Source organism: Bacillus sp. N6 (genome assembly GCF_052805735.1).
Window position 1 is genome coordinate 2,290,046 of sequence record NZ_CM127843.1, and the last position, 111,472, is coordinate 2,401,517.

The 111,472-nt window shown below is 34.0% G+C and carries 137 protein-coding genes and 5 pseudogenes (1 of these 142 only partly in view); 113 read left to right on the plus strand and 29 right to left on the minus strand.

The window, feature by feature from the left end:
- The 3 genes from ACUXVC_RS11740 to ACUXVC_RS11750 form a co-directional block, all read left to right on the plus strand.
- Nucleotides 1-1,104, plus strand: the 3' portion of a protein-coding gene (locus ACUXVC_RS11740) for an AimR family lysis-lysogeny pheromone receptor (protein WP_446026062.1). It extends 39 nt beyond the left edge of the window; the window shows 1,104 of its 1,143 coding nt (coding positions 40-1,143); its start codon lies off the left edge, out of view; it ends in the stop codon at nt 1,102-1,104.
- A 32-nt stretch (nt 1,105-1,136) separates the two neighbouring features.
- Nucleotides 1,137-1,289 carry a hypothetical protein gene (locus tag ACUXVC_RS11745; protein WP_173602714.1) on the plus strand — a complete coding sequence of 51 codons (153 nt, stop codon included), beginning with the start codon at nt 1,137-1,139 and terminating at the stop codon, nt 1,287-1,289.
- A 129-nt stretch (nt 1,290-1,418) separates the two neighbouring features.
- Nucleotides 1,419-1,541, plus strand: a complete 123-nt coding sequence (locus tag ACUXVC_RS11750) for a hypothetical protein (protein WP_255295443.1) — start codon at nt 1,419-1,421, stop codon at nt 1,539-1,541.
- A gap of 13 nt (nt 1,542-1,554) precedes the next feature.
- Here ACUXVC_RS11750 and ACUXVC_RS11755 read toward each other — a convergent pair whose 3' ends face one another.
- Entirely contained in the window at nt 1,555-1,899 is a 345-nt protein-coding gene (locus ACUXVC_RS11755; RefSeq protein ID WP_048558219.1) for a helix-turn-helix domain-containing protein, read from the minus strand.
- Nucleotides 1,900-2,126: 227 nt separating this feature from the next.
- Here ACUXVC_RS11755 and ACUXVC_RS11760 point away from each other — a divergent pair, with 227 nt between their 5' ends.
- The 13 genes from ACUXVC_RS11760 (at nt 2,127) to ACUXVC_RS11820 (ending at nt 6,896) form a co-directional block, all read left to right on the plus strand.
- Complete coding sequence (locus tag ACUXVC_RS11760; protein WP_446026063.1) at nt 2,127-2,366, plus strand: helix-turn-helix domain-containing protein; 240 nt, start codon at nt 2,127-2,129, stop codon at nt 2,364-2,366.
- An 83-nt stretch (nt 2,367-2,449) separates the two neighbouring features.
- Nucleotides 2,450-2,716: a helix-turn-helix domain-containing protein gene (locus ACUXVC_RS11765; RefSeq protein ID WP_446026064.1), complete on the plus strand. Its 267-nt coding sequence runs from the start codon at nt 2,450-2,452 to the stop codon at nt 2,714-2,716.
- A complete protein-coding gene (locus tag ACUXVC_RS11770; protein WP_446026065.1) occupies nt 2,716-2,880 on the plus strand; it encodes a hypothetical protein in 165 nt (54 codons plus the stop codon). The genes ACUXVC_RS11765 and ACUXVC_RS11770 overlap by 1 nt, the downstream gene beginning before the upstream one ends.
- A gap of 29 nt (nt 2,881-2,909) precedes the next feature.
- Complete coding sequence (locus ACUXVC_RS11775) at nt 2,910-3,086, plus strand: hypothetical protein (RefSeq protein WP_446026066.1); 177 nt, start codon at nt 2,910-2,912, stop codon at nt 3,084-3,086.
- Nucleotides 3,087-3,092: 6 nt separating this feature from the next.
- Nucleotides 3,093-3,980 carry a DnaD domain-containing protein gene (locus ACUXVC_RS11780; protein WP_446026067.1) on the plus strand — a complete coding sequence of 296 codons (888 nt, stop codon included), beginning with the start codon at nt 3,093-3,095 and terminating at the stop codon, nt 3,978-3,980.
- Nucleotides 3,919-4,794: an ATP-binding protein gene (locus tag ACUXVC_RS11785; RefSeq protein WP_340720161.1), complete on the plus strand. Its 876-nt coding sequence runs from the start codon at nt 3,919-3,921 to the stop codon at nt 4,792-4,794. Before ACUXVC_RS11780 ends, ACUXVC_RS11785 begins: the two co-directional genes overlap by 62 nt.
- A 15-nt stretch (nt 4,795-4,809) precedes the next feature.
- Nucleotides 4,810-5,004, plus strand: coding sequence for a hypothetical protein (locus ACUXVC_RS11790; protein ID WP_340720160.1), 195 nt, complete (start codon nt 4,810-4,812; stop codon nt 5,002-5,004).
- A 16-nt stretch (nt 5,005-5,020) separates the two neighbouring features.
- Entirely contained in the window at nt 5,021-5,299 is a 279-nt protein-coding gene (locus ACUXVC_RS11795; protein WP_446026068.1) for an AbrB/MazE/SpoVT family DNA-binding domain-containing protein, read from the plus strand.
- Nucleotides 5,292-5,651 carry a cell division protein SepF gene (locus ACUXVC_RS11800; RefSeq protein WP_446026069.1) on the plus strand — a complete coding sequence of 120 codons (360 nt, stop codon included), beginning with the start codon at nt 5,292-5,294 and terminating at the stop codon, nt 5,649-5,651. Before ACUXVC_RS11795 ends, ACUXVC_RS11800 begins: the two co-directional genes overlap by 8 nt.
- Nucleotides 5,652-5,669: 18 nt before the next feature.
- Nucleotides 5,670-5,837 (plus strand): DUF3954 domain-containing protein, encoded by a 168-nt coding sequence (locus ACUXVC_RS11805; protein ID WP_000717826.1) that lies wholly within the window; start codon nt 5,670-5,672, stop codon nt 5,835-5,837.
- Nucleotides 5,838-5,862: 25 nt separating this feature from the next.
- On the plus strand, nt 5,863-6,114 hold the full coding sequence (locus tag ACUXVC_RS11810) for a hypothetical protein (protein ID WP_000109490.1): 252 nt from the start codon (nt 5,863-5,865) through the stop codon (nt 6,112-6,114).
- A gap of 19 nt (nt 6,115-6,133) precedes the next feature.
- On the plus strand, nt 6,134-6,589 hold the full coding sequence (locus tag ACUXVC_RS11815) for a nucleoside triphosphate pyrophosphohydrolase family protein (RefSeq protein WP_341290989.1): 456 nt from the start codon (nt 6,134-6,136) through the stop codon (nt 6,587-6,589).
- 37 nt (nt 6,590-6,626) lie between these two features.
- Complete coding sequence (locus ACUXVC_RS11820) at nt 6,627-6,896, plus strand: hypothetical protein (RefSeq protein ID WP_328039675.1); 270 nt, start codon at nt 6,627-6,629, stop codon at nt 6,894-6,896.
- On the opposite strand, the gene ACUXVC_RS11825 is transcribed toward ACUXVC_RS11820, so the two are convergent.
- Nucleotides 6,883-7,182, minus strand: coding sequence for a hypothetical protein (locus ACUXVC_RS11825; protein WP_153217940.1), 300 nt, complete (start codon nt 7,180-7,182; stop codon nt 6,883-6,885). The genes ACUXVC_RS11820 and ACUXVC_RS11825 overlap by 14 nt on opposite strands.
- A 135-nt stretch (nt 7,183-7,317) precedes the next feature.
- On the minus strand, nt 7,318-7,848 hold the full coding sequence (locus ACUXVC_RS11830; RefSeq protein ID WP_197324387.1) for a GNAT family N-acetyltransferase: 531 nt from the start codon (nt 7,846-7,848) through the stop codon (nt 7,318-7,320).
- A gap of 259 nt (nt 7,849-8,107) precedes the next feature.
- Between ACUXVC_RS11830 and ACUXVC_RS11835 the strand changes: the two genes are divergently transcribed.
- Nucleotides 8,108-8,323 carry a hypothetical protein gene (locus ACUXVC_RS11835; RefSeq protein WP_000237382.1) on the plus strand — a complete coding sequence of 72 codons (216 nt, stop codon included), beginning with the start codon at nt 8,108-8,110 and terminating at the stop codon, nt 8,321-8,323.
- 45 nt (nt 8,324-8,368) lie between these two features.
- On the plus strand, nt 8,369-8,680 hold the full coding sequence (locus tag ACUXVC_RS11840) for a hypothetical protein (protein WP_446026070.1): 312 nt from the start codon (nt 8,369-8,371) through the stop codon (nt 8,678-8,680).
- 17 nt (nt 8,681-8,697) lie between these two features.
- Here ACUXVC_RS11840 and ACUXVC_RS11845 read toward each other — a convergent pair.
- From ACUXVC_RS11845 to ACUXVC_RS11855, 3 genes and pseudogenes are all read right to left on the minus strand, one after another.
- Nucleotides 8,698-8,754: pseudogene (locus ACUXVC_RS11845) on the minus strand (exosporium leader peptide-containing protein); the annotation flags it as partial.
- Nucleotides 8,755-9,011: 257 nt separating this feature from the next.
- Nucleotides 9,012-9,206 (minus strand): hypothetical protein, encoded by a 195-nt coding sequence (locus ACUXVC_RS11850; protein WP_226368707.1) that lies wholly within the window; start codon nt 9,204-9,206, stop codon nt 9,012-9,014.
- A 464-nt stretch (nt 9,207-9,670) separates the two neighbouring features.
- Nucleotides 9,671-10,138, minus strand: a complete 468-nt coding sequence (locus tag ACUXVC_RS11855) for an epimerase (RefSeq protein WP_446026071.1) — start codon at nt 10,136-10,138, stop codon at nt 9,671-9,673.
- 125 nt (nt 10,139-10,263) lie between these two features.
- Here ACUXVC_RS11855 and ACUXVC_RS11860 point away from each other — a divergent pair, with 125 nt between their 5' ends.
- The 3 genes and pseudogenes from ACUXVC_RS11860 to ACUXVC_RS11870 all read left to right on the plus strand — a co-directional run.
- Nucleotides 10,264-10,530: a hypothetical protein gene (locus ACUXVC_RS11860; protein WP_446026072.1), complete on the plus strand. Its 267-nt coding sequence runs from the start codon at nt 10,264-10,266 to the stop codon at nt 10,528-10,530.
- Nucleotides 10,531-10,566: 36 nt separating this feature from the next.
- Nucleotides 10,567-10,740: a hypothetical protein gene (locus ACUXVC_RS11865; RefSeq protein ID WP_242292702.1), complete on the plus strand. Its 174-nt coding sequence runs from the start codon at nt 10,567-10,569 to the stop codon at nt 10,738-10,740.
- 31 nt (nt 10,741-10,771) lie between these two features.
- Nucleotides 10,772-11,044, plus strand: a pseudogene (locus ACUXVC_RS11870) (hypothetical protein); the annotation flags it as partial.
- A gap of 307 nt (nt 11,045-11,351) precedes the next feature.
- Here the strand turns inward: ACUXVC_RS11870 and ACUXVC_RS11875 are convergent.
- The gene (locus tag ACUXVC_RS11875) at nt 11,352-11,516 is read right to left on the minus strand and encodes a hypothetical protein (RefSeq protein ID WP_000140899.1); all 165 of its coding nucleotides are present in this window, start codon (nt 11,514-11,516) and stop codon (nt 11,352-11,354) included.
- Between the two features lie 136 nt (nt 11,517-11,652).
- Nucleotides 11,653-12,249 carry a hypothetical protein gene (locus tag ACUXVC_RS11880; protein WP_213744877.1) on the minus strand — a complete coding sequence of 199 codons (597 nt, stop codon included), beginning with the start codon at nt 12,247-12,249 and terminating at the stop codon, nt 11,653-11,655.
- A 191-nt stretch (nt 12,250-12,440) separates the two neighbouring features.
- Here ACUXVC_RS11880 and ACUXVC_RS11885 point away from each other — a divergent pair, with 191 nt between their 5' ends.
- From ACUXVC_RS11885 to ACUXVC_RS12010, 26 genes are all read left to right on the plus strand, one after another.
- The gene (locus tag ACUXVC_RS11885) at nt 12,441-12,611 is read left to right on the plus strand and encodes a hypothetical protein (protein WP_046945208.1); all 171 of its coding nucleotides are present in this window, start codon (nt 12,441-12,443) and stop codon (nt 12,609-12,611) included.
- A gap of 23 nt (nt 12,612-12,634) precedes the next feature.
- The gene (locus tag ACUXVC_RS11890) at nt 12,635-13,108 is read left to right on the plus strand and encodes an ArpU family phage packaging/lysis transcriptional regulator (RefSeq protein WP_377901578.1); all 474 of its coding nucleotides are present in this window, start codon (nt 12,635-12,637) and stop codon (nt 13,106-13,108) included.
- Nucleotides 13,105-13,647: a tyrosine-type recombinase/integrase gene (locus tag ACUXVC_RS11895; protein ID WP_001055140.1), complete on the plus strand. Its 543-nt coding sequence runs from the start codon at nt 13,105-13,107 to the stop codon at nt 13,645-13,647. Before ACUXVC_RS11890 ends, ACUXVC_RS11895 begins: the two co-directional genes overlap by 4 nt.
- Nucleotides 13,648-13,932: 285 nt before the next feature.
- A complete protein-coding gene (locus ACUXVC_RS11900; protein ID WP_446026073.1) occupies nt 13,933-14,763 on the plus strand; it encodes a hypothetical protein in 831 nt (276 codons plus the stop codon).
- Between the two features lie 406 nt (nt 14,764-15,169).
- On the plus strand, nt 15,170-15,424 hold the full coding sequence (locus ACUXVC_RS11905; RefSeq protein ID WP_000002722.1) for a hypothetical protein: 255 nt from the start codon (nt 15,170-15,172) through the stop codon (nt 15,422-15,424).
- Nucleotides 15,425-15,447: 23 nt separating this feature from the next.
- Complete coding sequence (locus ACUXVC_RS11910; protein ID WP_000773600.1) at nt 15,448-15,660, plus strand: hypothetical protein; 213 nt, start codon at nt 15,448-15,450, stop codon at nt 15,658-15,660.
- 299 nt (nt 15,661-15,959) lie between these two features.
- The gene (locus ACUXVC_RS11915) at nt 15,960-16,322 is read left to right on the plus strand and encodes an HNH endonuclease (RefSeq protein ID WP_377901581.1); all 363 of its coding nucleotides are present in this window, start codon (nt 15,960-15,962) and stop codon (nt 16,320-16,322) included.
- Between the two features lie 161 nt (nt 16,323-16,483).
- Nucleotides 16,484-16,864, plus strand: coding sequence for a phage terminase small subunit P27 family (locus tag ACUXVC_RS11920; protein ID WP_000357492.1), 381 nt, complete (start codon nt 16,484-16,486; stop codon nt 16,862-16,864).
- A complete protein-coding gene (locus tag ACUXVC_RS11925; protein ID WP_216115448.1) occupies nt 16,845-18,617 on the plus strand; it encodes a terminase large subunit in 1,773 nt (590 codons plus the stop codon). Before ACUXVC_RS11920 ends, ACUXVC_RS11925 begins: the two co-directional genes overlap by 20 nt.
- 15 nt (nt 18,618-18,632) lie before the next feature.
- Nucleotides 18,633-19,847: a phage portal protein gene (locus ACUXVC_RS11930; protein WP_446026074.1), complete on the plus strand. Its 1,215-nt coding sequence runs from the start codon at nt 18,633-18,635 to the stop codon at nt 19,845-19,847.
- The gene (locus ACUXVC_RS11935) at nt 19,825-20,580 is read left to right on the plus strand and encodes a head maturation protease, ClpP-related (RefSeq protein ID WP_001107322.1); all 756 of its coding nucleotides are present in this window, start codon (nt 19,825-19,827) and stop codon (nt 20,578-20,580) included. Before ACUXVC_RS11930 ends, ACUXVC_RS11935 begins: the two co-directional genes overlap by 23 nt.
- Nucleotides 20,577-21,764 (plus strand): phage major capsid protein, encoded by a 1,188-nt coding sequence (locus ACUXVC_RS11940; protein WP_000782634.1) that lies wholly within the window; start codon nt 20,577-20,579, stop codon nt 21,762-21,764. The genes ACUXVC_RS11935 and ACUXVC_RS11940 overlap by 4 nt, the downstream gene beginning before the upstream one ends.
- A gap of 10 nt (nt 21,765-21,774) precedes the next feature.
- Nucleotides 21,775-22,041 (plus strand): fibronectin type III domain-containing protein, encoded by a 267-nt coding sequence (locus tag ACUXVC_RS11945; protein WP_446026153.1) that lies wholly within the window; start codon nt 21,775-21,777, stop codon nt 22,039-22,041.
- A gap of 8 nt (nt 22,042-22,049) precedes the next feature.
- On the plus strand, nt 22,050-22,325 hold the full coding sequence (locus ACUXVC_RS11950) for a head-tail connector protein (protein WP_446026075.1): 276 nt from the start codon (nt 22,050-22,052) through the stop codon (nt 22,323-22,325).
- Nucleotides 22,312-22,659 carry a phage head closure protein gene (locus ACUXVC_RS11955; protein WP_446026076.1) on the plus strand — a complete coding sequence of 116 codons (348 nt, stop codon included), beginning with the start codon at nt 22,312-22,314 and terminating at the stop codon, nt 22,657-22,659. The genes ACUXVC_RS11950 and ACUXVC_RS11955 overlap by 14 nt, the downstream gene beginning before the upstream one ends.
- A complete protein-coding gene (locus ACUXVC_RS11960; RefSeq protein WP_446026077.1) occupies nt 22,647-23,084 on the plus strand; it encodes an HK97-gp10 family putative phage morphogenesis protein in 438 nt (145 codons plus the stop codon). Before ACUXVC_RS11955 ends, ACUXVC_RS11960 begins: the two co-directional genes overlap by 13 nt.
- The gene (locus ACUXVC_RS11965; protein WP_446026078.1) at nt 23,081-23,440 is read left to right on the plus strand and encodes a structural protein; all 360 of its coding nucleotides are present in this window, start codon (nt 23,081-23,083) and stop codon (nt 23,438-23,440) included. Before ACUXVC_RS11960 ends, ACUXVC_RS11965 begins: the two co-directional genes overlap by 4 nt.
- Before the next feature lie 12 nt (nt 23,441-23,452).
- Nucleotides 23,453-24,031 (plus strand): major tail protein, encoded by a 579-nt coding sequence (locus tag ACUXVC_RS11970; RefSeq protein ID WP_446026079.1) that lies wholly within the window; start codon nt 23,453-23,455, stop codon nt 24,029-24,031.
- A 59-nt stretch (nt 24,032-24,090) separates the two neighbouring features.
- Nucleotides 24,091-24,486: a phage tail assembly chaperone G gene (gpG, locus tag ACUXVC_RS11975; protein WP_446026080.1), complete on the plus strand. Its 396-nt coding sequence runs from the start codon at nt 24,091-24,093 to the stop codon at nt 24,484-24,486.
- Nucleotides 24,487-24,503: 17 nt separating this feature from the next.
- Nucleotides 24,504-24,644, plus strand: a complete 141-nt coding sequence (locus tag ACUXVC_RS11980) for a LysR family transcriptional regulator (RefSeq protein WP_078404646.1) — start codon at nt 24,504-24,506, stop codon at nt 24,642-24,644.
- Between the two features lie 15 nt (nt 24,645-24,659).
- A complete protein-coding gene (locus tag ACUXVC_RS11985; protein WP_446026081.1) occupies nt 24,660-29,675 on the plus strand; it encodes a phage tail tape measure protein in 5,016 nt (1,671 codons plus the stop codon).
- 41 nt (nt 29,676-29,716) lie between these two features.
- Nucleotides 29,717-31,174 carry a distal tail protein Dit gene (locus tag ACUXVC_RS11990; RefSeq protein ID WP_446026082.1) on the plus strand — a complete coding sequence of 486 codons (1,458 nt, stop codon included), beginning with the start codon at nt 29,717-29,719 and terminating at the stop codon, nt 31,172-31,174.
- Entirely contained in the window at nt 31,171-36,270 is a 5,100-nt protein-coding gene (locus tag ACUXVC_RS11995; protein WP_446026083.1) for a phage tail spike protein, read from the plus strand. The genes ACUXVC_RS11990 and ACUXVC_RS11995 overlap by 4 nt, the downstream gene beginning before the upstream one ends.
- A gap of 91 nt (nt 36,271-36,361) precedes the next feature.
- The gene (locus ACUXVC_RS12000) at nt 36,362-36,598 is read left to right on the plus strand and encodes a hemolysin XhlA family protein (protein ID WP_000398737.1); all 237 of its coding nucleotides are present in this window, start codon (nt 36,362-36,364) and stop codon (nt 36,596-36,598) included.
- On the plus strand, nt 36,598-36,837 hold the full coding sequence (locus ACUXVC_RS12005; RefSeq protein ID WP_446026084.1) for a holin: 240 nt from the start codon (nt 36,598-36,600) through the stop codon (nt 36,835-36,837). Before ACUXVC_RS12000 ends, ACUXVC_RS12005 begins: the two co-directional genes overlap by 1 nt.
- Entirely contained in the window at nt 36,834-37,898 is a 1,065-nt protein-coding gene (locus ACUXVC_RS12010) for an N-acetylmuramoyl-L-alanine amidase (protein WP_446026085.1), read from the plus strand. Before ACUXVC_RS12005 ends, ACUXVC_RS12010 begins: the two co-directional genes overlap by 4 nt.
- 57 nt (nt 37,899-37,955) lie before the next feature.
- On the opposite strand, the gene ACUXVC_RS12015 is transcribed toward ACUXVC_RS12010, so the two are convergent.
- The 3 genes from ACUXVC_RS12015 to ACUXVC_RS12025 all read right to left on the minus strand — a co-directional run bounded on the left by ACUXVC_RS12015 (nt 37,956) and on the right by ACUXVC_RS12025 (nt 40,266).
- The gene (locus ACUXVC_RS12015; RefSeq protein WP_446026086.1) at nt 37,956-38,954 is read right to left on the minus strand and encodes a hypothetical protein; all 999 of its coding nucleotides are present in this window, start codon (nt 38,952-38,954) and stop codon (nt 37,956-37,958) included.
- 114 nt (nt 38,955-39,068) lie between these two features.
- On the minus strand, nt 39,069-40,007 hold the full coding sequence (locus tag ACUXVC_RS12020) for a hypothetical protein (RefSeq protein ID WP_446026087.1): 939 nt from the start codon (nt 40,005-40,007) through the stop codon (nt 39,069-39,071).
- 64 nt (nt 40,008-40,071) lie between these two features.
- The gene (locus ACUXVC_RS12025; RefSeq protein WP_144640132.1) at nt 40,072-40,266 is read right to left on the minus strand and encodes a helix-turn-helix transcriptional regulator; all 195 of its coding nucleotides are present in this window, start codon (nt 40,264-40,266) and stop codon (nt 40,072-40,074) included.
- A gap of 160 nt (nt 40,267-40,426) precedes the next feature.
- On the opposite strand from ACUXVC_RS12025, the gene ACUXVC_RS12030 reads away from it, so the two are divergent.
- The 4 genes from ACUXVC_RS12030 to ACUXVC_RS12045 all read left to right on the plus strand — a co-directional run bounded on the left by ACUXVC_RS12030 (nt 40,427) and on the right by ACUXVC_RS12045 (nt 42,776).
- The gene (locus ACUXVC_RS12030) at nt 40,427-40,735 is read left to right on the plus strand and encodes a hypothetical protein (protein WP_446026088.1); all 309 of its coding nucleotides are present in this window, start codon (nt 40,427-40,429) and stop codon (nt 40,733-40,735) included.
- The gene (locus ACUXVC_RS12035; RefSeq protein ID WP_446026089.1) at nt 40,732-40,914 is read left to right on the plus strand and encodes a hypothetical protein; all 183 of its coding nucleotides are present in this window, start codon (nt 40,732-40,734) and stop codon (nt 40,912-40,914) included. The genes ACUXVC_RS12030 and ACUXVC_RS12035 overlap by 4 nt, the downstream gene beginning before the upstream one ends.
- Nucleotides 40,915-41,029: 115 nt before the next feature.
- Entirely contained in the window at nt 41,030-42,211 is a 1,182-nt protein-coding gene (locus ACUXVC_RS12040) for an FtsK/SpoIIIE domain-containing protein (RefSeq protein ID WP_446026090.1), read from the plus strand.
- A complete protein-coding gene (locus ACUXVC_RS12045; RefSeq protein ID WP_446026091.1) occupies nt 42,153-42,776 on the plus strand; it encodes a replication-relaxation family protein in 624 nt (207 codons plus the stop codon). Before ACUXVC_RS12040 ends, ACUXVC_RS12045 begins: the two co-directional genes overlap by 59 nt.
- Before the next feature lie 123 nt (nt 42,777-42,899).
- On the opposite strand, the gene ACUXVC_RS12050 is transcribed toward ACUXVC_RS12045, so the two are convergent.
- From ACUXVC_RS12050 to ACUXVC_RS12060, 3 genes are all read right to left on the minus strand, one after another.
- Nucleotides 42,900-43,136: a hypothetical protein gene (locus ACUXVC_RS12050; RefSeq protein WP_071730302.1), complete on the minus strand. Its 237-nt coding sequence runs from the start codon at nt 43,134-43,136 to the stop codon at nt 42,900-42,902.
- 385 nt (nt 43,137-43,521) lie between these two features.
- The gene (locus ACUXVC_RS12055; protein ID WP_144465856.1) at nt 43,522-44,304 is read right to left on the minus strand and encodes a glycosyltransferase family 2 protein; all 783 of its coding nucleotides are present in this window, start codon (nt 44,302-44,304) and stop codon (nt 43,522-43,524) included.
- 179 nt (nt 44,305-44,483) lie between these two features.
- Nucleotides 44,484-45,068, minus strand: a complete 585-nt coding sequence (locus ACUXVC_RS12060; protein ID WP_048657280.1) for a LysE family transporter — start codon at nt 45,066-45,068, stop codon at nt 44,484-44,486.
- Between the two features lie 116 nt (nt 45,069-45,184).
- Between ACUXVC_RS12060 and ACUXVC_RS12065 the strand changes: the two genes are divergently transcribed.
- On the plus strand, nt 45,185-45,742 hold the full coding sequence (locus ACUXVC_RS12065) for a helix-turn-helix domain-containing protein (protein WP_048657281.1): 558 nt from the start codon (nt 45,185-45,187) through the stop codon (nt 45,740-45,742).
- Nucleotides 45,743-46,116: 374 nt separating this feature from the next.
- Here the strand turns inward: ACUXVC_RS12065 and ACUXVC_RS12070 are convergent, their stop codons facing one another.
- Entirely contained in the window at nt 46,117-46,704 is a 588-nt protein-coding gene (locus ACUXVC_RS12070; protein WP_071730306.1) for a BclA C-terminal domain-containing protein, read from the minus strand.
- A 220-nt stretch (nt 46,705-46,924) separates the two neighbouring features.
- On the opposite strand from ACUXVC_RS12070, the gene ACUXVC_RS12075 reads away from it, so the two are divergent.
- Nucleotides 46,925-47,827 carry a DUF4183 domain-containing protein gene (locus ACUXVC_RS12075; RefSeq protein WP_446026092.1) on the plus strand — a complete coding sequence of 301 codons (903 nt, stop codon included), beginning with the start codon at nt 46,925-46,927 and terminating at the stop codon, nt 47,825-47,827.
- A gap of 62 nt (nt 47,828-47,889) precedes the next feature.
- Here the strand turns inward: ACUXVC_RS12075 and ACUXVC_RS12080 are convergent, their stop codons facing one another.
- Entirely contained in the window at nt 47,890-48,180 is a 291-nt protein-coding gene (locus tag ACUXVC_RS12080) for a DUF4183 domain-containing protein (protein ID WP_001121647.1), read from the minus strand.
- Between the two features lie 469 nt (nt 48,181-48,649).
- Here ACUXVC_RS12080 and ACUXVC_RS12085 point away from each other — a divergent pair, with 469 nt between their 5' ends.
- Entirely contained in the window at nt 48,650-49,933 is a 1,284-nt protein-coding gene (locus ACUXVC_RS12085; protein WP_446026093.1) for an exosporium glycoprotein BclB-related protein, read from the plus strand.
- A 566-nt stretch (nt 49,934-50,499) separates the two neighbouring features.
- Here ACUXVC_RS12085 and ACUXVC_RS12090 read toward each other — a convergent pair.
- The gene (locus tag ACUXVC_RS12090; RefSeq protein WP_000217700.1) at nt 50,500-51,132 is read right to left on the minus strand and encodes a cupin domain-containing protein; all 633 of its coding nucleotides are present in this window, start codon (nt 51,130-51,132) and stop codon (nt 50,500-50,502) included.
- 230 nt (nt 51,133-51,362) lie between these two features.
- Here ACUXVC_RS12090 and ACUXVC_RS12095 point away from each other — a divergent pair, with 230 nt between their 5' ends.
- The 3 genes from ACUXVC_RS12095 to ACUXVC_RS12105 all read left to right on the plus strand — a co-directional run bounded on the left by ACUXVC_RS12095 (nt 51,363) and on the right by ACUXVC_RS12105 (nt 53,919).
- Complete coding sequence (locus ACUXVC_RS12095) at nt 51,363-51,668, plus strand: luciferase domain-containing protein (RefSeq protein WP_141241064.1); 306 nt, start codon at nt 51,363-51,365, stop codon at nt 51,666-51,668.
- Between the two features lie 93 nt (nt 51,669-51,761).
- Complete coding sequence (locus tag ACUXVC_RS12100) at nt 51,762-53,072, plus strand: phytoene desaturase family protein (protein WP_089170975.1); 1,311 nt, start codon at nt 51,762-51,764, stop codon at nt 53,070-53,072.
- Nucleotides 53,050-53,919 (plus strand): sigma-70 family RNA polymerase sigma factor, encoded by an 870-nt coding sequence (locus ACUXVC_RS12105; RefSeq protein WP_000447147.1) that lies wholly within the window; start codon nt 53,050-53,052, stop codon nt 53,917-53,919. Before ACUXVC_RS12100 ends, ACUXVC_RS12105 begins: the two co-directional genes overlap by 23 nt.
- A 33-nt stretch (nt 53,920-53,952) precedes the next feature.
- On the opposite strand, the gene ACUXVC_RS12110 is transcribed toward ACUXVC_RS12105, so the two are convergent.
- Nucleotides 53,953-54,111 (minus strand): hypothetical protein, encoded by a 159-nt coding sequence (locus tag ACUXVC_RS12110; RefSeq protein ID WP_001100984.1) that lies wholly within the window; start codon nt 54,109-54,111, stop codon nt 53,953-53,955.
- Between the two features lie 304 nt (nt 54,112-54,415).
- Here ACUXVC_RS12110 and ACUXVC_RS12115 point away from each other — a divergent pair, with 304 nt between their 5' ends.
- The 3 genes from ACUXVC_RS12115 (at nt 54,416) to ACUXVC_RS12125 (ending at nt 57,293) form a co-directional block, all read left to right on the plus strand.
- On the plus strand, nt 54,416-55,009 hold the full coding sequence (locus tag ACUXVC_RS12115) for an O-methyltransferase (protein ID WP_446026094.1): 594 nt from the start codon (nt 54,416-54,418) through the stop codon (nt 55,007-55,009).
- 313 nt (nt 55,010-55,322) lie between these two features.
- Complete coding sequence (locus tag ACUXVC_RS12120; protein WP_000137402.1) at nt 55,323-56,435, plus strand: toxic anion resistance protein; 1,113 nt, start codon at nt 55,323-55,325, stop codon at nt 56,433-56,435.
- Nucleotides 56,436-56,459: 24 nt separating this feature from the next.
- On the plus strand, nt 56,460-57,293 hold the full coding sequence (locus tag ACUXVC_RS12125) for a DUF3974 domain-containing protein (protein WP_000008372.1): 834 nt from the start codon (nt 56,460-56,462) through the stop codon (nt 57,291-57,293).
- Between the two features lie 57 nt (nt 57,294-57,350).
- On the opposite strand, the gene ACUXVC_RS12130 is transcribed toward ACUXVC_RS12125, so the two are convergent.
- A complete protein-coding gene (locus tag ACUXVC_RS12130; protein ID WP_446026095.1) occupies nt 57,351-58,910 on the minus strand; it encodes a glycoside hydrolase family 10 protein in 1,560 nt (519 codons plus the stop codon).
- 227 nt (nt 58,911-59,137) lie between these two features.
- On the opposite strand from ACUXVC_RS12130, the gene ACUXVC_RS12135 reads away from it, so the two are divergent.
- The 10 genes from ACUXVC_RS12135 to ACUXVC_RS12180 all read left to right on the plus strand — a co-directional run bounded on the left by ACUXVC_RS12135 (nt 59,138) and on the right by ACUXVC_RS12180 (nt 68,656).
- Nucleotides 59,138-59,443 carry a PTS sugar transporter subunit IIB gene (locus ACUXVC_RS12135; protein WP_000865907.1) on the plus strand — a complete coding sequence of 102 codons (306 nt, stop codon included), beginning with the start codon at nt 59,138-59,140 and terminating at the stop codon, nt 59,441-59,443.
- 11 nt (nt 59,444-59,454) lie between these two features.
- Nucleotides 59,455-60,738 (plus strand): PTS sugar transporter subunit IIC, encoded by a 1,284-nt coding sequence (locus ACUXVC_RS12140; protein WP_001032277.1) that lies wholly within the window; start codon nt 59,455-59,457, stop codon nt 60,736-60,738.
- A 78-nt stretch (nt 60,739-60,816) separates the two neighbouring features.
- Nucleotides 60,817-61,083 (plus strand): hypothetical protein, encoded by a 267-nt coding sequence (locus ACUXVC_RS12145; RefSeq protein WP_001021962.1) that lies wholly within the window; start codon nt 60,817-60,819, stop codon nt 61,081-61,083.
- Nucleotides 61,084-61,105: 22 nt separating this feature from the next.
- Complete coding sequence (gene anmK / locus ACUXVC_RS12150; protein ID WP_446026096.1) at nt 61,106-62,260, plus strand: anhydro-N-acetylmuramic acid kinase AnmK; 1,155 nt, start codon at nt 61,106-61,108, stop codon at nt 62,258-62,260.
- 15 nt (nt 62,261-62,275) lie between these two features.
- Complete coding sequence (locus ACUXVC_RS12155) at nt 62,276-63,169, plus strand: BadF/BadG/BcrA/BcrD ATPase family protein (RefSeq protein ID WP_446026097.1); 894 nt, start codon at nt 62,276-62,278, stop codon at nt 63,167-63,169.
- Between the two features lie 138 nt (nt 63,170-63,307).
- Nucleotides 63,308-63,856, plus strand: a complete 549-nt coding sequence (plsY, locus tag ACUXVC_RS12160; protein ID WP_340783869.1) for a glycerol-3-phosphate 1-O-acyltransferase PlsY — start codon at nt 63,308-63,310, stop codon at nt 63,854-63,856.
- Between the two features lie 70 nt (nt 63,857-63,926).
- Nucleotides 63,927-65,510 (plus strand): aminotransferase class V-fold PLP-dependent enzyme, encoded by a 1,584-nt coding sequence (locus ACUXVC_RS12165; protein WP_340783866.1) that lies wholly within the window; start codon nt 63,927-63,929, stop codon nt 65,508-65,510.
- A gap of 74 nt (nt 65,511-65,584) precedes the next feature.
- Complete coding sequence (gene tdcB / locus ACUXVC_RS12170) at nt 65,585-66,586, plus strand: bifunctional threonine ammonia-lyase/L-serine ammonia-lyase TdcB (protein WP_144465848.1); 1,002 nt, start codon at nt 65,585-65,587, stop codon at nt 66,584-66,586.
- A gap of 223 nt (nt 66,587-66,809) precedes the next feature.
- On the plus strand, nt 66,810-67,280 hold the full coding sequence (locus tag ACUXVC_RS12175) for a MarR family transcriptional regulator (RefSeq protein ID WP_001030896.1): 471 nt from the start codon (nt 66,810-66,812) through the stop codon (nt 67,278-67,280).
- 140 nt (nt 67,281-67,420) lie between these two features.
- Nucleotides 67,421-68,656 (plus strand): MFS transporter, encoded by a 1,236-nt coding sequence (locus ACUXVC_RS12180; RefSeq protein ID WP_144465847.1) that lies wholly within the window; start codon nt 67,421-67,423, stop codon nt 68,654-68,656.
- A gap of 152 nt (nt 68,657-68,808) precedes the next feature.
- Here ACUXVC_RS12180 and ACUXVC_RS12185 read toward each other — a convergent pair whose 3' ends face one another.
- Nucleotides 68,809-69,138 (minus strand): YkvA family protein, encoded by a 330-nt coding sequence (locus tag ACUXVC_RS12185; RefSeq protein WP_000415083.1) that lies wholly within the window; start codon nt 69,136-69,138, stop codon nt 68,809-68,811.
- Between the two features lie 247 nt (nt 69,139-69,385).
- On the opposite strand from ACUXVC_RS12185, the pseudogene ACUXVC_RS12190 reads away from it, so the two are divergent.
- Nucleotides 69,386-70,067: pseudogene (locus ACUXVC_RS12190) on the plus strand (MBL fold metallo-hydrolase).
- A gap of 44 nt (nt 70,068-70,111) precedes the next feature.
- Here ACUXVC_RS12190 and ACUXVC_RS12195 read toward each other — a convergent pair.
- On the minus strand, nt 70,112-70,873 hold the full coding sequence (locus tag ACUXVC_RS12195; RefSeq protein WP_075719201.1) for a hypothetical protein: 762 nt from the start codon (nt 70,871-70,873) through the stop codon (nt 70,112-70,114).
- A gap of 56 nt (nt 70,874-70,929) precedes the next feature.
- Between ACUXVC_RS12195 and ACUXVC_RS12200 the strand changes: the two genes are divergently transcribed.
- The 3 genes from ACUXVC_RS12200 (at nt 70,930) to ACUXVC_RS12210 (ending at nt 73,239) form a co-directional block, all read left to right on the plus strand.
- The gene (locus tag ACUXVC_RS12200) at nt 70,930-71,199 is read left to right on the plus strand and encodes a hypothetical protein (RefSeq protein WP_095690923.1); all 270 of its coding nucleotides are present in this window, start codon (nt 70,930-70,932) and stop codon (nt 71,197-71,199) included.
- A gap of 73 nt (nt 71,200-71,272) precedes the next feature.
- A complete protein-coding gene (locus ACUXVC_RS12205; RefSeq protein WP_095690922.1) occupies nt 71,273-72,625 on the plus strand; it encodes a DEAD/DEAH box helicase in 1,353 nt (450 codons plus the stop codon).
- Nucleotides 72,626-73,095: 470 nt separating this feature from the next.
- A complete protein-coding gene (locus ACUXVC_RS12210) occupies nt 73,096-73,239 on the plus strand; it encodes a hypothetical protein (protein WP_003270556.1) in 144 nt (47 codons plus the stop codon).
- 885 nt (nt 73,240-74,124) lie between these two features.
- Here ACUXVC_RS12210 and ACUXVC_RS12215 read toward each other — a convergent pair.
- Nucleotides 74,125-74,337 carry a hypothetical protein gene (locus tag ACUXVC_RS12215; RefSeq protein WP_000033159.1) on the minus strand — a complete coding sequence of 71 codons (213 nt, stop codon included), beginning with the start codon at nt 74,335-74,337 and terminating at the stop codon, nt 74,125-74,127.
- A 294-nt stretch (nt 74,338-74,631) separates the two neighbouring features.
- Between ACUXVC_RS12215 and ACUXVC_RS12220 the strand changes: the two are divergent.
- The 6 genes and pseudogenes from ACUXVC_RS12220 to ACUXVC_RS12245 form a co-directional block, all read left to right on the plus strand.
- Nucleotides 74,632-75,021 (plus strand): annotated as a pseudogene (locus tag ACUXVC_RS12220) (DnaD domain protein); the annotation flags it as partial.
- Nucleotides 75,022-75,024: 3 nt separating this feature from the next.
- Nucleotides 75,025-75,303 (plus strand): AbrB/MazE/SpoVT family DNA-binding domain-containing protein, encoded by a 279-nt coding sequence (locus tag ACUXVC_RS12225; RefSeq protein WP_086385263.1) that lies wholly within the window; start codon nt 75,025-75,027, stop codon nt 75,301-75,303.
- Nucleotides 75,296-75,655 (plus strand): cell division protein SepF, encoded by a 360-nt coding sequence (locus ACUXVC_RS12230; protein WP_095690921.1) that lies wholly within the window; start codon nt 75,296-75,298, stop codon nt 75,653-75,655. The genes ACUXVC_RS12225 and ACUXVC_RS12230 overlap by 8 nt, the downstream gene beginning before the upstream one ends.
- An 18-nt stretch (nt 75,656-75,673) precedes the next feature.
- On the plus strand, nt 75,674-75,841 hold the full coding sequence (locus tag ACUXVC_RS12235) for a DUF3954 domain-containing protein (RefSeq protein WP_006923988.1): 168 nt from the start codon (nt 75,674-75,676) through the stop codon (nt 75,839-75,841).
- A 25-nt stretch (nt 75,842-75,866) separates the two neighbouring features.
- Nucleotides 75,867-76,118, plus strand: coding sequence for a hypothetical protein (locus ACUXVC_RS12240; RefSeq protein WP_006923989.1), 252 nt, complete (start codon nt 75,867-75,869; stop codon nt 76,116-76,118).
- A 19-nt stretch (nt 76,119-76,137) separates the two neighbouring features.
- A complete protein-coding gene (locus ACUXVC_RS12245) occupies nt 76,138-76,593 on the plus strand; it encodes a nucleoside triphosphate pyrophosphohydrolase family protein (protein WP_001102014.1) in 456 nt (151 codons plus the stop codon).
- Between the two features lie 62 nt (nt 76,594-76,655).
- On the opposite strand, the gene ACUXVC_RS12250 is transcribed toward ACUXVC_RS12245, so the two are convergent.
- Nucleotides 76,656-78,010, minus strand: a protein-coding gene (locus ACUXVC_RS12250; RefSeq protein ID WP_446026098.1) for an IS3 family transposase whose coding sequence is annotated in 2 segments (ribosomal slippage) — nt 76,656-77,557 and nt 77,557-78,010 — 1,356 coding nt in all. Because the reading frame shifts where the segments join, the coding sequence is not laid out codon by codon here.
- A gap of 194 nt (nt 78,011-78,204) precedes the next feature.
- Here ACUXVC_RS12250 and ACUXVC_RS12255 point away from each other — a divergent pair.
- The 3 genes from ACUXVC_RS12255 to ACUXVC_RS12265 are packed head-to-tail and all read left to right on the plus strand — an operon-like array spanning nt 78,205 to nt 79,270.
- Entirely contained in the window at nt 78,205-78,459 is a 255-nt protein-coding gene (locus ACUXVC_RS12255) for a hypothetical protein (protein ID WP_050822240.1), read from the plus strand.
- Nucleotides 78,438-78,845 carry a hypothetical protein gene (locus tag ACUXVC_RS12260; protein ID WP_255255487.1) on the plus strand — a complete coding sequence of 136 codons (408 nt, stop codon included), beginning with the start codon at nt 78,438-78,440 and terminating at the stop codon, nt 78,843-78,845. The genes ACUXVC_RS12255 and ACUXVC_RS12260 overlap by 22 nt, the downstream gene beginning before the upstream one ends.
- A gap of 2 nt (nt 78,846-78,847) precedes the next feature.
- Nucleotides 78,848-79,270, plus strand: coding sequence for a hypothetical protein (locus tag ACUXVC_RS12265; RefSeq protein WP_446026099.1), 423 nt, complete (start codon nt 78,848-78,850; stop codon nt 79,268-79,270).
- A gap of 93 nt (nt 79,271-79,363) precedes the next feature.
- On the opposite strand, the gene ACUXVC_RS12270 is transcribed toward ACUXVC_RS12265, so the two are convergent.
- The 3 genes from ACUXVC_RS12270 to ACUXVC_RS12280 all read right to left on the minus strand — a co-directional run bounded on the left by ACUXVC_RS12270 (nt 79,364) and on the right by ACUXVC_RS12280 (nt 81,339).
- Nucleotides 79,364-79,819, minus strand: a complete 456-nt coding sequence (locus tag ACUXVC_RS12270; RefSeq protein WP_025709554.1) for a hypothetical protein — start codon at nt 79,817-79,819, stop codon at nt 79,364-79,366.
- 390 nt (nt 79,820-80,209) lie between these two features.
- Nucleotides 80,210-80,992, minus strand: coding sequence for a hypothetical protein (locus tag ACUXVC_RS12275; RefSeq protein ID WP_025709553.1), 783 nt, complete (start codon nt 80,990-80,992; stop codon nt 80,210-80,212).
- A 203-nt stretch (nt 80,993-81,195) separates the two neighbouring features.
- Nucleotides 81,196-81,339: a hypothetical protein gene (locus tag ACUXVC_RS12280; protein WP_446026100.1), complete on the minus strand. Its 144-nt coding sequence runs from the start codon at nt 81,337-81,339 to the stop codon at nt 81,196-81,198.
- Nucleotides 81,340-81,906: 567 nt separating this feature from the next.
- Here ACUXVC_RS12280 and ACUXVC_RS12285 point away from each other — a divergent pair.
- The 13 genes and pseudogenes from ACUXVC_RS12285 to ACUXVC_RS12345 all read left to right on the plus strand — a co-directional run bounded on the left by ACUXVC_RS12285 (nt 81,907) and on the right by ACUXVC_RS12345 (nt 91,491).
- Nucleotides 81,907-82,176 (plus strand): PadR family transcriptional regulator, encoded by a 270-nt coding sequence (locus ACUXVC_RS12285; RefSeq protein ID WP_095690917.1) that lies wholly within the window; start codon nt 81,907-81,909, stop codon nt 82,174-82,176.
- A 116-nt stretch (nt 82,177-82,292) separates the two neighbouring features.
- Complete coding sequence (locus ACUXVC_RS12290) at nt 82,293-82,493, plus strand: hypothetical protein (RefSeq protein ID WP_095690916.1); 201 nt, start codon at nt 82,293-82,295, stop codon at nt 82,491-82,493.
- A 116-nt stretch (nt 82,494-82,609) separates the two neighbouring features.
- Entirely contained in the window at nt 82,610-82,789 is a 180-nt protein-coding gene (locus ACUXVC_RS12295) for a hypothetical protein (RefSeq protein WP_270185168.1), read from the plus strand.
- 27 nt (nt 82,790-82,816) lie between these two features.
- Nucleotides 82,817-83,299, plus strand: a complete 483-nt coding sequence (locus tag ACUXVC_RS12300) for an ArpU family phage packaging/lysis transcriptional regulator (protein WP_016081851.1) — start codon at nt 82,817-82,819, stop codon at nt 83,297-83,299.
- Entirely contained in the window at nt 83,299-83,841 is a 543-nt protein-coding gene (locus ACUXVC_RS12305; protein WP_095690914.1) for a site-specific integrase, read from the plus strand. The genes ACUXVC_RS12300 and ACUXVC_RS12305 overlap by 1 nt, the downstream gene beginning before the upstream one ends.
- A 214-nt stretch (nt 83,842-84,055) precedes the next feature.
- Entirely contained in the window at nt 84,056-85,006 is a 951-nt protein-coding gene (locus ACUXVC_RS12310) for a nucleoside hydrolase (RefSeq protein WP_001170296.1), read from the plus strand.
- Between the two features lie 809 nt (nt 85,007-85,815).
- A complete protein-coding gene (locus ACUXVC_RS12315; protein WP_016081850.1) occupies nt 85,816-86,985 on the plus strand; it encodes a serine hydrolase domain-containing protein in 1,170 nt (389 codons plus the stop codon).
- Between the two features lie 343 nt (nt 86,986-87,328).
- Nucleotides 87,329-87,532 (plus strand): hypothetical protein, encoded by a 204-nt coding sequence (locus ACUXVC_RS12320; protein WP_255255486.1) that lies wholly within the window; start codon nt 87,329-87,331, stop codon nt 87,530-87,532.
- A gap of 614 nt (nt 87,533-88,146) precedes the next feature.
- Nucleotides 88,147-88,359, plus strand: coding sequence for a hypothetical protein (locus ACUXVC_RS12325; protein ID WP_065486066.1), 213 nt, complete (start codon nt 88,147-88,149; stop codon nt 88,357-88,359).
- Between the two features lie 524 nt (nt 88,360-88,883).
- Nucleotides 88,884-89,042 (plus strand): annotated as a pseudogene (locus ACUXVC_RS12330) (ABC transporter ATP-binding protein); the annotation flags it as partial.
- A 98-nt stretch (nt 89,043-89,140) separates the two neighbouring features.
- Entirely contained in the window at nt 89,141-89,851 is a 711-nt protein-coding gene (locus tag ACUXVC_RS12335) for a class I SAM-dependent methyltransferase (protein ID WP_446026101.1), read from the plus strand.
- A gap of 116 nt (nt 89,852-89,967) precedes the next feature.
- The gene (locus tag ACUXVC_RS12340; protein WP_000072495.1) at nt 89,968-90,375 is read left to right on the plus strand and encodes a VOC family protein; all 408 of its coding nucleotides are present in this window, start codon (nt 89,968-89,970) and stop codon (nt 90,373-90,375) included.
- 333 nt (nt 90,376-90,708) lie between these two features.
- Nucleotides 90,709-91,491 (plus strand): class I SAM-dependent methyltransferase, encoded by a 783-nt coding sequence (locus ACUXVC_RS12345; RefSeq protein WP_095690912.1) that lies wholly within the window; start codon nt 90,709-90,711, stop codon nt 91,489-91,491.
- A gap of 157 nt (nt 91,492-91,648) precedes the next feature.
- Here the strand turns inward: ACUXVC_RS12345 and ACUXVC_RS12350 are convergent, their stop codons facing one another.
- On the minus strand, nt 91,649-93,334 hold the full coding sequence (locus ACUXVC_RS12350) for an alpha-keto acid decarboxylase family protein (RefSeq protein WP_446026102.1): 1,686 nt from the start codon (nt 93,332-93,334) through the stop codon (nt 91,649-91,651).
- Between the two features lie 107 nt (nt 93,335-93,441).
- On the opposite strand from ACUXVC_RS12350, the gene ACUXVC_RS12355 reads away from it, so the two are divergent.
- From ACUXVC_RS12355 to spoIISB, 5 genes are all read left to right on the plus strand, one after another.
- Nucleotides 93,442-93,924, plus strand: a complete 483-nt coding sequence (locus tag ACUXVC_RS12355; RefSeq protein WP_000191889.1) for a MarR family winged helix-turn-helix transcriptional regulator — start codon at nt 93,442-93,444, stop codon at nt 93,922-93,924.
- Between the two features lie 166 nt (nt 93,925-94,090).
- The gene (gpmA, locus tag ACUXVC_RS12360) at nt 94,091-94,828 is read left to right on the plus strand and encodes a 2,3-diphosphoglycerate-dependent phosphoglycerate mutase (protein WP_446026103.1); all 738 of its coding nucleotides are present in this window, start codon (nt 94,091-94,093) and stop codon (nt 94,826-94,828) included.
- A gap of 238 nt (nt 94,829-95,066) precedes the next feature.
- Complete coding sequence (locus ACUXVC_RS12365) at nt 95,067-95,804, plus strand: type II toxin-antitoxin system SpoIISA family toxin (protein ID WP_000624982.1); 738 nt, start codon at nt 95,067-95,069, stop codon at nt 95,802-95,804.
- A gap of 112 nt (nt 95,805-95,916) precedes the next feature.
- Entirely contained in the window at nt 95,917-96,045 is a 129-nt protein-coding gene (locus ACUXVC_RS12370) for a hypothetical protein (RefSeq protein WP_000237818.1), read from the plus strand.
- Nucleotides 96,046-96,117: 72 nt separating this feature from the next.
- Nucleotides 96,118-96,294, plus strand: coding sequence for a stage II sporulation protein SB (gene spoIISB / locus ACUXVC_RS12375; protein WP_000852629.1), 177 nt, complete (start codon nt 96,118-96,120; stop codon nt 96,292-96,294).
- 16 nt (nt 96,295-96,310) lie between these two features.
- Here the strand turns inward: spoIISB and ACUXVC_RS12380 are convergent, their stop codons facing one another.
- A complete protein-coding gene (locus ACUXVC_RS12380) occupies nt 96,311-96,700 on the minus strand; it encodes a YxeA family protein (RefSeq protein WP_000713869.1) in 390 nt (129 codons plus the stop codon).
- A 211-nt stretch (nt 96,701-96,911) separates the two neighbouring features.
- On the opposite strand from ACUXVC_RS12380, the gene pepD reads away from it, so the two are divergent.
- From pepD to ACUXVC_RS12400, 4 genes are all read left to right on the plus strand, one after another.
- A complete protein-coding gene (gene pepD, locus ACUXVC_RS12385; protein WP_000287547.1) occupies nt 96,912-98,381 on the plus strand; it encodes a beta-Ala-His dipeptidase in 1,470 nt (489 codons plus the stop codon).
- A 245-nt stretch (nt 98,382-98,626) separates the two neighbouring features.
- A complete protein-coding gene (locus tag ACUXVC_RS12390) occupies nt 98,627-99,436 on the plus strand; it encodes a papain-like cysteine protease family protein (RefSeq protein WP_086404181.1) in 810 nt (269 codons plus the stop codon).
- Nucleotides 99,437-99,461: 25 nt separating this feature from the next.
- Nucleotides 99,462-100,064, plus strand: coding sequence for a hypothetical protein (locus tag ACUXVC_RS12395; protein ID WP_086404180.1), 603 nt, complete (start codon nt 99,462-99,464; stop codon nt 100,062-100,064).
- 304 nt (nt 100,065-100,368) lie between these two features.
- A complete protein-coding gene (locus ACUXVC_RS12400; protein ID WP_141241062.1) occupies nt 100,369-101,550 on the plus strand; it encodes an agmatine deiminase family protein in 1,182 nt (393 codons plus the stop codon).
- A 419-nt stretch (nt 101,551-101,969) separates the two neighbouring features.
- Here the strand turns inward: ACUXVC_RS12400 and ACUXVC_RS12405 are convergent, their stop codons facing one another.
- Nucleotides 101,970-102,221, minus strand: coding sequence for a response regulator transcription factor (locus ACUXVC_RS12405; protein WP_029442321.1), 252 nt, complete (start codon nt 102,219-102,221; stop codon nt 101,970-101,972).
- Nucleotides 102,222-102,599: 378 nt separating this feature from the next.
- On the opposite strand from ACUXVC_RS12405, the gene ACUXVC_RS12410 reads away from it, so the two are divergent.
- From ACUXVC_RS12410 to ACUXVC_RS12445, 8 genes are all read left to right on the plus strand, one after another.
- Nucleotides 102,600-103,478 (plus strand): helix-turn-helix domain-containing protein, encoded by an 879-nt coding sequence (locus tag ACUXVC_RS12410; RefSeq protein WP_000397973.1) that lies wholly within the window; start codon nt 102,600-102,602, stop codon nt 103,476-103,478.
- 140 nt (nt 103,479-103,618) lie between these two features.
- Nucleotides 103,619-103,897, plus strand: coding sequence for an AbrB/MazE/SpoVT family DNA-binding domain-containing protein (locus ACUXVC_RS12415; protein ID WP_048656312.1), 279 nt, complete (start codon nt 103,619-103,621; stop codon nt 103,895-103,897).
- A 526-nt stretch (nt 103,898-104,423) separates the two neighbouring features.
- Nucleotides 104,424-105,674, plus strand: coding sequence for a hypothetical protein (locus tag ACUXVC_RS12420; protein ID WP_446026104.1), 1,251 nt, complete (start codon nt 104,424-104,426; stop codon nt 105,672-105,674).
- A gap of 67 nt (nt 105,675-105,741) precedes the next feature.
- Nucleotides 105,742-106,500: a TSUP family transporter gene (locus tag ACUXVC_RS12425; protein WP_029442323.1), complete on the plus strand. Its 759-nt coding sequence runs from the start codon at nt 105,742-105,744 to the stop codon at nt 106,498-106,500.
- A 252-nt stretch (nt 106,501-106,752) separates the two neighbouring features.
- Nucleotides 106,753-107,412, plus strand: coding sequence for a CatB-related O-acetyltransferase (locus tag ACUXVC_RS12430; protein ID WP_095690905.1), 660 nt, complete (start codon nt 106,753-106,755; stop codon nt 107,410-107,412).
- 473 nt (nt 107,413-107,885) lie between these two features.
- On the plus strand, nt 107,886-109,199 hold the full coding sequence (locus ACUXVC_RS12435; protein WP_074047927.1) for a D-alanyl-D-alanine carboxypeptidase family protein: 1,314 nt from the start codon (nt 107,886-107,888) through the stop codon (nt 109,197-109,199).
- Between the two features lie 187 nt (nt 109,200-109,386).
- Nucleotides 109,387-110,535, plus strand: a complete 1,149-nt coding sequence (locus ACUXVC_RS12440) for an acyltransferase family protein (RefSeq protein ID WP_095690904.1) — start codon at nt 109,387-109,389, stop codon at nt 110,533-110,535.
- A gap of 202 nt (nt 110,536-110,737) precedes the next feature.
- A complete protein-coding gene (locus ACUXVC_RS12445) occupies nt 110,738-111,328 on the plus strand; it encodes an SGNH/GDSL hydrolase family protein (RefSeq protein ID WP_000265900.1) in 591 nt (196 codons plus the stop codon).
- Nucleotides 111,329-111,472: the final 144 nt, after the last annotated feature.

Below are 111,472 nucleotides of genomic sequence, written 5' to 3' on the forward strand. Positions count from 1 at the left end.
TCTAATGGTTACACGAATCGCAAATTAGCAACTTTATTTAATGTTAGCCATACTACAGTTAATAGTTATTTTTCTCAAAGTACTAAGTTTGATTTTATGCATTATGTCGAAACATTAAGATTGTATGAACCAAATAATCTTAATTTTAGAAGAGAATCGCTAATGAAGTCTTTTGCATATATGTCCCCTAACAACGAAAGATTAGGACTTGAAGTATTAAATATGTATGGTGAATTTGAATTGCAAAAGATTTTAATTTCTAAAATTTTTAATAATAATGATACAAACAAAAATGCAAGATTGAACAAAAAGATGGCGGAAATATACCAATTACTATCAATGCGCAACGAAGGATTTATAAACAAACATGAGTTTTTTCGAGCGGTTGATGAATTTAGAAAGTCAAAGAAAATATCTACTAATGAATTGAAGATAATTTCTGACTTCGCGTTAATATATTCACATCTAAATTTTAACGATCATAAAATGGTTATGAAATATACGAAACAATTGATTCCGTATATTGAAGATATAAAAAAAGGAACTTTGAAAACCTCTTTCACACTAAGAGCGAAAGAGATGTTAGCTACAAGTAGTCATCATGCAAATGATTTAGAACATGCTAGAAAATATTGTTTTGAAATCATAAATGAACCTTTAAATAAATACGAATGCATGAAGGCGCTATCTTATTGTATTTTAGGAGAAACTTATATATTTGAAGATTATAGTATAGCCAAGTACTATTTTGAACAAGGAATATTAACATTAGAAAATCCTTCAAATCGAAAATGTATAGTTAGAAAAAAAGCTATAGAGAACACACTTAATTTCTTGAAAATTTATTGGAGAAAGGGATTAGAAAATATAACTCCTACCGATATAGCCGAGGAAGCATTTTTATATGCTGTAACAGATCGTAAAGAACAAGCTTTATTTTTGCTAGATAAGTTAGAAAAAGAAAATAACAAGTTAAGTCCAATTCAAAAATACTATAAAGGATTAGCAACGGGAGATCAAAAGTTTTTTGAAGAATCAATTGCAGATTTTGAAAAATTAGGGGATTTTTTCTATTCTCAGCTACCAAGAGAATGCCTAAAATGATATAATGAAAATATAAAAGGGAGTGATTTAATTTGAAGCTAAAAGCTATCAAAATAGTAATAGCAGCAGCAATTATTGCCTGTGTAGGTTTTACACCAATACATAATGATAAAGAATCCAACCAACAATCTCAAACTCCAATTGAATATAGAATGATGGTCGACCCTGGAGCAGGAGGCGGCTGAAAATAAAGAATGACGCTATCATAAAGATAGCGTCATTCGTGCTTTATAAGGGTTGGAAAGTAAATGACCAAATGGTCAAAAACTTTCCAGTGTGTGTATAACTAAAAGAGGATGTAGGGGGAAAGATAAATGGAAGATATGATCAATCAAGTTTTATTGATGGAAAAAACAGAGGGGATATGTGCAGATAATTTACGTGATTTATTAAAAGAACTTTCTGAACAAGATAAAGAGCAAAACAAAACTCCGTAGACAATTAGAAGTCTTACGGAGTTTTGTTTTTTGATATAAAGCTTTGTATTGTTGATTTAAATAACTCTTTGTTTTCCTCTGAAAGTTGGTTAATCAGTTTCATCCATTCGTTAGTTTCTTTACCGATTTCCTCGGATTCTTTAACTGTTAACTTCTCATGAATTGCTCTTCCCAATAAATAATCGACAGAAACCTCATATATGTCTGCTAATTTAGTTAGTGTCTCATAGTCAGGTTTACGTCTTCCTGATTCGTAGCTAGATAAAGTTGCTTTATTTACGTCTAATTTTTCAGAGATGAAAGTTTGTGTGTAACCGTTTTTTTCGCGACACGCTTTCAATCTTTCATTTAAGTTCATAATTTTATTATTCCCCTTTATAAATAAGATCCGATTGTGTAATACATAATGTTTTGCATTGCAAAGTATTATTCTCTACTTACAGTATATATACTTTTTGACAACATTTCACTATCTGTAAAAATATTTTTTACGAAATGACAAAAAGGGGTTTACATTTACGAAATGACAACATATAATGAAATCAAGAAGTTGTCATAACGACAACAACGGGAGGTGAGGCGGATATGACATTCGGAAATAGAGTTCGAGATATTCGCAAACAAAAGAATATAACACAAGAAAAACTAGCCAAAGAGCTTGATTTCAAGCATGCTTCAGCGATTTCTTTCATAGAAAATGGCAAAAGGAGATTGGATGCTGAAAAGATACCTACTTTAGCGAATGCGCTTGGAGTATCGATAGATGAGCTTTTTTTTGAGCAAAATGTTGTCGTTTTGACAACTGGAGAAGAGCAGGCAGAATGAGACGATATCATACATAAATGCATGGCCACCAAGGTTAGTATGATTAGCTATCTTTAATACAATTTGGGAAGGAGCAAAACGATATGGGATTAGATCAAATTATTAAAGAATCAATCCGCGAAGTTGTTCGAGAGGAGATTCAAGCAGCATTAGCTGCATTTCAACAACAAGCACAACCAAATAAAGTAATGAGAGTGAAAGAAGTGGCAGCTTATCTAAACATAGCAGTTTGTCGAGTGTATGAATTAGCAAACCACCCACAGTTTCCAGTGATTAGAGATGGGCGTAAACTACTTTTCCTACAAAAGGATTTAGAAGCTTGGCTTGAAACACAAAAGGAGGTGATTTAGTGGAAGATACAACATCATTAGTCATATTTGAAATGTTAATCGCATGCGGTTCATGGTTACTTTACATCACTTATGAGCCAATAAAACAATGGGCTTGGAGTGACGTAGAACAAAATAAAAAGACCCATGGCAGTGGGTCCTTTAAGAAAAAACACTTGTTATAAGTATATCACGGAAAGTAGGGAAATAGTACATGCGTTTAACTGAATATCAAGTGCTATTACCTAATAAATTCTGGAACTTAGCAGAGAGCAAGGACGAATTAAAGGAAATGATTGAACAGTATTTCAAATTTGGTTATCCGCATTATGAAATTCAACGAATAATCAAAAGTGGACAAGCATATGTGGCAGTTTGTATTAGGGGGTAAATATTTATGGCAAACGTAGTAACTGAAATTGGTGGATTAAATTTCAAAGGTAATGTAGTGGATCATGAATGGTTTAATTACATCACTTTTAGTAATGGTAAGCCTCACATTGTAGCAATTATGGTATTGAGTGAAATCGTCTATTGGTATCGTCCTACAGTTATTCGAGATGAATATACTGGCAAGGTTACTTATAAGAAAAAATTCAAATCAGATAAGTTACAAAAGAGCTATCAGCAATTAGCAGAAACATTTGGATTTTCAAAACTACAAGTTAAACGAGCTTGTGACTTATTAGTGGATATGAACTTAATCGTAATCGAATTTAGAACAATTATTGTAAATGAAATCACTTTAAATAATGTGATGTTCGTTGAGCCTAAAGTAAGTGAAATAAAAAGCATATCAAGTATGTATCAACAAGTCGAAGAAGACCCTGTTGACTTTGAAGTAAAGAGGGTAGTTACTTCAAAATCAGGTACCTCTTCACATGAAAGTAATGAAGCTCCTGACTTTAAAGTAAAGACAAATACAGAGATTACTACAAAGAGTACTACAGAGAATGTAAGTAGTAGTAATATCTTCTCTTTCTACGAAAATAACTTCGGTATTTTAAATTCATTCATAGCCGAAAGTATTTCGCAATGGGTAAACGATACGAGCGAAGAACTTGTACAGGCGGCTATGGAGCGTGCTTTGAAACAGCAGAAGAAATGGAATTATGCTGAAGGGATTTTAAAACAGTGGGTTAACAAAAACATTCGTACTTTAGCTGATGTTAATGCAGCAGAAATAGAGTTTAAGAACAAAGGTAAAAAAGGAGCGAATAGAAATGGCAACACCAATGAAAAAACTGGCGGAATCCCTGGAATCGAAGGTGAATTACCATTCTGATCAATGTATGAATCACTCCTATGTAATAGGTGGACAAACAATCATTAAGCCAATTCAAATGATTATTTATCAAGGAAAACCTGTTTGCCCAAGATGTGTAGTTGAGCAAAACGATAAGGTTTTGGAAGAACAAGCTAACGCTCATTATAAGAAGATTAGCCGTTTACAGAAATTCAACATGCTGGAAAAGGCTAGTGTTATTACAAATAAGAAAATTCCTCTTTCAAGATTATCGGATTACAGAACCGGATGTGATGAAACGATTAGTCACAAGAAAGCTGTAGAAGAAACCTTGGAGGATTTAAAGAACGGAGAAATTAGAAAAGTTGTATTTACAGGAAATCAAGGGACGGCAAAAAGTTTCCTAGCATACAGCATGCTCCATGAATTAAATCGATATTTTTGGGATATCAGTCAAAAAGAAGAAAATTATCATCTTATGAAAAGTTGCTTGTACGTTGAATTAGAAGCAATAACAAGAATGATTATGGATTCTTTTGATGATAAGAGCAGTAAATATACACTTCAATATTTCGTTCAATTAATTGGACAAGCTGATTTCGTAGTTTTAGATGATCTTGGGGCAGAAAGCGGTTCAACGGATTCGAATAGACAGGCATCTGATTTCATTCAACGTCTTTTATATGCAGTATCAAACGCTAGACAAGGAATGAATACATTTACCACTACAAACTTTACTGGGAAACAACTTTTTAATAAATATGATGCTAAAACAGTTAGCCGTTTATTAGGTGATTCAAAGGTTTTGAAATTCACAACAGCTGATCAAAGGCTTGCAAATTTAGGTTTCTAATAAGGAGGAATAAGCATGTGTGCATTATGCCGTAATACAGGAATTATTCGTAAAGAAACTTATCCGGGTGTAATTGAAACGAACGGTTGTAATTGTGAAGTAGCAAAGCAACAGCAAGAAGAAAACGATAAGCGTTGGCAAGCATGGTTAATAAAATTCGAATCAATGAAACAAGAGTTGCAACGGAATCAACAACAAAAAGTAAGTTAACAAGGGGGAGCAAGGAATGAAAAACACAGGTGTTGCAAGAAAAGTGGACGAGCTAGGGCGTGTGGTAATTCCAGTAGAGTTACGCAGAACTTTAGGAATTGCTGAAGGTACAGCATTAGGTTTTCATGTTGAAGGGGAAAACATTGTTTTAAGAAAACACCAAAAGTCATGCTTTGTAACGGGCGAAGTTTCTGAATCAAACATTGAATTGCTGGATGGAAGAATGTTTATAAGTAAAGAAGGAGCAACTGAATTACTGGACATTCTTGAAAAGAGTGGAATGGTACATGGCTAAACAACTAAATATTTTTGATCTAGAGCCAGCAATTTGCGAATTCGATGTAATGAAAGCCACTGTTAAGAAAGGAACTGGACGCGTTTCATATGCAGATGTACGTGTCCAAATTCCAAGAAATGCAAAGTGTACGGATGAATTACCACGCACAACTAAACAAGATGATCGCTATGACATCTTTGAACAATATGTAATGGCAATATGGAGATTTCAAAGAGCTGTAGATAAGTTTTTCAATTGGGATACAGCTGAAGAATTGTGTAAGGCAGCAAGGGATAAAAAAGAAACAATTCCGGTACGGATTTACTTAGGAAGTGGATTTAAACCTGATGTTGTCGAGTACATGCGGTAGTAAAAGGGAGAGGGACATATGAAAAAAATAGAAATTGATGTTAGCAGCAATAAACTTTTAATAGTGAAAGACGGAAATGTTACAGCAGTCAATCCACCAATGAGCGGATTCGGTGAGCAAGTTGCGGTTTGGGTAAACGGTAAAGTTGATCGTGTGGATACTAAGTTTACTGAAAAGATAAAATAATCATTTTTAGAAAGTAGGTTCGCTTATGAGTGTAGCAAGAAATCATGAAGCGATGAAGGAATCACGTTTAAAAATATACATCGCTTTAGAAGAAGCTAACTTCATTTGGGATGAAAGAGATGTAGTACGGTTTCGTGAAATGTGGAGTCAAGGTATGAGCTTACCGAAGATGGCAAAAGCGTTAAGGAGACACCAAGCGGAAGTTGCGCTTCTTGTAATAGATCAAGCGGATAAGTATTTAATTGAAAATCGTCCGATAGGATTAGGAATTTGCTAAATAGGAAGGGGAAATCAAAATGAAAGCAATGAAAAACGGTGTTTTGGAAGTAACTAAATTAATCAGTAAATCAAACGAAGGACAAGCCTTAATGAACAACAATCAAACTTGTGAATTAGATCAATATCAAGAAGCGGCATTATGTACATGGAATACAAATCAGGATTTTGGTGGACGTGTTTTAAATGCAGCATTAGGACTTTCAGGGGAATCTGGTGAGGTTGCTGATATTGTAAAAAAAGCTATTTTCCATGGCCATGGATTTGATCCGGCTCATTGTTTAGGAGAGGAGAACGGGAATACCCATAAATTAGCTTTAGAGTTGGGGGACATCTTGTACTATCTCTCCATTATGGCCCACGAAATGGGGTATACCTTAGAAGATATTGCTCAAATGAATATTGCAAAATTAGCTAAAAGGTATCCGGATGGTTTTAGTCGAGAAGCAAGTCAAGCACGTGTAGATGTGAAGTAAGACCAAATATAAATTTCTAAATAAAGGATGATGAGAAATGGAAAAAAAGAAAATGATTGAAGTATTTCGAGCGAAAACATTAGATGGTCAAGTTCCACAAATGAACGATTACTATCGAAACGTATATTCCAATGTTCAATATAAAAATGAGCCTGAAGGATCTGTATCTGTACTTGTACCAGAAGATGAGGTACAGGCAAGAAATGAATTTAATAATAAATGCATTGATTTATTAAAGGGATTAGAAAAAGAAAATAGCGTACTAGCTCATAAGCTAGCACGCTGGCACAATATTAGACTACGCTGATAGATTTAACAGCTGATGTAAGGTATAAAGTTGCATCACTGCCATCACCAATTGAAAACATATCATGAGAAAGAAGGAATCCGCCAATTCCTAATCTTTCGTCTGAGGTAGAAATCGCAGAGCCTTCTTTTTCGAAATCACCTTGCAAATTACCTATGTACATTTGCTGAAGATAAAATAATCGTTCATAGGGTTTATCAGTACGTGGAGCATTATTGAGTCCAATTAAGATAGTATCTTTATGGATTTCAATTTTTTCACCATCAAGCATGTTGATAATTATCATATATTCCACCTCCTTCCAATAATAGATTTTACAGCAATATTGGAAGGGGGGCATTAAAAAAACAATAAAATTTGAATTTTGTATAAAAATTAAAGAAGCCTATACCTCAATATAGTATAGGCCGTGGGACTAAAATTAATCTGTTATCAATTTCGAATAGATATTTAAATCGATAAGCTTCCCAGCTGATATTTCGCTTTTTCTTAGAGTTCCTTCAAAAGTGAATTGTAATTTTTGTAATACTTTTATGGAGTTCAGATTTTCAGGTTCAACTTTTGCTTCGACACGATTTAGTTTCAAATGTGTAAAAGCGTAATCTAATAGAGCAGAACTCGCTTCAGGGGCATAACCTTTGCCCCAAAATGCTTTCGAAACATCATAGCCAATCTCAGTCTTTAAATTTTCGAAATCTAAGGAATTATAACCACATGAACCGATGATTTGATTAGACTCTTTCTCAATAATAGTAAAACGCATAGCTTTATTATTTTGAGTTAGTTCATTGAGAAAATGAATCATATCTTTCGCTTGGTTTTCATCAGTGAAATTACTTATATTCATGAATTTTGTAACGTCAGGATCAGACCATATTCTAAATAAGCTTAATGAATCTGATTCTTTCATTTGTCTTAAATGCAATCTTTGTGTGTGTAGTTCTGTAATCAATACTTTTACCTCCATTATGTTGTTGTGATAGGTAGATTAAAAATATTGATATCTGCGCATAATTCAGTCCCTTCTGGATTAGTTAACTCTTATTATACAAAAAATTACTAAATTGAACAAAAGCGTTATTTTAGTTGGGTATTATGAGGTTTCATTTGAAAGGAACATCCCAATGATAATAAAGAGCACTATAAATCAGTGCTCTTTTTATCAGAAATTGCTAAGTCCTTAAAAATAAAACCATTACGGACAATTTACAATGGTGATAGTGACGTTAGCCATTGTTCCAGGAGAATCAAGAAGTGAAGCGGTAACGGTTACTGTTCCAGGCCCATCAGCTGCTAGAAATACAGCGGTAAAGTTACCAGAAGCATTGGTAATGACAGCAAGAGGAACCATAAAAGCAAGAGAAGGGTTACTAAATGAAAAACTGACTACTACTCCTGGAGTAGGATTACCGTTTACTAATACTTGACCCGAAAAAAATAAAGTATTATTTCCTTGAGTAGATACACATGCTGTGGTGTCGTTAGAAGTCAAGGTAATAGATGCAGGTCCAGCAGGAAGATTAAATCCAGTCGGTCCAGTAGGCCCGGTGTTACCAGTAGGCCCGGTGTTACCAGTAGGTCCGGTGTTACCAGTAGGCCCGGTGTTACCAGTAGGCCCAGTGTCACCAGTAGGCCCGGTGTCACCAGTCGGTCCAGTGAATCCAGTACTTCCAGTCAGTCCGGTATTACCAGTGGGTCCAGTCAATCCAGTACTTCCAGTAGGCCCAGTGTTACCGGTAGGTCCAGTAGCACCCGTTGAACCAGTGGGACCAGTAGGAAATTGAAAAGGTGGAACAGGTGGGAGTGTAGGTCCTATTGAACCCGGATTTAGTGCAGCGGAGGGTAAAAACTCGTCCAATATAATTCACCTCAAAAAAATCGTTTTACTAATAGTAAATGCAATGATATAGAAAAGTGAAATAGACAAGCGGTTAAATTTATGAAATTTAACAAAATAGTTATTTTAATCAAAAATAGCACCATGTGCCCTAATGGTGCTATTGGACCAAGAACTATATTTTTAATTTTTTAAAGTCCATTTAAGATATGAATTTTTTAATAAAAAGTGAATCAATTTTATCGAAATTCTTGTTTGATATCAAAAATGTATGTCATTTATCCAATAAAGATATTCGTTATCTCTTTATTATCATCATAGTCACCTGAAATATGTGCACCTATAAATGGAGTGCCATGCACCTTATTTTTAGAAATTACAAAGTTAAATTTAGAATGATTATCTAATGTACAAGTTATATGATAATCATCATCAATTTCGTAAATGTCTAAAAGCGTAGCTGCAAAGAACATGTTTAACATCCCTTTCCATATTCTGAATATAGAAATACCTTATTCTTTATGTAAGGTAATGGCTTGTGCTAATAACGCAGTTTTATACAAAATCCTTATTTTATAAAAAACGAAAAAGAGCACGCATATAAGTATGCTCTTTGACAAGAAAGGGTGATTCCTATGAGTGGATGCCTCCATACAATAACATATGCTTGTCCGATTAAAAGGTGAATGATTTATTTTGTCTTATTAAAATTGGATAGAAAAAAGAGCACATTCGAACAGTGCTCTTTCTCGGAGCATTATTTATTTATGAAGGTGAACTGCCCTCTCAAAATAATATATGCAATTTTGAATAAAGTAGTGTTTGTACAAAAAAGGACCAGATAAATTTAATGGGAAAAGTGATAAAAAAATCGTTATTTAATCAAAAGAAAAAAGAGCACATGTTGATATGTGCTCTAAGATAATCATTTTAATATCTATTCAATTGTTTCTTTTGTATCAAGTGTATCAAATTTATCAATCAGCTTAAATATTACTTCTAAAAGAATTGTAGATAAAATTGCAAAGGCTAATACAGCATGTGGTGATAATTGCACTGCTGTGAAATTAAGTTTTGCTAGCCAAAAATATCCGACATACATTGACAGGAATGTACTAACAATTGAAATTGTAAATCCTAAGAAACCTAATTCTTTTAGCTTTTCTTCAGATAGTTTAAATACGCGTAATAAGAAAGAGAAGATGATTCCAACTATGAAAAATCCAATACATAAAGTCAATAGTGACATTATACTTGGGTATTCAACTTCATCAGGCATCCATTGTTTCATTCCTACAATTATGGCTGTAGGTAGTACGATAGGCATTAATAGTGGTGATACTATTAGGAAAATTGCCAATACTCTATTGATGTTGTTTGTTTCATTGTTGTTTTGATTATTCATAAAGCCTCCAAAAATAATTTTAAAATGATTTCCTAGTGGATTCTAGCACAAAAGTGTTAGCAAAGCCACAGTTAAAAAAGTGGATTTAAACAAAAACGCTATTTTGTTAGAAAAGGAGAATGAAAATGGAAGAAAAATTAGTTTATGAAAATACGTATGGTGATCATTTGGATGTAGGAGGTGCAATAGAACACTTCTATGATAGTTTTCCTAGTAAGTGGGGACAAATGGTAGATGATTATGATGAGAAAACTAGTCATCTTGATAATTCACATGAGTGCATTGTAGTTATGGAAAATGGAATGAAATTAAGAATAGAGATTTTCCTGGATGATGATGCAGAAGACACTGAGGATGAGGCGTGGATTTGTAAGGCGTATCAAATATTTTAATAAAAACTTCATTTTAATAACTAAGGAGGATGAATGATGGTTGTAGAAGCAAAAGTAACATTTGAATTAGATGAAGAACAAAAATTACAGTTTCAAAATGTAAGAGAAAATGAAGGGGAACAAGAAGCATTTTACTTTCTAGAAGAATTGATAATGAAAGGAATTGATTTGGCTGAATTTGTAGAGATGGAGTACAAGGATAAAAAATAACATTTCAGTCAAATCGAAAGGGGAAACTGTAATGGAAGTAGTGGAGATCGAAGGCCAGTTATCAATATTTGATATGGATGAAACAAAAAATAAACTATACGAAGTCTTGGGAACTAACGGCTATCATTGCGAGGTTAGGAGTTATTACCTACACAACGATTACTTGGGTGAGCTTAAATACTTTTACGTTAGAACGACTGATGACATGATCATCGACATGTGTTTAAGTGAGTTTACTGAAGTGTTTACGGTGTATAAGGGATTCAGTGAAATTGATATCAAGAAGATATACAGAGGCAGATTACAAGAAAAATTTCATTTTGTAGAAAAACGCCAAAATAAAACGAGCACTTATAATAGAGCACTCGCTTAAAAAATATTCTGTGTATTGGGGTTATGTTTGTAAGTTATGAACCAATGAATGCCTGAAAAAAGGTTCAAGATAGTTTATTCATATTAAAGTAAATGGGTACCTGTACTGCAAAAAAGCAGCTAGCAAAAGCTAACTGCTCGGTTCTCCAAGGGGAAACAAGGAGAAAGTAACTTAATGGGTTGTTTGTAGTATTGACGGAATATTGAGTTTTATTCAGGGGGGTTACTAATTAAGTAGGTTACATGAGAAGTCCTATTAACATCCAGGCTGCCCCGATTAGAACTAAAGTTTCAAATGTAATCCAAAATTTTCTTTTTTCTGGTTTTTGAAATTCTTTAATTACAGAGAATAAAGCACTGATTCCTACAAGAGTGAAAAGAGCAATTCGGATTGTTTCAGTCATTTGCATCACCACCTAATATTTTAATAATTTAATTATATACTAATTACCATTTTATAGAAACTTAACGAAATAATCCTTTTGTAAAAAATATATAATTAAAAAACCCTCCAAATTTGGAAGGCTAGAATTTTTTATATTAGTTATTTATATAACTATCTCTAATTTGATATTTCATGGAATAGAATTTGAAATTTTTTCGGTAATTAGCGTATGGATTTATTATTTTAGATTTAATAGCTACCTTGAATGTAACAATAACTTCCTTGGTAGTAGGTGAAGGTGTGAATGCTACATCTAATCGAGTAAAACTATTAGATTTAAATACCCCGTAATTTGAGGGAGGTGCATTTAAATTGGCTACACCTTCCGATGTTTCGTATTTATAGTAAGACATGTCTTCATCGTACATTTTTAGACTTAATTGATTATAAATACCGATACTGTTACCAGGATTATGCGTATCAATAACGACTAAATCGAAGTAGGCAATATCTGATGGAGAGGGATTCACTATCTTTAAAAAACAGATATAAATGTCATCTTTATTTTCAATAGTGAAATTCCGGGTGCTAATTGATTCAATTTTCATTAATTGCTCCTCGAAGGTAACATCTAAGGATTTTTTATTTGCACGATATGTAATGAGTGAAATAATAAATGATGCCAATGAAATAACAATAGGTAAACCATATCTAAGTATAGAGGACCAATTTTCTATAAAAAAGTTATACATTATATATCTCCTTTCATAACAATTATACGATATGAAAGGAGATTTAACAAAATATTCATATTAGATATAACATGGGATGAAAAACGAATAAAGTCCGGCTAGAAAACTAGAGGACACCAATTCATTAAAGCAGCAATTAAAGCTGTTTTAGGAATAGGTGTCCTTTTTATTTTGAAAAGGGAGATGGGGAAATGAAGGTGTTAAAGGATCAGCTACGTGAATGGAAAAAGCAATCGAATCAAGCAAAGAAGAAAAACAAGAAAAAGCGAAAAGAAAAATTAAGTACTCGTGACATTGAAGATTTAATGGGAATTCGTGGGCCACGCTATGAGCGTAGACGTGGAGCACTAAGACAAAAGTAAAAATAATTAAGGAGGAACTCAAAATGAGAGAACAGTTGTTTTTTAATATGCCAGTTGTAGATACAAAGAAAACAAAGAAAGCGGTAGAAGAAGTACTGGGGAGTTATCGTGAGTATTTGAATACATTGCCAAGTAATTTAATGCCGAAAGTAACGACAATGTTTTCAGAGGTTCCTCCGTCATTTACAAATCAGTTTCATAGTTCTACTGAAGATATTGCTATTGAACGAATTGAATTAGAGCAGCAAAGAAAAGAATACATGGATTGGATACATCAAGCTGTGAATACGCTAAAACCTGATGAAAGATATATTATTTTTAAAAGTTATATGGAAGAAGAAATTGAATCAGACTTAAATATTTGGCTTGAATTAGGCGTAGGAAAAACAAAGTATTATAAGTTAAAAGGTTCAGCGTTACTACGTTTAGCGTTTAATCTAAAAGTGGAAGTATACAAGAAGAAAACAAAATGTAAGGAGGGGGTGAAGAATGTATGAATCTTGTTCAGCCTATTAGAGACAGGGAAGCAATTCAGGAAATGAAGGAGTTTTTCAAGGAGCAGAATGAAAGAAACTACATTCTGTTCCTTCTTGGTATTAATACAGGATTACGCATATCGGATATATTACGTCTTCGTATTCGTGATGTGGAGGGTTGGAGTATCTTTATTCGTGAAAAGAAAACAAAGAAGGTAAAGGAAGTGAAGATGCCTCCAGAATTAAAGAAGGCAATACGTGAGTATGCGAAGGGGCGACCGAAAAATGAATTTCTTATTAAGAGTAGGAATGGTAAGAATAAGCCAATCACTCGATCTATGGCCTACGTCATATTAAACCAAGCAGCAAAAGAGTTTGGTTTAGAACGTATTGGAACGCATTCTCTCCGAAAAACGTATGGATACCATCACTATAAGCAGTTTAAAGATGTAGCAGTGTTACAACAAATGCTCAACCATACAGATCAAAAAGAAACACTAAGATACATTGGGATAGAACAAGATACGCTAAATGATTATCAAAAGAAATTTAAAATCTAGAGACCTATATTTTTTAGGTCTTTTTTGAATTAGCTACAAAAGAAAAGTGTCAAATTCATTTTGAAGAATTAAAACAAAGCCTTGTTACTCTAGGGAAAAACGGAATAGGCCAATTCAACACTCTATGGTTTATAGTGAATTCATTTTTAATGATTATTAATATTAAATGATAAAAAACATGTAGAAAATATAGCATTTTTTTAATCTATTTAAAGGTGGTAAAATTAAAAATGTAATTTGGTGTAATGAAAGAAGAAACTGAAATAGAATGCCGGAGGGGATAGCTTGAACGATAAACCTAATAAATCAAGTAGTGCAGATGAAACTTTGATGGCAGTACATCGATTAGAAATACCGAAGCAAATGAGTGAGACACTCGCAACATTGAATCGATTAGAAATACCGAAGCAAATGAGTGAAACACTCGCAACATTGAATCGATTAGAAATACCAAAGCAAATGAGTGAAACACTTGCAACATTGAATCGATTAGAAATACCGAAGCAAATGAGTGAAACACTCGCAACATTGAATCGATTAGAAATACCGAAGCAAATGAGTGAAACACTCGCAACATTGAATCGATTAGAAATACCGAAGCAAATGAGTGAAACACTCGCAACATTGAATCGATTAGAAATACCGAAGCAAATGAATGAAACATTCGCAACATTGAATCGATTAGAAATACCGAAGTTTATGAGTAAAACGCTCGCATCAATACAATCTTTAAATTTGGAATCAATACGAAAAATTGAAATGATGAACGACAGCCTGGTGAGATCAATTTATGAAATGGATGGGAGGGAGTCAAACCTATATTATGAAGAATTGAATCGGACAATTGAACAAGCCAATCTGCGTGAAGTATTAATAGAAGAAGAAGTTCTTAATGTCATATCAGATAGTAAGTTGAAGAGTCTATGTTATAAGCTAACAATGGGACTTATTATTATTTTGATGTCGAGTACTCTTTTGGAGGAAGATATCGAGAAAGTAATGACATATTTAGGTTTTATCCTAACGACGATAGGGACTTGGAAAGCTTTTCAACCAGTTCCGGTTCAAAAGGTAGAACACCATCATTATCATCACCATTATCATTATGATGAATGAGATATTTAAATGTTTAATTGCTTGATAGAATGAACAAATCGCGGACGATTCGCGAACTATTTACGGACTATTTTTGTTTTTTAACATGTTATATTTGTATTGTGAGAAGTGGCGGAAAACACAACTCATAAAGATTCCTTTATAATCTATATGTTGTCTAAACGGTTTCATAATGAAGGCACATAAAATCCGAAACCAGCAGATGGTAACGATTGAATGATACCTTTATTAAGGAGAGCTTTTGCTCTTCTTCCAGTTACTTAATATTGTTGATGCATATCAGCGGTTCATTATTAGGTGATTGGAATAAGGATAAAAATTCACGTACCGGAATTAATGTACAAAGTAATAACCTATTTCAAAGCATCCATACGGGTGCTTTTTATTTTTGAGGAGGATTCACAAAATGGCTAATAACAAATTAATTATTGAAGTAACTGCTGATACAACTGAAGCATTAGAAGGCATTAAGGAAGTAACAGAAGCTGCAAATGAATGCGCGGAAGCGTTAGAGAAATTAGAAAAGGTTATGGGGAAATTCACAAATAAGAATGATGTGATTAAAATAGATGTTCCTGTTCTTATAAACGGAAGGAAAATAGCTGAAGGTATTACGAGAATTACGGAAACAGAAAGGGAAATAGCTTCAAAATCATGTTAAGGAAATGTAGGGGGAGATAGCTAATGAAACTAAATAAACAAGAACAAGCGGTTGCAATTGGTACATTTATTTCAATGCTAGGACAAGACCTTGTAAATGAACACATCGATAAAAAGAAATTAGAAAGTGTACTTCCTATCTTTAATGAAATGCAAGATAATACAACACCAAAGCAAAAGAGAGAAGCTATGATTAGTTTGCTTGGTAAAGCGGTGGATGAATTCTTGGTAAAGTAGCCATAAAAAAAGGAAAAGAAACTCGCTTTGGGGTGCGAATCACTTTTCCTGATGGCAATGTTAATTTCATTATAACAACACGTATTTATTTGTAAATATATAACAGAATATTCTTTTAAATGAGGTGAGGTAGATGTGTGAGCATAAGTACCAAATACTAGATAGCGAGACTAATTCTTTCTACTCGGATGCTAATCGTTATGGTATAGATGTATCGGCTACTTTCTACTGTGAGAAATGCCTTGATATTCAACACCGAGAGAAGCGGATTGATACAGGCACGATCGAGGTAAAGGATAGTGAATGAATATAACACCAAGAAACAACGAAAGTTCTACGATAAATACAAACGGGATAAAGAAGCGAAGAAGTTCTATGATAGCACAGCGTGGCGAAGGTGTAGAGAGTTAGTATTGATACGAGACAGCTACCGTTGTCAAGAGTGTATGAAGCATGATCCATTGATACCAGTACCTGCTGATATGGTCCATCATATCAAAGAAAGAAGTGAATATCCTGAACTTGCATTAACATTAGATAACTTAATTAGTTTATGTAATTCATGTCACAACAAAGAACATCCTGAAAAGGGTGGAGGGAAAAAGAAAAATAAAAGAAAGATTCAGTTCGTAAAAGTAAAAGCGAACAAAGAATTTATATAGCCCCCCTCCTTTTATTGTTCAGAGCCGTTTTCTCCCAGACCGGATGCCCCCTTCGTGGGTAGCGCAAGTGATTTTTCTAAAGGGGGGTAAAGCCTGAAAATAAGAGCCTTTTATTTCTGAATTGGTACTTTTTATCCATAAAATGTAAGTGAGGTGATATCGTGGATAAAGGATTGATTGAGAGGAAACCGCCTACGCATTTAAAAAAGGTAGGAAAAGATACTTGGATTCGTATTTGGTCTGTTTTAGAAGTTGAAGGAAAGGCTGATATCAATGATCCTATTGTAGTTGAAGCGATTGCCTTCAGTTATCAAATGTTTAGAGAGATGGCAGCTAATGTTAAAAAAGAAGGTCTAACGATGGAGTATACAAATAAAGCTGGTGCTACAAATCTGACTAAGCACACTTTGATACCAGAGATACCTAAGTATTTACAACAGATTCGACAATATTTAGGGGAGCTAGGGTTGACTGGGGCAAGCCGAAAAAAGCTTCAGGAAGAGCTAACTGGAGATTCTGATGATGATTACGACAACTTCTAAGCCTTCTGAAATAGCTAAGTGGTATAAAAATTGGCGAAATGAGCAGATACAGCATTTTAATATTTTGGTAGATCCATCTCCTGAACTAAGAACAACTTGGTATGCAGAACAAGTTGTGAAAGGAAACATAATAGCTAGTAAGAAAAATGTCTTGTCTTGTCAACGTCATCTAAACGATTTGAGGAGACAGGGGACTGAGGAGTTCCCTTGGGTTTTTGATGAAGAAAAAGCGCATCGACCTATACGATATATCGAAAAGTTTTGTCGTCCATCAAAAGGTGATTATAAAAGGTTGGTTCTTCAACCGTGGCAACACTTTGTAATAGGTTCTTTGTATGGATGGATTCATAAAGATACAGGTTATAGGCGCTTTCGTGAGGGCCTTATTTTTATTGGACGTAAAAATGGAAAAACTACAATGATTTCTGGTTTATCTAATTATGCTGTTGCTAAAGATAATGAACCAGGTGCTCGTGTTTATGTTTTAGCAAATACAAAACAACAAGCTGGGGAGTTATTTGATGAAAGTCGTGCAATGGTTCAAAAATCACCCCTTCTTCGGAAACATTTACGCGAAAATCAGAAAGGTATTTTCCATGATAAAACGCATTCTAAAATTGAACCTCGTGCATCAGATAGTAAGAAACTAGACGGATTAAATACACATCTTGGTATTTTTGATGAAATACATGAATTCAAAAACTTTAAGTTAATTAATGTTATAAAAAAATCACGTGGTGCACGTAAACAACCAATGATTGTTTATATCACTACGGCAGGATATCAGCTTGAAGGACCACTTGTTCAATATTATGAAATTGCAACTGATGTTTTGGAAGGAGTTATCGACCAAGATAGAAAGTTTTATTTCATGGCCGAAATGGATAGTGTGGATGAAATTGAGAATCCTGAACTATGGATTAAAGCAAATCCTAATATGGGAGTTTCGCTAGATCTTCCATCGCTTATTGATGACTGGAATACAGACAAGCATACAGATGCGGAAAAGAATGACTGGATTACAAAACAATTTAACATCTTTGTTGATAATGATGAAATGTCCTTTGTAGGTATTGAGATATTAAAAAGAAATGAAGAAGTTATTGATATAAAGGCATTAGCTGGTAAAGAATGTGTTGCAGGTTATGATTTATCCGCAACAGAAGATTTTACAAGCGCTTGTTTAGAGTTCCCTTTAGAGGATGGAAATGTTTTTGTGCTATCTCATAGTTGGGTTCCGCAGGCTAAAGTTGATCGTGATAACGAGAATATTAGTTTCAAAGAATTTAAAGACAAAGGTTGGCTCACTATTATCCCTGGTGAGTATGTGAAATATGAGTATGTGTATGATTGGTTTGTCGAGCAATCTGAACAATATTTTATAAAGAAAATCACTTATGATCCAGCCAATGCTTACCGTTTAAATGAAGATTTGAAAGCATATGGATTTAAAACCGAACCAGTTCGACAAGGGCATTTAACTTTAAGCCCAGCATTAAAGGATGTAAAAGAATTGTTGTTGGATGGAAAAATAATCAGTAATAAAAACCGTCTTTTTCGTTGGTATATGAACAATGTAAAGCTTGTGGAAGACAGAAACGGGAACTTTTTACCATCTAAACAGAGTAAATATCGAAAGATTGATGGCTTTGCAGCGTTTTTAAACGCTCATACGGAAGTAATCCCTATGTTATCTCAATTACAAGGTGATGGAAATATTGAATTTATATCAGTTAACGATCTTTTTAAATAGAAAGGCGGTGAGAAATTGAAACTGATTAATCGTGTTAAGGGAGCAATCAAAGGAGCTTCATTGGGATGGAAAGGTGCTGGATATGACTTCACTTCATGGTTTGGAAGGAAGTTTTGGGGTATTGATAATGCGAAGTTAGCTACAAATGAGACGATTTTTAGTGTGATTAGCAGATTATCAAATACGGTAGCATCTTTACCATTAAAGCTTTATAAGGATTATGACACGGTTTTTAACCAAGTGTCTGATGTTGTGATGAATGAACCTAATCCAAACATGACCGGATTTGAATGGATAAATAAAATTGAAGTTTCAAGAAATGAGACTGGAAATGGATATGCAGCTATTATCCGTGACATTCGATTTCAAGTGGAATCATTAATCCCTATTGAATCTGCTTATGTAACGCCCTTTTTAAACACGGATGATAATAATTTATGGTATGAGGTACGTGGTATTGAAGGCACGTATTACATCCACAATATGAATATGTTTCATGTCAAACACATCACAGGTATTTCAAGGTGGAAAGGTATTTGCCCAATTGATGTTTTGCGAAATACTCTTGAATATGATAAGGCAGTACAAGAATTTAGTTTGTCAGAAATGCAAAAGAGGGATAGCTTCATTTTGGATTATGACGCGAACGTGGATAGTGATAAGAGACAAAGAATTATTGATGATTTTAGACGTTTTTACAAAGAAAATGGCGGTATTTTATTTAGAGAACCAGGTGTAAATATAGAAGAAATGCAGCGGAAATACTTCGCTTCAGATACGTTAGCATCAGAACGAATTACTCGTTCACGGGTTGCTAACGTTTTTAATGTTCCAGTTACATTTTTAAATGACACGGAAGGACAAAGTTATAGCAGTAATGAACAGCTGATGATTCAGTTTGTTCAAATGACTTTAACTCCTATTGTTCGTCAGTATGAGCAAGAAATGAATCGTAAGTTGCTGAATAAAAAAGAACGGCAAGAAGGCCATTACTTTAAATTTAACCTTGGAGGGCTGTTAAGAGGTGATACAGCTTCAAGAACAGCTTATTATCAAGCCGCAATTAGGAGTGGATGGTTATCACAAGATGATGTTCGTCAAAAAGAAGATGAACCGCCTGTGGGTGGTAATGCTTCAAAACTTTGGGTAAGTGGTGATTTATATCCAATTGATATGGACCCAACTCAACGGAAGGGGGTGAAAAACGGTGGCAAAGAACAAACAGAATAAGTTTTTTCAAATGAAAGCATCCGCCAATGGTAAAACGGCCGATGTTTTTATTTATGGAGAAATTACAAAGTATGCATGGGAAGAGTATGGAGAAGTATCTTCTATTACGTTCAAAAATGAACTTGATGAATTAGGTGATGGTATTGAAACGATTAACCTTTATATCAATAGTCCAGGTGGATCTGTTTTTGAAACGATGGCTATTATCGCCATGTTACAAAGACATCCGGCAAAGGTTATCTCTTATATTGATGGAATAGGAGCTTCGTGTGCATCAGTATTACCGATGATTTCAGACAAAATCATTATGTATGCTAATTCAATGATGATGATTCACAATGCATGGACATACGCGTCAGGGAATGCCAATCAGCTACGTAAAGCAGCGGATGACATTGAACGTATTAACCAATCTATGGTGCAACACTATCTAACTCGTGCTGGTGAAAAGTTAGAAGAAGATACATTAAAACAATTACTAGATGCAGAGACATGGTTATCAGCTGAAGAAGCAATGGGGTATGGACTTTGTGATGAAATTATCTCAGCAAATAATGCAGCAGCATGTCTAGATGAAAAGTGGATGAAGGAATACAAAAATATTCCACAGCAACTAGTTAATGCACAAGCTAACATACCATCAAACGAAATGTTAGAACGACAAAGAATTGCCGAAGAAGCGAAAGCTAATGCGGACTATATAAACACAATTTTAGGGGGAATTCATTCATGAAAATGAAAAATAAATTTCGATTATCTATTGGTAACTTTCAATACTTTTCAAAAAATACATTATTTGAATTAAAACAAAATTTATCTACTATTGGTCAGCAACTCCAAAAAGTAGAGAATGAACTTTCTCAGAAGGCGATTGATCCATCCGCAACTATGGAAAGTCTTCAAGTGTTACAACAATCCAAGAAGGACCTTCAAATGCGTTTCAATGTAATTAAAGAACAACATGACACGATGGAAGCTGAACAAAAAGCACAATTTCAAACTCAAACTGGTTTGCAATCTATCGAAGATCCAAAACAAAAGGTAATTGCAGCGAAAGCAGAATTAGTTCGCGCAACAATTCGCGGTGGTACTTTATCACAAGAAGCACGAGCGGCTCTTGGTGATAAGAACTCAACAGGTGGAGAAAAAATTCTTCCAAGCACAATGACGAATGAATTATTGCATGAACCATTCGTTAAAAATCCATTAAGGGAAGTATCTACATTTACAAGTGTAACGAATCTTGAAATCCCTAAAGTTACATTTACATTAGATGATGATGATTTTATTGCTGATACAGAAACAGCAAAGGAATTAAAAGCGGAAGGTGATGTTGTAACCTTCGGACGCAATAAATTCAAGGTGTTTGTACCTATTTCAGAAACTGTTTTAGCGGCAACAGATACAAACTTGGTGCAAACTGTAGATCAGGCGTTAGAAAGTGGTTTAGCAGCAAAAGAGAAGAAAGTGGCATTCGCTACAACGCCTAAATCTGGGGAAGAGTCTATGTCATTCTATAAAGCTGGCATTAAAGCTGTTAAAGGTGCAACTTTATATAAAGCTATTAAGTCAGCAGTTGCAGATTTACATGAAGATTTCCGTGCAAATGCAACTATTAAAATGCGCTATGCAGATTATCTAGACATAATTGAAACGCTTGCTAATGGTAGTGCTACCTTATATAATGCTCAACCAGAACAAGTTTTAGGAAAACCAGTTAAGTTCTGTGATTCAGCAGTGAATCCTATTGTGGGTGATTTCAGGTATTCCCACTTCAACTATGATCCAAATATGATTTATGATCGCGATAAAGATGTGAAAACAGGTATTGAATTATTTGTGTTAACAGCTTGGTTTGACCATAAAATCAAACTGAAATCTGCATTCCGTATTGCAGAAGTACAGACTACACCCTAATCCACCCCAAATTCCAACAGGATTAAAAGTTGATTCTACAACAGTAACAACGGCCAACATTAGTTGGTCTCCTGTTGTGTATGATGGGGGCATTAGAGAATATCAAATATTACGTAATGGCAAACAAGTAGGAACGTCAGTAGCAACAACTTATAAAGATATAGGATTAACAGGTGATACAACATATTCTTATCAGGTGAAAGCTGTTGGGAATAACGGATTAAGTTCAACGTTAAGCGTTGAATTATCAGCGAAAACAAATGCTTCAGGATCGTAGGTGATAGCATGCTGGAGCTTATAAAAGGAAAATTAAAAATTGATGGGAATGAAGAGGATGCAATTATCCAACTTCTAATCGATGGAGCAAAAGAAGCCTTACTAGGTTCTGGTGTTCCTGAAAGTGAAAAGGCCCTTTACAAAATAGCGGTAATTACACATGTTTTATTAAACTATGAGAATCAAGATAAATCATTAAATGTCCCTGCGTTAAAACAGTCATTAGAAACTACCATATTACAATTAAGGGACTATAATAACGGTGATAATCATGAATCCAAGTAAATTAAATAAAAGAATAACAATTCAACAGGAAATTGCAAATGAAAAAGATGAAGAAGGGAATCCAATTCCACCAGAATGGAAAGATGTTGTCACTGTTTGGGCAAGAGCAAAAACACCATTTGGAAAGGGATTTAACTATGAAATATTCGCTGGAAATACTGAAAATGCGGTACGAACAGTGAATTTTTTTATGCGATTTCGTAGGGGAATTGATTCGAAAATGCGAGTCTTATATGATGACCGACTCTTTGAAATAAAAGCTGTTGTAGATGTTGATGAACAACATCAAGAGACATGCTTGGTGTGCGAGGAGCGATCTATATGGCAGAAGTAACAACCTTTGGAATACAAGAAGCAATTCATCGTTTTGAAGCTTTAGGAAGAAGTGTAAAAACAATTGAAAACTCAGCATTAAAGAAAGGTGCTGAGGTAGTAAAGGATGCTTTAGAGGTAGAAAGCCCAGTAAGTGCACATCCAAAGGCACCTTCACCCACAGAATCATGGAGAACAGGTAAACATGCAAAGGACGAGGTGCTTGTCGGAAAAATAAAAACTCGAAATGGAGTCAAATCAATTAGTGTGGGGTGGGAAAGAGATGATAATTCCCCACACTTTTATATGAAATTCCAAAACTGGGGAACAAGTAAAATGCCACATCCACCACATAAAGGCTTTATTGAGAAGACAGTAACTCACACGGAAGTAAAGGCTGTTCATGAGATGCGAAATGTCTTTGCAGCGGCATTGCATATCGTATGAGATTCTTAGAAAGAGATGTGTTACGTGCACTTACAACGCCTTTAATTGTAGAAAAAATTGGTGGAGAATATATCTACAATATGATTCGTGGTGACGATAACGGAAAAACATGGATTACTTATTCTGAGTTAGATAATAGTGCTAGCAGATACGCGGAGGGTACGGAATCTACTAGCACTATTTTATTTCAAGTAGATATCTGGTCGTTTAGCCCCGTTAAGGGTGATCTAAAAGAAGCAGTAAATACTTCTATGAAAAATATAGGATTTCAGCGTATTACAACAGCAAATTTATATGAACCAGATACGAAAATCTATCATTATGGTATGAGGTTTCGTACAGAATTAAAAAGTTAAGGAGGAAGATATATGATTATTGATTTTAGAGATTTACATTATGCGATTTTAACAGAGAAAGAAGATGAAACGTTTACTTATGGTGCAATTAAAAGAATTGGTAAAACAGTAAGTGGTAAAGCAGATACTAAATCTGAGTCAGCGACTTTCTTTGCAGAGGGTGGGCCAAGTGCAACGGCATCTGCATTTGGTGGTACAGAAATTGAATTAGAAGTAGATAAACTACCTTTAGCAGTTTACGCAGAATTATTAGGTAAAAAAGTTGTTAAAGGACAAGTTGTCGATAATGTTAACGATATTGCTCCATATGTAGCGTTATTATACCGTCTACCATATCTCAGTGGTAAAAATTTATATGTATGTTATTACAAAATGAAATTTGAAATTCCAAGTGATGAACATAAAACAGCGGAGGATAAACCGAATTTCCAATCAGCTAAAATCAAAGGAAAAGCGATTCAACGTTCTGATGGGAATTGGAGAAATCGCTTGGACGAAGAAGACCCAGAACATGATAAAACAGTCGCAGCAAACTGGTTTAAAACAGTTCCGGCACCACCAACACAAACAACGCCATCACTTAGCAAATAAAATTATAAAAAGGGCGCGGTATAATGCTGTGCCCTTTATTTATGAAGGGAGATTCAATTATGCAAGAAAATCAAAAGACAGAATCGTTTAAATTGGTTTTAAATCTACCCACTGGTAAAAAAACTTTCTTTTTACCAACATATATTTCGTCTACTGACGGATTTGAAGCAGCTGAATGGACTGAGAAATTAAATGTTGAAAATGTTCGTTTTGATGTACTAAAAGAAGCTACTCATTTTGTTGTTAAAGTGTTTGGAAATCGATTTACAGTGGAAGAGTTTCTTGAGGGAGTACACATTTGGTTTTTAACATCAACTATCTATGCAATTTGTCTAGCGATTGTGGGTCGTATCGCTGAGGCTGTGGCTGTTATTAACGCTATTGATTCTAAGACGAATTCAACAAAAAAAAAGAGAACGAGGAACAAAAGGAACCGTTTAAACCCACAGAAATGATGCTCGGTATATATAGCATGTTACAAGATTCTGGTATATCCCAAGCGGATATTAATCAGATGGATTTAGTGCTTTTCTTTAAAACGCTAGCTTATAAGAAAAAACAAGAAGATAGAAAAGTAGTCCGAACAGCAGATCAAGCACCAGCTTGGTTATAAAGGTAGGTGAGATAAATGGCTGGAGATATGGAGATTGGTGCGCGGGTCACACTTGACACCCAACGTTTTGAAAATGGAGTTGCAGGAATTAACCGAGGTTTACGTTTGTTGGATTCAGAATTCAATCTCACAAGCGAACGAGCTAGATTACTTGGGAATTCTGTTGAACAGCTACAAAACAAATTAACTCATTTGAATGAAAAATTCACCTTACAAGGCCAAAAAGTAGAACATTATCGTCAAAAAATTGAACAGGCACGACAAAAACAAGAGCAATTGCAAGCGTCTAATCTAACATTAGCAGCTTCTATGGAGAGACTTGAAACGCAATATGAACAAGCTGTTCAGCAATTTGGACGTAACTCACAAGAAGCAAAACAATTAAAACAAGAGTTAAAACAACTTCAAGCTGAATATACATCCAATGGTCAAGCGTTGCAGAGATTAAATACACAGATTGATAATAATACAATTGCTATGAATCGTGCTGAAACAGCTCAAGAACGGATTCAAAATGAAATAAGAGAAACGAACCGTGAATTAGCCGAGCAACAAAATCGTCTTCATCGTACCGGAGAACGGATGCGCGATACAGGAAATAAAATGCAAGATGTAGGTGGACAGGTCGGTACTACCTTTGCAGCCATGACTGGGATTATTGGTGCTGGACTTGCGATGGCTGTAAAGGAATCTATGAATTTCGAGCAGAAGATGGCTGATATTCAAGCAGTTTCTGGTGCAACTGGCGATGAAATGAAGAAAATTAGCGAACTTGCAGTACAGATGGGAGAAAAAACAAAATATTCATCTGTGGAAGCAGGGCAAGGTATTGAGGAGCTAATTAAAGCAGGGGTAAGCCTAACAGACATTATTAATGGCGGGTTAGAGGGTGCCTTGAACTTAGCGACAGCTGGGGAATTAGAATTGGGGGATGCAGCAGAAATTGCTTCTACAGCTCTAAATGCATTTAAGGATGATAATTTATCAGTAGCTCAAGCAGCTGATCTATTAGCTGGTGCAGCAAATGCTTCAGCAACTAGTGTTGGAGAAATGAAGTTTGGGTTATCGATGGTTTCAGCGGTTGCAGCTGGTGTGGGACTTAGTTTTAAAGATACAACAACGGCATTAGCTTTATTTGCACAGAACGGCTTAAAAGGTTCTGATGCAGGTACGTCATTGAAGACAATGTTAGCAAACTTAATTCCAAAATCTAATGAAGCTTACGATATGTTTAGTGATTTGGGATTAATAACAATCGATACTGGCAAAGCAATGCAGTTTCTTGGAGAAAAAGGGATTAAACCAACTTCAAATTCCTTTAAAGATGTAACTGGTGCTTTATCTGAGTACGCAGCAAAACAAGCCGGTGTGAAGGTTGGATCTGAAAAAGCAGAGAAGGCGTTTCAAAAATTAACTTTTGAAACGGGTATTATGACAAATGCCTTTTTCGATTCAAATGGTAATTTGAAAGAAATGTCCGATATTGCTGAAATTCTTCAAATGGCAATGCAAGGATTAACGGCTGAGCAAAGACAGTCGTACATGTATACATTGTTTGGTTCTGATGCTATTCGTGCCGCTAATATTCTTTATAAAGAGGGCTCAGATGGTGTGAAAAATATGTATACGGAAATGTCAAAGGTAACAGCATTAGAAGTTGCTGAGACAAAGATGAATACAACAAAAGGAAAAATTGAAGAATTAAGTGGTGCTGTAGATACCCTTAAAAAGTCATTTGGTGATGCGTTATTACCTATTTTAGTTGATGTAGTATCTGGTGTTCAGGGTGTCGTAGATTGGTTTAACAATTTAGACGAATCAACACAACAAATGATTGCAAAAAGTGCTTTATTGGCTTTTGGGATAGCAGGAGTAACAACAGCTGTAGGATTCTTAGCAATGGGGATAGGAGCTTTATTAGCAAACCCGATTGCTTTAGCTATTACTGGAGCAGTTCTTGCTGTAGGGGCGCTAGGTATAGCAATAGTTGATCTGAACGAAAAATCCAAACAGGCACAAAATGATATGGATAAGTTTGGTCAAAGAGTAAGTGACGCAACGAGTAAAGCAGCTGGTGCTTATGTGGATTTAAAAGATAAAGCTATCAATAACATGATGGATTTAAAACTTAAAACAGGTGAGGAAGCGAATAAAGCAGCGGACGAAACCATTAAAGCTTTTCAAAGAATGACAAATGAAGTTATTAAAGAGTTAGAAGGAAAGAAAAGCGAATTCAATAAAATGTTTAGTCAGTTGATGGGAACTGTTCCTGAGGGGGCTAAACAAACCCTAGAACAAGTGAAAAATAATGTCATTGAATCTATTAATAAAGAGATTGAAGTTGCTACACAAGCGGAAAAGATTTTGGAAGAGGGTATTAAAAGGTATCAAGGAGATACCATGAAAATGCCAAAAGATTTCGCTCAAAAATTCGAACAAGCATTACAGGTTGCTGATAAAAACGTTCAACAATTCTACACAAAAGCAAAGGAAATCACGTCTATTTCGAAAGAAATTGAAGCTGGAGGGATGCTATCTTTAGATGCTGGAAAAAAACGGTTTGAAAGCATCATAAAGGTATATGAAGATGGTGTTAAATCTTTAGAAAAGCAAACCAAAGGTTGGCGTGAAAATGTAGAAAAAGCGTTTAAATTAGGCGAAATTAAACCGGAAGAAAGAAAAGCAACATTAGATGCTATTGCACTTTATGAATCGAAGCATGTAAATGACTTGCAGACAATTAGAAATGATGGATTTAAAGTGTTGCAGCAACATATGAAGGAAGAAGATTCAGAAGTTTTGGCATCACAAGCTAAAAGGATAGAAGCAGAAGATAAGGGATGGGGCGCAAGGTTCAAAGCGGCATATGGATTCCGTGAAAAATCGGCTGATTTGGAACAACGCTTTAGAAGTAATCAAGAGAAAGCTGAAAAAGATTATCAAGATAAATTACTTCGATACGAGTTGCAATATGGCAAATCTAAAATTGAAAGTATAGGAATGTATCTTTCTGAATTACAAAAGGGTACAGAATCATCTAGATTGTTAGCCGAATCAATGGCAAAAGAAATTGATGGCAAAATGAAAATTGATTTAGGGCCAGCTGGACAATTCACAATTGATACATTCTTACAGAAACTTCAAAAGGGTGAATTAGATTCTTCAGCTGTAGCAACCGCAAATGCTAATAAATTAAAAGAAGTTTATAAAGTGGATTTATCACAAAGTGGTATTGAATCCATGCAAAAATGGATTGATGGTATTAAAACAAAAGATACTGGTGAAGTAAGAGAATTCCTAAGTAAAAATATGCAAGGTAATACCACAATTGATTTAGGAATCTACGGGAAAATGACAATGGACTCGTGGATTACAGGACTTCAAACAAGGACTTTATCTTTTGATACTGTATTCCAATTCTTTCAACAAAACGTTAAAAATGGAATGAATGTTGATGCTACTCAAGAAGGTCAGAATAACATTCAAACTTTAATTAATGGAATGCAAATTGGGGCATTATCTTTACCACAAGTCGCACAGACTATGGGGCTAGATATTAAAAGTAATGTTCAAGTGGATCTTGGTGAAGCTGGACAATTTAATGTACAGACACTCGTTCAAGGTATGCAAAACGGTTCCATTAACGCTGAATTAGCAGCGAAAGCAATTGCTTTACTAGTTGAAAATGGAGCGAAGTTAGATTTAACGCAAGTTGGATTTGATATCAGTCAAACGCAGGCTAATGGTATTGCTGGTAATACAGCTCCTGAAAATGCGGCAACAGGAAAGAAACAAGCCGTAGAGGGTATCATGGGAAGTACTACAGATGGTGGTGGTGGAAGTAAGAGTGGAAGCGAACTAGGGCAAGGTATTATAAGTCAAGATGGTTATATCAGGGGGAGCGCTTTGCAAGTGGTTGCTAGTGCTCATACTGGTTTTAACACAATCAATGGTAACCCAGCAGGTAATCAAGGTGGACAAGGTTTCGGGAGTGGTATTGTAAATCAAAAAGGTTATATCAGAGGAAGTGCTCTAGAAGCCGTTACTTCGGCTCATGCTGGTTTTAATACAATCAATGGTACTCCACAAGGTCAAAAAGGTGGTAATCAGTTTGCGCAAGGTATGGAAAATACAAAAGGGCAAGCGAGATCGAGCGGTTCTAATGTAGCGGAAAGCGGTAATTCTGGTCTGAAAAGCGTTAGTTCAGTTAGTCCTGGTGAAGCATTTTCTAGTGGATTTGCTAAAGGTATTTCTAATGGTGAATGGAATGTACAAAATGTAGCGTCTAGTTTAGCAAGAGGTGCATTTGAAGCGTTAAAAGCTACATTAAATGTGAACTCTCCGTCAAAGTTAACTAGGGATCAAGGGGGAAAACCTTTTAGTGAAGGGTTTGCTTTAGGGATTAAAAAAGGATCTTATATGGCTGAACGTGAGAGTCGTACGCTAGGTTCAAGGGCAAATAATGCTTTAGTAAATGAATTAGCATTAGGGAGTAGTTCGAATAAAATGCTGTTTACAGGCGTTCAATTGACAAACGGAATTGCAGAAGGGATTAAAACGCAATATTCTGTTGTACGGGATGCATTACAAAATACAGTATCTGGAGCTATTGATAGTATTCGGAGTATAAAACCAGAAGAAATATTTAGTTTCCAAGGTGATGACCCATTAACAAAGTATTTTAATGCAATCTTTGTAGATGGAGATTGGCAAAACGATTGGATCACTCATATCCCTGAAAGTATGCGTGATATGGTAAGAGAAATTGGACGCCAAATGGAACGCTTTGAAGGACTTTCAATCAACGATGTTGGTAATCTTTCTAAGTGGAGAGAAGTATTGTCTGACAATCCGAATGTCATACAATACAGACCTGACAATGATAATCCAGATAAGCAACCATATATAAAACCAGAACCTACTTATATTGAAATTCCAGTCATACTAGAAGGAAGGGAAATAGCGCGTGTGAGCCATCCGTATGTAACTGAATATCAAAATAGAGCACAAGCAAGAAACTCAGTCTTTTAGATTTGGGTTTCTTTTATTTTATAAAGAAATGAGGTGTCAAAATGCGCTCTTTCAAATTTAACAATGAACGTAAAAAGTATATCCAAATCGCAAAAGGTTGGAAAAGACCAACTTGGGCACCATTGAAACGTAATTTTCTAAGTACTCCAGGATATCCGGGAGCAAGATTATTAGGGACAGAAACGGAACCACGTCCACTTCCTGTCCCTGTGGGAATTATCGTTCCAGATGGAACAAATTTAGAAATGTTAAAAGAAGAAATTGCAAGTTGGTTAATAACAGATCAACCAGCAGAGCTTATTTTTGATCTAGAACCAAATAGAACATATTTAGCAGTTGTGGATGATAGTTTTGATTTAGATGAATTTGTAACACTTGGAATAGGAACTCTTACGTTCATTTGCCCAATGCCATATAAATTAGGACCCACTCAAACAGTCGATTTTCAAACAGGTGCGCTAGGATTAACAGCAAATGTTCAAAATAAAGGAACGGTTCATTCAGAGCCAATTATTGAAATTGAAGTTGCGAATCCATCTACATTTTTAGATGTCTGGAATAAAGATGAATACCTCAGAATTGGTTATCCCCTTCAAGCTGATCAGTTGCCTGTAGAAAGAAAACAAAGAGTAATGTGGGATCAAATGTCTACTACAGTAGGATGGACAAGTGTATCGCAGTTTGAAAACACTAAAGGTGGAGGTACATTAAAATCTAACGGACATCAATTCTATGTAGAAGATTATGGCGATACGAACTACAAAGGGAATCATGGGGCGATTGTTAAAAAGAGCATTCCTGGAGGACCATTACAAGATTTTATAATGGATGCTTATGTAAGATTCAATTGTAGTAGTTATGTACAAATGGGACAAGTAGAAGTGGCCCTACTTGATGAGAATAGTAAACCTGTAGTCCGACTGTCACTAAGCGATGTATATTGGGAGGCTGAAGAAACTTTTGGTGTTGCTAAGATTGCCTATCCAGGGCATCAAGCAGAACAAGTAATGCTCTATACACGCGGTATGCATCCTTGGACGTGGAATAATTTTTATGGAAAGTTATGTGTACATCGAATTGGAAACGAATGGGAGTTTTATATTGCAAAATTTGCTGATGGAACTGAGATTGATGATGCTGGAACAAAAGCTAATTGGGTAGACAAAGATGGGATTTTGATGAATAAAGTTGCACAGGTGCAACTTTCTATCTGTCAATGGTGGAACAATAATCCGGCTGTACTCATGACAGTTGATGATATTAAGATTTGGAAAGTTAACCAAAATACAACTAATAATCCTCCTTATATTGTTGAGAAAGGAGATAAAGTGCAAATCGATACAGCTAAAAGTCTAATTAGTATTAATGGTACAAGTGCAATTAATCTGAAGGACTTATTTAGTGATTATCCTAAAATAACTAAGGGCCAGAATAAACTTGAAATTATGCCATCTAACATAGGGATAGCAAAGGTAACATATAGGGAGCGATTTAGATGAGAACGCCAAGTGGAATACTTCATGTTGTTGATTTTAAAACAGATCAAATTATAGCAGCTATTCAACCAAAAGACTACTGGGCTGATAATCGTCATTGGGAAATCAAAAATAACATTGATATGTTAGAATTCAAAACTTTTGACGGCACTCCACATGCAGTTACATTACAGCAACAGAACTTGGTTTTAAAGGAAGTACGAGATGGTCGAATTGTTCCGTATGTTATTAATAATGAAGTAGAAAAAGATTCAAAGGATAGATCATTAACTGTACACTCTTCCGGTGCCTGGGTTCAAATCGCCAAAGATGGGATTATTAAACCTCAACGTATAGAGAGCGAAACAGTTAATACGTTTATTGATATCGCTCTTGCCGGTTCAAAATGGCAACGTGGAATAACGGATTATTCTTCATTCCACAGTATGACTATCGACGAATTTATCGACCCTCTCACTTTTTTAAAGAAAATTGCTTCTTTGTTTGAGTTAGAAATCCAATATCGTGTCGAAGTAATGGGTTCCAAGATTACTGGCTGGTATGTAGATATGATAAAGAAGAGAGGTCGAGAAACTGGCAAGGAAGTAACTCTAGGAAAAGATTTAGTTGAGGTTAGAAGAATTGAGCATTCTAGAGATATTTGCACAGCACTTGTCGGTTTTGTACGGGGTGAAGGTGACAAACTTATCACGGTAGAGAGCATAAATAAAGGACTACCTTACATCGTCGATAATGACGCATTTCAGCGATGGAATCAGAACGGAAAACATAAATTTGGTTTCTATACACCCGAAACATCAGACCAAGATATGACTCCAGAGCGGCTTATGACTCTCATGAAAACAGAATTAAGAAAACGAGTCAATACTGCCGTGTCTTATGAAGTAGAAGCACAATCGATTGTACGTATTTTTGAACTTGCACATGAACTAATTAATGAGGGCGATACGATCCGAATCAAGGATACAGGCTTCACGCCTAAGTTATACCTTGAAGCGCGTGTGATTGCTGGTGATGAATCTTTTACAGATCCTACGCAAGATAAATATGTGTTTGGTGATTATCGCGAAATTACTGATCCAAATGAAGAACTACGAAAGATATACAATCGTATTCTTAGTTCACTAGGAAGTAAGCAAGAACTAATAGATCAGTTAGATAAATTAGTGAAAGATGCAAATGAAACAGCTAGTAATGCTAAGAAAGAATCCGAAGCAGCGAAAACATTGGCTGAGAAAGTTCAAGAGAATCTTAAAAATAACACGGTAGACATCATTGAAGCTAAGAACCCACCGACAACAGGACTTAAACCTTATAAAACACTTTGGCGTGATATTAGTAATGGAAAGCCTGGTATTTTAAAAATATGGACAGGCGCAGCTTGGGAATCGGTTGTACCTGATGTTGAATCTGTTAAGAAAGAAACACTTGAGCAGGTGAATGAAGATATTGAGTCCGCCAAATCGGAGTTAAATCAAAAAGTTCAAAGTGTGGAAGGTAAAGCACAAGAAATAGCTGGACAAATAGTGGATGTTCAAAAGCAAGTTAATGGCAAAGTGGATCAAACCTGGATTAATACACAGTTAAAAGATAAAGCCGATAAATCTGGAGTGTTTACAAAAGAGGAAATTAACAATGGTTTTATAGGGAAACAAATCTATGAAACTGATAAACAAGGGAACGTACAGAAGTTCAAGGATATTAATACATCGATGGGTCAAACGAATGAAGCTCTTACACAGAAAGCGGAGAAGTCCGAATTAAAGAAAACAAATGAAGGCTTGTCACAGTTGGAGCAGAAGACAAACGAGATTAAAACAACAGCTGAGGGGACGAAACAGACTCTTACAGAACTTAAAACGCAAGTAGATAATACAAAACTAGATGGACGAAATTCTCTTAAAAACTCTAATTTTTCTAGTTATATTGTTAATGATTCTATAAGTTGGGACAAATCGTTAAATGGTAACCTTCAGGCATCTGGTTGGGGAAGTGGGTATAACGGTGGTGTGGCAGATCCAACAAAAGGTTATCATGTCCATCTAGATATAACTACTTTCGGTTATCCAGTTGTAGCGTTTATTAACAAAAACAGTATCATCGGTCAAAAAAATAGATGGATGGGTATAGCTGAAGATGTGGTTGCAGAATTTGCGAGAAATAATGTCGCGGGTAAAGAAATTACTATTAGTATGGATATTTGGTCAGATACAAAAGGTTTCCGTATAAACGGTGGGATACATCATTTCATTGAAGGTAACACAGCACAAAGCTTTCACAGTGGTCAGTATGTGTTTAACGTAAGTGAAGTTAATAGATGGGAACGTTATGCGTTTACCATGAAACTTCATGAAAAATTTGACGTTACTAAAGCTGTTAGATTGTATATATATGGTGGCGAAGGTATTGAAGGTGCAGCGTATGTAAAAAACGTCAAACTTGAATTAGCTAACGTTGCTACAGCATGGACACCAGCACCAGAAGATCAAGTAACAACAACTGATTTTACTAAAAAGACGGTAGAAATTGAGACGACTATTAAAGGGATTAACACTACGGTTTCTAATGTTCAAAACGAACAAGGAAAGCTTACGGAACGTATGACGAAATCAGAGCAAACCGCAGATGGATTTAAAACTTCTATTGAATCGTTAACTAAAAAAGATACTGAAATTAGTAATAAATTAAATACGGTTGAATCGACTGTGGAAGGTACGAAAAAGACGATTTCTGATGTACAACAAACAACAAGTGAGCTTAAGAAAACAACAACTGAAATTAAAGAAGAAGCAGGAAAAGTCACCGAGAAGTTGAGTAGTGTGGAGAAAAAGTTTGATGATATGAAGATTGGCGGACGTAACATTCTGTTAAGTACAGGTGGCACACTTAAATCTGACACAGGAACAACAGTGTCTAATATAGTAAATAAGTCATTTAAAATTGTGCCGGATGGTTTATCGATGCTACAAGGGCAGCAGTTTACTGTTAGCTTTAAAGCTAGAACTATTGGATATGAAAAGGGAACACCGAATCCATGGGCTGGGGTAGAAGTGTGGATAAAGTATAAAGATGGTGAACAATTATGGCCTGGTGTTCGTTGCGAAAGTAATGTTAACGCAAACCAAGAGTGGAAAACATATTCCTTTACTTATAATCTTAAAGATAAAGCAATTGAGGTTTTCAATCCGCAAACGCTATTACGTAATGTAAAAGGCATGATCGAATTAAAAGAATGGCAAATTGAAATTGGAAATAAAGCAACTGATTATAAACCAGCAGCAGAAGATCAAGTAACAACCGATGAATTTGCGAAGAAAACAACTGATATTGAAAAAAGTGTGGATGGTGTAAAAACCACTGTAACCAATGTTCAAAACAGCCAAGCTGGATATGAACAGCGTATGACTAAAGTAGAGCAAACAGCAACTGGATTATCTTCCACAGTGAGCAATTTAAATAATGTAGTATCAGATCAAGGGAAAAAGCTTACTGAAGCAAATACAAAACTCGAACAACAAGCAACAGCAATCGGTGCAAAAGTTGAGCTTAAACAGGTAGAAGATTATGTTGCTGGATTTAAGATACCTGAGTTGAAGCAAACAGTCGATAAAAATAAACAAGATTTATTGGGCGAACTAGCTAACAAACTTGCAACTGAGCAATTTAATCAAAAAATGACTTTGATTGATAACCGCTTTACTATCAATGAACAGGGGATCAATGCAGCAGCGAAAAAGACAGAGGTATATACAAAAACGCAAGCAGATGGACAATTTGCCACATCATCTTATGTAAGAGATATGGAAACCCGTCTTCAGTTAACTGAAAAGGGTGTTAGTATATCTGTAAAAGAAAACGATGTAATCGCAGCTTTTAATATGAGTAAAGAAAACATTACTTTGAATGCAAACAGAATTAACTTAGTAGGTTTTATTACAGCAAATCATATCAAAGGAAAAGTTTTAGAAGGGGTAACACTTAAAACGAGTGGAAATAGATTTGTTGAAATAAATAAGCAAGACATGAAGATTTTCGATGCAGATAAGCCACGTGGCTATATAGGATTTATGGAAACCAATGATGGAAGTATTCAACCTTCACTCGTCCTTGGTTCTGACAATATTAAATACAGGGGTACAGGAGCGTTTTATATTTATCAAGTCATGCCGCGAATTAATGGAGTCGATGAACCTTCTAAAGCATATGCAAAATTTGGAGTTTCTAAAGGAGAAAATGCAGAAGGAACTAATATTTGGTCAAATTATATTCAAATGCAGAATGACGGTGGACATCTGAGCTTATATTCAGATGGACAATTTCGTTTTAAAAACTTGAATGATATTATTTTTGAATCTGAAGGATGGGCTCCTGGGTACGGCAAGTTTATAGTGACGACAACAGAGCCGCATTATTTTAAAAATAACTATGGTGAGTTTCATTTTGATAGAAAAAGTACTGGGAACAGTATATACTTTGCCAATGGCGTTAATGATCATGATTTAAACATGGGAAGATTAATGCTAAGAGCAAGTCTTGTATCAGGCTATGATATGAGTTTACAAATTAAAGATGTGTATGGTAATGGATGGCGAGATGTAGAATTAAGAACGCTGCGAGCTAAAGAAAATATATCTGCTACAGGGCGTATGTGGGCGCAAGAATTTATCCCTAATTCTTCTCGTACGCTTAAAACGGACATAGAAGACCTTCCATTCTCTGCTTTAGATAAAATCAACTCTGTAAACATCAAACAGTATCACTTTATAAGAGATGTTGAACGTTTCGAGTCAGGGGAGTCTATTACACTTCCAATTAATTACGGTATGATTGCGGAGGACTCTGACGATGTATTCACCACACCACAGAAAGACGCTGTAACACTTTATAGCTCGGTTTCAATTTCTATTCAAGCAATACAAGAAGTTGACTTTAAAGTTAAAAATCTTCAATTTGACCACGGTATATTGAAACAGGAAGTTGACAGTCTTAAAGAACAACTTGAAGCAGAAAAACTTGAGAAAGTTTCAATGAAAGCTGAAATTGATGAATTAAAGGTATTAGTACAAGAATTAATAAATGAGGAACCAAAGCAGCCATAAGCTGTTTTTTATTTTGCATAAAATACGGCTTTTATAAGAAAAGAGGGGCAAATAGATGTCTCTCTTTTTATTTTGAAATGAGGTGGTCAAAGTGGAAGGATTACAAGAAGTAAGAAGTGATGTTCAAGAAATAAAGCAAGATATTAAGGACATTCGCTTAGAGATTAAAAGTTTAGAAATGCGGACGACAGGTAATGAGAAAGACATTATCAATATCAATAAGCAATTAGATAAGATTAGCGCTAATACTACCTGGATCTTGCGACTTATTGTTGGTGGAATTATAGGCGCAGCACTCACTTTCTTAATGAAAGGAGGTGGTATGTAATGTTTGAAATTACTGTAATGATTGGAATTATAGTTGGCCTTTCACAGATTGGAAAAACAATTGGATTACAAACAAAATATGTTCCGTTACTAAATTTAACGATTGGCATTGTGCTAGGCGTTTTATTTTTGGGCGGAGATATCAAAACAAATGTATTTCAAGGAATCATCATTGGACTGTCAGCAAGTGGATTATTTGACCACACAAAAATTATAAAAAAGGATGTTGATGCTAAATGAAAAAGACAATGAAACATATTACCTCGTTCCTTATGATTCTAGTACTTGCTGGTTCTTTTGCTACAAGTGCTTTTGCTGATAGATCGCTTATTATTCCTGATTTACCAAAACAACCATACCGTTATGGTGTAGGTGCTTATGAGGGAGTTGTAGCACATTCTACAGCAACTCCAGAAGCTCCAGCTATTAACATTCAAAAATATGAGTCTCGTACATGGAGAAATGCTTTTGTTCACTATGCAGTCGATTGGGACGAAACAATCCAAATCGCTGATACAAAGTACATTGCTTATGGCGGTGGACCTGCTGCTAATAAACGATTTGTACATGTAGAGTTATGCGAAACAGCGGACTATACAAAATTCAAACGCAGCTATGACAAATACGTTAAGTTACTAGCTAAAATCTTACGTGATCGTGGGTTATCTGTAGAAAAAGGATTGTGGACACATAGCAATGTAACTCATTACCTTGGCGGTACGGATCATGAAGATCCAATTGATTACTTAAAGTCTCATGGCGTTTCAGAAGCACAATTTAGAGCAGATGTACAACGAGCATACAATAATTCTAGTGCGGATGTTTCTGTTCCTGAGAAACCATCTAAACCAGCGGAAGTACCAACAGCAGTAACAGACGGTATCGCTTATATTGAAGGTTACAACATTAACTTACGTAAAGGACCAGGTACAAGCTATTCTAAAATTCGTCAACTAAACAAACCAGAATCTTATATTGTGTGGGCGGAAAAGGATGGTTGGTTAAATCTTGGTGGAGATCAGTGGATTAAGAACGATTCATCTTATGTGAAATTTAGTAAGAAGAGTACAGTGGATTCATCTATTGTAGGGAAGCGCGTTGTTTCAAAAGTTAACAATCTACGTTTCTATGAAGCTCCATCTTGGCAGGATAAAGATGTGGCTGGTTCTGTAGATGCAGGATTAGGATTCACAATTGATGCGAAAATAAATGTAAATGGTTCACCGCAATATAAAGTACACAATAGCAAAGGAAAAACATACTATGTAACAGCAAGTGAAGCCTACGTGTATGTGAGGTAAGATGAAAGAGGGATTCCCGCATCTGTGGAATCCCTCTTTTTTTTATTGTAAATAAATTTAAAGTGCATCTGTACTTATTTGTTTCAATATCTCTTTAGCAGTTTCAACATCAGCAAACATTGGCGCGAAATTTAAACTTCCGGGATTTTCTGTGAAATATCCTGCTAATTGTTTCAACTTAGGTTTTACATCTTCGTATGGTAAATGTGTCTCAATATCGTAATACTCTACTTCACCAAAACGTGCTTTGTAATATGATATTTTTTGTATTTCCATATATACGTATTTAAAACCCAAATCATCTGATATTGTTGCTTTTGCTAAATCATTTAATAAATAATAGCCAATCATTTGTAAATTGTCTTTTTGTTTCAGGGATTTGTCTTTTGTTGTTTTAAAGTCATAAAGAACACCATCGATATATATGTCTGCATCTGCTCCACTAACTAAAAGTGAAGACACTCCAAAATTAGGATTAAATATTACGTTACTCTTTTCATTGATAATCTCTGGGATCATGAAATTCTCTTCAAACAACTTTAACAAATTATCTAATTCGTTAATTACCTCATCTGGGCTATTTTCGATGATAAAGAAGTTACGATTGATAGTTTCTTTATTAATTCTAGTTCGAAATACTTGCTCTAACTTTGCTAGCTTTACAGATATTTCATATAAATTGGAAATTAATATTGAACTATCATTAATAAACACTAACACCTTTTCTATCCATAAATCTAAAATTTCATACGGAATATCGATGTATTTGTTTAATTTTTTAAAGCCTTTATAAGCCACCAAATCTCTTATTACAGTTTCGTCTTTTAAAAATTGAGCAATTCTAAATCGAGCTAAATAGTCAAAAGCTGTTCCGACTAAACTTGCATTAGATATATTAGATAAATTATATGGCACATGCATGTTATATTCTTCAGAGAAGGGTAACTTTCCACTTAATGTATAGTAATCTTCCTTCTTGGGCTCGACTTGTAGAAGTATGTCTTTAAACTCTTTATCTTTTTTATTTTTAGCATCTAATTTACTGGTTAACGACACCGGATTTCCCTCTTTCTTTAGTTCTTATAAAATTAAAATGGAAACATAGTAAATTCTAACATATAAATCCGATAATATTTAATATTTGAATTTACAGCAAGAATGTATTTTATCTTATTTCTTACTCAAGAAATCTTTTATACTATCAAAGCATGCTTCTAAGTTAGCGTTAATTTGAGAACCAGTGAATACGCTCATTTGGAAACCCTGTTGTGTAGCTAATCCACGTTTAACTGCATCTTTACTACGTTGTTCTACCGTTTTATGAAAATTATGTCCATCCAATTCAATAAGAAGCATCTTTTGTTTATACCAGTTAATAACTGCAAAATCGAATCTAAGAGTTGAATGTTTCACATCAAATCGTAGCCTGTCTTTCTCTGGAATATCACTACTTTTAAAATAGTATTTGTCATTGCAATTAGATGCCCAAAATTTTCTGCGAGTTCCACTTATCTCTGGGATAAGTGCAGGATTTAATTTATCAGTATAAAAATTTTTTAACCAAAATTTATAAAAAGCCTGTTCTATATAACTTTGGGAATTTTCCTCAAGAATTTCAATTAAAGATTTGTTATAGTTCTCCATTAATTCATTTTCTACATGTTCGATGGTCCATGGAATTATAGACTGTCCTTCTACAATTTCTGTTTTTCTATAGTCACTTGTTCCAGGATAGAGACCGTAATTTATATCATATTCATTCTGCCAATATGGACCAAATCTAATTCTATCAATCATAGGTCCTTTTGTTCGTGCCAAAGTATTATTCTTATGGTACTTTTTAGTGAACCTCTCCATTATTAAGGACTCTGCTTCTTCGCTTACTAACCATAACTCTTCGACTTTGTAAGGGGATACATATTCACCATCTATTCTAACTTGTGTTCCATACCATCCTTCTTCATGTGATTTTTTTTTATAATCCAAAAAATCCACGTACATTTGCTCAGGTGTCCAAATGAGATTCTCTCTTATGTAGGTATCCATATACTTGGATATTACACCGCTAATATATCGTTTTGATTTTGTTTCGAAATCGTTATATTCCATTATTTATTCCTCCATATTCCCTGAAATTAAATAAATCATATCGAACCATGCAAAAGTTGGAAACTTAATCAATGTCTACCCATATATCCTCAACCTGCATATTAAGTGCTTTTGCTATACGCATAGCAACTCGTAATGTCGGTTCACTTTTCCCTCTAACTATCATACTTAATGTTTGATCTGTTATGCCAGCTCTTTTTGCTAATGCAGATTGTTTAATCATTCTATCAGCTAAAATTATTTTTAATTTGCACTCCATAAAATCCCTCCTTTTTAAAACATTCAATCAATCTTTTGAAAAACCTTTTGATTTTTTTGTTGTTGGACAAACAAGTTTTTGTTTTCTAGTTCATATACCTATATTACTTCCACTTGGAAGACTACAAAGAAGAATAGGCAACAAGAAGGGAGAGGGCTATATGCGTTGGCAGTATAACCATTTGAATACAACTCCATATTTACATCCTTCAAAAGAATTACGTCAAATGTATAACGAATCCAAATCAAAATCAGAAACGGAATCAATTATGAATCACATGAAAAATCATGAAGTGTTTAATAACAAGGAGTATAAAAGGTATTTCAGTTTATCCCAGGTTATTGAAGAGGATCTATACGGTGAGGAAGAAGACATCCTAAATTGGGAAACTTTAATGGATTGTTATGATGCAGTCCTTACGAAAAAAGGTATTATATTCCGTGAGAAAGAAGAGGAGGAAAATATATGACACTCGCAGGGGAAGCGGTAGTTATCTGGACGGCAACAGGTTTGTCAGTAGTTGCAATGAAGGTAGCAGAAAAAATGGGGAAGAGTGTTCCACATTGGCTTCCATGTATTACTTTGTACACAACGCTCACAGGCTCGTTCTTATACCTTCTACGTTATGTGCTAGTTATGTTTCTATAAAGGAACACAATATGGAAGGGTGGGACAACAGAGAAGGTATTAGGAAAGGCTTGTCTCGTTATATTCCAAAAGAGTGCAATGATATCCTTATAGGATATTTAAGGGGGAAATGTTTATGTTGGAGTTACTACTGGTTCCCACGGCAGCGCTAACTTATGCATTAGTAAGTGATAAGTTCAAACGAAAAGACGGGGATAAAAAGAAGATTCAAGTCTTTTTTGAGGTGAGTGGTATTGCTATTAAAAGAGATGATAAGTTGCATTATCCTAAGTTTCAAAAACAAATTGATGATGATCGCAGCACAACATATATTTACATTTTACCTGTAGGTATGCCCAGCAAAATTATTCAAAAGGTTGAGGATGTTGTGAGTGAGGGGTTAAACAAACCAGTTCGGATTCATTATGATAATTATAAATTAAGCATTCGAGTATTTCATAAAGACATACCTAATAAGTGGAGATGGTCCGAAATATTAGTTGAACAAGGGAAATGGCTCGTACCTATAGGACAAAGCTTAGAAGAATTAATTTATCATGATTTTGATAAAACTCCACATATGACTTTAGGTGGTTTAACACGTATGGGAAAAACCGTTTTTCTAAAGAATGTAATGACATCTCTTATTACAGCACAATCAGACTATACTCATTTATACATTGTTGATTTAAAAGGTGGATTAGAATTCGGTCCATATCAAAATTTAAAGCAAGTTGAATCTATAGCAGAAAAGCCGATTCAAGCGTTTCAGGTTTTAAATACAATTCTTGAAAAGATGGAAGAAAAAATGTGCTATATGAAGAAAATGCACTATACAAACGTTGTAGAAACAAATATAAAAGAACGACATTTTATCATAGTTGATGAAGGTGCTGAACTTTGTCCGGATAAAAGTATGGGTAAAGAACAGCAGAAGTTATTAATCTCATGTCAAAGGATGCTTTCGTATATAGCAAGGATTGGCGGGGCACTTGGCTTCAGGTTGATTTTTTGTACACAATATCCGACCGGAGATACATTACCGCGACAAGTTAAGCAAAATTCAGATGCGAAGCTAGGATTTAGATTACCGACACAAACAGCTTCTCAAGTAGTTATAGATGAATGTGGATTGGAATCTATTAAAAGTATACCTGGACGCGCTTTGTTTAAAACGGATAGATTAACAGAAATTCAAGTACCTTATATTTCTAATGAGACGATGTGGAATGTACTAAAACAATATGAGGTGGAGAAACATGAACATACAAACACACATCAAATTGAATCGTCAGATGATGATTCTGACCTCGATTAGAAAGCTGAAATTTGCTACACGTAGGCATTTAATGGCTATACATGATTTGGGTGGAATAAGAAATGCGAACCGTATATTAAAGGATTTGGGCTCGTTCGTTAATAGTACAGTGTATAAAAAAGAATATGTATATTACTTAAATAAAAAAGGGCGTGCGCTATTTGATGATACAGAAAAAATAGTACCAACAATTCGATTAGCACACAGCCTTATGAGAAATGAAGCGTGGCTCTACCTGTTTTGTCCCGACGATTGGCAGATAGAAACAGCTATACGTTATAAAATAGATGATAAAAAGAAGACAATTATTCCAGATGTGAAATTTCGAGATGAAGAAGGGATTTTAAATGCGGTAGAAATAGATCGGACTCAGATGATGAATATAAATAGCGAGAAGATGAAAAGGTATGGTGAATTTACAACTTACTACAAAAATAAATATAAGGGTAAAATACCAATCGTTCATTTTTTTACCGTAACGGAATACAGACAAAAAACTTTAGAGCAATTTGCAATGAAGAATGGCGTTTATGTGAAGGTGTATGTTGTTCCAGAGTTTCAATAAAAAAAGTGCTAACAAGTTTGCAAACGAACTTGCTAACACTTATACGGAATAGGTATAAAATATCGCTGATATGTCACCTTCAATAATAGTTAAAATCAATTAGAAAACACTCAATCGAAATGCTTATAAAATCAAATTGAATATACGTGGTATTGTAATAATCTCAAGCGCAATTTGCGTTGAATATAGGAGTATTTGATTTAAATCTAAAGCGAGTGTTAAAAGTATTATGAAGCTTGTAAGAATTACAAAACTACCCCAAAAAAAACTTTTTGAAGTGTTTCGGAAATCTTTTATTAAGGAAAAGAAAGAAAAAGATGCGGTAACAATAAGAATGAAAAATTTATACTTATCAGACATTATAACCCTCCCAAAGAACAGTAGTTTATATTATACTGTATTTTTCAATATTATTATAAAAAGATTTTAAAGTGAATAATAAGAAAAAATAAAGCCATAACTTAAAACATTAGTTTAGGTTCTATTATTTGAATTCTTTGTTTTAGAAGGTATATAATCTGAAATTTAAAATTTTCCAAATGAATTACCATTTTTTATTTCTGATCCAACATCAGGTGCTCAATGAAATGGTATGAAAGATTATAGGCTGGTGATACGATATTAAATAAGAGGAATCTGCGTGCAGCGAGAGTCCTAGCTCGGATTTCTACTAGAGAAACATATTTAGTTGGAGTTGGTATGTTAATAAAAAACGGATGGATGTGGAAACTAAATATTCATGACATTAAGGATAAAGGTCGGGAAATATAATTTGGTATGCTGGGAATAACCGGAGGTCCGTAGTTAAAGTTGCATAGAATTTGTATTTTGTTTCTAATTTTTCAATTGTTGTTAAGTGATGAGAACCTAGTCCACGCTGTACACTGTGTTGAGAAAGAGTCGGTCCAATTTGTAATTTTCGTTTTTTCATTGCATCGTTCCATGGACTATAAAAAAATTTAAAAATAAAAGCAGGTTCTATGTAAATGCTATAAGGATAATGCGAACCATGTCTTCCGACTCTATAGTTCCCGTGCGAATTATTGTGAATTAATCTACCGTTAAGATATAGTTGATTTGGATTAGGGTGAATTATTATGCCGTGATAACGTTGTTTAACAAGCGGAGAACTATATCTTGGATTAGTGTAGCCATGAGTCGGTTCATCAATCATCATAATCATTCTTATGGAAAACATATTGCCGCCCATAGTGTTAAGTGATTTAAAAAATTGTTCTTTATTATAACAGCATAGGAATTCTGTCGTATTTAATACCATTTTCCATCCTGTAAGTTCTCTTTCAATTTCCATAACTTCTTGATCAACTAAATAAGCATCAAATTCGAGTGATTTTGAGTTTCGTATTTCCCAATTAGGAGCGAATATTTTACAGATTTCAACTGACCGATCAGTGGATCCACGGTTAATAAGAATGCCGTGATCAAATAGCTTTGTATGGTGCATTAACCACCATGGAAGTAAATATTCTTCATTGTAAAAATGAGAAATTAGAGTAGTCTTAATCAAAATCACCTCCGTATTTAACCTGCTTCTTATTTAATATGATATGGAAGGAAACCTATTGTTAGAAGGTTTCCACTTAAAAGTTTTAAAACATATAGGGTATGTGGATAGATTAGTATATAAAGTAGTCTGATTGATGAAGAGTGGTATTAAAAAGTGCAAAATCTAAAATGAGCATTGAATTAGTGTATAACGATTGAAACGGCACTGAAAACTAATAAAACGGCCATAATGATGTTAAATAATTGGTTATGTTTCACTAATAATTTTTGGAATATTGAACCAAATAAACTCCAACTAAATGTACTCATTAAACCGACTACACCTAAAAATAATGAAAAAAGTATAAAACTTGAATATGAATTGTAGTAAGGGATTATGAAAGTCGATACTACAGTCAGTCCGAATAATATCCCTTTAGGATTAACGAATTGAAGAGAAATCCCCACTGTGAATAAATTTTTATTATCTTTTTCACCGGGATTCGTACTGCTTTTACTAGTAAGTATTTTAATAGCTAAATATAACATATACGCTACACCTAAAATTTTTAAAGGGAATTCGATTATGGGTAAGATATTAAGTAGTACAACATTAAAGAAACTACATAAAGAAGTGAGGATGAAAAAACCGAAAGATACTCCAAAGCAAAACTTCATGCTCTGTTTTAATCCGTGTTGATTTGCGTATGTCATCGCTAAAAAATTGTTAGGGCCGGGTGTGAAGCTACTTATAAAAACAAATAATAAAAAAGAAAATATAGGCATGTGAAAACCCCCTAATCATTTGTGTATGTTATAATGATCAAAAAGAACAATATAAAGTATACTTTTTATTATATAAAATGGTCGTTATATTGTATATAGTATGGGAGTGTTTTTTTATGGAAGAAATTCAACTAATACTGGCGAAAAATTTAAAAACTATAAGAGAAAAAGAAAAATTAAGTTTGGAAAAAGTTGCCCAATTAACAGGTGTGAGTAAAACGATGATTGGACAAATTGAAAGAGGCGAATCAAGCCCGACACTAACAACAATATGGAAGATTGCAAATGGCTTGAAAGTTTCTTTTACCTCTTTAATCAACAATCCTCAGCCTGATACGAAAGTGATCTTAAGAAAAGATATTCAAGCATTGTCTGAAGACAATGGAAAATATAAAGTGTATCCTTCTTTTCCTTTTCAAGATGATAGACATTTTGAAATGTATACAGTAGAAATAGAAACAGAAGGGAAATTAAGTTCAGAAGGGCATAAAGAAGGCGCAGAAGAATTTATTACGGTATTTGAAGGTGAATTGACAGTAGAAGTGAATAACTGTCAATATACATTAAATAGTGGAGATTCAATTCGTTTTAAGGCCGATAGATCACACTCTTATCATAATTTAGGAGAATCTTTGACTCGATTAAGCATGACAATTTATTATCCAACTGCATGAGTGTGCATTTATAGTAACAAAAGATAAAACCATCTATAAGAGATGGTTTTTATTTTTTATCACTCACAAAAAAAGACACTCATCTGAGTGTCAACATAGTATTGCTCTCGCGTATAGGATTGGAGTATGTTTCTCAAATACGTATTGAGATGGTTCGTAAAAGAGAAACTGTTTTCATATTTAATGTAACATCGGTGGAAGTCAGTGTAAATTGATAATATATATACGGAAAATTTAGTATAGATAGTTTCTACTATGAATATAGTGCAATTTGTTCTTTAATGCGTCATCACTTTTATGAAATAATTGGGAAATTTTTGTTATGACAGACTTAGTATTTAATAATGTTTATTAGAAAAAGAATGAATCATTTTTTAATCGATTCGTATAATTGTTAGAGAGGCACCTGTTGAACCACCTCCAACCAAATTAACGATGGATAATACGCCGAATAATTGAAGTGAAATTGTATTACCGGCAATTAAATTAGTAATTAAATTATTATTATAATTTGAAGTTGATATAGCGGGAGAAAAAATAGAACCAGGAAGTGGAGTAGAAGCGTTTAATAGTAGTCTTGTTCCAGCGAGTAGAGCAGTTGTCGTATTAACTTGATAGGTTAAATAATATCTTCCGGTTACAGGAATTGTAAATATATCGTTTGAGGCGTTAACTGTAAAATTACCGAGGCTTTGGTTATTAGAAAGAGGAATATTAGTTCCACCTAATATCACAGAGATGGGACCACCTAATGTATTATTAGCGAACATAGAGTTTGTTGTAACTATTGACCCAGTACTTCCGGTAGGTCCAGTACTTCCGGTAGGTCCAGTACTTCCGGTAGGTCCAGTACTTCCGGTAGGTCCAGTACTTCCAGTAGGTCCAGTAAGTCTGTATGGAAGAATAATTTCAAGAGCTATTGATACTAGTTCTTCTATTCTTTTTTCATTTTTATCTTGAATTTAAATCACCTCATTTTTAAATTAGAATGCAATAAGTTTCGTGTTTTTGGAATGGAACTATCATTTTATTATATTAATAGTAGTAGTTAAAGCAACGGTAAAATGTTTAATAACTGTATGAATCATTTGGAAAGAAAAAAGAATAGTTATGAAAGTATTCCTTAATAATAGACTCATACTTATGTAAGTTAATTAAAAATATGTGGAATGAGGAATTAAATTGAAGCGGAATGATAAATTATCAATAAATAAAGGTAAGATAGAACCTGAGAATATTGGACCTACATTTCCAGCTCTTCCACCAATATATATTCCAACAGGAGCAACAGGAGCAACAGGAGCAACAGGAGCAACAGGAGCAACAGGAGCAACAGGAGCAACAGGAGCAACAGGAGCAGCAGGAGCAGCAGGAGCAACAGGAGCAACAGGAGCAACAGGAGCAACAGGAGCAACAGGAGCAACAGGAGCAACAGGAGCAACAGGAGCAACAGGAGCAACAGGAGCAACAGGAGCAACAGGAGCAACAGGAGCAACAGGAGCAACAGGAGCAACAGGAGCAACAGGAGCAACAGGAGCAACAGGAGCAACAGGAGCAACAGGAGCAACAGGAGCAACGGGGACAACAGGAATAACAGGAGCAACGGGAGTAACAGGAGCAACGGGGACAACAGGAATAACAGGAGCAACGGGAGTAACAGGAGCGACAGGAGCAACGGGAGTAACAGGAATAACAGGAGCAACAGGAGCAACAGGAGCAACAGGAGTAACAGGAGCAACAGGGGCAACAGGAGCAACAGGAGTAACAGGAGCAACGGGAATAACAGGAGTAACAGGAGCGACAGGTCCTACTGGGGGGATTGGCCTTATAACAACAACTAATTTGTTATTTTACACTTTTTCAGATGGAGAGAAACTTATATATACAGATGCAGATGGCATAGCTCAATATGGTACAACGAATATACTTTCACCTAGTGAGGTTTCGTATATAAATTTGTTTATCAATGGAATTTTGCAACCACAACCATTCTATGAAGTTAGTACTGGTAAACTAACTTTATTGGATAACCAACCACCATCGCAAGGTTCTTCAATTATTTTACAATTTATTATTATTAATTAAAAAAGACAGATTCTTAATGAAAAGGAATCTGTCTTTTTTGTTCTGAATTACATTCGTTAACATTAAGTGACGATAAATTCAATTGTAATTGGAATTCCGCCGTCTAATGCATCCCCACCAGGAATTGTAATAGCACCAGTAGGACCAGTAGTAACACTGGAGTTCACGCTTGGTTGAAGAATACCGTTCACATATAAGTTGTAATACGTGAAAGTCGGAAAAGCGGTTGCAGTAGTACCCGCATCGTTTAAACAAGCTGTGGCAGCAATTGCAAAAGCTGCACCTGTACCTGTGCCGGCTCCTAGTGTAGATGTAAATCTTCTAGATGCCATAAATGGTTGAATGATAGGCAATTAATTTTCACTCCTTACAATATTTTATTAGAACGAAGTATAAAATAACTTGTCCACTATATTGTATGAGAGTTTTTTATAATAGAAACGGCTTCACCTTTATAAGGTGAGCCCAATTTTAGTAAAGAAATGTTCTTTATTTATATGAAAAAATGATGTTATTACTTGCGGAATATATGTTAATCGTAAATTCGGTTTTTTGTATTCAAATTAAAATGTGTCTTTGAACCTAAGAGATAAACGTGGAAAAATAAAATAAACTCTTAAGTTTAGGTATTTAATCTAAGCAGTCAATTATTAAAAACATATAATTAATATGTGAGTCATGAACATAATTAAATAGCGTTTGTAAGTTTAATTATATTTCATGTTTCCTATTTTAAGTCAATATATGACACATACTCTTTTACAATTTTATGATCCTTATAATAGGAAAAACTCAAATATAAAACAAGTAAGGAGGACATAAATGACAAGTAATAATTGTTTCGGTCATAACCACTGCAATAATCCGATTGTTTTCACTCCAGAGTGTTGTAACAATCCACAAACAGTTCCGATTACTAGTGAGCAATTAGGTAGATTAATTACTTTACTAAACTCTTTAATTTCGGCTATTGCAGCGTTTTTTGCAAATCCAAGTGATGCAAACAGATTAGCTTTACTCAATTTGTTTACTCAACTATTGAACTTACTAAATGAATTAGCACCTTCTCCAGAAGGGAATTTCTTAAAACAATTAATTCAAAGTATTATCAACGTACTACAGTCTCCTAACCCAGATTTAAGCAAATTACTTTCCTTATTGCAACAATTCTACAGTGCTCTCGCACCATTCTTCTTCTCTTTAATTATTGACCCTGCAAGTTTACAACTTTTATTAAACTTATTAACTCAATTAATTGGTGCTACTCCAGGAGGAGGCCCAACAGGTCCAACAGGTCCAACAGGAGCGACTGGTGGCGGAGCAACGGGAGCAACAGGAGCAACAGGCCCAACAGGAGCAACAGGAGCAACAGGCCCAACAGGAGCAACAGGAGCAACAGGTCCAACAGGTCCAACAGGAGCAACAGGAGCAGGAGCAACAGGCCCAACAGGAGCAACAGGCTTAACAGGAGCAACAGGTTTAACAGGAGCAACAGGTCCAACAGGAGCAACAGGAGCAACAGGAGCAACAGGTCCAACAGGAGCAACAGGTCCAACGGGAGCAACAGGTTTAACTGGTGCAACAGGCTTAACTGGTGCAACAGGAGCAACTGGTGGCGGAGCTATTATTCCATTTGCTTCAGGTACAACACCATCTGCGTTAGTTAACGCGTTAGTAGCTAATACAGGAACTCTTCTTGGATTTGGATTTAGTCAGCCTGGTGTAGCATTAACGGGTGGAACTAGTATCACATTAGCATTAGGTATAGGTGATTATGCATTTGTAGCACCACGTGCAGGAACTATCACGTCATTAGCAGGTTTCTTTAGTGCAACAGCTGCATTAGCTCCACTATCACCTGTTCAAGTGCAAATCCAAATATTAACTGCACCTGCAGCAAGCAATACTTTTACAGTACAAGGCGCACCTCTTTTATTAACACCAGCATTCGCCGCAATAGCGATTGGTTCTACAGCATCAGGAATCATTGCTGAAGCTATTCCAGTAGCGGCTGGAGATAAAATACTACTGTATGTTTCATTAACAGCAGCAAGTCCAATAGCTGCAGTTGCTGGATTTGTAAGTGCAGGTATTAATATCGTTTAATTTGTTACAATGTTTAGTAGGAAATTAAACAGGGGTTTGTATATAGTCCTTCCTAATAAATTTAGGAAGGACTATATTTTTTGAGGAAATAAGTAATAAATCAATTGAATAATTACTCTTTACTAAGTTCGTATAAAAAAGTATAATTTACCCTTTCTCATTTAAGGCATAAGTTATGTAACTTTAAAAATTTCCGATCAGCAAAAAAAGATGAATTCTTTTAAAAAAGAATTCATCCATAAAATAAACTATTTATTTTTATTACAGTTACATCCTTTTTTCTTTACATAGCCTTGCTCGGCTAAGTCTCTTTGCGATTGGGAATTGGAAGATTGAGAATTGGAAGATTGAGAGGATGCTGAAGAGCTACTATTTTTATTATAAGAGTAGTTTTTTCGATAGTTATAATTACTCATAGTACTATCACCTCCAATTTAATATATAAATATTATATGTATGTACACTATCAATTGTTACTATTATTAATAGGAAGAGAACATACAATAAAAAAATCTCCTCGGTATTTTCCTAGGAGATAAATGATGATTCTTTTAAAAATTTACAAATTAATAGCCCCAGTAAAGAGGAAAGTAATAAGAATCTTGGTGATACGGATTATGTTGTTGAGGGAGGGGCTGGGTTGGGTAATTTTTCATTCCACGGTTTTGATTGCAGTTTGCCGGAGGGCCAATAACAGTAGTTGATTGAATAGGAGAAACCGCTTGTTTCCATTGTTGTTCATTGAGGCAGTAAGTATGGGCCATCATATGAGCCGGAGTTAATCTTAAAATATCAGAACCGAAAATAACTTCTGGCGCTGGGGCATTGAAAATGGCTAATAAATGAGTATTATCAGCTGTAGCAATTTCATAATGCCACCACGCTTGTGGAATGTTAGCAACTTGCCCCGGTTTTATCGGTAAGTTTAATATTTGATTCGTAAATGGATTAAGTAAAGAAACAACAGCAGACCCTGAAATACAATAAACAAGTTCAGCTGCATTTTGATGAATATGTGGTTCTACAACATTTCCTGTACTTAAATAAATATCTAATAAAGAAGTATTTTCTAAAGTATTTAATTGTTTAATGCCAAGTACATTTATATAATTTTGGGCATCTTTTTGAAAAAAATTACTTTTATTTACATCAAAAGTAAAATTGGTTGAGGGAGAGGTATAGTCGATGTTGACAGTCAATTGTATTACCCGCCTTTCTATAGGTAAGTTAGGTTACAAAATTAGGATATGTGTCTAGTCTTTGTTTTGTGCTGTTGTAGGTAGCTTAAATAAATTCACTTATTCCATAAAGAATAAAGTATTAAGATTAAACTATATTCGTATTCCCATTCATACTTTGGATTGATGGAAAAAAGTAATGAAAATGTTAATTTAAAAGTACATCAATCATTTATAAGGAGTGAATGTTCATGTCATATAGTGAAATGATTAGAAATGAAGTGCTCAGCTGGGCGGGGGTTTCTGAAAAAACGCATCGATTTGGTGGTATTGAAATAAATTATGGTAAGAAAGAACTTGGCCATCTTCATGGTGATAAATTAGCTGATTTACCATTTCCGAAGTTAAAGCGAGATGAATTAGTGAACCGAGGATTGGTAAAACCACATCACATATTACCTGAATCAGGATGGATCAGTTATTATATAAAGAGTGAAGAGGATATTCCATTTGCAATTGAGTTATTTCGTATGCAATATGACCGAATTAAAAAGTAATGAAATATAGTAGGGTAATAAAAATTTATTTTTATGTCACATCCCTCCTTAATCGTTCGTCTTGTATGTAGAACGATGAGGAGGGATTTTATTATGAAGAAATTTGATGTAGCAATTGTTGGCGGTGGGCTTGCTGGATTAACAGCATCTATATATTTAGCGAAAGCTGGAAAGAAAGTGATTGTATTAGAAAAATCCAGTCAATTCGGTGGCCGAGGGATGACTATAAATAAAAATGGAATCTGCATGAATCTTGGTGCACATGCTTTATATAGAGGCGGGGCAGCGTTTATAACTTTTAATGAGCTCGGTTTGAATCTTCCAGGTGGAATACCATCTACAAAAGCACATGGAATATGGAAAGGGGATATATTCACCATTCCAACAGATTTTCGCTCAATTTTATCAACACCACTACTTTCGTGGTCTGCAAAAGTACAATTCTCACGTCTTATGATTCGTTTAGGAAATTTAGATGTAGGAGAAGTTCCGAAAATGAGTCTAACTACATGGGCAGAAAATGAAATAAAAGATCCAATGGTTCGTAATATATTTTATGCGCTATGCCGGACAACAACATATACGTTTGCTCCTACAATACAATTAGCATCATCTGTACTAAAGCAAATACAGCTTTCTATAAAAGAAGGAGTGCTTTATGTAGATGGTGGTTGGGAGACGATAATAACAAAATTAAGAGATTTAGCGAATGATGTCGGAGTGAAATTTTTGGCTAAAAAGCATGTTTTGGAAATAGAGCATTACGAAGATAAACAAAGAATACATTGTGTTGATGATGAGTTTTTTGAAGTAGGTACAGTCATCGTGACGACTCCGCCAAAAGAGGCTTGTAAAATAATAAAAGGTGCAGAAGGAACAAGTTTGCATAGATGGAATGAACAATCGGTACCGGTTACTGTTGCTGCATTAGATATTGGCTTGAGACAATTACCCAATCCTACACATCAATTTGTATTAGGATTAGATCAACCTATATTTTTCACAAATCAATCGAGAGCAGCTAAATTAAGTGAAGATGGATCAATTGCAGTGAGTCTAATTAAGTACCATAATCCTGTGCTAGAGATGAATCACATTCATGAAGATAAAGAACAGTTGGAAAGTACGATGGAGTTGTTACATCCAAATTGGAAAAGAGAAGTTGTTGCACAGCAATATTTACCGAAAATAACAGTAGTACATGATTTTCCTCATATTGACCGTGTTGAAAATCCGGCTCCTAATATACCTGAAATGCCAGGTGTTTATGTTGCAGGAGATTGGGCAGGGCATGATGAAATATTAGCTGATGCTGCGGTAGCAAGTGGGAAACGAGCAGCGTTACACATTTTAAAGCAATATGAAAGTGAGGCAGTTCATCATGGAAACGGAGCAGTTATATGAAGCGTATCAACCATTATTATTTTCGTTAGCATACAGAATCCTTGGGAGTGTTATGGATGCTGAGGATATCGTTCAGGATGTATTTATCTCGCTAAATAATATAGAAGATCCTCAATCTATAGAAAATATGAAAGCATATTTATGTAAGATGGCGACAAATCGTTCAATTGATAAATTACGATCGGCAGCGCATAAACGTAACGTGTATGTAGGGATGTGGTTACCAGAGCCACTTGTAGACGAGAGTGATGAGCCATCAAAGTCATTTATAATGAAAGAATCCCTTTCCACCGCATATTTATTACTTTTACAACAACTATCTGAGGTAGAAAGGATTGTTTTCATATTAAGAGAGGTTTTCAGTTATGAATACGAAGAAATAGCTTCAATTGTTGATAAGAGTAGTGTGAACTGTAGAAAAATCTTTCAACGTGCACGAAAAAGCATGTTGGAGAAACCGAAGCAATCAAAATTAAGCACGGAGAAAATGGCTTCTTATGTTGAAAAGTTTGTAGCATCATTACAGTGTGGGGATACGGAAGGTATGTTGGAAGTATTAAAAACAGATGCTATATTCAAAGCTGATGGTGGCGGTAAAGTTACAACTGCGATCAATCCGATTTATTCTGCAGATCGAATTATTCGCTTGTTCTTTGGGATTGCACAACGATTGACAGAAGAATACACTGTTGATTTTAAAATGGTAAATGGTATACCAGGAGTTATAGTTACAATAAATAATAAAGTAACGTATGTTCTTTCGTTTGCATTTGAGGATGAGAAGATTTCAAATATTTATATGATGGTTAATCCTGAAAAACTTATGCATTTAAATGTAAAAATATAAAAAAGCGCATTTCTTTAGAAATGCGTTTTTTTATTATTTTTCTAACATTTCAAGAGGTACATCTTTTTCGCCAGCTACCTCAAATTTAATTTCCCCGTCTTCTTCATAAATACGTGTAATAATCGGTATAGTAATCATTAATTTTTTATGCTGCTTTCGTTTTCGAGCAGCATCTAAGCTAATCACGTTCATTTGTAAGCATCCTTTCTTCTGGAAATATATAAACAAAGAAAATGCGTCCGAAAAGGGCGCTTAATTGAATTTGAAATACCGATTCATTTAAATGGGGTTTATATAATTTAATAACTGCAATTTTAATATGAAATAATATGAATGGAATAATTGCACGTAGAAATTAACTTTACCAAAAAACGAAACAATATGCTATAAAAAATTATAAATCTTTGTCATATAACAGGAAAAAGGATTTCGTTTCGCATATAATAAAAAATAGACGGGCAGCAAGAGCTTTTTCATCATATTGCTTGGAAAGGCGATGAAAAGAATGGATACAGTAGATTCATTATTATTGCAACTTGAACAATATGGAGAAGAGCATGATCGAAATAAAAAAACAAGGGAAGAAAAACTACGGAATGTTTCTCGTGAGATGGGGCAATTTTTATCAATTTTAGTAAAAGGGTGTAATGCAAAAAATATCTTGGAAATTGGAACTTCTAATGGTTATTCTACATTGTGGTTAGCTAATGCGGTAGAAGAAACAAATGGAAATGTAACAACTGTAGAGCTTTCTTCAGAACGAGTTGGAGAGGCACTTGTCAATTTTGAAAAGGCAAACCTGTTACAAAGAATCGATATTCATAATCAAGAAGCAGGGGCATTTTTAGATTCCCAATTAGATCATTCATTTGATTTTATTTTCCTAGATTCAGAGCGCACGCAATACATGTGGTGGTTTGAACATATAAAACGTATGTTACAACCACAAGGTCTTCTTGTTGTCGATAATGCTACTTCTCATGCGAGTGAATTAGTTGAGTTTATAAAAATGATTGAAGAAGATGAAATGTTTGAAACAGTATTATTGGCATTTCAAAAGGGTGCATTTGTAGCGCGTAAGAAGAAATAGGATTGAGTGTAATATAATTATCACATTGAAAAAGGGTGTATGTCAAAAGATTGCGTGCAGTAGTATGGGAAGGACGTAATTTATATACGTAACATACGAAGAATCCGCCTTCAGCATGTCGGTCTCTAGGTCTTAAGTCTGAGGAAAATTATGTTGTTTACAGGTATACTTATAGTAAGAAACAGGGAATGACTGCATAAGCAGGTATTTCTTGAAAATTGATTTCATATAGGCTGTTTGCAAATGAAATACAATATATTAGATGAAATATAGTGCACATAAATTCGCACATATAAATAAAGGAGCGATTTTGTTGACTGAACTCGAGAAAAAAGAACCCGTATCAATTGTGAAAGATAATAATGTAGAAGTAGTAGTTGATACAGTTATAAAAGATGAAGAACTTGATGAATTAAATAAAGAAGCCGATCTTTATGTACAAAAGTTAAATAGCGAGCAAAATACAGATTTATCAAAAGTATTGTCTCAGCTAGGAGATTTAGGGGATAAAGAGCAACAAGCAGCAGGACAAACGTTATCAGCTTTAAAACGCCCTGTAACAGCGATGATGAATGGGAAAAATGAAGAAATTCCAAATACATTGTTAGAATTAAGAAAAGTGGTATCAGAGCTTGATCCCAATTCACTTAAAGCAAGTGGTATGAAGAAAATTATGTTTAAAGTATTTAAGAAAAATCCACTTGAAACATACGTGCATAAATATCAATCTATAGATAAGCAAATTGAGGAAATTATTAGATCCCTTCTAATTGGTCGTGATAACTTACAAGAGGATACAGTTGGTCTTGAAATGTTAAAGGAACAATCGCACGATAAAATTCATGCTCTTGATAAACAAGTATACTTAGGGAAAAAGCTTGCTGGCATGCTTGAAGCTGAGAAACAAAACCCAGAGCGTCAAAGGGATATTCCGTTAATTAACGATGCATTAGAAAAGATACTTGTACGTACACGTAATATGCAGCAAGCGAAAAGTGTATTATTACAATCTATAGCTTCTGTAGACATCATTAAGAAAAATAATGAAAAATTAACAGAGGCAATACGTAATGCGATTACGATGACACAAAACGTTGTAACAGTTTCAGCTGCTATTCAGCTTGCATTAACGAATCAACGGAAAACAATTGATGCCGTAAATGCGACGAATGAAGCAATTGAATCGATGGTATTAAGTAATTCTCAAGCGTTAAAACAAAATACAGAAGAAACGACGAAATTGCTTGAAAACCCTGCTATTAGCATGGATAAATTACGTGAATCATTCCAAAATGTGTTCGCTGCAATTGAAGCATCTGAAAAATCGTCAGAACGTATTATTGAGTCAAGCAAGAAGTTCGTTATTGAACTAGACACATTTAATGATGAGATGAAGCAGAAACTCATTCAGCGTCCAAGGAAATAACAGATTATTAGAGGAGGTGAACAAATGAGTTTCATTCAAACAGTACTATTACTACTCGGTACATTGCTTTTAATAGCGTTTACTGTCGTTGTTTTAGTCGTATACTTCGGGCGGAAACTGTATTTTTCATGGACGAAGCCATATAAAAGAGCGCAAGATTCTCTAGATAAGATATCAAACAAATCAATACCGTTTCTACAAGAATTTACACAACATCCACTGTTTTATCGCTGGATTCGCACCGAAGGAAAGAAAGAACAAAATACATTAAATACTCTATTTTGTGCATCAGGTCAACGTACGAGAGAGCAAGTCTTCTCGATGTTACCGAAAGAAAAGCAGAAAAAAGTGCATGTAATGGCAAAAACTACGAAAAAGCTTACGAATGAAGATATTGATGTGGCTGCGATGAAAGTGAAAGATTTCTTAAGACAAGAAACGCAGCAAACTGTAAAACCGACAGACTTATCATTTTACAAATTGTATTTTTATGACCGTTATCCAGACGCATTAAATACAATTCAAGCGTATAAACGCTCAATAAATCCTTCATTACAAAGAACGGTTGATGATATTACAATTTCAGTATTAAATGCACTTCCGTACTATCAAGAGCAACGCATGTTTGAACAACAACATAAACTTGAAACATTCTTAATGAAAGATTTAACGGCCATGTTATCGTTGGTAGTACAATTACCACCTTCACAAAGACCAGAGAAGGAAGAAGAACTGAAGATCTACTTGGAAAATTTCAAAAAAGAAATGGAAGTAGTAGAGCGAGATATTCGCGACTCGATTGATCACGATTTAAATGTGAAGATGAGGGCAGCGACTGAGAAGTTTAAGAATAAATAACAAAAAGCGCCTTAAAAGCTAAGTATCACAGCTTTAAGGCGCTTTTTTTATGAGATTTTATTTTGCTCTAACGGTAGTATGATTAGAAGCCACACTTTCATTATGCAATCGATCAACTGCAGTTACGACATACGTATACGTTTCTCCAGAAGTTGCTGTTTTATCTACATAAATTTCTCCAAGTTTTGTTTTTCTTACAGTAGTAAGTAAATTTTTAGGATTTTGTATATCCACTTCATTTTTCCCATTCACGCGGTAAATAGCGTAATAAGCAGAATCATTATCTCTATTGTCAATGATACCGATTGCAATACCTTCATCTCTTGGAATGGCGCCTTTTAAAGTCGGTTGTTTTGGTGGATCATGATCAAGCCAAGGCATAGGCGGGATTAATGCAGGATGTTTATATATGTTTTTTGAAAGTCTATCTTTAACTCCGAGTGGATTGTTATTAATATCTTTTAAGCTAAAATGCATACTACCTTTTATATCAGGATATAGCCGGTTTAATGCAATTTGTTTTGGATATTCTTCTGGATCAGACCAAGCAGGGACGGAGTTATTATTAATTTTATAGGCCGCTTGACCGATGTATAGGTGAAGCGGTTTGTTATTTGTTTCTTTAACCCACCAATCTACTAATATGTCATATGCAGCTGGGGTGAAACCTATATTCCAATATATTTGCGGTGTAATGTAGTCAATATATCCTTTTTGTATCCACTCACGTGTGTCAGCATAAAGGTCATCATAGTTTCTTTGGCCTGCGGTTGTGTTAGAGCCAGTGGGATCGTCAGCTATATTTCGCCATACGCCGAACGGACTAATGCCAAACTTTACATATGATTTTTCTTGTTTTATAGCAGTATTTAAATCTTTTACAAGTTCATTTACATTATTACGTCGCCAATCTTCTATATTTGTAAATCTACCATTATTATATGTTTCGTATGTTTTCTGATCTGGAAATTCTTCACCGGCTACTTTATATGGGTAAAAATAATCATCCATATGCAGCGCATCAATATCGTAATTTTGTACGATTTCTAAAGCGCCTTCTGTTATAAATTTTTTCACTTCCGGAATACCGGGATTGTAATATAACTTTCCGCCATAAGTGACAACCCAATCGGGATGTTGCCTTGCAGGGTGATTATTTGATAATTGATTTATATCGGTGTGATTCATCGTTATTCGGTATGGGTTAATCCAAGCGTGGAATTCTATATTTCTTTTATGAGTTTCTTCAATCATAAATGCGAGCGGGTCATAACCAGGATCTTTTCCTTGTGTTCCTGTAATGTATTCAGACCAAGGACCGTAATTTGAAGGATAGAAAGCATCAGCGGTTGGTTTAATTTGTACAACAACTGCATTCATACCAGTGCTTTTTACATTGTCTAATAATCTTATAAATTCTTGTTTCTGTTTTTCAATGGGTAAGCCAGTTTTTGAGGGCCAATCAATATTCAGAACAGATGCAATCCATACAGCACGTAATTCATGTTTTTTGTACGTAGTATTTACTTCAGCATAAGTAAAGTGAGGGGGAATGAAAGAGAAAGGGATGAATAAGATGACGATACAACATATCATTAATAAACGTTTAACGATCATTTATACGCCTCCCTATCATATGATTATTTAAAATAATATATGAGGCGAGGTTGACTTTGCAATAGAGAAAATTGCATATTGAAACATTAATTTAATAGGAAAAATATTTTTAATGAAATTTACTTTCATTATAACTAAATTCATTTACTACTTCATATGCTTGTTAGTAAAGTGAAACTTCCTTTCATTTGAAGGGTAATAAATTATAAGTATAGGAGGATTAATAAATGAAAGTTTTGTTCGTCTGTTCTGGAGGAATGTCCAGTGCAATTGTTGTAAACGCTTTAAAAAAAGAAGCGGAGAAAAATGGTGTGAACATGGAAGTGCATGCAATTGGAACGAATGAGGTAGAGGAAGAAGTAAAGAATGGCTGGGATGTCGTAATGGTGGCACCTCAAATAAGACACCGATTTGACTCTGTAAAAAAATTTGCAGAGGAGGAATCTATTCCGTGTGGCATCATACCGCCGCAAGCATACACACCGCTTGGTGGCCCGACTTTATTAAAAACTGTAAATGAATTAATAAGTTAGGGGGAAACGTTATGAATAAGTTTGTCACGTTTCTTGATAAAAACTTATCTGGACCGATGGCAAGGCTTTCTGAGCAGAGACATTTACAAGCAATCCGTGATGGAGTTATTTCGGCGTTACCATTTATTATAGTAGGAAGCTTCTTTTTAATAGTAGCATTTCCACCACTGCCGAAAGATAGTTTCATATCAGTTTGGGCATTAAAGAATCAAACAAGTATATTGATACCATATCGTTTAACCATGTTTATTATGTCTTTATATATCGCATTTGGAATAGGATATAATTTAGCGAAAAGTTATAAATTAGATGCTTTATCAGGAGCACAGCTCGCGGTATGTTCACTACTTTTAACATTAACGCCTGAGTTAATTGATAAAAAAGGATTCATGCTTCCGATGACAAATCTCGGAGGTCATGGATTATTTGTGACGATGATTGTTTCTATTTTATCCGTAGAGATTTTAAGATTTTGTAAGAAGAAAAATGTAATGATTAAAATGCCAGAACAAGTACCGCCATCTGTATCGCGTTCATTTGAAGCACTTATACCTGCAGCATTCGTTATTATTATAATGAGTCTAGTAACTGTCGTTTTTAGCATTGATTTACACCATGTTGTTGATAAATTAGCAGCACCATTAGTAAAAGCTGGGGATAGTTACTTCGGTGTAATGATTCCAGTGTTTTTAATTACGTTTTTTTGGTCATTCGGAATCCATGGTGTGTCGGTTGTTGGAACTGTTGCTAGGCCATTATGGGAAGTATACCTAGGGAAAAATGGTGAAGCAGTTGCTAGTGGAGCAGATCAGTTGCCATTTATTTCACCAGAGCCGTTATATCAATGGTTTATATGGATTGGCGGTTCTGGTGCGACGTTAGGGCTTGTATTAGCTATGATTATATTTGGTCGATCGAAATATTCGAAAGCATTATCAAGAACTTGTATTGTTCCAGGTATTTTTAATATTAATGAACCAGTCATATTCGGATTACCGATTGTACTAAATCCAATTTTAATTATCCCATTTATCATTACACCACTTGTAACAGCAACTGTTGCATATTCAGCAACTGCGATGGGATTTGTAACACCAACGCATATTATGCCGCCATGGACACTACCTGCTCCAATTGGTGCATATTTAGCAACAGGTGGAGATTGGCGTGCGATTGTATTAGTTTTTATAAATATAGCAATATCGTTCCTTATTTATTTACCATTCTTTAAAATGTACGACAAAAATATGCTTGAAATTGAAAAAAATGGTGACGGGGAATCTGTTAATCCTTAATCTGCACGCTGTTATTTTGAGTGATAGACTTTTTGTCTATCACTTCTTTCACATTAAAACTAGAAAGGGGGAAATAGAATGAATATAAAATTTAGTTATAAAGGCGTATTTTTATTATTATTTGGAGTGATTTGTGCAAATTTACTTTTTGTCCCTTTATTAGGCATGCTAAATCTATCACAAATGCATAGTATCTGGCTTGTTACAAGTATTGCGGCAAGCGTTTTGCTTACGGTAGTTGTTTCTTTCATTGATGGATCGTTTGCATCAAAAGCTCAGTTGTTTTTTAGATTTATATTGTTTTCGATTTGTTGTACGTTCGTTACTTACATGATTGTTTTTTAGTAAATAGGAGGTCATGCACGTTATGTATATTGCAGGGGTAATGTCTGGTACTTCATTAGATGGAATAGATGTAGCGCTCGTTCATATAGAAGGAAGTGGTGTAGATTCTAAAATCCAACTCATCCATTTTACTACTGTTCCATTTTGTAATGATATGAAAAATGAGATCCAACAAGCGTTATCAATTGAAACTTCAAATGTCCAACTTATATGTAGTTTAAATTTTAAACTTGGTTTATGCTTCGCCAATGCTGTAAAGGAAGTTTGTAAAGAGGCCAATTTTCCTTTGAGACAATTAGATTTAATAGGCTCTCACGGACAAACGATTTATCATCAGCCAAAGCAAGAAGGGAATATTATTTCTTCAACATTGCAAATTGGGGAACCAGCAGTAATAGCATATGAAACGAACACGACGGTTATCTCGAATTTCCGAACGATGGACATGGCGGCAGGGGGACAAGGTGCACCACTTGTACCATATTCAGAGATTATTTTATATCGGCATCAAACTAAAAATAGACTACTACAAAATATTGGTGGGATTGGTAATGTTACAGTGGTTCCAAGTAAACGAAGTAAAGAGAGTGTTATTGCTTTTGATACTGGACCAGGCAACATGGTAATCGATGAAGTATGTCAAAGATTATTTCATGTACCATATGATCAAAATGGTTGGATTGCAAAGCAGGGGGTAGTTGTAGATGAAATTTTAACATACTGTATGAACCATCCATTTTTGAACGTGAAACCACCAAAATCAACAGGTAGAGAACATTTTGGAGAAGCGTTTGTGACTGAATTATTAAATCGATTTGAAAAGCATAGTAAAGGAAATATATTGGCAACTGTCACGATGTTTACAGCATGTTCAATTGTTCATCATTATAAGGAGTGTATTTTACCGTATTATGACATTGATGAGGTGATTTTAGCTGGTGGTGGAAGTTATAATAATACACTTGTTGAAATGATACGGAATGGATTAAGAGAAGAGAAATGTAGTATATGTATACAAGAGGATATTGGTCATTCTTCAGCAGCGAAAGAAGCGATTGCATTTGCTATTTTAGCAAACGAAACGTATCATCGTAATCCGAGTAATGTGCCGAGCGCAACAGGTGCTAAGAATTCCGTGGTTTTAGGGAATGTAACATTCCCTCCAATATGTAAATGAAAATGAGGCGAACATATGAAGTATATGATTGGAGTAGATGGCGGGGGAACGAAGACAGAGGCAATTGCATTTGATCAAAATGGAAATGAAGTTGTAAGAGGTACGAGCAGATTTGGAAATGTATTAATAGATTTTGATCAGGCGCTTTTGCATATTATGGAAGCAATTAATCAATGCCAGAAGAATTTAATAAATGAGCATTGCGTTTGTATTTGTTTAGGATTAGCTGGTATAAGCGGAGTGAATACAAATGAATTAACATTACGTTTAAAAAAGAAATACGGAACAAAAATTGAAATTTTTAATGATGCAATGATCGCGCATGCAGCTGCTTTAAAAGGTAAGGATGGAATATTAACTATAGGTGGTACAGGTGCAATTTGTATAGGAAAGAAAGGAGAAGTATATCAGTATAGCGGTGGATGGGGACATATTTTAGGAGATGAAGGGAGCGGATATTGGATTGCATTACAAGCTTTAAAGAAAATGACAATTCAATTCGATCAAGGAATCAGCCTTTGTCCATTGAGTTTGAATATTCAAAGGCAGTTTCAACTTTTGACACCGTCTCATATAAAAAGCTTAGTATATACTTCTTCTAAAGATAAAATTGCAGCAATCGCACCATTAGTTATTCAGGAAGCAAGAAGTGGCAATGATGATGCGCATGAAATTATAATGCAAGCTGGAAAGGAATTAGCAAGAATTACGGTAGATGTTTATAACAAGATGCAATTTAAGCGCTCAACTCCAATTGCAGTAAGTGGCAGTATATTGCGTTTAGTTCCTGAAATATTTGCTGTATTTAAGAAATGCTGTGAAGAAAGTATGAAAGAAATTACATTCGTATCACAAGCAGAAATGGCAGTGAAAGGAACATACCATTTAATGAAGGATATATATTTTTAAAATTAGCGCATGAGAATTTTTGTATGATTTGTAAAAATATGATGTTAAAATGTATAAAGGGACGTATGTTAAAAACGTAAAATATACGTAGTAATTGAATATTGTATATGTATTCCCATTTAGAAAGTGAATGATTACATGATTAATAGTATGCAGTTTTTATATTTGGTGGCTTCTTATTTAATTGGAAACATATTGACCGCTTATATAGTAACAAAATTGAGACATAACGTTGATATTAGGGATGAAGGAAGCGGAAATCCTGGCGCAAGAAATATGGGGCGCGTATATGGAAAAGGGTATTTCATCGCTACATTTTTAGGGGATGCGATTAAAGGGGCAATCGTTGTTACTGTTGCAAAATATCTTTTTGAAGATACTACATTCATAATGTTAACAGTATTGGCCGTTATTATTGGACATATTTACCCAGTTTTATTTAAAGGTAAGGGCGGTAAAGGTATTTCAACATTTATTGGAGGATTAATCGCATTTGATTATTTGATAGCGCTTACCCTCATAGGCATTTTTATTGTATTTTATTTAATATTCAAAGGATTTACGAAGCCAGGACTAATTACGATTGCTTGTTTACCAATTTGTATGATTCTTTATTCTTATTCTGTTGTTACGACTATTTTAAGTGGAATGATTATTGTACTTATTCTATATGTAAATCGAGAATAAAATAAATGTTTAATAAGTGGGGATAATCTCCACTTATCATTTTTTATTAAATAGATAAAGGAGATAAGGCATGGGGTTAATTTATAAAGTTGCTGATCAAGATTGGGAATTTGAAAGTATACATAAATTAAATTATAAAACTTTTGTAGAAGAGATTCCGCAACATGAAGAAACGAAAGACCGGTTTCGTATAGATCGGTTTCATGAAGAAAATACATATTTAATTTGTTTAGATGAGGATAGATTAGTAGGTATGGTCGCGGTGCGGGGAAAACGACCATTCTCGTTAGATTATAAAATTTCAAATTTAGATGTTTATTTGCAAGAGCATGGAGAAAAAGTGTATGAAATTCGTTTACTTTCAGTAGAACGTGAATATAGGAATGGAAGAGCGTTATTAGGATTAATCCGTTTTCTACATCGTTATTTGCTTCTAAATGGATATGAATTAGCACTCATTTCTGCAACAACACGTGAACTAGCTTTATATGAGCAAATGGGATTCAAAGTTTTCCATACGTTAGTTGGTACAGAAGAAGCGGCCTTCCAGCCAATGTATGTTATCCCTGTTATGTTTGAAGAATCGAGCGTTGGGGGGATTATGACGAAAGAATATACGTTTTTACCTGGTCCAGTAGATATTGAAGAGAACGTTCGAAAGGCATTTTCTACGCGGCCTATTTCGCATCGCTCTAAGTCATTTCAAGTGATGATGGACAATGTGAAAAAACGGTTACTTTACATGACAAAAGCAAAACATGTACAGCTTATGTTAGGAACAGGGACGTTAGCAAATGATGCGATCGCTTTACAGTTACGTTCTTTAAAAGGGAAAGGACTAGTATTAACAAATGGGGAATTTGGTAATAGATTAGTTGGACATGCAAAACGAGCACAGTTACATTTTGATACTTATAAAAAGGAAATGGGAGATCCATTTATTTATACCGAATTAGAAGAAATCATGACAACTGGAAATTATGAATGGCTTTGGTTTGTTCATCATGAAACATCTACTGGAATGTTAAACGATTTAAACGAGCTAAACACTCTTTGTAACGAGAATCAAATAAAACTATGTGTAGATTGCATAAGCTCAATTGGAGCAATACCATTAGACTTAAAGGATGTGTATTTTGCAAGTGGTGTTAGCGGTAAAGCGATTAAATCATATACAGGAATTTCTTTCGTTTTTCATAACCACATTGTAAAAATAAACGAGGCTGTGCCGGCCTATATGGACATTGGTATGTATGAAGAAAATGAAAGCATTCCATACTCACAATCATGGAATTTAATTTATGCATTGCAAGAAGCGTTGAAGAGATTTGAAGATGAAAAGGTATTTGTAAAAATTAAAGAGACATACGAGTATATTGAAGAAGTTATTACTGATATGGGGTTAAAGCTTGTTTCACCTAAAGAACATGCCGCGAAAATTATATTTACAATTCAATTAAGCGAAGGTCAGTCTTCTAAAACGGTAGGTGATGCGTTAGCTTTACAAGGATATATTGTCCATTATGAATCAGCGTATTTACAAAAGAATAACTGGATCCAAATTGCATGCCTGAATCATTATAAAGAACGTGATATGAAGAGGATGTTAAATTGTTTGCAAATGTGTTTATTTCAGAGTGGGGTACATATATAAAGACTTTTTCTTTTCGTATAAAGGAGCTACGACTTACGAAAACTTAGGAATAGAACATTGGAAGAGGTGTAAGTATGATAACTAGAAAACTACCATTACATATAGACGATATTAAAAAAGCTCACAAGATTCTAGATAGAAATGCTCGTAAAACGCCATTAGTAAAATCTTTTTACTTGACTAGTAAAACGGGCGGAGAAATTCATTTGAAATTAGAAAATATGCAATTAACGGGTTCTTTTAAATTCCGTGGCGCATTTAATAAAATGTCGCGGCTCACGGATCAAGAAAAAGAAAAAGGTGTAATTGCATGTTCAGCAGGTAATCATGCACAAGGAGTTGCATTATCTGCTCATTTACTCGGTGTTAAGAGTAAAATTGTTATGCCAATTTCTGCACCGCAGGCGAAAGTTGAAGCAACTAGAGGATATGGATCTGAAGTGATTTTACATGGTGAAACCTTTGATGATGCAAAGGCAAAATGTGAAGAAATTATAAGGGAAACAGGTGAGACATACTTACATCCATATGATGATGTAGAGGTAATGGCTGGTCAAGGTACAATTGGATTAGATATTCTTGATGATATGTGGGATGTAGATACTGTTATTGTACCAATAGGTGGAGGCGGAATTATTTCTGGTATTTCTGTAGCATTAAAATCTTTTAATCCATCGATTAATATAATTGGTGTCCAAGCAGATAATGTTCATGGAATGAAGGCATCTTACGATAAAGGAGCAATCGTAGAACATTATGAGGCACCTACTATTGCAGATGGTTGCGCAGTTAAAATACCAGGGGAATTAACATTTGAAATTGTAAAAGAATTAGTAGATGATATTGTAACTGTATCAGAAAAAGAACTAGAAGTAGCGATGAAAGATTTATTACAACGTGGGAAAGCTGTTGTAGAAGGTGCAGGTGCATTAGCAACTGCTGCACTTCTTGCAGGAAAAGTTGATAGTTATATAAAAGGGAAAAAAGTAGTAGCTGTTATATCCGGTGGGAACGTGGACTTACAGCGCATATCAAGTGTATGTGAGCACTTTTTTGTCGCTAATGAAGTGAAATAGTTTTATAAAAGAAGAGCTAAGAGAAATGATCTTAGCTCTTACTTTTTGTCTACCGTTTACTGTAAGTAGCAATAAATTTGCTGTTTAATGAATTGTTTTATTTAAGCGCCAATTTTTACACATATCTTGAACGTTACAATAATTATTTCAATATTGTCGAAACATAAGCAGAAATTTAATATAATAGTTTTAATGTGCTAAAGAGCGGTGAGGAGGGCAGGTCATGAATAAAGAAGAACAGGTCATGAACGGTTTCAGGGAATTATATAATAAGCTGGTTTGGCTTAATAAAGATAAGATGGAAGAAGGTCTTAAAGGTTTTAAGTCTTCTGAAGTCCATTGCATTGAATATATTGAAAACAATGCAGATTCTAACGTGACACAACTCGCAGAGGCTTTTTATGTGACTCGCGGTGCTATAAGTAGAATGACTAAGAAGCTCATACAAAAAGGCCTTATTGAAAGCTACCAAAAGTCAGAAAATAAGAAAGAAATTTATTTTAGGCTTACGGAAGAAGGGAAAGAAATTTATAAAATCCATGAAGATCTGCACAAAGAGTTTCAAGAGCGGGATAAAGCTGTATTTGAGCAAGTAACTGAAGAAGAATTCGACAGTATAATTCGTTTCGTGGAAAAGTATAGTAGACATTTGGATGCAGAAATAAAGAAACAAGGTGTACATATTAAATCGTAATACATTTTAATAATGAAATGGCAGCCTTACTCTAATGAGAATAGGCTGCTTTTTTATTATGTTTTTTTGTTGACTAATCAACAAAACGGAGTTATCATTTTGTTGAAGCAGCAACAAAATGTTTTAAGGAGAGAAGTTAAATGTCTATATTTAGATCACAAAATGAAAGGAAAACTGAAAAAAACATAGATAAACATGCTTTACTATTCGGACTTATTTCTGTATTTCTTTGTGGTATAGGTTTCAGTATCATCATGCCTGTAGTGCCATTCTTAGTACAGCCATATATAAGTAATCCGGAAGAACAAGCATTAGTTGTTACACTACTAACTTCCGTATATGCGGCTTGCGTGTTTTTAGCTGCCCCAGTACTCGGGGCTTTAAGCGATAAGTATGGCCGTCGTCCATTACTTTTAATATGCTTATTTGGTTCTGCAATTGGGTACTTAGTTTTTGGAATAGGAGGAGCTTTATGGGTACTATTTGCTGGACGCATAATAGAAGGAATAACAGGCGGGAGCATAAGTACTATCTTCGCATATTTTGCAGACATCATTCCAAAAGAACAGAGAACGAAATATTTTGGATGGGTGAGTGCAGTTGTAGGTGCGGGAACTATCATTGGCCCAACCATTGGGGGGATACTTGCCAAGTTTGGTGATACTGTACCTATATATTTTGGTGCAATCATAACGTTAATAAATGTTGTATATGGGATCAAATATATGCCTGAGAGCCTTGAAAAAAATAATAGGTTGAAAGAGATTACTTTTGTAAGGTTAAATCCTTTTGCACAGCTAGCAAACATACTTTCCATGAAAAATTTAAAGTGGTTACTTGTCTCAGCGTTTTTAATTTGGATACCTAACGGATCTTTACAAGCAATTTTCACGCAATTTACAATGGATACTTTCAGTTGGAAACCTGCATTAATCGGACTTATGTTTTCAATTTTGGGCTTTCAAGACATTGTTTCACAAAGTTTTATCATGCCAAAGCTTTTGATCAAGCTTAGTGATAAACAAATAGCAATTCTTGGGATGGTTTCGGAGATTATAGGATACAGTTTTATTGCGGTATCAGCTTTGTTTTCACTCTATCCACTACTTATCGTTGGGATGCTAATGTATGGTTTTGGGGATTCAATTTTCGGACCTTCATTCAACGGGATGCTTTCAAAGTCTGTTAGTTCTAGTGAACAAGGAAGGATTCAAGGTGGAAGCCAATCTATTCAAGCTTTAGCAAGAATGATTGGTCCTATTATTGGAGGGCAAATCTATGTATCGCTTGGTCATGCTGCACCTGCTTTTATGGGTGTAATCCTTATAGTCGCGGCAATAGCAGTTTTGTATAAGGGGACACATGCAACTGTATAACAGATAGAAATAAGAACAAATAAAAGGGTGCCAGAACTTAGGAACAAGTGCTGACACCCTATTTGTTTACGGTTTGAGGACTAAGAGAAATTCTTTTACTGTTTAGGAATTTATTCTGCAATGCTCTCATGGTAAATGACTAGATAGTTTAATTATGCTTGTGCTGAAGTAAATAATGACTCCATTTTCAATTTGCTCTTCTCTCGAATTTCAGCATCTGCATGGCGCATCACATATTTATGCGCTACAGCGATTGCTAAAACATCATCTAATAAGCCGATCCCAATAATAGCAGCTATATCTGGAATGAAATCAATTGCTAATACGTAATAAGATAAAGCGGCTAATATTATGAATTTCGCTTTAGTAGGTAATTCTTTCTTTTTCATTGTGTAGAATAAAATAATACTTTCATATACGCTGGATTTACCGAGGTTTACAGAGCTTTTTTTGAACTTTTTCCAAAGTGTCTGTTTCTCCATATAAACACTCCTTTTACAAAAACATAGATTTTTTAAAAGGATGGACAAAGAAGTGAGAGATTAATCAATTTTATTGTTTTTCTTAATTATATATTTCCATAAAAATAGGGGAATACCTGTTCAAAATAATATAATGTGGATTATGCAACGATTCACAGTGTTCCGTTACATAGTATATATATTGTAAGATGTATGTGGGTGATTTAGTTATTATTATGCATTTTATAAGCGGTATGGGGGAAGGAAAATGAAAATAATAGAACTACCAATTGAATTCGAATTTAATGGGCAAAAACAATGTATTTATCCAAGTTTAATTATAGTACATAATGAATTAACGTTAGTCGATACAGGATATCCAAGCTTTTTACCTTTAATTGAAAATGCAATGTTAAAACATGGATATGAGATGAAAAACTTAAAGAATATAATTATTACCCATTATGATGATGATCATCTAGGGGCTTTATATGATTTCAAATTGAAATATCCTCAAATTAATATTATTGCTAGTGAAATTGAATCTAACTATATTAGTGGTGATATAAAATCAGAGAGGTTGGCTCAAGCTGAAAAAATGCTAGAACGTATGTCAAATGAAGAAAAAGAATTTGGTAAATGGTTTATACAACAGTTAAAAAATATAAAACATATTTCCGTCGATGGTACATGATGGTCAAATGATTTTGAATAATGAATGTCAAATAGTAGCGACGCCAGGACATACTTCGGGGCATATTTCATTATATTTTCCGAATTTAGACTGTGTAATTACAGGAGACGCAGCGGTTCAAGAGAATCGAGAGTTAGTTATAGCTAATCCGAATTTTTGTTTAGATATAGAAAAAGCAAAAGAGTCATTAAATAAGATTAAAAGTCTTAAAGCAGCGCAGTATTATTGCTATCATGGAGGAAAACTTACTGTATAAAATAATAAAAAACCAATCTTTTTGATATAGAAAAGATTGGTTTTTTAATTCATAGATTCTGCAATTTGAATTAAATCCTTTACGTTATATTTACCTTGTATATAGCGTTTGTTACCAATTGCAATTGTATATTGAAAACCATTCTGCTGAAAGATAAGCTCATATGCTGAATCAAAATGAGGATTATATAATGCTTTTATATTATTTTTTAAGCTGTAGAACTTAGCTCCACTAGGTACATAGAAGCCTAATTTGTTTTGAACTGGTGAAACAGTGATTTTAAAAATCCCATTAATATCTTCATTGTAGTATTGGAGGTTTAAGTAATCGTTATAAATGTACCCTTGAAATTCGTGAATTTCGAACGGGAATTTTGTAGGAGTAAGTATATGTTCCTTACACTTCATTTCATATTCTTTTACGATAGTAGCTTCTTTCATAAGTGGATTCCCATCATAAATTTGATTGATTTGAGATATTTTATTATTTTTTGTTACTATTTCTAAAATGAAACCGACAGTAAATTCATCATTAGTGCCTTTGAAATAAGAAATAAGAATTGTAGTATCTTCTTTTGGAGATGGTACTATTTTAATTTCATGAATAGGTTTTTCCTTTTGGAAAGTAGGTAGTTCAACTCCTTCTGTTACATATGACTGCATTAATTTTTTATCATTTTTGAGTAAAGCTTGTTTAAATTCACTTATCACATTTGTTCGAGATTTTGCCATAATAATTGAGGTCGACTGAAAATATAGTAAGAAAAATATGAAAAATATCTTTATGAATGTAGTGTTCAATTCCATCACCCTTTAACTATGTTTCCGTAAATTTGAAATATATATGTATAGGGGGGGAGAAGATGGGTTCGTTATTTGATGTAATAGCAGATATCATTTTATTTTATCCTCGAAATGACATGAAATTGAAACACCATATTGCAAAATTAAGTGAATTAGAGTGGTTTCGAAATCTACATGAAGATCCGAAGTATACAAGTTTAATTTGGAGTAATAGAAAAATTAAAAAGTATATTTTGTCTTCTACTAACATGGAAGCATTAATAAAATCTGAGAAAAAGCAAAAAGAATTTGTTCATCTAGTACAGGATGAATATAAAAAAAGAAGATAAGAATTTTTTTATTTTTCATATTTGGCGAAACAAATGGTACAATGAAAGCTAATGTGAAAAATAAGGAAAAGAAGTGGTCTATTTGAAAAACTTTTTAGAATTAGGAATTAGTGAAACTTTTAATCATACATTACGTGAAAATGGAATTACAGAAGCAACACCAATTCAAGAGAAGGCAATTCCAGTTATTCTGTCAGGTAAAGATATTATTGGGCAGGCGAAAACAGGAACGGGTAAAACGTTAGCATTCGTGTTACCGATTTTAGAAAAAATCGATCCAGCGTCTAGTGATGTTCAGGCTTTAATTGTTGCACCAACAAGGGAACTAGCACTGCAAATTACAACTGAAATTAAAAAAATGCTTGTTCAAAGAGAAGATATTAATGTACTAGCGATATATGGTGGACAAGATGTTGCGCAACAGTTGAGAAAATTAAAAGGTAATACACATATTGTTGTAGCAACACCGGGACGATTATTAGATCATATACGCCGTGAAACAATTGATTTAAGTAATCTTTCAACAATTGTATTAGATGAAGCGGATCAAATGCTTTATTTTGGTTTCTTATATGATATTGAAGATATTTTAGATGAGACACCAGGTAGTAAACAAACGATGTTATTCTCAGCAACGATGCCAAAAGATATTAAAAAATTGGCGAAACGTTATATGGATGAGCCGCAAATGATTCAAGTACAAAGTGAAGAAGTAACGGTAGATACAATTGAACAGCGTGTCATTGAGACAACAGATCGTGCAAAGCCAGATGCACTTCGTTTTGTTATGGATCGTGATCAGCCATTTTTAGCAGTTATTTTCTGTCGTACAAAGGTTAGAGCAAGTAAGCTTTATGATAATTTAAAAGGACTAGGTTATAATTGTGCTGAACTTCATGGTGATATACCTCAAGCGAAACGTGAAAGAGTTATGAAGAGTTTCCGCGAAGCTAAAATTCAGTACTTAATTGCAACGGATGTAGCAGCTCGTGGACTTGATGTAGATGGTGTAACGCACGTATTTAATTTTGATATCCCTGAAGATGTAGAAAGTTACATTCACCGCATTGGCCGAACAGGACGTGCAGGTGGATCAGGTCTTGCAATTACGTTCGTTGCAGCGAAAGATGAAAAACATTTAGAAGAAATTGAAAAAACGCTTGGTGCACCAATACAAAGAGAAATAATCGAACAACCGAAGATAAAACGTGTAGATGAAAATGGAAAACCGGTACCAAAGCCGGCTCCAAAGAAATCAGGTCAAAATCGTCAAAGAGATAGCCGCGAAGGTTCAAGAAGTGAATCAAGACGTGATTCAAGAAATAGTTCGAGAAATAGTTCTAGAAATGAAAATAACCGATCATTTAATAAGCCAAGTAATAAAAAAGGTAGTACAAAGCAAGGTCAGCAAAGACGTGGCCGTTAAATAGTTATAATTGTAAAAGAGTCGCAAAATATTGTGGCTCTTTTTTTGTTTGTATACAACAAGGATGATGGCAAGAAAAAACAAAAATTTCATTCACCGAATTTGAAATTTATAAAGGAAATTTTATAGTCCAAAACCAGTAGAGCAAGGGTATTACTACCATGTCGCAATTCAAGAACAAGTGCAACTTATGCATGAAAAATATTTAAGCGGAAAAATCGAGAGAAAGCAATTTGTAACATATTCAAACGGTACGGGAATGTTATGCAGTAGCAAAAGAGAACGGAACTTATTATGTCTATTATTTCGGCAGAACACTTTGGTTGAAAGAAAAGGTATTAAAGTGAGCGAGTATTTTCATTACACGTTCCGCAATTATCGAAAGGGGACAAGAGAAGTTTATGAAGAATTTAACTCGTATTGGGGTACGATCGTCGGAAACGGGAAAAATAATTTGTTCTTTTTGATCGATGGGGAACTCAAGAGGCACAACTGCCATCCTTATTAGTAAATTGCTTACTATGATGATGAAGGTAATGAAGAATGAAGTTACCAGAAGGGACAGCATGCGAAATAAGAAAAAAGGACTAGCAGTCGTACCTGCCGTCCTTTAATAGGAGAAAAAGTAATCTTGTTTAGAACTACGCATAAACAGAAAATCTGCTTGTAATTAGTTTTACCCTAAATATACGTGTCTATACAAAAAAGGGATAAGTAAAAAATACTTATCCCCGGAAGGGAAATCCCAAGCACCAAAATGGCTCGTATTGGTCTGCAGGTTCAAAAGTAGTATATGTAAAACGAAAAATCTCATACAAAAAGCAGACAACGATTTTGGTTGTCTGCCAGTGAGTTCAATGAGTTAGCTAATTGTGATAATTTGCATCCCCATTGCGAGAAGAGTGAAGCTGCTAGTTCAAACAGCTTGTTGGTATTATTTTCGATTTCTTAAAAAATATACAGAGAAAGCAGATAAGTGAAGAACCTACCTGCTTTTGCTGTAACAAAAGAAAGAGGTATTAGCCGTGGAAACGGCGGCTTGAAAATAGTATGTATTTTTGTTTGAAAAATATTCAAGAGGTGAAGAAACATGGAATGTTTAAAAGGTGTTTGTGAAATTAATCAGCTAATTAGTAAAACAAAATAGTTATTTGGGAGAAAGGGAAAATGAATATGAGATGAATTGAAGCTGTTGAAGAATTATTTGAAGTGATGAAAGAATACTTTTGGAAGGGAACATCTTTAAAGGGTGAAGCTAATGATTTTAATATTGTATCTTGGCTAATTGAAGAAGCGATCCGTAAAACAAAATAAAGATTTCATTTTGTAGCAATGGGGAATAGATATGTGTACTTATTGGGGGAAAGTAGATAGGGCAAGAACCGGAACAAAATAAAAGAGCGGCTAGCAAAAGCTAACTGCTCAATACAAGGAGATACAGAGAAGACTACTTTAAATGAATGTTGGCATACAGCCTACATACAGTATTGACCGAATATTTATTTTAAATTCAATTTATTTAAAGTAAACATCCCAACAGATAAAATGGTTGCGCCTGCTACAGAACCTAGCCAGTCTCTCCAGCCTAATGTATTTAAAGATGCATCTGTTAAATCCGTAATTAAGAAGATAGCAAACATTAATACACCAAATGCTAAGCATCCCCAAAATGTTTGCAAATATTTAATCATCTTCTTTCGGAACTTGCTCATATAAATCACCCTTATTAATAATTTATATTTTTATAAATAAATTATCGCATGTGCGAAAATTAAAAGTGCGAAATATGCAATATTACATATTGGAACTCAACAAAATACTCCATTGATAAATACATAGATTGAACGGAGGGGGAACCGTATCGTATGAATCAAATGTCATTTTTTGAAGTCATCGATGTAAAGGAGATGCGCTGACTTGTGGTGAAGGAGCTGAAAAACTACAAAGTATTGTGCGTCTGGATGAAGAATCGAGAAAAATAGGATCAAGCGGAGGGCATCGTTCTTTTAAGTGAAATTGCAATTCAAGAATTAGGTGAGTTTTGCGATAGATTCGGTAATGAATTAGTTATTCACGCTGTTAATAAAGCAATTGATGAAAATGTACCAAAGTGGAGATATATTCGCAGTATTTTAAGTAGTTGGGAAAAGGAAAAAGTAAAAACATTAAATGATGTCGCTGCTTTAGATACTCGATTTGAAATGAGTAAGAAAAATAACAAACGTACTGGTAAAGGTTATTCCAAACGAACGGAAGTTGTACCGGATTGGTTACGCAAACAAGAAGAACAAGAGCCAATACAGCAGCCACAGCAAACTCAAAGCGATGATCTTGAAGATAATAAGAAACGTTTGGATGAGATTCTAAATAAATATAAAAATACTAAAGGAGAGTAAGGTATGAAAAACACAGGCGTTGCAAGAAAAGTGGACGAGCTAGGTCGTGTAGTAATTCCAGTAGAGTTACGCAGAACTTTAGGGATTGTCGAAGGAACGACAATAGATTTTCATGTCGAGGGTGAAAACATTGTTCTAAGAAAATATGAAAACTCATGCTTTGTGACGGGTGAAGTTTCTGAAACCAACATAGAGTTGCTAGGTGGCCGAATGTTTTTAAGCAAGGAAGGGGCAATTGAATTACTGGATCTTATTCAGAAGAGTGGGATGGCACATGCCTAAGCAACTAAATATTTTCGATGTAGAGCCAGCAATTTGTGAATTCGATGTAATGAAAGCCAATATTAAGAAAGGAACTGGGCGCAATACATACGCTGATGTACGAGTCCAAGTCCCAAAGAATGCAAAGAGTACGGATGAGTTACCACGCACAACTAAGCAAGATGATCGTTATGACATCTTTGAACAATATGTAATGGCAATTTGGAGATTTCAACGGGCTGTAGATATGTTTTTTAATTGGGATACAGCTGAAGAATTGTGTAAGGAAGCAAGGGATAAAAAAGAAATAATTCCGATAAGGGTTTATTTAGGAAGTGGCTTTAAACCTGATGTTGTTGAGTACATGAGGTAGTAAAAGGGAGATGGACATATGAAAAAAGTAGAAATTGATGTTAGTAATAACAAGCTTTTAATAGTAAAGGATGGAAATGTTACAGCATTCAATCCACCGGAGAGTGGTTTTGGTGAGCAAGTTGCTGTTTGGATAAACGGTAAAGTTGATCGTGTAGATACTAAGTTTACTGAAAAGATAAAATAATCATTTTAAGAAAGTAGGTTCGCTTATGAGTGTAGCGAGAAATCATGAAGCGATGAAGGAATCACGGTTGAAGGTATACATCGCTTTAGAAGAAGCTAACTTCATTTGGGATGAAAGAGATGTAATTCGTTTTCGTGAAATGTGGAGTCAAGGCATGAGTTTACCAAAGATGGCAAAAGCGTTAAGGAGACATCAAGCTGAGGTTGCTATCCTTGTAATAGATCAGGCTGATAAGTATTTAATTAAAAATCGTCCGATAGGATTAGGGATTTGCTAAATAGGAAGGGGAAAATAAAATGAACGTTATGGAAAACGGTGTATATGAAACAACTAAATTAGTTAGTGAATCAAAGGAAGGACAAGCTGTAATGAATATCAATCATATTAGTGAATTAGATCAATATCAAGAAGCGGCATTACGTACATGGAATACAAATAACGATTTTGGTGGACGTGTTTTAAATGCAGCATTAGGTCTTACGGGAGAAGCTGGTGAGGTTGCTGATGTTGTAAAAAAAGCAATTTTTCATGGTCATGGATTTGATCCAGCTCATTGTCCAGGAGAAGAAGAAGGAAATACACATAAAATCGCTTTAGAGCTAGGGGACATCTTGTACTACATTTCAATCATGTCTCATGAAATGGGATATACCCTAGAAGATATTGCTCAAATGAATATATCTAAATTAGCAACGAGATACCCAGACGGATTTAGCCGAGAAGCTAGTCAAAATCGTGTAGATATGAAATGAAAATTGTAATAAAAAAGAGCCGTGAGTGAAGTGACCCCTAAAAGTTAGACACGGTTATTTCATTAGGCAGCTTGATAAAAATGAGTCCGGTATTGTACCGGGCTCATTTTTAATTTTGCCTTAATCCGTTTCGTATTATAATAATCTATATATTTTTCTAATTCTATTTTAAAGTGCTCTACATTTTCAAATTCTTTTATGTAGAGGAACTCCGACTTCATAATCCCAAAGAAATTTTCTATTACTGCGTTGTCGTAACAGTTGCCTTTTCGAGACATACTCTGGACGATAGCTCTTGATTCAAGTGTACGGACGTACTGTCTCATTTGATAATGCCATCCTTGATCCGAATGTATCAGTAGCTGGTGGGTTTCAGGTAAACGTTCCAATGCTTTCTCTAACATGCCTGAAACAAGCGAATACGTCGGTCTAGAACCAATTGTATAGGTAATAATTTCACCATTATACAAATCTAATACAGGTGATACATACAGTTTTTCTCCAAACAATTTAAACTCTGTGATGTCTGTTACCCACTTTTGATTCGGTGCATCTGTATGAAAATTACGCTCTAAAATATTAGGTGCAATTCTACCGACTGTTCCTTTATAGGATTTATATTTCTTCATACGCACAACACACTTTAACCCAAGCTCTTTCATAATGCGCTGAACCTTCTTGTGGTTCACTTTCTGGCCACGATTCGTTAATTCATCACGAATGCGACGGTAACCATAACGACCTTCATTTTCCTCATAAATCGCTTTAATCTCAGCTTTCAAATCGGCATCTACATCTGGACGATTCATTTTCTTTACTAAATCATAATACGTGCTTCGAGGAATAGTAGCTAGCTCCACGAGTGCCTTCACCGAATATTTATGCCTTAATTCGTAGACTACTTGCGCTTTGTCTTGTTTTGTGATTTTTCCTTGTTTTGAACTAAGGCATTTAACTTTTTTAAGTACTCATTTTCCATCTCAAGCTGTTTAATGCGTGCTTCAAGTGCTTCGACTGACCCTTCAGCTAAAGGTTGTTTTAATTGTTTATTTGAATCTTTTTTCATGGATGGACGCCCCTTTTTCTTAGATTGAAGGGCATCAATTCCTTGTGTTTCGAGCTGTTTTTTCCAAACAGAAATCGTTGAAGGGGCAGGAATATTAAAGATAGCTGCCGTCTCAAATAAGGACATACCGTTTTCAATCATAAAGTTTAGTACGTCTAGTTTAAATTGTTGTGTGTAATTTGTACATCGTTTTAGAAAAGCTTCCAGACCATTCTGTTTATATTGGTTTACCCAATTCAAAATGATTGTGTCATTTATACCGAGCGATCTACCTATTTCTCGATAACTTTCATTTCCGTTCAAATAACGTAGAACGATTTGTATTTTTTCATCAGATGTAAATTTAGCCATAGAAAAACTGCACCCCCAATTGTTAGACTGTGTCTAACAATTGGGGTGCAGTTCATGAGTGGAAAGGCTCATAGCTCTTTTTTATAAGGGTAATGATTTTATATATAAATATTATCATATAATCCCAAAAAATTCAATGTTAGTCAATTAAATGGTATAAAATTTGAATTTTATTAAGAAATGGGGAACGAGAAATGGCTATTGAAGCACATAAATGTAACGTTAAAGGATGTAATGGTCTTGTAGTTTTTGAAAATGCTGATTTTGATTTGCAAAATCCTGACACAATTAAAGGAGTTTATGCACTTGATGATCCTACTTGTAACGTTTGTGGAAAAGAATTTTTAGTAGTACCTAGCTATTCTGTCATTGATCTTGATGTAGAAACACAAGAATTTGAAGAAATTGAACCAGCTTGTATTACTGAATGGCAGAATCAAAGATTTTAACCAAAGCGTTATTTGATCGGGAAGTAGGTGGTGCAGTGGGGTATACGTTCATATTTTTACTAGGTTGGATTATAGGTTTACTAACAGGTCTAACTGAAAGATTATCAGACAAAATAAAGAAAAATAGAAAAGGGGAACGGAAAATGACTGAACTAGATTTATATAAATTTTGTGAAGACAAGGAAATGGATTGGCGTGGAGATCAACTTATTATCTGGCTATATTTCGATGAATTAGAAGGTTGGACAAATTTAATAGGCCATGATCATTTTGTTGAGGGCGGGCAAGAAGTAGCGTTATTAGCTAAATGTGTAGCATTTGACTTATGCGAGATTTGTGAAGATTGGGAGATCGACCCGGAAAGAATTTTAAAGAAAGGGGAATGAAAATGAAACCTACATTTGAAATGATAAAGAATGAAAATGGTGGCGTAGATATGACTTATACAACGAGTGGCGGCAAGCAATCATCCACTTACTTCCCCAGCCCACCAGAAGATATAGATCATGTTTGTATAAATTACATGAAAGGACGCTTCGGGAACGTTAGAACGTGGAAACAAGTTGATTTTATAAAACGTAAATACAAAGGAGCGTATCAAATGGCGTTCGGTGTAGTGGATGAATTTAAAATAGGCGACAAGGTAGTGATGCATACATGCGGAGAAGCGGATCACTATAACGGTAAAATTTGGACTTGTCGGACGGATCAATTCAAATCAAGTAGTGGCTCGCAAGTGGTGTTTTTAGAAGGATTTAGCGGTTACTTTTTAGCTAGATATTTGCAACGTGTGAGTTTATTAGAAAACTAAACAAAATAGTTATTTTAATAAAAAACGGGGAAATGAGGGGAGTGAAAGGAGAAGAACCCTTTATATAAAGGGTTCTTCTGGTGATTTAATCTATCAATTACATTCGTGGTAATATTCATCACATGAATCGTTACAGCATATACAAAATGTTTTTTGAATAAATAAACTAACTACACTAGCAGGACCTTCCTGCTTTGTAAAAGTAAGACTTTTAAAATCTTCAACTTGAAATATTTTTGTTTGAACAGGTTGTAATGTAGTAGTAATTGGTACGCTAGATTTTCTTGTTAGAATAGTTACTTGAACGGGGGCACTCATACCGACAACAAATAACTGAATTAATGTTTTATTGTGATTGTTGGTGAAATCTTCAAATACTGTTTGTGGAGTGGTATCTAGGAGGTCGATAGATGTAGGTATATTTCCAGTTAAATTTTCTCCTGAACCACCTATTGTATGAGTCTCAACAAAACAGTTATTTTTTTGATGATCCGAATGCGCTTGGTTTTTATAATACTTTTTACCATCTTTATAAAAGTAATCAGCCATATGAATTTAAAGCTCCCTTCTTTTAGATGTCTATATAGTCTATTTAATAAAGTGAAGTAGTGCTTGTACAACATAATAAAATCCGCTCTCGTAATTATTTAAAAATTAAAGAGCGCCATTCAAGGTGCTCTCGGATAAAAAATAATATTGAAAAAGAATACCACTTGATATCTTATGTATGCTTCTAAGGGGAGTGCAGATTTAAAATAAAATAGTAATTGGAATGAAATGAAGAGTAACCAATAATTTATTAATGAATATATAGTGAGTGGAGTCAAGGTTGAGGGGGACAGATTATGGTGATTTCTAATATGAAAAGAGAGCTAGAATGCTCTCTTTAATAGTTATTGAATTTGCCAGTAAACGAAAATCTTTAAATACCTTAATATATTAAAAATTTTGTGAACATGAAGTGCAAGGTCCACCAGTAGGTTGGAATACAACATTATCAACAAAAGCTGTTGCGCCTTCTCCACCTGTAGCTAAGTTTTGGAAACTAATACATGCTGTAGTTACATCAGCAGGTATACACACAACAAGGGTATAATGTTGGAAGCCAGCTTGTTGTTGATTTGCAACAGGTACAATGTGCGGAATGTTTAATGGTCCAAGTGTTGTAGGGTTAGGAGGACATCCTTGACCAAGTTCTGGAAACGATACAGAAGCAACAAGGAGTGCTCCATCTCTTATATCCCCAGCAAAAGAAAGGGTAAAGCAACAACCTTCGCCCACATCAACAGATTGGGTCATAATTCCACCAGGTCCAATAGAAACAGCTAAAGCACTCAAGGATCCATTTGGAAGAAAACGACCGCTGTGAGCATTTGGAAATCCTACTTCTGAAACATTTCCCGTTACAATCCATCCTGGAACTGGAGTACCTGGTGTTGCAGGTTCATCAAATCCAGGGTTATCAAGAACATTCGTACATGGACAACATGCCGTAGCAGCTGGTCCCGTAGGTCCTGTAACTCCTGTAGCCCCGGTTGGTCCAGTCGGCCCAGTCGGCCCAGTTGGTCCAGTCGGTCCGGTTGGTCCAGTCGGCCCAGTCGGCCCAGTTGGTCCAGTCGGTCCGGTTGGTCCAGTCGGCCCGGTTGGTCCAACTTGAGGTGGGGGTACAGGGGGGAGGAAACACTCACATGGAATATGAAATTTCTTTTTAAATTCACTCATTTTTACACCATCCTTATCATTCACCCACTTACACACTACAACTTATGAATTGGTTAACAATCAAGTATAAGAAAAAGGCCCTTGAAAATTAAAATAAATAAAAAAATAAGCCCTTATGTCACAAATATAAACCCATTCCATAATATATAAGGAACATGGGTTCACTTCAAAAAGCTTTTAATATATATAAGAGAGTCCGCTTCCTAAATCAATATCGTTGAACCTGTTGCTCCTGTTGCTCTGTTGATCTGTTGGTAAAGTGAATGACGAAGAATAGATAGGAGAGTTGAATCGATTAAACTTGATTCAACAGCAACTCCATGTAAAACAATATTTTCTTCATTCATACCATTACCTTCTATGATTGCTCGCCATAGGAGGTAATGGTTGCAAAAAGCAAATCATGAAGTTGGAATGTAATTATATGGAAGTGCAAAGGTTGTTAAGGGGGATTAAAGAATGTATCGAAGTGGACAAGCAGTTTTATTTTATAAATTAAATAAAAATTTCATTTTATATTAATTCGGAACACAAAAAGATCACTTAGTAAAGTGCTCTTGTGACGAGCCTCATTTTATAACGACTATTTTATAAAGAAAGGAACTCAAAATATTATATGTAAGTCTAGTTAATTGAGTGCTTTTTACAAATAAAGAGCAGCTAGCAAAAGCTAACTGCTCGGCCCAAGGCAATGGGTGTAGAGTAATGAAAAAGAATACTTTTCCTTTAATACAAAATCATATTTTGATTCTCGATAATATATGAGTATTAAGACAAAAACGTGCAATTAAAAGAGCAGCTAGCAAAAGCTAACTGCTCGGCTGGTTCTCCAAGGGGGAACTAGGAGAAAGTAACTTAATGGGTTGTCTACAGTATTGACCGAATGTTGATTTTTATTCAGGAGGTAGAGGGAAATGAATTTGAACTTACACGATGCAAAATTTTTTATAGAAACACCTGATGGAGAAAGTGTGGAAATAAGGGGCAGTGTTGATTGGGCTGATGTTCCTTCTGGTGAAACGAATGAATCTGGTTTTGATTTTAGTAGAGAAATAAGTGTGCCGTGCACTTTTGAAGAACCACAAAATATAAAAGAGTTAAAAGAAGTAGGTTTCACAGAAAGACAAGCCTGGAATATTCATTTTCGTAAAGGCGAAAGTTGGAAAGAAAACTCAACAATATAATCCTTTTGTTTATAGAAAAACAAGCTACTACATTACATTGATTGGAAATCTTTTCTAAGGTATTCTTAAGAGGCTGGGAATAGTAAGAATATCTTCGAGAGGAAAGGGATTAATTTATGTTAGGAAATTGGTTGGATAAATTAAAAGAACCTAAATGTATTATACATAGATATAAACTTATTAAAAGTCAAGACAGTGAAAATTTTAAAACCGGTAAGATGGGGATAGTTAGTTATTATACATGTGAAAAGTGTGGGAAAGAGAAGGAAGTAAGCAAATATACTAATGATGTTAATAGTGACTATTGGGATATTTAAAATAAAAAGCGAATAAAGTCCGGCTAGAAAACTAGAGGGCACCAATTCATTAAAGCAGCAATAAAAGCTGTTTTAGGGATAGGTGTCCTTTTTATTTTGAAAAGGGAGATGGGGAAATGAAGGTGTTAAAGGATCAATTACTTGAATGGAAAAAGAAATCCAAGCAAGGAAAGAAGAAAAACAAGAAAAACAAGAAAAAACAAAAAGAGAAATTAAGCACTCGTGATATTGAAGATTTAATGGGGATGCATAGACCTTGCTATGAACGAAGACGTGGAGCAATAAGACAAAAGTAATTTAAAAATAAAAAGGAGTGGTCTTACATGACTAAACAATTATCTTTCTTACCAAAAATCGATAGAACGGCGACACAAGAAGAATTAGAAGGTGTGTTGGAAAGCATACGTATACATAGACAATTTGGGATGATGCGTAAAGAAATGAAAGTCACTCCTTCTTATGAAATACGTGAGCATGGTCCTACACATACAGTTGGAAAACCATTAGAAGATGTTGCTATAGTAAATATTCAACAAAGCAAAAGGGAAGAGTGGCTTGAAAAAATGTCATTACGTATTGATCAGTTTCTAAATCGATTAGGAAACGGACGTGCAGGAAGTATTCAAAGAGATATTATTTATAAACGTTATTTAGAAGAAGAGGATGTGTGTGACTACATGGTTTATAACGAGATAGGGATGTCAGAGCGCACTTATCGACGTTGGAAGTCTAAAGCGTTTTATAAACTTGCTTTTGCACTAGGATTAGAAGTTTATGAGACAGAAGAAACTGGAGGTAATAAATAATGAATTTTGTTCAACCGATACGTGATCCAGAGCAAATACAACAAATTAAAGAATATCTAAAAGAAAAGAATGAACGCAATTATATTTTGTTTGTAATGGGAATTAATACTGGTCTACGTATTAGTGATATTTTAAAACTGAAGGTTGGAGATTTAAATGGCAGCCATATATCAATGCGTGAAATGAAGACAGGTAAGCAGAAACGTATTCAGATTACTGCAGCATTAAGAAGAGAGTTAAAGTGGTACATTGAAGATATGGAAGACTATGAGTATTTAATTAAGAGCAGACAAGGAAAGAATCGACCAATCGGAAGAAGCATGGCATATAAAATACTTAGTACCACAGCAACAAAGTTTGGTTTAGAAGAGATCGGGACACATACATTACGTAAGACATTTGGATATCATATGTACATGCAGACAAAGAACATAGCTTTGCTGATGGAGATATTCAATCATTCAAGTGAACGAGTAACGTTAAGGTATATAGGAGTAAACCAAGATGCAATGGATAAAGCAATGACTAGGTTTAAAATCTAATCATTGCTTTTTTTGTTCAAGGATAGCAACACGTGCTTATCGACTTAAGAACAGAAACTTACGCTTGAACATAAAATCAAATTTAGATGAGCAAAGCTATTTCAAGTGAATAGAATCCACTCTTTAAGAATACATAAAAAATATATATACAAGCGTAGTATAATCACTACATCATTGGCGAAAGTAGAATCCTATAAATTTTGGAGGAAGAGATATGCAAAAAAAGGTTCTCCTGTTTACAGATTTAGGGATTGATGATGCGTTTGCTATACTCTACACCTTTTTTCGTAAAGACATTCAACTTGTAGGAATCGTGGCCGATTATGGAAATGTATCAAGAGAAAATGTAATAAGAAATATTAACTATTTAAAGTACATTGCGGGAAGAGAAGAAATACCTGTATTCCTTGGTGCTTCTGTACCGTTGACAGGTATATTGACTCAGTATTTCCCTGAGGTACATGGAAAAGTTGGATTAGGACCTATTATTCCACCTGAAATTTCATATCCAGTTTATCCTTTAAATGATATTTATCAAATTATAGAATCGAATTTAGAAGAACTTACAATTATTAATTTAGGAAGACTTTCTTCGCTAGCTACAACTTTTGTATTGAATTTAGAAACAATGCGAAATGTAAGAGAATGCATTTGCATGGGGGGAGCTTTTTTCTATCCAGGTAACGTAACTGCTGTGGCTGAAGCTAATTTTTACGCAGACCCTTATGCAGCAAACTTAATTCTGCAACATGCAAAGAACTTGACAATTATTCCTTTAAATGTGACCCAACATGCGATTGTTACACCCGAAATGGTCCAGCAAATCGATGCATTTCATCGGAATACACAGGATCTTGCAGGGCTTATCATTAAACCTATGTTAGATTATTATTATAATTTTTACTCCAAGTCTAATCCAGGTATAAGTGGAAGTCCTATGCATGATTTTGTAACAGTGTGGTATTTGCTAAATAGGGAGGCTGTTAGCCTTTCGAGAGTACCCATTAAAGTAATTCCTGATCAAGGGGAAGGATTTGGTCAAAGCATTGCAGACTTTCGTTTTGTTACTAATCCAGGCTATAAAACGCATAATGTAGCTTTTCAATTTGATTATGAAAGGTTCAGGAAGGATATTATGGAAACGTTCTTAAAGAAGAGAGTGTAAAAGACTTTATTAACTTCAGATAATACGGATTATATGAATGAAATATCACTGCACTTCACGTACAAGAATTCGACTTTTTTAGGTTAAAATTCGTCTAACATACATAGCTTCCGAAATGTTGGCTGTACCCTATCGCTATCAAGCTAACAGAATAAAATATTCCTGATTTCTGGTATATTAAAACTTTAAGTTGATGGATGTGGTGCTCCCCCACATCCATCAACTTAAGAAAAGTAAACACCCAAAAAACAAAAAATGAGCTGACTTCTCAAAATAACTAACTATAGAGAAAGAGAAATTTCATTTAGTGGGTACTTCAAAACCTTAGCTTGATTGCGATGGGGTCACCATATCAAAAAAGAAAATTGTGCGTTTAGACATATTTTTCAACCGCTTCCTGTACGTTAAGGGACTCGTTATTTTTTTACAGTTTTTTATTATGAAATTCAAAATAACTAATTATAATAGATGAAAAAAACGATTAATAGTTGGGATACGGAAAGGATTCGAATTTACATTCTTTCTCAATACATATCATGGATAAATAAAGTAAAATATGGGTTGGGGCTATGTCTCATGTTGTGTTAATCCTAACAATAACTAGGGGTACATAATATGCTTTCATACCTTTGAATAATTTTGTTATAGAAGGGATGGAGATTTAACTGGCTCAAATTGTTGGTATTGATAGATACCTTTGTACTGGGGCTTTAATCTATATGCGTGAGGGCCTTTCCCTAAGTCTTTTCAGGAAGTAAGGATCCGTAAGCAAACACCTATACAATATGAATAGAGGAGAGGAATGCCTTATGAAAATACGTAGTCAAATTACATGTGCAAGTCTGGCCCTTTTAATAGCTGGAAGTTCCCTGTTATATACAACACCAACCTCAATTGTAAAAGCAGAGCCTACTCAAAATGTATCTAGTTCGTTACAAACAAATACTCAACGAGATCGTACTTCCGTCAAGCAAGCAATGCGAGATACATTGCAATTTGGATACCCGGGGATACTTGCTAAAACTTCTGAGGGTGGAAAAACGTGGGGGTATGCCGCTGGAATAGCGGATCTGAGAACCAAGAAACCAATGAAAACAGATTTTCGCTTTCGCATTGGGAGTGTGACGAAGACGTTCACCGCAACAGTTGTACTTCAATTAGTTGGAGAGAATCGCCTGAAGCTAGACGACCACATCGAAGACTGGTTGCCTGGTGTCATTCAAGGAAATGGATATGATGGTAACAAGATTACTATCCGGGAGATATTGAACCATACAAGTGGTATCGCTGAATACTCAAGGTCAAAAGACGTTGATTTTACGGATACAAAAAAATCGTATACGGCTGAAGAGTTAGTGAAGATGGGGATTTCTTTTCCCCCAGACTTTGCTCCAGGAAAGGGCTGGTCTTATTCAAACACAGGATACGTATTACTGGGTATCCTTATTGAAAAAGTAACTGGAAACAGCTATGCGGAAGAAGTTGAAAATCGAATTATTGAACCACTTGAATTGTCGAATACATTCCTACCAGGCAATTCAAGCGTTATTCCAGGCACTAACCATGCACGTGGATATGTCCAACCAGACGGAGCAAGTGAGCTAAAAGACGTTACTTATTATAACCCAAGTGCAGGTAGCTCTGCTGGAGATATGATTTCTACTGCTGACGACTTAAACAAATTTTTCTCTTACTTGCTCGGTGGCAAATTACTGAAAGAACAGCAACTAAAACAAATGCTTACTACAGTTCCTACAGGAAAAGAAGGAATCGATGGATATGGTCTTGGAATCTATGAAACTAAGCTTCCAAGCGGTGTCTCGATATGGGGACACACAGGTGGCATTCTAGGGTTTACAACTCTTGTTGGAGGTAAACTTGGAGGCAAGCATACGTTGGTCGTCAATTGGAATAGTTTGGGTAGAACTGACAGTCCTAATCCTTTTAAAAAAATTTTACTTGCTGAATTTAGCAAGTAGGAAAAAAGGAAAAATTTATCGTATTTTTCATAGTTAAAAATATACTTTTCTGTTTCAAAAGCCCCAACTTATTTTCAAGAAAAATTTGGGGCTTTTTTTGTTTTGGTAGCGTTTATTCTCCTTAAGTTGATGGATGTGTGGTGCTACCCTATTCTATACAGTTACTCATTTTTATTGTGTTGTGTAACTCAAAAGAGAAAGTGCTATGAAGCTATTGATATCAAGGGCTGTAGCGTTTAGATTAGTTACACACAATATAAGATATGGGTAACTTGCACAGAGAGGGTGTCTACCTTGTTTTATTTTAATGATAGAATATTAAATATGGAAGGGAGTGTCATAAATGGAAGAGGAATATAGAAAAAGAGAACTTGAAATTAAAAAGAAAAGGGTGCTAGAAGAGTTGAAAAATAATAAGTTTGAGTTTAAGGAACTACAACAAAATATAACGAATCCTTTGCAAGATATACTTGCATTTAATCAATCTGTAGATAAACTGAACAAAACCATTCAGAGTACATATAAAACTAATTCTGAATTAATGTAACAAATTGCTCAGCGTAATCAGAATGCATTAAAACAGAGTACATATAAAACTAATTTTGAATTAATGCAACAAATTGCTCAGAATGCTCAGAATGCATTAAAACAGAGTATATATAAAACTAATTCTGAATTTGGATTATATTTTTGTTGCCAGTTCATAATAATTCTCCCTCATACAAACAGTTTAATTATATTATACAGTTATTAATGCGAATGTTAAGAAACCTTGATATGAATTAAGGTAAATTTAAACAAAATAGTTATTGTAATTAAAAAGCAGTTAACTTTCGCTTGCTGGGGGTTCTTTTTATGTAATTTAGATAAAGAAACTATCCATTAAAAATATAGCCCCTATCAAAATTAGAGAATCAACTAAAATCAAGAACTGTTTTTTCTGTGGCTTTCGAAATTCCTTTATTAATCTAAAAACTGCATTTATTCCGAAACAGATGTATAACAAAATCATTATTGTTTTTAACATTACTAATACTCCTAATATATTAATCATTTAATTATATAACGAAAAATATATCCATATAAGTTTTTAACAAAATACTTATTTTAGAGAAAGGGATTGTCTAAAATAAGTATTAAATAAAATAAATGAAGATATATATGCAGGCGAAGAAAATACTAAAAATTATTAAACCAACAAAAGCGAACGTTTTAGCTATACCTTTCGGAGCAAAAATAGCTAAAACGATTGAGATAGGTATCAAAATTAAAAAAGGACCGGCAAAATATAGATTGAAAAATAAGAATCCAGTTAAAAACATTGAAATGAAACCAAAGTATTCTCTCATTGTGTTATCCCTTCTTAAAAAGTGAATTATGCAGATTATACCATCGAGAAAATGAATCAAAATGATTATGTAATAAAATTTTTATTTGGGGTAAATGGAATTGTTATAAATGTATTTCAGCTAGCCCCAAACATAGCCCCGATGATAGTAGCAATAATAATGGAAAAGAAGGGGTAGAAAATACTTACAAGTATAAAAACTATAATAGCAAAATTCCTTCCTATACCTTTTGGAGCAAAAATAATTAAAACTAGTGATACAAATATTAAATAAATTAAATTACTATCACTATAAAAATTGAAAAATACGATAATAGTTAACAAAATTGAAATGAAACCAAAGTATTTTCTCATTACTTTAGCCTTTCTTGAAAAAATAAATAATACAGATTATACCATAAATGAATAAGATTGAAGTGGAATTTTAACAAAAGCGTTATTTTATTAGAAAAGTATGGTTGTATGAAATATCATGTATGAAAGAAGAGGCGTTAGCAAAAATACGCCTTAACGAAATCGGCTTTATTTTTCAGCAAAGTAATCTTCTTAAGTGACTCATGATGTAAAGGTAGCAGTGAAAACAGAAAGAGTTCTTTTTTTGGCAGACGGAGAAATTGTTAGTGAAATACGGATGGGTAAATATGAACATGATTATTTGAAAGTACGAGAAGAGAAGTTGTTAAAATGGTTAGCTATACTTGGATTTTAAAGGGAAAAACTCCTATTGAATGTAGGAGTTTTTTCTTTGTTTGAAAGTTCAAAAAGATATATAATAATTTTCTGACTATTAAAATGTGGAGGGTAAAAATGAAAACTGAAACGTTACAAACACAAGAAGATATTTTAAAAATGCTTGATTCATTATTAAGACCTGCTGAACCATTTTGGAATGAGTTTTATGAGAATAGAGAAAAGGATGTTCCGTTTTTTGAAAATGTTCCAGATGAGAATCTAGTTTCTTATATACAAAAAGAGAGAGTTTTAAAAGGGAAAGTATTAGAACTTGGATGTGGTCCGGGTAGAAATGCCATTTATTTAGCGACTCAAGGATTTGATGTAACAGCAGTGGATTTATCTGTAGAAGGCATTAACTGGGCAAAAGAGAGGGCATTGGCAAAAGGGGTAGCAATTCATTTTATTTGTGATTCAATTTTTAATTTAGAGGTTCAAAACGAATTTGATTTTGTATATGATTCGGGCTGTTTGCATCACATTCCACCGCATAGAAGAATAAATTATGTGGATTTAATTAAAAACTCATTAAAATCGGGTGGTTATTTTGGATTAACATGTTTTGCGGCAGGCGATTTAGATGAGCGAAATGGATCAGAAATAACAGATTGGGACGTATATAGAGAATGGAGTCTACAAGGTGGTCTTGCATACTCGGAAGAAAAGTTAAGAGAGATATTTAAAGAATTTGAGGTAATTGAGATTAGAAGGATGAAACAAATAAAACAACCGAAAGAAATGTTTGGAGAATCATTTCTTTGGACAGCATTATTTAAGAAGAAATAAGAAAGTAGATAATTGACAAACTCATCGTTTTTATAGACAATACACATAGGAATGTACGTTCGGTTTTTTGGCCGACTTATATTTTACATAAATATATAACAAGGGGCTGTCTCCATATGAGTAACACAAATCAAAAAATTACTACGTTTTTAATGTTTGAAGGCAAAGCTGAAGAAGCAATGAATTTTTATACGTCGCTATTTGATCAATCAGAAATTGTAAGTATTTCTCGCTATGATGAAAATGGACCTGGTAAAGAGGGAACTGTAATTCATGCAACTTTTACGCTAAATGGCCAAGAGTTTATGTGTATTGATAGTTATGTAAATCATAATTTTACATTCACTCCAGCTATGTCTCTTTATGTAACTTGTGAGACAGAAGAAGAAATTGAAACGGTCTTTCATAAATTAGCGCAGGATGGAGCAATTCTTATGCCTTTAGGTTCTTATCCGTTTAGTAAAAAGTTTGGCTGGTTAAATGATAAGTATGGTGTATCTTGGCAGTTAACTCTTGCTGAATAAAAAAGAAAAAGCGTAACTTATTTGTTTAATCGATTTAGTTAAAAGCTTGAAAAATTAAATAACATAAAAAAGCGTTCCAACTGTCAACAGGTTTGGAATGCTTTTTTTATGTGGAAGTGAGTTGTTTAAAAGTTAACAATTCTATGATTAGTTTAAATGAATGGAATAGATGTGTAATTTTTTGTCTTTTTAGAATTTTTTAGTAATTTTTGCATTTATCTGTTAATGTAAATATAGACAACTATGTATGAACTATTAGGCAGGTTAATAGAAAAAGGAAAGCATTAAGCTTACACATTGAATGCAACTAGATCGTTAGGAGGACTAATCGCAATGGATACTACACAACAAAACAGTAATGCATGGGATAAGAAGGTTGAAGAAGGTTCTAGATACACGCAGCCTGTAAGTAGCGAGGTTATTGAGAAAAGCAAATCAGGTGAATGGGAGATTACAGTCACTACGGAAAAATCAGTTCCTAGAAAGTGGTTTCCAAAGTCATTAGATGGATTAAAGATACTTTGCTTAGCATCAGGTGGCGGACAACAAGCACCAGTTCTAGCTGCTGCTGGAGCAGATGTAACAGTTACTGATATATCTAAGAAGCAATTGGAACAAGATGAAAAGGTAGCAAAACGGGATGGTTTGACTTTAAAAACCGTACAAGGAGATATGTCAAACCTTAGTGACTTTGAGGATGAATATTTTGATATTGTTGTAAATCCTGTCTCTAACTTGTTTGTAAAAGATGTTCATCTTGTATGGAATGAAGTTTCTAGGGTTTTAAAGAATAAAGGTATTCTTATTGCTGGATTTACAAATCCGTTACTATGGATCTTTGATGATAACCAAGAACAAAAAGGTATTCTTGATGTTAAACATTCAATTCCTTCATCAACATTGGATTATTTACCAGAGGATGAAGTTCAAGATTACATCGATTCAAATCAAACAATAGAATATGCGCATACTTTAGAAGACCAAATTCAAGGCCAAATTGAAGCTGGTTTTGTTATAACAGGTTTTTATGAGGATGATTTTGGTGGGACAAGGATATTAGATAAGCATATTAAAACATTTATTGCGACAAAAGCTATAAAGTTAAAGATGGATTAAGAATTTTTGCTTGTCATACGGGGCGTTAGTCGAAGAATGCTCTTAAAATAGAAAAGGATGGTGCTTTCCATCCTTTTCCTTATGTATTTTGAGTGTCGAAACTATTCTCAAAACAAGTTTTACACTACCAATTGTATAATTAGGTTATGCTTTTATATTAAGAATTTTGCTGACCGAATCTTTTCCCGAGTTTAGCTAACAATTCAGGTTGATCGCTTTGGCTCATTATAACTTCAATAAAGATAAGTTGATTCTTATAAAAAGTTATATTTGTTAAGACTTCTGCTAATTCTGCTTCATTTTCTACTTTAAATGTTAGACTTTTTTCTTCTGACCCAAATACCATTGATAGTTTATTGTAATCCCACATTTGTATATCATTATAAGGTTGGTTTTGGCCGTGAATGGCACGTTCAACAGTGTATCCGTTGTTATTGATTAAAAATATAATCGGTTTTAAATTTTGACGTAGTATAGTTGATAACTCTTGGGCAGTTACTTGGAAAGAACCATCACCAATAATTAAAATGTTGCGCCGTGCTAAATTGGCGAGCTGTGTACCAAGTAGAGCGGGCAATGTATATCCGATAGATCCCCATAACGGTTGTCCTACATATGCAGTGTTTTTAGGTAGAGGGATAGCAGCACTACCAAAGAAAGGTGTTCCTTGTTCTACAATTAAGATGTCGTTTTCTTGTAAGAAATGGTACATTTGCTGCCAAAAACGCTTTTGTGTGACCATTTGTGCTTTTGGATTGAACTCTTCAGTAAAAGGTGATGGTGCTGAAATAAATGGCTTAATTTCAAGAGTATCTTTATTACGATGCGCAATTGAATCACTTAAATGTTGTAAAACATCCTGCATTACAACTGGACCGTATTTTTTATCTATAATTTTCACAGTGTAGGGATGGATTTCTATAACTTGTTCTTTTGTAAAACCTTGTGTGAAGCCGCCTGTAATAGTATCAGTTAACTTCACACCAATACTAATAATACAATCAGATTCATCAATTCTTTTTCTCAAGTACGGAGAACTTACATCACCAGTATAAATCCCTATAAATTGAGGGTGTTTTTCTGGGAATATTCCTTTTCCCATACTTAACGTCGCGATGGGAAACCCAGTTTTTTCTACAAATTGATGTAAATTTTCTTTAGCGTGAAATCGATCTACTTCAAAATCAGCTAAAATTACAGGTTTTTTGGCGTTATTTATTATTGAAGTGGCATGTAGTAGCATTTTATCCAACGCTTCTTTATTACTTAAAATCGGTTTATATAAAATTGGTTCTGTAGGTTTATTAATTGGTTTATTATATACATCAATCGGCAAATTAATATGAACCGGGCGTTTTTCATTCCAACATGCACGTAAAACACGGTCAATTTCCTCAGCAGCATGCTCAGGTTTTACATTTGTTTGTGCCACAGTGATTTCTCGATACATATTGGAAAAGTGATCGAACTTTCCATCTCCTAACGTATGATGGACGATTGCTCCATTTTCCATTACTTTTGTTGGTGGCGTACCCGTGATTTTTATAACTGGCACGTTTTCCGCATATGAGCCAGCAATACCGTTAATAGCGCTTAATTCTCCAACTCCGAAAGTAGTAATAAGAGCAGCGATTCCTTTTATGCGAGCGTACCCATCTGCTGCATATGCAGCATTTAATTCGTTACAATTGCCAATCCACTTTAAATTTTCATGTGCTACCACAACATCTAAAAAGGCAAGATTATAATCACCAGGAACCCCAAATATATGTTCAATTCCTAATTCATGTAGTCTATCCAATAAATATGTACTTACAGTATATTGTTTTTTCAAATGAATCATCTCCTAATTATGCAATGAATGTTTCAATAGACTAAATAAGTTCTAATGCGTTGATTAAAATATTCATTACTAGATTGTGGTATAATTTACATACAGGGGGAAAGTAGATGACACAACATAAAGAAGAACAGATGAATGAGGCATTAGCATTATTTTATTTTGCATATAAAACATTTACTGAAAAGCCAGATGAAATTATAAAAGAATATGGCATTCAACGAGTACATCATCGAATTTTATTTTTTATCGCACGTTTTCCAGGGATAAGTGTAAATGAGTTATTATCACTATTAGAAATAAGTAAACAAGCTCTCCACGGACCGCTACGTCAACTTGTGGAAAAGGGCTTAATTGAGAGTAATGAAGCTATGCATGATCGACGTGTGAAACAGTTGTCTTTAACAGAAAAAGGTACAGATTTAGAGAAAAAACTGAGTGATGTACAAAGACAACAAATGGGTGCTATTTTTTCAAAATTTGGTGAATCATGTGAGGACAATTGGCACCAAGTTATGAATGAAATGGCAAATAGCCGATCAGGTTTTGATGCTTGGATAACGAAACGTGAACTACCAGTCGATCAAAAATAATGAAAAAACTTCTGTTTTTATCGTTTGAAAAAGAACAAATTTTATCCATACATTTGGCAACTATGATTTGGTCATAGAGTGAATGGATAAAAAGATACATTACTAGATACTTTATACGTGTACGCAATGGAACAATACAATTCACATTTCCGAAAGGGGAATTATAATGATAAAACTTGTACTTATTCGTCACGGACAAAGCTTATGGAATCTTGAAAATCGCTTTACTGGATGGACAGATGTTGATCTATCAGAGAATGGATTAAGTGAAGCGAGAGAAGCAGGAGCAATATTAAAGAAAAACGGATATACTTTTGATGTGGCTTATACATCTGTATTAAAACGCGCAATTCGGACGTTATGGATTGTACTTCATGAGATGGATCTTACTTGGGTCCCAATACATAAATCTTGGAAGCTAAATGAAAGACATTATGGTGCATTGCAAGGGCTGAATAAAGATGAAACTGCACAAAAATATGGTGAGGAGCAAGTTCATATTTGGAGAAGAAGTGTTGATGTAAGACCACCGGCTCTTACTGAAGACGATCCTCGATATGAAGCGAATGATCCAAGATATAAAACACTCAAAAAAGGTGAATTTCCATTAACTGAATGTTTAGAGGATACGAAGAAGAGAGTACTTACTTATTGGCATTCAGAAATTGCGCCGACATTAAAAAGTGGTAATAAAGTAATTATTTCATCACACGGTAACACAATTCGCTCGCTAGTAAAATATTTAGACAACCTTTCAAGTGATGGTGTAGTTTCATTAAATATTCCCACTAGCATTCCGCTTGTTTATGAATTAGACGAAAACTTACGTCCGATTCGTCATTATTATTTAAGTATGGATGGAGAAGTACCTGAAGGGGAAATTCCGAAACATATTTCTTTTTAATACGAAAATTTGAAATGAATGCTTGTCTACATATACAATATAGACTCATGGTAAAGTGAAATTTTAATCAGTGGGGGTCTTACTGCCCACAAATAACAGGATAAAAGACGTGGTACTTTCTAATATATATGCGATGTAGCTAATTTTAGAAGCTTGTCCACGTCTTTTGTCATAAAGAGAGCAGCTTGCGCATGTAATGATATCGTGAGTAGTTTTTGAATGGAGGGTGATGTGATTAATGATCTCTAACATTCGAATTGGCTTATTTGTTTTAGCGATTGTCTTTGTAGTCCTTGTTTTCTTTTATTGGAAAAATGAGGAGTTGTACGAGGAGAAAAAGCAACGTATTAGAAAGACTTGGTATGGTTTGTTTATCATATCTGTCACCGTGTATTTCATGATAAAAGGAATTGATTTAACCCTCTGGAAAAATCTTTTAATGTTTACTGCAATGGTTATTTTTGTTGATATTGCGTTCATTTTAACACCTAATATTTCAGAAATATGGGGTGCGAAATTTAGTGATATTGGCAAGACAGTTCAATCAATAAAACGATCATTAATTGCATCTAAAGCGAGAGGAGAAATATACACGACAATTATTCAAAATGTTAATCCCTCAGTATTCGGTACGATGGAATGGCATACGGAAGAGGAATATACAAAGAGCTTAAATGCATTTTTAGATTCATATGGGGAAAAGATTGGTGCGAAAATTGTTGTTTTTGAAGCCGCGAAGGAATTAAATACAAACTTTCGTGGTATTCGCTCGCAATTTAGTATTATCGTTCCGTTAGAACATATCGAGCAATTGAATGAGCAGAAAGCGGTGCAAGTAGAAAATGTCGGGATTATACCAGCAAAAATAGTAAGTGACGTTTTCATTGTTATTGATGGAAAGAAAAATAACCTGCAAGATCGGGATTTTGAAAATGTATATAATTTAACAATACATCATAGTTATTTTAGTAAATAAGGACAGAATCTTTTTCTGTCCTTTTCTTCTATACATAAATTAAAAACAAAATCCGACAAAGTTGAATAAAATTGGACAATCATTCCTACACTAGCATGTAGAGGTGATTGTAGTGGTAAAAGATTATGACAATGATTTTTTTAAAGAAGATAACGAAGATACAACAGATTTCTCTTTAATAAAAGGGGATACGTTGCAGCAAGTAGAAGAATTAGAAGAAGAATTAAAAAGAAAATCATAAGTGTACACTCTTTCTACATTTGCTATATAATATAAATAAAAGGTTGTATCTTTTTGAAAAGGGGGAGAAGAGATGGCTGAAGTCAATGTGCAAAAGTCTTCGTTTTTTAAAGAAAAAAAAGAAGAATCAAATACAGATTTCTCTCTTGTGAAAGGTGCATTAACGGAGAATATAAATCGGTTAGAGAAACTGATGAATAATAGTAGTTCAAAATATATACAGGTGAAAAGAACAAAAGAAAATGCATAGAGCATTTTCTTTTTTTTTATTTAATAGTAAACTTTTCTCTTATTTTTTCAGGCAAATCTGCTTTCTGAATCTCTTCATAGGACTTTACTTCAATTGATGATATTTCATTTTTATTATTATCATCTTGATCTACATAAAGGCGTAAAAACGCGTCTGCATTTAATTTATGATTGTTTTCTTTTTTTGTACTTCTAAATGTAATTTGTTTTTTGACGCCATCTTCATCATATGCGGGCAGCGTATAGTTTCGTAAGTTTCTACCATCTACCTTTTCGATAGTTCCTTCGCCTTTTATCTGCATGTAATATACATCTTTACCAATTCTATTTAGTGACGCTCTCTCACAGCCAATAGTAAAACTAGAAAATAATAAACATAGTGTAATAATTGCTAAAAACTTTTTCATTTTCTTTATCTCCTTTAATGTGTTTCTTTAAAAAGTATACGGCTATTATTAAATGAGAAAAATCGATATAGATTACAATGCCCTTACAATGTTGTAAGAGTGTTTTACATAAAATGAACAATAAAAGTTAAAAGAAAGGTAAAATAATGAATCATGGTATAATGATAAAAGACTTACATACTATTTTTTCATTTTGAAAGGAGCTTGAAAAATGTATTCTACTTTAGAACAATTAACAAAGCACCCTGTATTTTATCATTTTGCAGAAATTTCAAAGATTCCTAGAGGATCAGGTAATGAAAAGGAAATTAGTGATTATTTAGTGGGCTTTGCAAAAGAGCGTAACTTAGAAGTCATTCAAGATGAAGCATTAAATGTCATTATTAAAAAAGAAGCAACAGCTGGTTATGAAAATGTACCAGCTATTATTATTCAAGGTCATATGGATATGGTTTGCGAAAAAAATCAAGCAACAGTACATGATTTTGAAAAAGATCCAATTGAATTAAGAATCATTGGGGATATGTTATATGCAAATCAAACAACTTTAGGTGCTGATAATGGTATTGCAGTTGCGTATGCATTAGCTTTATTAGATTCAAAAGAAATTACGCATCCAGCACTTGAAGTCGTTATCACTACTGAAGAAGAAACGACAATGGGCGGGGCTTTTGCTATTGATCCAAATCATTTTGAAGGAAAGATATTTATAAATATTGATTCTGAAGAAGATCATAAATTACTTGTAAGTAGTGCAGGTGGTGCGAAAGCTGTTGAAACAATTCCCGTAATTTGGGATGAAACGCCAGCGAATATGGATGCATACCGTCTATATGTTGGTGGTCTAAAAGGCGGACATTCTGGTATGGAAATTGATAAACAACGCGGTAATGCGAACAAAGTATTAGGACGAGTATTACGTGATTTATCAGCACATACGGAGTTTAACATAAGTGAAGTTCACGGCGGATTAAAAACGAATGCAATTCCGCGTGAAAGTGTAGCTACAATTTTAATTCGTACAGAAGATGTAGGACAAGTAGAAGAAAAACTAGAATCATGGACACGTGTATTACAAGAAGAAATGCGTGCTGTTGATCCAGATGTTCATGTTACACTGACAAAGTTGGATGAAAAAGTTGAAAAAGTATTTGCTAAAGAGACACAAAAGCAGCTTATTTCATCATTATTCTTAATTCCAAATGGCATTCAAAGTATGAGCATGGATATTAAAGGTCTTGTAGAAAGCTCAACAAATTTAGGCGTTATTGAAACGTTGCAAGATGAAATTAAATTACGTAACGAAGTGCGAAGTTCTGTAAGTAGTTTAAAACAACATGTTGCAGAAGAAATCAAATATATTGCTGAATTAGTTGGTGCTACATTTGAAATAGAGTCAGAGTATCCAGAATGGCCATACAATCCAAACTCACAAATTCGTAATTTATTTGAAAAAGTGCATCAAGAAAAATACAATAAAGAAATTGAAATCTTCGCTGTGCATGCGGGGATTGAGTGTAGCGCATTCGTTCAAAAAATGCCTGAATTAGATGCAATTTCATTCGGACCAGACATTTTTAACGTCCACACTCCAGATGAACATATCAGTATCTCTTCTGTAGTGAATAACTGGGGATTCTTCATTGATGTAATGAAGGGTACAAAAGAATTAGCTAAGTAATAACGACGAAATAAAAAGGAGCCTATAAAAATTTATAGGCTCCTTTTTTGTATTGGAATTTATCCCGCTATTTGCAGAGCAGCCCGATTGGTTTAACTAACAATCAGTGGGGGATGAATAAAACCACTACTGATCAAAGTTTCACTTTATGAGAAGTCATTTTTCGTTAGTATGTAATATTAAGCTTGAACAATTAATAAGGATGAATTGTTGATGTTTTTTAGTACTGATGAAGGGGTGGAGAAATGAAGGGAAGAAAGCATTTTATTGTTTGTATGTTTTTATTGTTCTTCACATTTAGTTTTATTGGTGTTCAGAAAATAATAGCAGAGGAAGTTGAATTTACAGGAACAACAGCTCCATTGAATGTAAATGTTAGAGAGGCAAAAAGTTTGAATGCAAATATTGTAGATGTGATTCCCGGAAATACAAAAGTATCTTTTAAAGGATGGGAGTATGGTGAAGCGGTTAAAGATTACTGGACAGGAAATTTAGATAATCGTTGGTTTTATTATTTTAAAGATGGAAAAAAAGTATATGTAACGTCAGCGTATATTAATGGAAATCCTCCAAATACATCAATAGATCGTAAATTATCTGTACCTAACATATTACAAGAAAGATCAAATTGGTGTTGGGCAGGCACTTCGGTTTCAGTTTTAAATTATTTTGGGAAAACTCCTTCACAAGATCAGTACGTTAGGTATGTTAAGGGTGGATCATATAATAATCCTGCAACTTCACGTGAAATACAATATGGATTATCGGGATATGGTGTTAGCTCAGCTATAAGTTCTGGAGCAAAATCGTATGATTGGTTCAAAAGTCAAATTAATAGTAATCAGCCGATGATTGCACTCATTATGTGGCAAAATGGAGCTAACATCGGACACTTTCTAGTACTTGATGGATTTTATAAAGGGACAAATGGAACAGATTATATAACGTACATGGACCCTTGGTATGGTGATCATTATAATCATAATTTCAGTACGTTCCATAACAATAATAATTTTTGGTGGAGTGAAACTGTTTATAATATCCATGCAAACTAATAATATTAAAAGCGGGGGTTCATAAATGGGAAAACTACTTAAGCTTGTGATACCGTGCATGTGTTTAATGACCGTTATTATTTTCGCTAGTAAAATTAGTTATGCATCAAAAAATAAAAGTGAATCGGTACAATCGATCGCATTAAAAGATTATCAATATAGTAAGGGAAGTTCTTCTGAAAATTTAAGCTTTGAAAAAATAACAACATCTCCATTTTCATTACCAATCTATGAAACAATTCCAGCACAGCAAATTTTAAATAGCTCTGAATTTAAGCATTTACTATTACCAACAAATGAAAAGTTGTGGTTTATTATGAAGGGTGAGCAGCCAGAAGGAATGATTGTTGCGAATGATATTGAACCGATTCGAACGGGCGGAGAAAATAGAAGTAAAGATTTATACGGATTATATACAGCAATAAAGAATAATACAAATGAAACAAAAGATATTAGTTATTTCGAATTTGAAGGGCAAGGAATATTGGTAGTAAATCAAAATAATGATCAAGAAATATACCTTAGTAAAGGTGCCGCTGCCATATTAAAACTTCCTGCTGGTCAAAAAGTATTGAGCATTGAAGTAATACAGAAAATGAAAGAGAGAATTGTAACTGCTTTTGAATAGTTAAATATAAACTGAATAAACAAATTAATAAATAAATGAATATGTATTTAATATGAAATTTCATGTACTGTATTATTTTCGAAAATAATACAGTACATAGTATAAAAAGGATAACAAAAGAAAAGAGTGTAAGATTTTATGAAAAAATGATGATTATAGTAGAAATAGTTGATTCTTACTTGTTTTGTATAAAGTTCGATTCAAATTACACTTCACATTTAAAATATTTAAATAATTCAAACGGAAAAGCTTGACCTTCACACTATGTAAAGGTTTACAGTAAGACAGAAAAGGAGGTTAAGAAATGAAAAAAATAACGAATTTGTGTATGAGTGCTATACTAACCACATCTATTTTCAGTGGTTATGCTCTAGGGAAGGGGATTGAGAAAGTTCAGGCGAAGGAAATTGAAAAAACGCAAAGAAAAGATATGAAGAAAGTAGAGGTGCGAAAACAAGTAGGAAAGTATACAATACCAGATGAAAAAAACAAACATGAAGGAACATGGCTACAATGGCCTCATGAATTTACATATGGGCAAAAATATCAGCAAGAAGTAGAGCCAATTTGGATTCAAATGACAAATGCTTTAAGTAAAGGCGAAAAAGTTCATATTGTTGCATATGATCAAGAAGAAAAAGAAAGAATTACTGAGGTTTTAATAGATCACGGGGTAAATATGGGGAAAATTGATTTCTTTATCGCACCTACTGACGATGTATGGGCGAGAGATACTGGACCAATTTTTGTTTATGATAATAACAAAAATCTAAAGATATTAGACCCAGGATTTAACGGATGGGGAAAGAAAACACCATATAAGAAAGATGCTCGTCTTCGTGAGAATCTTAGTAAACAGTTAGGAATTGAAAGAATTGATTGGAATAAATTTGTTCTTGAAGGTGGCGCATTTGAATTAGATGGTAATGGAACTGCTTTACTAACTAGAAGTGCTGTGACGAATAAAAATAGAAATGCAAAATTGTCAGAAAAAGATATTGAAAAATATATTAGTGACCTTGGGGTAACAAATTTTATTTGGCTAGATGGAGTACCTAACTTAGATATTACTGATTTTCATATTGATGGATTTGCAAAATTCCACGATAAATCTACTATTATAACATTAAACAAAAAAGATTTAGCTGAATGGGGAACGTCTGAAAAAGATATTAACAAGTTGTTGCAGGCAAAAGATGCTGAGGGGAATAAGTACAAGTATGTATATCTGCCGCTAAGCAAGAATAATGTTACATTAGAAAATGGGAAGCAGCTTGATTATAAAGGTTCATATATTAATTATTATATAGCGAATCAAGTTATCTTAGTTCCTAACTATAATGATCCTAATGATAAAATAGCAAATGAGATGATTCAAAAACTTTATCCTGATCGTAAAGTTGTGGGAATTGATGTAAGAGAGCTTTATAAAAATGGTGGTATGATCCATTGTATTACTCAACAACAACCAATTAATTTAAAATAATATATTTATAGTGTTTAGAGAAGTTTTCTATTTCTTATGAGAACCTGTTTATCCATAGGATAGGTAAAGATGCGATGGCATTTTTACCTATTTTATTGTATTTTTTATCCTGCATTAACGGGTAGCTCGAATGATTAAAGTTTCACTTTATAAGTTAAGTATACCTTTCCTATAAACTGAAGAAATCCACCCTTTTTGAAAAAAGCTTAATCAAAATGGATGGATTTTTTACATTAAAAGCTATACTTGCTGTTTCTGGTACAATCAGTCTTACTAAAATATCTAAATACAATCTATATTTTTTCTTTTAGCAATCCATACATGCCCATCACCTTCAAAATACAGAATTACCTTAAATAATAAAAGTTCAGCGGCTTTTCTGTTTTTATTTGTAACTGAAACACATTATACTTGGCCAATTATTGTGCAACCTTTTCAAATAAATGATTTTTTTTATTTGAAAATAAGGGTGCATCTATAAAACCATAATGGTAAACTAAAATACCTAATTCCACTCTAGAATTAATATGCCATTTTTCTTTAATATGATTAATTATCGTTGAAATTCTTCGAGGGGTAACATATATTTTTTTTGAAATTTCTACATCTGTAAATCCTTTTGCTACATAAATAGCCACTTCTAACTCTCTTTCGGTCAACATTCTTTTCATAAAATACGCTCCTTCGAAATTATTTATATAAAAATCAAAAGAAACTATTAAAAGAAATAAAGGTGAAAAATCATATTTAGTTCTTTTAATTTCGCTATTTGCGGGCAGTAAGATTCCCACCTCAAAATTTAGCTGTGGCAAAGAAATCGGACTCCCTGAAAAAGCCTGCCTGGAGTGGACTAATAATCAGTGATGATGAATAAAACTCCCATTGATTATTAGTGAATCTTATTGTAATAATTTCTCGTATTGTGATTCAAGTTTGCAAAAAACTATAAATCCATATAAATAGTAATTGTAACTATACTAATTTTACATTACATTAAAAGTTGGAAAATATTCTTATACTCATAAAGTGTTACATTTGAGGGGGGAAAGATGGAATTCTACAATCTTGGTATTATTATTAAAGAACTTAGAAAGAAAAAAAATATGTCACAATCTGAATTATGTCATGGCATATGTTCACAAAGCCAAATTAGTAAGATAGAAAAAGGTATTATTTATCCATCTAGTATATTGTTGTATCAATTATCTGAAAGACTTGGTATTGATCCAAATTATATATTTGCGCTAACGAAAAACAAAAAAATAAAATATATTGAAAATGTAAAATGTGTAATGAGAGATTGTGTGAAACAAAAAGAATATAATGAGCTTTACGAAATAGTGAAAAAAGAGAAAAACGAAAATAATTTCCAATCAAAAGAAGATAAACAATTTCTATTATGGCATGAAGCGATTGCTATATATTATGTAAATGGAGCAACAATTAATGCTTTTGACATTTTAAATAGAGCACTAAAACAAACCTTAAGTAGTAGTAACTTTTTATCAGAAAAAGAAATAAGCATAATGAATTCAATTGCTATAATACATGCAGAAAATGAAGACTATGAGAAAAGCATAAATATATTAAAACAAAGTTTAATTAATTTTAATAAGATAGAATTCCCTAGAGAAAAAGAAATCAAATTAAGACTCATTCATACGTTAACAAAATGTTTACACCTTGCAAATCAATATGAAGAAGCAATAAAGTATAGTGAAATAGGCATAAAATTAGCTATAAATATGAATACTTTATACTTATTAGGTGAATTATTTTTTGAAAAAGGTGCAATTTTATTAAAAGTTCAGCACTCTAATGAAGTTGGTTTAACATACATAAAAAAGGCATTATTTATATTTGAATTAACAGAAAGAAAACAATATATAAAAATGATCAGGGATAAATATATTAAAAATCAAGAATAAACAAGAAATAATTCTAACATAAGTTATCCCTAATTGGTATTTATTTCTAAAAAAAGTACTGTAATACGAACTATTCCTAATTGTTATTTATTGCTAAAATAAGTACCGTAATATTAGATAAAAATAAAGGGTGGCATTTTATGAAAACAAGAGGGATTACTCGTAAAGCAGATAGCATGGGGCGTATTGTTATTCCAATGGAAATAAGACGGAGTTTAGGAATTGTAGAAAAAGATTCTCTTGAAATGTTTATAGAAGAGGACCAGATTATTTTACGAAAATATCAATCACCAAGAGCTTGTGTACTTACAGGGGATATTTCAGACAGCAATATTTCGTTAGCGAATGGGAAGATTATTGTAAGTCCAAACGGGATGGAACTGTTAATAAAGAAGTTACAGCAATATCTTTTAAAATAAAAGGTAAGTAAGAAATTTAAAATAGAATATACTTGGAAAAAGGTCCTCTATCACCATTTAGGGGACCTTTTTATTGTTATCAATAAAATTGAGAGGCCGTAGTTGGTTCAATGAAATACGAATTACCTCATAAATAGTCTGACTATTTTTTATAAAAAAACTATTTATTTACATTTTTTGGTTTCGTGTTATATTTTTAGTGTCAATGTATTTATCTTGAAAATTCTGATTTTAAACTCAGGAAAAATTTAGAAAATGAAATACTCTTACTTGAATTGAAAATCATATAAACATAGTTTGAAAGTAAAGTATGAAAATGAATCAGATTTTCAAATTAAATTTGCCAATTTAACGGAGATTCGTGGGGGAAATGTGACTAAGAAGAAATCTCTTATACTCCACGTTTTTTATCTGTAAATTGGTAGTTCTAATAGCTTTGAAGAAAAGCAAAGGAGCAAAAAAAGAAGTAGGTAGTTCATTTAATAGAAGATATGGTGTGAAAAAATAAAACAACGGAGGTTTTATAATGAATAAAGGAATACTGCAGATTACAGAAATTGAAGAAATTAGCATTCCTAATGTATTGAAGGATAAAATCAAGAATCTGATAGAAGATGAATTGAAAACTCATAATCCTTATACTTGTGATCAAGAAATAGCAGCATATTTTTCAAAAGAGTGGCTTAATTGTTTGATTGACTATTCAAAGGAAAATTCGAATTCAGATATGAAAAACCTACTACATATGATAAAAATAGCGAATTGTGGTGGGAACGTACCACCTACTCTTATTAAAAATATTCCATGTGATCCTATGGAAACCCTATTACCTGCGGAGAATCGCAAAGGTTTTAATTATGGCGAAGACGAACACGATAGAATGAAAAAATATTTTTATGCAGAATGGGTCACATGGCTTTTTGCCACACTTTTTAATTATGATGCTTTAATTCACCCATCCGAACATGCAGGGAAAAATAGATTTCACCTCATTTCCCCTTTGAACAACGATGAAGTTTTGCGAAATGTCGGTGCAAGCACCGGTGGTGGGAACTTTTATCAACATAACGATGCCACAGTGTATACAGATATGAAAGACCAATCAGATATTGAAGCAAGATTGAAAACATTCAATACGAATTTAGAAATTGTATCAAATAGACTTAATAAATCCGTGGAACAAATAGTGTCTGAAATTACTTGTGGAAAATTTACTAGAGTTGATGCTCTTTTATTAAAAGGAGTGTTAAATTTAAAAACTCAAACTCATATTGGAACGCCAAAATTACTTCAAAAGCATCTTGAAGAAAATCACTTCAGTAAAGATGATATATTGGCGATAAGTAAAATGCCTATTGCTCATATCGCAGGAATGGCGGATGGTGAAATATCTGGATTTGTAGGGGAAATAAACCAAATTATATTTTTGGATGATAATGGTGATATTATTGCAACTTGTTTGAATGGAGCAGAAAATAGATTGATTTATGTGGGAGAAAGTGAAGAAGAAAAATTGAAATTTGACATATTTTTAGAACTCTTACGAACAACGCCCACTTATAAGGTTCCACTTACATCTGAAGATTTAATAATTATTCCAAATTCATACTATGATAAACAAACAAATGTAACTCATGGTAGGGAAAGGTTATCTGAGGAAGAATATAAAATCCCGATTGGAGATAATAAGTACGGAAGAAGAATTGTTTGCAGGCAGTACGTTTCCAGCCGATTACGTGATCAGAAAGAAAGTTACTTTACAGATATCATTAACTAGTTTAAAGAGAGGAGGGGCGATGGGGAGGTTTGGGTTATAATAGCTCAAGCCTGCCCCTATTCTTTGTATGGATTTTACTATTGAATTACTCATACTACTATTTTTAGTAGCTGTATTAGCAGGATGGATAGATACAATTGCTGGGGGCGGTGGTATGATAACTATCCCGATAATGTTATTAGTAGGTATGTCTCCTTCTGTAGCGATAGCAACTAATAAACTACAAGGGAGTAGCGGAACCCTCATGGCAACAATGATTTTTATTAAGAAGAAAGAAATTAATCTCAAAGATATGCGTTTGTCCATCTTAATGACCTTTTTGGGATCCGTTTTCGGTGGATGGCTTGTTTTACAGATACGGGCAGAATATCTAATTATGATATTACCTTTTTTACTTATTATTATTGGTCTTTATTTTCTATTATCTCCAAATATAGCAAACGAAGATCGACCGAGAAAAATAAGTATGTTGTTGTTTGCGTTAACAGTGGCTCCGTTACTTGGATTTTATGATGGTTTCTTCGGCCCTGGAACAGGTAGCTTGATTGCTTTAGCGTTCATTCTCTTATGTGGATATAGTGCTACACGGGCAACTGCAAATGCTAAGATTTTGAATTTTACAAGTAATTTCGCTGCTTTGTTGTATTTTATTATTTTTGGCCAAATCGATTGGACAATTGGATTGATTATGATGCTTGGTCAAATTATAGGATCATATATTGGGGCGAAGATGGTGCTTACAAAAGGGACGGCATTAATACGACCAATAGTGGTTATTGTTTGCTTTGTCATGGCAATTAAAATTTTTTTGCAAAATATAAACTAAATGTAATCAATATATTATTTGTATCAAAGTTAGAGTGTTTTCATGTTCTTATTGCAGTATTACGCTGTTTAAGATGTGTTCAAAATTACACAATTTGACTAGTGTAATGTATTGCGTTATGCTTTTTTTAGTATAAAAGAAAGGCTTGAAGATAATGATTCGTCGTTTGAGAAAGCTAAAAAATGTAGCTGTCGTAGTAAGCTTCTAAGTAAATAGCAAAATATATAATACTTAGAAGCGAGGAATAAAGTTATGAAGTATCCATTATTTAATCATTGGTCAGAAACAAAGTATATAAAAGATATAGTAACAAATCCACTCATTGAAGTGGGAGAGTACTCCTATTATTCAGGCTATTATAGTCATCAAAATTTTGAAGATGGCTGTGTAAGGTATTTGTGGGGGGATGCTAAGTCTCAAGCACTTTTCAATCCAATTGAACAGATGGGATGGCATCTTGATAAACTCATTATTGGGAATTATGTTTGCATTGCAAGTGGAGTAGTCATTTTAATGGGTAGTAACCATAATCATCACTCAGAATGGATTACAGTATATCCATTCGCTGAGAAAATTGAACAATCATATGAACCTAAGGGTGATACAGTCATAAAAAGTGATGCTTGGATTGGAATGAATGCTATAATAATGCCTGGCGTTACTATTGGTGAAGGGGCAATTGTTGCTGCAGGATCTGTCGTAAGTAAAGATGTTCCGCCGTATACAATAGTTGGTGGAAATCCTGCTAAGGAAATAAAGAAACGATTCACTGATACAGAAATAAACATGTTAATGGAAATGCGTTGGTTTGATTGGGATAGGAAATTGATTGAGAAGGCAATTCCGCTGTTATCCAGTCCATCCATCGAACCATTATTTGCTTTTTATAAAAATGAAGTGAAAAATAAATAAATCAGTTAGAAAAACTACATCCAGTATAGGGTGTAGTTTTTTTATTACAAAAAACTAATAGTTTAGACTAAAGAAAATTCATCTCTAATATAAGTCTAGCAAATAGCTGAATTGAGTAATTAAAATCCTTGATAGCTAATAAAGCATTAACGGGCAGTAAGACCCCAACTGATTAAAGTTTCACTTTATTTTTTGTAAATGTGGAACAAATGTATTATTTAGATTGTCTATTAATTGTAATCCTAAAAAATATGAAAGTGCGAATCATTTTGAAAAATATAAGGGGATTAAAAATAGTGATATGTGTGGGAATACAAAGTAGTAGGGCACCTAAAAGTGTCGGATGAGATGGTCTATATGAAAGCGATCCTAACGTCTAATATGTATATACAATTTGAGAACACTGTCTGTTTTTTTGAGATTATGTTAGAATAACGCTTTTTTTGAGTATAAAAATATTGGAGGTAACAGAAGTGAAAGGTATGTTTTGCAAGAGATTTATTGCAATAGTAACAGTGCTTACACTATTTTTTAGCATGTTCGTTACATTTGGAAGAGCAGCAGCGGAAACAGTTTCTGCTATAGAGGTTGAAGCAGGATCAGCAATTTTAATAGAAGCAAATTCCGGGAAAATTTTATATGAAAAAAATGCAGATGAATCATTGGCAATTGCTAGTATGACAAAAATGATGAGCGAATACTTAGTTCATGAAGCGGTGGATAAAGGAAAACTTAAATGGGATCAAAAAGTTAAAATCTCTGAATATGCACATAAGATTTCGCAAGATCGTTCATTATCAAACGTTCCATTAGAAAATGGTGGCTCTTATACGGTAAAAGAGTTATATGAGGCAATGGCAATTTACTCTGCAAACGGTGCAACAATTGCTTTAGTTGAAGAGATTGCTGGTAAAGAAGTCAACTTTGTAAAAATGATGAACGATAAGTCGAAAGAGTTTGGAATGAAAGATTATAAATTTGTAAACTCTACAGGCTTAACAAATCACGATTTAAAAGGATATCATCCAGAAGGGACAACTCTAGACGAGAAAAATAAAATGTCTGCAAGGGATTGTGCAATTTTAGCACAACGTCTTATTCAAGATTTCCCCCAAATATTAAATACAGCAAAAATTCCTAAAAAAACATTCCAAGAGGGTGGTAAATATCCAATTGATATGGCGAACTTTAACTGGATGTTAAAAGGTTTAATTAAGCAATATGAAGGTGTAGATGGTTTGAAAACAGGAACGACTCCAGAAGCGGGAGATTGTTTCACTGGTACAGTAGAAAGAAATGGTATGCGCCTAATTTCTGTAGTGATAAAAGCAAAATCTCATACGGCACGTTTTGATGAAACAAAGAAATTATACGATTATGGATTTGCGAATTTTGAAGTGAAGAATGTCTACAGAAAAGATTCAGTAGTAAAAGGGCATGAAACAGTGCGAGTAGCAAATGCAAAAGACAAAGATGTAGTAGTTCAAACGAAGCAAGCTGTTTCACTTCCAATGCCGAAGGGCAATAAAGACATTTATAAAAAAGAATTTAAAGTATTGAATAAAAAACAAGAAGTGCCTATTAAAAAAGGTGTAACAATTAGTAAAATGATTATCTCGCCTAAAGATAATACAGATCCTGGGTTCTTATCAGGTAAATCATTACAAATAGACCTTGTAACAAAATCTGATGTGGAACAAGCAAATTGGTTTACACGTTTTATACGTAAAACAGGATCTTTTTTTAGTGGTATGTGGGATAGTGCGATTGATATAGTAAAAAGCTAATTTTATAGGATACAACTAAATGTTTCACTTTATAAAAATTTAATAAAATCTTTTCTTTGTATTAAATATTTTGTTTTAAATTATGTATATAAAGAAATGGAGGTCAAATTAACTTTGTACTGCTTATATTAGGAATTTAAAGAAAGAATATGTACAATTCTCCCACTACATTCTTATAGTGGCCTTTATGAACAGCAAAATTTACAATTTACAAGGAGAACATTTTATGAGTAAGAGAATAAAAGAATTAGATTCCATACGAGGGTTAGCGGCACTTACTGTGGTATTTGGACATTTTTGTTTAATGCTACCATCGTTGCCTAATTCTATTAAATTTTCCCCGCTTAGGTTTTTATGGGCGGGTGGGGAAGCTGTTATCGTTTTTTATGTACTAAGTGGTTTTGTGTTATCTATGGCACTTTATCATTCAAAAACAAATTATTGGGGATATTTAATTAAGAGATTTGTAAGAATCTATATTCCTTATTATTTTTGGATAATCGTTACCTTTGTTTTATTTATTTTATTTTCGTCGTATGAAGTGGTAGGATTACGGGATTGGTTCTATGATAGGTGGCAAGGGTCTATAACAAAATTAGATATTCTAAACCACTTTGTGCTTCTTAATAACTTTTTTACGGAAAATTATAATCCAGTTATTTGGTCATTGGCTCAAGAAATGCGTATATCTATTGTGTTTCCTTTGTTATTCCTTCTTTTTTATAAACTGAATTGGAAGAAAACGATACTATTTGCTTTGAGCTTTTCATTAATTAGTGTTGTTCTTAATATGTTGCATATTGGGAAAGCTGAAGGATTTTATAATGGTTATGCTGATACACTGCATTTTACATCTATGTTTATTGTTGGAATGTTACTTTTTAAGTATCAGGAAAAACTTATCTACTCATATAGGAATATGAAAAAATTTAAAAAAGGATTTCTTATTGCATTAGGGGTTATCCTATATTTATATTCCATTTTAATTTATGGTTTTTCCCGTAATGATACAACTTTCTTATTAAAAGATTGGGGTGTCGTAATGGGGGTTAGTATATTTATTATAATGGCTATGAGTAACCTAAAAGTAAAAGCATTTCTAAATAAGAGTGTATTTGTATATTTAGGAGAAATTTCATACAGTATCTATTTGTGTCATTTTCCAATCATGATGGTACTATTTAAACTATTGTATACAAAGATACCTATCTTTTTCCTTCTTACTTTGTGCATTGCAATGACACTACTTTTTTCTATAGTTTCATATCATTTAATCGAAAAGAAATGTATCAACTGGGCAAAACAAAGAACAATAATTTTTTTGAAAAAAGTATAATTTCTAGATAAATTTTATCTCTTTAGTAAATATATGAATATGACCGATTCTTAAGTATACTTAGGAATCGGTCAATTTTGGATTCTAAATATAAATATAGTAAAGTGGAATATAATTGAAATCGAAAACCACTTAGAAATAACAATTACGGTTTGAGCTATTGTATAGTATAGATATGGTTAATAATAAAGGGGGAATACATATGTGGAAGCGATTTGTAGCAATTGGCGATAGTTTTACAGAGGGGATAGGGGATGAAGTTGAGGGAATTGCATTAAAAAGCTGGGTAGATTATTTTGTTCAACTGTGTGAAAACGATATAGAATATGCCAATTTTGCAAAGCGTGGGTTAGTAACTAAAGAAATTCGCTCGCAGCAATTGGAAAAAGCGCTAACTTTTAATCCAGATTTGGTTAGTCTCATTGCAGGGGCAAACGATGTTTTAAAAGGACGTTGGAATCACGATGCATATAAGAACGATATGGAATTTATGATAGATACATTAAGTAAAGCAGGGGCTGATATTATTATAGCAAACCTTCCAGATTTTACAGTTAGGCTTCCTTTTGCTTCTGAAAAAAAACAAGTAATAAAAGAACAATTATTAGAGGCAAATGAAGTTATACATTCACTGAGCAGAGAGTATAAGCTTCATCATGTTGATTTTTGGAATCATCATTTAGTTAATGATAATACGCTTTGGTCTAAGGATTTAATTCATCCAAACTCAAAAGGATATGTAAAAGTTGCTGAATTAATTTTTAGTAGTTTGCCTGTACAGAAGACAAAATAATAGTTTGCAATTTAACGAATATGATATTAATTGTATGAAGCTATGTTTTTTAGTAAATAGAAAGAACTAAACATTTAGCAAACAAAGCGTTTCTACGATATATTTCTACAGTAGTGCACAAATACAGAATCACAAAGAAAGATC

What these genes read in the sequence shown, in the direction of transcription:
- ACUXVC_RS11750 (WP_255295443.1), top strand. Translation starts at nt 1,419, where the DNA reads ATGGAAGATATGATCAATCAAGTTTTATTGATGGAAAAAACAGAGGGG.
- ACUXVC_RS11755 (WP_048558219.1), bottom strand. Translation starts at nt 1,899, where the DNA reads ATGAACTTAAATGAAAGATTGAAAGCGTGTCGCGAAAAAAACGGTTAC.
- ACUXVC_RS11760 (WP_446026063.1), top strand. Translation starts at nt 2,127, where the DNA reads ATGACATTCGGAAATAGAGTTCGAGATATTCGCAAACAAAAGAATATA.
- ACUXVC_RS11765 (WP_446026064.1), top strand. Translation starts at nt 2,450, where the DNA reads ATGGGATTAGATCAAATTATTAAAGAATCAATCCGCGAAGTTGTTCGA.
- ACUXVC_RS11775 (WP_446026066.1), top strand. Translation starts at nt 2,910, where the DNA reads ATGCGTTTAACTGAATATCAAGTGCTATTACCTAATAAATTCTGGAAC.
- ACUXVC_RS11780 (WP_446026067.1), top strand. Translation starts at nt 3,093, where the DNA reads ATGGCAAACGTAGTAACTGAAATTGGTGGATTAAATTTCAAAGGTAAT.
- ACUXVC_RS11785 (WP_340720161.1), top strand. Translation starts at nt 3,919, where the DNA reads ATGGCAACACCAATGAAAAAACTGGCGGAATCCCTGGAATCGAAGGTG.
- ACUXVC_RS11790 (WP_340720160.1), top strand. Translation starts at nt 4,810, where the DNA reads ATGTGTGCATTATGCCGTAATACAGGAATTATTCGTAAAGAAACTTAT.
- ACUXVC_RS11795 (WP_446026068.1), top strand. Translation starts at nt 5,021, where the DNA reads ATGAAAAACACAGGTGTTGCAAGAAAAGTGGACGAGCTAGGGCGTGTG.
- ACUXVC_RS11800 (WP_446026069.1), top strand. Translation starts at nt 5,292, where the DNA reads ATGGCTAAACAACTAAATATTTTTGATCTAGAGCCAGCAATTTGCGAA.
- ACUXVC_RS11805 (WP_000717826.1), top strand. Translation starts at nt 5,670, where the DNA reads ATGAAAAAAATAGAAATTGATGTTAGCAGCAATAAACTTTTAATAGTG.
- ACUXVC_RS11810 (WP_000109490.1), top strand. Translation starts at nt 5,863, where the DNA reads ATGAGTGTAGCAAGAAATCATGAAGCGATGAAGGAATCACGTTTAAAA.
- ACUXVC_RS11815 (WP_341290989.1), top strand. Translation starts at nt 6,134, where the DNA reads ATGAAAGCAATGAAAAACGGTGTTTTGGAAGTAACTAAATTAATCAGT.
- ACUXVC_RS11820 (WP_328039675.1), top strand. Translation starts at nt 6,627, where the DNA reads ATGGAAAAAAAGAAAATGATTGAAGTATTTCGAGCGAAAACATTAGAT.
- ACUXVC_RS11825 (WP_153217940.1), bottom strand. Translation starts at nt 7,182, where the DNA reads ATGATAATTATCAACATGCTTGATGGTGAAAAAATTGAAATCCATAAA.
- ACUXVC_RS11835 (WP_000237382.1), top strand. Translation starts at nt 8,108, where the DNA reads ATGGTGATAGTGACGTTAGCCATTGTTCCAGGAGAATCAAGAAGTGAA.
- ACUXVC_RS11850 (WP_226368707.1), bottom strand. Translation starts at nt 9,206, where the DNA reads ATGTTCTTTGCAGCTACGCTTTTAGACATTTACGAAATTGATGATGAT.
- ACUXVC_RS11855 (WP_446026071.1), bottom strand. Translation starts at nt 10,138, where the DNA reads ATGAATAATCAAAACAACAATGAAACAAACAACATCAATAGAGTATTG.
- ACUXVC_RS11860 (WP_446026072.1), top strand. Translation starts at nt 10,264, where the DNA reads ATGGAAGAAAAATTAGTTTATGAAAATACGTATGGTGATCATTTGGAT.
- ACUXVC_RS11865 (WP_242292702.1), top strand. Translation starts at nt 10,567, where the DNA reads ATGGTTGTAGAAGCAAAAGTAACATTTGAATTAGATGAAGAACAAAAA.
- ACUXVC_RS11875 (WP_000140899.1), bottom strand. Translation starts at nt 11,516, where the DNA reads ATGACTGAAACAATCCGAATTGCTCTTTTCACTCTTGTAGGAATCAGT.
- ACUXVC_RS11880 (WP_213744877.1), bottom strand. Translation starts at nt 12,249, where the DNA reads ATGTATAACTTTTTTATAGAAAATTGGTCCTCTATACTTAGATATGGT.
- ACUXVC_RS11885 (WP_046945208.1), top strand. Translation starts at nt 12,441, where the DNA reads ATGAAGGTGTTAAAGGATCAGCTACGTGAATGGAAAAAGCAATCGAAT.
- ACUXVC_RS11890 (WP_377901578.1), top strand. Translation starts at nt 12,635, where the DNA reads ATGAGAGAACAGTTGTTTTTTAATATGCCAGTTGTAGATACAAAGAAA.
- ACUXVC_RS11895 (WP_001055140.1), top strand. Translation starts at nt 13,105, where the DNA reads ATGAATCTTGTTCAGCCTATTAGAGACAGGGAAGCAATTCAGGAAATG.
- ACUXVC_RS11905 (WP_000002722.1), top strand. Translation starts at nt 15,170, where the DNA reads ATGGCTAATAACAAATTAATTATTGAAGTAACTGCTGATACAACTGAA.
- ACUXVC_RS11910 (WP_000773600.1), top strand. Translation starts at nt 15,448, where the DNA reads ATGAAACTAAATAAACAAGAACAAGCGGTTGCAATTGGTACATTTATT.
- ACUXVC_RS11925 (WP_216115448.1), top strand. Translation starts at nt 16,845, where the DNA reads ATGATTACGACAACTTCTAAGCCTTCTGAAATAGCTAAGTGGTATAAA.
- ACUXVC_RS11940 (WP_000782634.1), top strand. Translation starts at nt 20,577, where the DNA reads ATGAAAATGAAAAATAAATTTCGATTATCTATTGGTAACTTTCAATAC.
- ACUXVC_RS11950 (WP_446026075.1), top strand. Translation starts at nt 22,050, where the DNA reads ATGCTGGAGCTTATAAAAGGAAAATTAAAAATTGATGGGAATGAAGAG.
- ACUXVC_RS11955 (WP_446026076.1), top strand. Translation starts at nt 22,312, where the DNA reads ATGAATCCAAGTAAATTAAATAAAAGAATAACAATTCAACAGGAAATT.
- ACUXVC_RS11960 (WP_446026077.1), top strand. Translation starts at nt 22,647, where the DNA reads ATGGCAGAAGTAACAACCTTTGGAATACAAGAAGCAATTCATCGTTTT.
- ACUXVC_RS11965 (WP_446026078.1), top strand. Translation starts at nt 23,081, where the DNA reads ATGAGATTCTTAGAAAGAGATGTGTTACGTGCACTTACAACGCCTTTA.
- ACUXVC_RS11970 (WP_446026079.1), top strand. Translation starts at nt 23,453, where the DNA reads ATGATTATTGATTTTAGAGATTTACATTATGCGATTTTAACAGAGAAA.
- gpG (WP_446026080.1), top strand. Translation starts at nt 24,091, where the DNA reads ATGCAAGAAAATCAAAAGACAGAATCGTTTAAATTGGTTTTAAATCTA.
- ACUXVC_RS11980 (WP_078404646.1), top strand. Translation starts at nt 24,504, where the DNA reads ATGTTACAAGATTCTGGTATATCCCAAGCGGATATTAATCAGATGGAT.
- ACUXVC_RS11985 (WP_446026081.1), top strand. Translation starts at nt 24,660, where the DNA reads ATGGCTGGAGATATGGAGATTGGTGCGCGGGTCACACTTGACACCCAA.
- ACUXVC_RS11990 (WP_446026082.1), top strand. Translation starts at nt 29,717, where the DNA reads ATGCGCTCTTTCAAATTTAACAATGAACGTAAAAAGTATATCCAAATC.
- ACUXVC_RS11995 (WP_446026083.1), top strand. Translation starts at nt 31,171, where the DNA reads ATGAGAACGCCAAGTGGAATACTTCATGTTGTTGATTTTAAAACAGAT.
- ACUXVC_RS12005 (WP_446026084.1), top strand. Translation starts at nt 36,598, where the DNA reads ATGTTTGAAATTACTGTAATGATTGGAATTATAGTTGGCCTTTCACAG.
- ACUXVC_RS12010 (WP_446026085.1), top strand. Translation starts at nt 36,834, where the DNA reads ATGAAAAAGACAATGAAACATATTACCTCGTTCCTTATGATTCTAGTA.
- ACUXVC_RS12020 (WP_446026087.1), bottom strand. Translation starts at nt 40,007, where the DNA reads ATGGAATATAACGATTTCGAAACAAAATCAAAACGATATATTAGCGGT.
- ACUXVC_RS12025 (WP_144640132.1), bottom strand. Translation starts at nt 40,266, where the DNA reads ATGGAGTGCAAATTAAAAATAATTTTAGCTGATAGAATGATTAAACAA.
- ACUXVC_RS12030 (WP_446026088.1), top strand. Translation starts at nt 40,427, where the DNA reads ATGCGTTGGCAGTATAACCATTTGAATACAACTCCATATTTACATCCT.
- ACUXVC_RS12035 (WP_446026089.1), top strand. Translation starts at nt 40,732, where the DNA reads ATGACACTCGCAGGGGAAGCGGTAGTTATCTGGACGGCAACAGGTTTG.
- ACUXVC_RS12040 (WP_446026090.1), top strand. Translation starts at nt 41,030, where the DNA reads ATGTTGGAGTTACTACTGGTTCCCACGGCAGCGCTAACTTATGCATTA.
- ACUXVC_RS12045 (WP_446026091.1), top strand. Translation starts at nt 42,153, where the DNA reads ATGAACATACAAACACACATCAAATTGAATCGTCAGATGATGATTCTG.
- ACUXVC_RS12050 (WP_071730302.1), bottom strand. Translation starts at nt 43,136, where the DNA reads ATGTCTGATAAGTATAAATTTTTCATTCTTATTGTTACCGCATCTTTT.
- ACUXVC_RS12060 (WP_048657280.1), bottom strand. Translation starts at nt 45,068, where the DNA reads ATGCCTATATTTTCTTTTTTATTATTTGTTTTTATAAGTAGCTTCACA.
- ACUXVC_RS12065 (WP_048657281.1), top strand. Translation starts at nt 45,185, where the DNA reads ATGGAAGAAATTCAACTAATACTGGCGAAAAATTTAAAAACTATAAGA.
- ACUXVC_RS12085 (WP_446026093.1), top strand. Translation starts at nt 48,650, where the DNA reads ATGACAAGTAATAATTGTTTCGGTCATAACCACTGCAATAATCCGATT.
- ACUXVC_RS12095 (WP_141241064.1), top strand. Translation starts at nt 51,363, where the DNA reads ATGTCATATAGTGAAATGATTAGAAATGAAGTGCTCAGCTGGGCGGGG.
- ACUXVC_RS12100 (WP_089170975.1), top strand. Translation starts at nt 51,762, where the DNA reads ATGAAGAAATTTGATGTAGCAATTGTTGGCGGTGGGCTTGCTGGATTA.
- ACUXVC_RS12105 (WP_000447147.1), top strand. Translation starts at nt 53,050, where the DNA reads ATGGAAACGGAGCAGTTATATGAAGCGTATCAACCATTATTATTTTCG.
- ACUXVC_RS12110 (WP_001100984.1), bottom strand. Translation starts at nt 54,111, where the DNA reads ATGAACGTGATTAGCTTAGATGCTGCTCGAAAACGAAAGCAGCATAAA.
- ACUXVC_RS12115 (WP_446026094.1), top strand. Translation starts at nt 54,416, where the DNA reads ATGAAAAGAATGGATACAGTAGATTCATTATTATTGCAACTTGAACAA.
- ACUXVC_RS12125 (WP_000008372.1), top strand. Translation starts at nt 56,460, where the DNA reads ATGAGTTTCATTCAAACAGTACTATTACTACTCGGTACATTGCTTTTA.
- ACUXVC_RS12130 (WP_446026095.1), bottom strand. Translation starts at nt 58,910, where the DNA reads ATGATCGTTAAACGTTTATTAATGATATGTTGTATCGTCATCTTATTC.
- ACUXVC_RS12135 (WP_000865907.1), top strand. Translation starts at nt 59,138, where the DNA reads ATGAAAGTTTTGTTCGTCTGTTCTGGAGGAATGTCCAGTGCAATTGTT.
- ACUXVC_RS12140 (WP_001032277.1), top strand. Translation starts at nt 59,455, where the DNA reads ATGAATAAGTTTGTCACGTTTCTTGATAAAAACTTATCTGGACCGATG.
- ACUXVC_RS12145 (WP_001021962.1), top strand. Translation starts at nt 60,817, where the DNA reads ATGAATATAAAATTTAGTTATAAAGGCGTATTTTTATTATTATTTGGA.
- anmK (WP_446026096.1), top strand. Translation starts at nt 61,106, where the DNA reads ATGTATATTGCAGGGGTAATGTCTGGTACTTCATTAGATGGAATAGAT.
- ACUXVC_RS12155 (WP_446026097.1), top strand. Translation starts at nt 62,276, where the DNA reads ATGAAGTATATGATTGGAGTAGATGGCGGGGGAACGAAGACAGAGGCA.
- plsY (WP_340783869.1), top strand. Translation starts at nt 63,308, where the DNA reads ATGATTAATAGTATGCAGTTTTTATATTTGGTGGCTTCTTATTTAATT.
- ACUXVC_RS12165 (WP_340783866.1), top strand. Translation starts at nt 63,927, where the DNA reads ATGGGGTTAATTTATAAAGTTGCTGATCAAGATTGGGAATTTGAAAGT.
- tdcB (WP_144465848.1), top strand. Translation starts at nt 65,585, where the DNA reads ATGATAACTAGAAAACTACCATTACATATAGACGATATTAAAAAAGCT.
- ACUXVC_RS12175 (WP_001030896.1), top strand. Translation starts at nt 66,810, where the DNA reads ATGAATAAAGAAGAACAGGTCATGAACGGTTTCAGGGAATTATATAAT.
- ACUXVC_RS12180 (WP_144465847.1), top strand. Translation starts at nt 67,421, where the DNA reads ATGTCTATATTTAGATCACAAAATGAAAGGAAAACTGAAAAAAACATA.
- ACUXVC_RS12185 (WP_000415083.1), bottom strand. Translation starts at nt 69,138, where the DNA reads ATGGAGAAACAGACACTTTGGAAAAAGTTCAAAAAAAGCTCTGTAAAC.
- ACUXVC_RS12195 (WP_075719201.1), bottom strand. Translation starts at nt 70,873, where the DNA reads ATGGAATTGAACACTACATTCATAAAGATATTTTTCATATTTTTCTTA.
- ACUXVC_RS12200 (WP_095690923.1), top strand. Translation starts at nt 70,930, where the DNA reads ATGGGTTCGTTATTTGATGTAATAGCAGATATCATTTTATTTTATCCT.
- ACUXVC_RS12210 (WP_003270556.1), top strand. Translation starts at nt 73,096, where the DNA reads ATGGGGAACTCAAGAGGCACAACTGCCATCCTTATTAGTAAATTGCTT.
- ACUXVC_RS12215 (WP_000033159.1), bottom strand. Translation starts at nt 74,337, where the DNA reads ATGAGCAAGTTCCGAAAGAAGATGATTAAATATTTGCAAACATTTTGG.
- ACUXVC_RS12225 (WP_086385263.1), top strand. Translation starts at nt 75,025, where the DNA reads ATGAAAAACACAGGCGTTGCAAGAAAAGTGGACGAGCTAGGTCGTGTA.
- ACUXVC_RS12230 (WP_095690921.1), top strand. Translation starts at nt 75,296, where the DNA reads ATGCCTAAGCAACTAAATATTTTCGATGTAGAGCCAGCAATTTGTGAA.
- ACUXVC_RS12235 (WP_006923988.1), top strand. Translation starts at nt 75,674, where the DNA reads ATGAAAAAAGTAGAAATTGATGTTAGTAATAACAAGCTTTTAATAGTA.
- ACUXVC_RS12240 (WP_006923989.1), top strand. Translation starts at nt 75,867, where the DNA reads ATGAGTGTAGCGAGAAATCATGAAGCGATGAAGGAATCACGGTTGAAG.
- ACUXVC_RS12245 (WP_001102014.1), top strand. Translation starts at nt 76,138, where the DNA reads ATGAACGTTATGGAAAACGGTGTATATGAAACAACTAAATTAGTTAGT.
- ACUXVC_RS12255 (WP_050822240.1), top strand. Translation starts at nt 78,205, where the DNA reads ATGGCTATTGAAGCACATAAATGTAACGTTAAAGGATGTAATGGTCTT.
- ACUXVC_RS12260 (WP_255255487.1), top strand. Translation starts at nt 78,438, where the DNA reads ATGGCAGAATCAAAGATTTTAACCAAAGCGTTATTTGATCGGGAAGTA.
- ACUXVC_RS12265 (WP_446026099.1), top strand. Translation starts at nt 78,848, where the DNA reads ATGAAACCTACATTTGAAATGATAAAGAATGAAAATGGTGGCGTAGAT.
- ACUXVC_RS12270 (WP_025709554.1), bottom strand. Translation starts at nt 79,819, where the DNA reads ATGGCTGATTACTTTTATAAAGATGGTAAAAAGTATTATAAAAACCAA.
- ACUXVC_RS12275 (WP_025709553.1), bottom strand. Translation starts at nt 80,992, where the DNA reads ATGAGTGAATTTAAAAAGAAATTTCATATTCCATGTGAGTGTTTCCTC.
- ACUXVC_RS12280 (WP_446026100.1), bottom strand. Translation starts at nt 81,339, where the DNA reads ATGAATGAAGAAAATATTGTTTTACATGGAGTTGCTGTTGAATCAAGT.
- ACUXVC_RS12285 (WP_095690917.1), top strand. Translation starts at nt 81,907, where the DNA reads ATGAATTTGAACTTACACGATGCAAAATTTTTTATAGAAACACCTGAT.
- ACUXVC_RS12290 (WP_095690916.1), top strand. Translation starts at nt 82,293, where the DNA reads ATGTTAGGAAATTGGTTGGATAAATTAAAAGAACCTAAATGTATTATA.
- ACUXVC_RS12295 (WP_270185168.1), top strand. Translation starts at nt 82,610, where the DNA reads ATGAAGGTGTTAAAGGATCAATTACTTGAATGGAAAAAGAAATCCAAG.
- ACUXVC_RS12300 (WP_016081851.1), top strand. Translation starts at nt 82,817, where the DNA reads ATGACTAAACAATTATCTTTCTTACCAAAAATCGATAGAACGGCGACA.
- ACUXVC_RS12305 (WP_095690914.1), top strand. Translation starts at nt 83,299, where the DNA reads ATGAATTTTGTTCAACCGATACGTGATCCAGAGCAAATACAACAAATT.
- ACUXVC_RS12310 (WP_001170296.1), top strand. Translation starts at nt 84,056, where the DNA reads ATGCAAAAAAAGGTTCTCCTGTTTACAGATTTAGGGATTGATGATGCG.
- ACUXVC_RS12315 (WP_016081850.1), top strand. Translation starts at nt 85,816, where the DNA reads ATGAAAATACGTAGTCAAATTACATGTGCAAGTCTGGCCCTTTTAATA.
- ACUXVC_RS12320 (WP_255255486.1), top strand. Translation starts at nt 87,329, where the DNA reads ATGGAAGAGGAATATAGAAAAAGAGAACTTGAAATTAAAAAGAAAAGG.
- ACUXVC_RS12325 (WP_065486066.1), top strand. Translation starts at nt 88,147, where the DNA reads ATGCAGGCGAAGAAAATACTAAAAATTATTAAACCAACAAAAGCGAAC.
- ACUXVC_RS12335 (WP_446026101.1), top strand. Translation starts at nt 89,141, where the DNA reads ATGAAAACTGAAACGTTACAAACACAAGAAGATATTTTAAAAATGCTT.
- ACUXVC_RS12340 (WP_000072495.1), top strand. Translation starts at nt 89,968, where the DNA reads ATGAGTAACACAAATCAAAAAATTACTACGTTTTTAATGTTTGAAGGC.
- ACUXVC_RS12345 (WP_095690912.1), top strand. Translation starts at nt 90,709, where the DNA reads ATGGATACTACACAACAAAACAGTAATGCATGGGATAAGAAGGTTGAA.
- ACUXVC_RS12350 (WP_446026102.1), bottom strand. Translation starts at nt 93,334, where the DNA reads ATGATTCATTTGAAAAAACAATATACTGTAAGTACATATTTATTGGAT.
- ACUXVC_RS12355 (WP_000191889.1), top strand. Translation starts at nt 93,442, where the DNA reads ATGACACAACATAAAGAAGAACAGATGAATGAGGCATTAGCATTATTT.
- gpmA (WP_446026103.1), top strand. Translation starts at nt 94,091, where the DNA reads ATGATAAAACTTGTACTTATTCGTCACGGACAAAGCTTATGGAATCTT.
- ACUXVC_RS12365 (WP_000624982.1), top strand. Translation starts at nt 95,067, where the DNA reads ATGATCTCTAACATTCGAATTGGCTTATTTGTTTTAGCGATTGTCTTT.
- spoIISB (WP_000852629.1), top strand. Translation starts at nt 96,118, where the DNA reads ATGGCTGAAGTCAATGTGCAAAAGTCTTCGTTTTTTAAAGAAAAAAAA.
- ACUXVC_RS12380 (WP_000713869.1), bottom strand. Translation starts at nt 96,700, where the DNA reads ATGAAAAAGTTTTTAGCAATTATTACACTATGTTTATTATTTTCTAGT.
- pepD (WP_000287547.1), top strand. Translation starts at nt 96,912, where the DNA reads ATGTATTCTACTTTAGAACAATTAACAAAGCACCCTGTATTTTATCAT.
- ACUXVC_RS12390 (WP_086404181.1), top strand. Translation starts at nt 98,627, where the DNA reads ATGAAGGGAAGAAAGCATTTTATTGTTTGTATGTTTTTATTGTTCTTC.
- ACUXVC_RS12395 (WP_086404180.1), top strand. Translation starts at nt 99,462, where the DNA reads ATGGGAAAACTACTTAAGCTTGTGATACCGTGCATGTGTTTAATGACC.
- ACUXVC_RS12400 (WP_141241062.1), top strand. Translation starts at nt 100,369, where the DNA reads ATGAAAAAAATAACGAATTTGTGTATGAGTGCTATACTAACCACATCT.
- ACUXVC_RS12405 (WP_029442321.1), bottom strand. Translation starts at nt 102,221, where the DNA reads ATGAAAAGAATGTTGACCGAAAGAGAGTTAGAAGTGGCTATTTATGTA.
- ACUXVC_RS12410 (WP_000397973.1), top strand. Translation starts at nt 102,600, where the DNA reads ATGGAATTCTACAATCTTGGTATTATTATTAAAGAACTTAGAAAGAAA.
- ACUXVC_RS12415 (WP_048656312.1), top strand. Translation starts at nt 103,619, where the DNA reads ATGAAAACAAGAGGGATTACTCGTAAAGCAGATAGCATGGGGCGTATT.
- ACUXVC_RS12420 (WP_446026104.1), top strand. Translation starts at nt 104,424, where the DNA reads ATGAATAAAGGAATACTGCAGATTACAGAAATTGAAGAAATTAGCATT.
- ACUXVC_RS12425 (WP_029442323.1), top strand. Translation starts at nt 105,742, where the DNA reads ATGGATTTTACTATTGAATTACTCATACTACTATTTTTAGTAGCTGTA.
- ACUXVC_RS12430 (WP_095690905.1), top strand. Translation starts at nt 106,753, where the DNA reads ATGAAGTATCCATTATTTAATCATTGGTCAGAAACAAAGTATATAAAA.
- ACUXVC_RS12440 (WP_095690904.1), top strand. Translation starts at nt 109,387, where the DNA reads ATGAACAGCAAAATTTACAATTTACAAGGAGAACATTTTATGAGTAAG.
- ACUXVC_RS12445 (WP_000265900.1), top strand. Translation starts at nt 110,738, where the DNA reads ATGTGGAAGCGATTTGTAGCAATTGGCGATAGTTTTACAGAGGGGATA.